Consider the following 106,924-nt stretch of genomic DNA (forward strand, 5'->3'; position numbering starts at 1 on the left):
CAGCAGCGCCTCGACGGCGCGCAGCTCGCGCGGGCTGAGCCGCGCGGCGGCGTTCAGCAGCGGCGGGATCGCCTCGACGTCGCCGATCGCGGCCAGGATCTCCAGGATCGTGCGCCGGCTGGCGCGGTCCATGGTGGGCAGGTTGGCCACCAGCGGGCCCACCAGCCCGATGTCGCCAGGCCCGACCACGCTCACCAGCGCGGTCAGCGCATACTTCCGCACCGAGGGCGACGGGTCGTTGAGCTTTGCGGCGAACGCCTTGGTGGCCTCGGATTCCGCTTCGTCGCCGTCAGAGTGCTCAGACGGTCGCGCGGCGTGGGCGTGCAGCAGCCAGCGCGCCGCCGCCGCCGCGCTCGAGTCGGGCTCGGCGGCCTTGGCCTTCAGCGCCTCGGCGGCGGCCGGCGCGAACACCGGGCGGGCCAGGTCGGGGTCTCCGAAGTTCAGCCAGCCGCGGCGCATGTTGGCTTCCATGGCCGCCGGATAGAAGTGACGCAGCGCCAGCACCACGGCGACCAGCACCGCGCCCAGCACCACGCCGATGCCCGACAGCTCGCGCATGTCGGCGGTCTTGGCCGCCATCAGCAGGAAGCCGCCCGCCAGCAGGCTGGCCAGCGGTTCGGCCAGGCCCTCGACCACCGTGCGGAACGGCCGCTTCACCGCCGACGGCGTCGCGTTGAACAGGAGGTTCTGGTTGTTGTACTCGATCGAGGTCAGCACCCCGTGATACGCGAAGAACGCCGCGAACGCCGCCCACTCGCCCCCCGCCACGAAGAAGTAGGCGAACACCGCGAAGTAGCTGAGCGGCAGGATCAGGGCCACGTTCCGCACCCCCGCCCGCGTCACCAGCCGGTTGAACACGAACAGGCAGATCACGAGGTTGAAGATGTTGGTGGCCGCATAGAGCTGGCCGAACAGCGCCGCCAGTTCCGCCTCGCCCCGGCCTTTCTGCAGCACCGTCGAGTATTGGTACTCGGCCAGGTTGGTCATCAGCAGCGTGACGAACAGCGTCAGCACCAGGGTCACCGCATAGGGCGAGCTCTTGAACGTCTGGGCCACGCGCAGGAACTGGGTGCGCACGTCGCCGCTCTCGCCGTCGAGGTCGGCGTCGCTGTCGGCGATCCGCGTCCAGCGCCGGCGCAGCATCTCGGCCACCGGCGCCGTCGCCAGCGCCACCCCGGCCCACACCAGCATGAAGGCGTGCATCGGGATCACCCCCGCCAGCAGGCTCACGACCAGCGCTCCCAGGGTGGTCCCCAGGGCGCAGAAGGCGGCGAACAGCGGGAAGAGGCGCTTGGCGTCCTGGATGTCGAAGTAGGTGTCGGTGAAGTTCCAGAACAGCGTGTAGAGGCCGATGTACCACATCGCGAGGTACAGCTTCAGCGCGTAGTAGAGCCAGTTGTCGAAGGGCTTGGGCAGCCCCACCTCGATCAGGCCCCAAAGGATCGCGCCGCCCGCGATCAGCAGGCCCAGCGTGACCTCGACCACGCGATCGATGGAGAAGCGAACCAGCAGATACGAGAAGAGCGCCGTGTAGACCAGCATCACGGCGGGCGTGAGAAGGAAGATCACCGGCAGCTGGCCCGCGCCGACGTGCGTCAGGAACGCCGCGTCGCCCGCGGCGAAGCCGATGCCCATCCCGGTCTGCAGCATCAGTCCGAACAGCCCGAACTGGAGGAGCTTTGGCCACTCCCCAGGCTCGACCTTGAACAGACGGTTGACCAGGTCCTGCAAAATCTTCCCCGCCCCCAGGGCCTGCGTTAACGACCCGTGGGTATTTCTCTATAGACTAGCTTCCAAATTCCGAATGAACGCCACGGGCCCCCAGCCGCGATGACCGATCCCGCTGCAGACGCGCCCAAGCGACGGCGGCGATTCCGCCTCAAGACGCAACTGTTGCTGCTGCTGGGCGTGCTCAACGTCGTGGCCGCTGTCGCCTATTCCGCCGTGCTCTACGAGGTCGATCGGACTGCGATCATGGCCGGGATCGACGGCCGCCTGCAGACTGCGGCTTTGGCGGTCAATCAGATGGCCACCGACGAGTACCACGCCCGGATCGTCGGGCCGGACTCGATCCCGAAGGACGAGTACGACCGCCTGCAGTATCGCCTCTCGCGGTTCGCCGACGGTGCGGGGCTCGCCTACGTCTACACCTACATGCGCGTCGGCGACGAGATCCGCACGGTCTCGACCAGCGCGACGCGCGAAGAGATCGAGACGCGTCGGCAGGTGCCGTTCTTCGCCCTCTACGACACGGCCCCGGTCGAGCTCGACAAGAGCTTCGAGGACGGCAAGGTCCGGTTCGACGAGTACCAGGACGAGTTCGGCCGCTTCCGTTCGATCTACATGCCGGTCACCGGGGTCGATTCGCGCCGCTACATCGTGGGCGCCGACATCGACCTCGGCATTGTGCGCGAGCGCGTGGCCAAGGCGCTTCGCACGGCGATCAAGGTGGGCGTCGCCATCTTCGCCCTCTCGATGGCCTTGGGCTGGCTGCTGGTCGACCGCATCGTCCAGCCGCTGATGCGGCTCACCGACTTCACGCGCAACATGGGCCAGCGCAACTTCCAGCCCGATGAGCGCGAAATCGCCGCCATGAACGCCATCAGCCGTCGCCGAGGCGACGAGGTGGGCAGCCTGGCCGAGGCCATGACCACCATGATCGCCCGCCTCCAGCGCTACCTCGTGGACATGGCGGCGGCCACCGCGGCCCGCGAGCGCGTCGAGGGCGAGCTGTCGGCCGCGCGCGACATCCAGGAAGGCATGCTGCCGCGCACCTTCCCGCCCTTCCCCGAGCGCCACGACGTCGACGTCTACGCCATGCTGCAGTCGGCCAAGCAGGTGGGCGGCGATCTCTACGACTATGTCCTGCTCGACCGCGACCGGCTGTTCTTCGTGGTGGGCGACGTCTCGGGCAAGGGCGTGCCGGCGGCCCTGTTCATGGCCATGACCATGACCCTCTTCAAAGCCACCGCTCTGGCCTCGAGGGCCGGGCCCGACGAGATCATGGCCCGCGTCAACGCCGAGCTCAGCCGCGACAACGCCGGCCAGATGTTCGTCACCGCCTTCTGCGGGATCATCGACCTCACCACCGGCGCCGTCGCCTTCGCCAACGGCGGCCACGAGGCCCCCTTCGTCCGCGCCGCCGACGGGACCGTCACCCGCCTGAACAAGACCCGAGGCATGGCCCTGGGCGTCTTCGAGGACGCCGAGTTCCAGCTGGCCCACCACCAGCTGGCGCCCGGCGAGGCCCTGATCCTGTTCACCGACGGCGTGTCCGAGGCCGCCAACGCCGCCGACGACCTCTTCACCATCGCCCGCATCGAGACCGCGCTGGCCTCCGTCAGCCGCGGCGCCTCGGCCCGCGGCCTCGCCGAAGGCCTGGCCGAGGACGTCCGCGTCTTCGTCGGCGAAGCGCCCCAATCCGACGACTTGGCGATCCTGGTGGTGCGCTACGAGGGCGCGGCCTAGAGCGCGTTGGGCGAAAGTGGAATCCGGTTTCGCCCCGAAACGCGCTCTAAATCAAAGAGCGCGAGCCTGTTCATCCGGTTCAGATGATTCCATCTGAACCGGACAGGCTCTAGCCCAGCTTCACGGGCGGCCGGTCGCGGCCGTGCATCTTCTTCAGGAAGAGGCGCATGTTGTCGATGACCTGCTTCAGCTCGGCCGGCGGGGTCGGGCCGCTCGCCGCCATCGCCGCCGCCATCCGGGGGTCGGCCTCCACCTCCCACGGCAGGAAGTCGAACCGGTCCTCGGCGCCCAGGATCCAGACGATCGGATAGGGATAGCCGAACAGCACGCCCTTCAGCGCCTCGCGTCCCGCCAGGTGGAACGCCACCGACGCGGCGTTGTCGGCCCCCATGATCAGCTCCAGCACGTCCAGCGAGATCACGATCGTGCCGGGCCGGGCGAACTTGGCGATCCGGAACCCCAGATCGATGTCGGGGCCGATGAAGTCCAGGTGAGCGCCCCTGCCGCTGGACAGCTCGGGGATCTCGATCTCGATGTTTGGCCCGTCCACGTCGGCCAGCCAGGCCGTGCCCTTCAGCCGCAACGGCAGCTCCTGGAAGTGCTTGGCCTCGTACATCCGCATGGTGCGCAGCAGCGCCAGCAGGATCGAGGTCATCTCCTCGGGGCTCTTGGGGTCGACCTGGAACAGCACCTCGTCGCCCGACACCTTCCAGACGCTGATGTCGGGCGTGTGGTCGTCGTCCAGGAATTCGAAGCCGATCTGGCCGGCGACCATCAGCGGAAAGTTCGTGAAGAAGGCCTTGAACGTGGCGAGCCACGCCTCCGAGCCCTGGCCGGTGAAGCGGGCCTTGAATTCGGTCGAGCCCGTTATGTCGACCGACAGGAACAGCCGCGGCATCCACATCCCCCGCTGAGCCGACACGCCGGCCCCTCGCCGCCATACTACCGTGGATCGACCGCTATGCTACGGTCACGCAAGGGGCGCGTCGGACGTCGAGTCGAACCGACGCCAGGAGAGGGAACGCCGTTGGCAGCCGACACCGCAGCGGCCGCGCGCAACAAGGCCGGCGCCGAACCGGGCGCGGCGGCGCGCCTGCGCGAATGGCTGCGCGGCTACGAGTCCCTTCCCGGCGTCCCCGACGAGCTGTTCGACCCCAAGGGCCGGCCCCGCGACCACTGGCTGGACTTCCTGGGTCATTTCGCCGCCTTCCCGGCCGGCGATCCCGGCAACCGCTTCGGCCTCTCGGCCCGCCACCTGCGCGACTCGGGCGCCTCTTACCGCGCCGGCGGCGAGACCGCCGAGCGCACCTGGCCGCTCAACCCGCTGCCGCTGATCCTGGCCCAATCCGAGTGGGACGAGATCTCGGCCGGCGTCGAGCAGCGGGCGCGGCTGATGGAGGGCATCCTCCAGGACGTCTACGGCGAGGGCCGCCTGGTCGCCGACGGCCACCTCCCCGCCGCCGCCCTGACCGGCAGCCGCGACTACCTGCGCGCCATACGCGGCGTGAAGCCGCCCGGCGGCCGCTTCACCCACCTCTACGCCGCCGACCTGGGCCGCGGCCCCGACGGGCGCTGGTGGGTGCTGGGCGACCGCACCCAGGCCCCCTCGGGCGCGGGCTATGCGCTGGAGAACCGGCTGATCGTCAGCCGCGCCTTCCCCAACCTCTACAACACCATGAACGTCCACCGGCTGGCGCCCTTCTTCGACGCCCACCGCCGCGGCCTCGCCGCCGCCGCCGACCGGTCCGACCCGCGCATCTGCCTGCTCACCCCCGGCAAGTTCAGCGAGACCTATTTCGAACAGGCCCACCTCGCCCGCTACCTGGGCTTCCTGCTGGTCGAGGGCGACGACCTGGTGGCCCGCGACGGCAAGGTCTACGTCCGCACCATCGCCGGCCTGAAGCGCGCCGACGTGATCCTGCGTCGCGTCGACGCCGACTTCATCGACCCGCTGGAGCTCAACAACGCCTCGCGCCTGGGCACCCCCGGCATGCTGGAGGCGATCCGCGCCGGCGGGGTCACCGTCCTCAACATGCCGGGCTCGGGCGTGCTGGAGAGCCGCGCGCTGATGGGCTTCCTGCCGCGCCTCTGCCGCCAGGTGCTGGGCGAGGAGCTGCGGATGCCCCACGTCGCCACCTGGTGGTGCGGACAGCCCAAGGAGCACGCGCTGGTCCAGAGCCGCCTGGACGAGCTGGCCATCGCGCCGGCCTTCAACACCCCCAATTCCGGCTCGGGCGGCGGCGACGGCATCCTCTCGGCCTCGCGGCTGGTGTCCGAGATGTCGCCGCAGGAGCGCCAGACCCTCGTCGAGCGCATGCGCGACCGACCCGCCGACTTCGTGGGCCAGGAGGTGGTGCGCCTCTCGACCATGCCGGTGCTCCGCAACGACCGGCTGGAGCCCGCGCCCTTCGTGCTCCGCGTCTTCGCCGCCGCCACCCCCGACGGCATCCGCGTCATGCCCGGCGGCTTCTGCCGCACCTCCGACCGCGCGGACGTGCGGGCCCTGTCCATCGGCGAGGGCGCGCGCACCGCCGACGTCTGGGTGATCGGCAACCGGCCCGTCGAGCGGATGACGCTCATCGCCAGCGCCGAGGACGTGCAGGTCCGGCGGATCATGGGCCACCTGCCCAGCCGCGCCGCCGACAACCTCTGCTGGCTGGGCCGCTACCTCGAACGCTCCGAGATGACCCTGCGCGTCGTCCGCAGCCTGTGCACCAGCAGCATCGCCGCCGAGGCCGGCGCCCGCGCCACGGGCGAGAGCTTCGACAACCTGCGCACCCTGCTGACGGAGTGGGGCGCCCTGGGCGAGGGCGTGGCCGCCGACGACGCCGTTGGCGCCGCCAGCGCCGCCCTGCTGGACACGGCCGCCTGGGGCTCGGTGATCTGCAACGTCCGCGCCGCCATGCGCACCGCCTCGTCCATGCGCGAGCGGCTGTCGGCCGACTTCTGGGCCCTGCTCACGGGCATCGAGAACGGCCTCGCCACCGCCCGGCCCCTGACCTCCGAGGCCGAGGTCCTGCGTCTGGTCAACCGCGCGCTGCAGACCATGGCGTCGCTGTCGGGCCTGGCGCAGGAGAACATGAACCGCGTCGCCGGCTGGCGCTTCCTCGACATCGGCCGGCGCATCGAGCGCGGCATCACCACCTGCCGCCTCACCCGCCTGCTGGCCCACGACGAGGCCACCACCGACGACCTCGACCTGCTGCTCGACCTCAACGACAGCCAGATCACCTACCGCGCCCGCTACCTGATCGGTCTGGCGCTGACGGCGGTGCGCGACCTGGTCATGCTCGACCCCTTCAACACCCGCTCGCTGGCCTTCCAGCTCAACACCCTGCGCGAACACCTGGCCGTCCTGCCGTCGCTGCACGAGGACGGCATGCTGGAAGAGCCCAGCCGCATCCTCGTGTCGCTGTCGGCCGACGTGGAGACCGAGGAGGCCCGCAAGCTGACCGAAGACAAGGCCCACCGGTTCGAGCGCGCCCTGATGCGCTTCTCCAACGCCGTGGCCGACCGCTACTTTCTGCAGGGCGCGTCCGCCGTGCCCACCGTCAAGCTGGTGGGGCTGGCGTGATCTACGACCTGCGCCACCGCACCACCTACAGCTACGGCGACTCCGCGGTCAGCTACGCGCGCTGCGTGCTGCGCCTGACGCCGGTGTCCAACAGCCACCAGAGCGTGCTCGACGCCGACCTGAAGGTCACGCCCCGCCCCTCGGTCTCGGTCGAGCGCATCGGCCCGTTCGGCGAGCGGATCCTCACCGTCATCGTCGACAAGCCGCACAACACCCTGGTGATCGACGCCACATCGCGGGTGGACGTCCACGCGCCCCGCCCGCCCAGCGCCGCCGACAGCCGGCCGTGGGAAGAGGTGCGCGCCGCCGTCATGGCCGCCCCCTCGCTCGAGGCCGACGGCCCGGCGGTCTACGTCTATCCCACCGAGCGGACGCCCATCACCGCCGCGATCACCGACTACGCCCGCGAGAGCTTCGCGCCCGGCCGCCCGATCATCGAGGCCTGCGCCGAGCTGAACCGCCGCATCCACGCCGACTTCCGCTACGACCCCGGCGCGACCGAGGTCTCGACCCCGGTGCTCGCGGCGTTCAACGCCCGCCACGGCGTCTGCCAGGACTTCGCCCACATCATGATCACGGGCCTGCGCGGCCTGGGCCTGTCGGCGGCCTATGTCTCAGGCTACCTGCGCACCGTGCCCCCGCCCGGCCAGCCGCGGCTGGAAGGCGCCGACGCCACCCACGCCTGGATCACCGTCTGGTGCGGCGCCCGCGACGGCTGGATCGGCTTCGACCCCACCAACGCCATCCTGGCCGAAGACGACCACATCATCCTGGCCGTCGGCCGCGACTACTCCGACGTCGCCCCCATCGACGGCATCATCCTGGCCTCCGGCGGCCAGACCCTGAAGGTCGAGGTCGACGTGATCCCCGAGACCGAGGAACGTCCGCAGGCGACGCGGTAAGGCGCCGAAGCGGGCGACGAGAGATCATTGCCAACAGTTTCCTATTTGTTCTAGTTTTCTCCTCTCCCGGGCGCGGCAGCGCCGAGGGAGAGGCCGGGAGAGGGCGGCGCGGCCGTGCAGCCGCCCCACCGTTGGACCCGAACCCCCATGGCCAAGGTGGTGTCCGTTACGTCCAAACTCCGACGAGATCGCGCCCGCCGTCTCCGACGCGACCAGACCGACGCTGAATCTCAGCTCTGGGAGGTCCTGCGCGCAGGCCGCCTCGAAGACTGGAAGTGGCGCCGCCAGGCGACGGTCGGCCCCTTCATCGTCGACTTCCTATGTCTCGAAGCCGCCCTGGTCGTGGAACTGGATGGCGGAATCCACGCCGGTCAGGTCGAGTACGATGCGCGGCGCGAAGCCTATCTCAAACGTCACGGCCTCACGGTGCTGCGATTTCGAAACGCCCAATTGGCCGACGACCGGGACGGCGTGGCCTGGACGATCCTCAGCGCGTGCCGCGAGTCGGATCCCGGCCGGCGCCGCGCCCTCATCGCTCGCGGCCGACGCACGCCGGGTCGCTAGCCCAAGGTGCGATCGGGTCCAACGACGAGCCTGCATATGCTGCCGCACCGCCCTCTCCCGGCCTCTCCCTCGGCGCTACCGCGCCCGGGAGAGGTGAACCGAACCGCCCTACCCGCCGCAACAACCTTCACGCCGCCGTCCGCGTTACGCGACACGCCACGAGCCCGGAGGCTGATCTCATGAACCTCTTTCGCGCCGCGATGCTGAGTCTGGCGGCCGCGACCGCCTTCGGCGGCCCGGCCCTCGCCATTCCGCCCTTGTCCCCCGCGCCCGCCGAACAGGCGCTGGTCGCCCGCTACATCGAGGCCGTTCGCGCCAACGACCACAACGCCTACGCCAAACTGTTCGCACCGGACGCCGACATCCAGGCGGACTGGCCGGCGGCGAGCGGGCGCGACGGCTGGCTGCGGGCCGTCGCCCGCGAGTTGGCGCCGACCCGGCGCACGCGATTTCTCGCGGTGTTCTCCGAGTTCGCTACCGTCGCCGGAAAGCCGGCGGCCCGCGTGCTGATCGTGCAGGAGATCAAGGACTGCCGCCCGAACATCGCTGAGTGCTTCGGTCAGTTCCGCAGTGAGACCCTGACCGTCCAGAACGGGCGGATCGTCGCGCTGGACCGCTCCGGCTACACCCACCGGCTCAACGAACCGGGCGGCTGGACGATCTTCGCCCCCTAGCCGCCGAGCGGCGGAGGCGCCCCTCCACCACGCCATGAGCCAGCCGCAGCCCAACCGCCGAGGCCCCTGAATCGATGCGGTAGGGCGAACCCGAACCAGCCGTCCCACAGCCGAAAGTCGTGCGAGAGTCGTGCCCTTGACGTCCTCCTGACGTGGCCGACAGTGGGTGCTTCCAGGCAGCAATTGGCCTGATGTCCACGGGGGCGGCGATGCTCGTTCAGAAACTGAGGCTGAAGAAGGGCTGGTCCCAGGACCAGCTGGCCGTGCTGAGCGGTCTGAGCGTCCGCACCATCCAGCGGCTGGAGGGGGGAAAACCCGCCAGCGTGGAAACCCTCAAGGCCGTGGCGTCAGTCTTCGAGATCGACTTCAACCAATTGCGGGAGCCCGCCATGGAAAATTCCACTGCCAAGTCTAACGACCTTCGCGCCGATGAGGCCCTGGCCCTGGCCCACGTGCGTCGCATCAAGCTCTTCTGGGTCAACCTGATGGTCTATGTCAGCGTGGCAGGCAGCCTGATCGTCGCCAATTGGCTGACCTTCCCGCAATACATGTGGTCCCTCTGGACGGCTTCCATCTGGGGCGTGATGGTTCTGCTCAACGCGATCCAGGTGTTCTTCAAAGTTCCCTTCCTCGATCCGGTCTGGGAACGGCGGCAAGTCGAGCGCCTGCTGGGCAGGCCGCTCTAGGGCGCACCTGCCGGCGACGGATCGAACGCGGGCGTCCTCACGTCCGCCGCGCCGCAGAAGGTAGCGGGTGCGTCGAGCCTCAGCGCCGGACGCGACCCCGACAAGCAGCCGCTGCGAACGTCAGAGATGGGTCGAAGCCGGTCATCGACCCCAGCGCCCAAAGCGGAACTTTACCTCCCGCCGCTTCGCGGGGGAGGTGAGGGGATGGCTCCGACATGTTCGTGTGGTTCGTGTGGTTCGTGGACTCTCCCACCAGCGCCTTACCGCACCACCCCGCTCACCCCCCGCGCACGATCTCGTCCGCCGCCTGCGCCGCGATCGCGTCCGCCTCCGCCGATGGCACGCCCAGACCGCGCAGGATCAGTGTGCACACCTGCTGCGCCAGGCTGACCGCCGCGGCCGGTTGCGGGTCGGCGGAGGTGCGCGCCATGGCCGCCTGGGAGGCGCCCATCGCGAACACCAGCGCCGCCTCGGTGGTGGCGATCGTGAACCGCCCGGTGGCCAACCCGGCCGAGATGTCGTCGAACACCCCCCGGTTCAGCGGCGAGCCCGGGCTGGCCAGCCCCGAGTGCACCCGGATCAGCACCCGTGCGTCCCGGGGCGCGTCCAGGGCGTAGCGCTGGTAGACGCAGATCGCCCGCGCCATCCGCCGCGCCGGGTCCTCGACGCCGGCGTTCACCTCGCCCACCCGCGCCTCGACCTGCGCGCGGACCTGGCCCACCACGGCGCGGACCAGGTCGTCACGGTCGGTGAAGTGATTGTAGAAGCTGCCCTTGGCCACGTCGGCGGCGCGCACGATGTCGTCGATCGCCACGGCGTCCACCGCCCGCTCCGAGAACAGCTCGCGTCCGGCGCGGATCAGGGCCTCGCGGGTGCGCTGGGCGCGGCCCGTCTTCGCTGGACCGGTCTTGGCGGGCTCGGGAGCGTTCATCGCCGCCAGTTAAGCCGCTTCGGGGCGCCGGCGCATCTGCGGATCAGGCCGCGACGCGACGCTCGAACGGCGCGCGCCAGGCCGCGACCAGATCGGCCGGGTCGCCGGAGCCGAACACATAGCGATCGGGCCGCACCAGCACGGCCGGCACGTCGCGGGCGGCCAGCCAGGCGCCCAGCGCCTCGCGGTGGCCGTCCAGCCGGGGGTCGGCGAGCGGAACCATCTCGACCCCCGCCGCGCCGGGAACGCCGTCGCGGGCGATCAGCCAGGGCCCGGGCCCCAGCACGTCGTCCAGCCCCCGGCCCTCGGCCCAGGTCTGGAGGAACAGCTCCCCCGCCGCCGGCGTGCCGGCCAGCAGGTGGCCGGGTCCGATCGGCGGCGCGGCCAGGGGCGGAGGTCCCCCGACCCCGGCCTTCATCGCCGCGTCGCGCGCCGCCGCCGCCACGGGGTCCAGGGTGCAGACCACCCGGCCCATGTGAATGGCCAGCTCGATGAAGGTCCGCACATGCGGCTCGCGCTCGGTCTGGTAGGTGTCGAGCAGGCCCTCGTCGGCGCCGTCCAGCACCGCCGCCAGCTTCCACGCCAGGTTGGCCGCGTCGCGCAGGCCCGAGCACATGCCCTGCCCCGCGAACGGCGGCATCTGGTGGGCCGCATCGCCCGCCAGCAGCACCCGGCCGCTGCGCCAGGTCTTCGCCACCAGCCCGTGGAAGCGATAGACCGCCCGCCGCTCCAGCTCCACAGGGCCGCAGTCCCACGTGGCGATCAGCGGCTGGATGAAGGCGTCGCGGATGGCCTCGTCCGCCGTCTCGCCGGGCTTCAGCATGAACTCCCAGCGGTGCCGGCCCGGGCCCATCAGCACGCAGGTGGTCGGCCGCTCGGGATCGCAGATCTGCAGGTTCACATCCGGCGTGCGCGCGAACTCGTCCACGCGGGCGTCCACCACCAGCCAGGGCTCGTCGAAGCCATAGTCGAACAGCTGGCCGTCCAGCGCCGCGCGCACGGGGCTGGAGGCGCCGTCGCAACCCACCAGATAGCGGGCCCGGACGCGTTCGACGCCGCCCGGCCCCTCGATCACCGCCTCGACGCCGGCGGCGTCCTGCGTCAGCTCGACGAACCGGGAGCCCAGCCGCACCTCGACCGGCGCCTGCGCCGCCAGCCGCGCCCGCAGCGCCAGCTCCAGGCCCGGCTGGTGGAACATGTAGCTGGCCCGCCAGCCCGAGGCCGCGGTCAGGGCCGGCCCCTCGAACTTCATCAAAAGGTCGCCGTTGGCGGCGCGGAACTCGTAGGCCGGCGCCGGGCGCGCATGCGCCATCACCGCCTGGGCGACGCCCAGCTGCTGGAACAGCCGCATGATCTCGTGATCGAAGTGGGCCGCGCGCGGCAGCGGATAGACCTGCGGGTCGCGCTCCACCACCAGCGTGCGCACGCCCTGGTCGCCCAGCAGCGCGGCCAGCGTCGCGCCGACGGGCCCCATCCCCACGATCAGGACATCGACGTCCATATCCGCCCCCCTATTTGACTATATGGTCATATCGTTTCCCAAAACAGCGCTTCGCCGTCAAGAAAATTGTTGACCGTTTCGTCATATATGAGAACGACGCGCTGACCTGCGACCCGTCAGACCGGTCGCTTCCTCGGCGTGACCCTGGCCGCGACGCCGGGCTTGGCCTAGCGTCGCGCCCTTGGAATCAGGGGCGCCCACATGCTGACCGTTCACCACCTGGGGATTTCGCAATCCGAGCGGATCGTCTGGCTCTGCGAGGAGCTGGGGATCGACTACGCGTTCAAGCGCTACGACCGGCGCGCCCACAACCGGCTCGCGCCCGACGAGTACAAGGCCCTGCATCCCATGGGCATCGCTCCGGTCATCACCGACGGCGACCTCGTCCTCGGCGAGAGCGGCGCCATCTGCGACTACATCTGCGGCAAGTATGGCGACGGCCGCCTGTCGCCCGGCCCGACCGACCCCGACTTCGCCGACCACCTGTTCTGGTTCCACTGGTCGAACGGCACCTTCATGGCGACGCTGATGATGCAGCTGGTGCTGGCCGGCGGGGGCGGCGACGCCAATCCCGCCTCGGTGTTCGTGAACGACCGCAGCCGCCGCGGCTGGGAGATGGTGGAAAAGCGCCTGGGCGAGGCGCCCTTCTTCGGCGGCCGCAACCTGACCACCGCCGACATCATGATGGTCTACTGCCTGACCACCAGCCGCGCCTTCCGCGGCACGCCCCTGGACGGCTTCCCCAACATCCGCGCCTACCTGGCCCGCATCGCCGAACGCCCGGCGTACCGCCGCGCCATGGAAAAGGCCGAGCCCGGCTGGACGCCGATGCTGGGGTAGCTCAGCGCGCGGTCAGCCCGTGCTGCTCGAGCCGCCAGATCAGGGTGTCGATGCGGTCCTGGCCGAAGAACGGCTCGTTCTCGAACACGAAGGTGGGCACGCCCCAGTGGCCCACCTGGTCCATCCGCGCGTGGCTGGCCTGGATCGCGGCCTCGATGCGCTCGGCCTCGGCCAGCGCCTGGGCGTCCAGTCGGGCCAGATCCAAGCCGGCGCGCTCGGCGGCCTTCGCCAGGTGGTCGCCCTGGTCCCAGCCGGGGGTCTCGCCGCCCCAGATGGTGCGGCTGACCTCGCAGATGAACGGGATCCCCCGGCCCTGCTCGGCCGCCAGCTGGCCCAGGTGGGTCAGCCGCCGGATGTAGGGCTGGTCCTTGGCGATCTCGCGGGTGGCCATGTTCATGACGATCGGGTCGGGCCGCGGCGGGCCGAAGGTCATGCCCAGCCGCTGCGCCTCGCGGAAGACGTCGCGGACCACGTACATCGGCCAGCGCGGATCCTGCCGCTCGAAGAAGCCGTCGACCCGCACGGCGAGCGGATAGACGGGCCGGATCTTCACGTCGAGATCGTAGCGGGCGGCCATCTCCGCGATCCTGGGCGTGGCCAGGTACGAGTACGGACTGCGGAAGGACCAGAAGACCTCGACCTCGAGCGTCATGAATGGAACTCCCCTCGCCGGCGCTTGCGTTTCTGACTTTTTAGTCTAATAATGACGGTCCGGTCAATGAAGATCGTGTGGCAAGTGCAACATGACCGAACCCCAGCCCCGGCGCGTCGACCGCCGCCGCATCCGCACCCGCGCCGCCCTGCTCCGCGCCGGCCAGCAGCTGTTCTCCGAACGCTCGGTTGACGGCGTCAGCATCGACGACATCGTCGCCGCCGCCCAGGTCGCCAAAGGCAGCTTCTACAACCACTTCCCCGACAAGGACGCCCTGGCCCAGGCCCTGGCCGACCAGGCGCGCGCCTCGGTCGAGACCACCGCCGCCATCGCCGGCGCCGGCGTCGCCGACCCGGCCGAGCGCGTGGCCCGCGCCCTCTGCGTCTTCGTCCGCCAGGCCGTCGAGCACCCTGAGTCCTCCCGCCTGATGCTCCGCCTCTTCCACGGCGCCGCCGTCCCCGATGCGCCCATGAACGCGGGCGTCCGCGCTGACATCCAGGAAGGCCTGGCCGCGGGACGCTTCTCGGGCATCGGTCTCGAGGCGGCGATCCTGCTGGCGGTGGGCGCGGTCCAGATCGCCGTCGCCCGGGCCATCGAGCGCGAGGCGACGAACACCGACGCGCTGGCGTCCGACCTGGCGCTGGGCCTGCTGCGTGGCCTGGGCGTGACCGACGCCCCCACCGTGGCGGCGCGGGCCGCATCGGGGGTCTTCAAGGGGAAGCCGGCATGATAGTGATCACCCGCATCCTGGTCGCCGTCTATGGCGTCCTCTTCGGCGTCATGGGCCTGGGCTTCTGGCTCGCGCCTGACCGGCTGGGCGCGCGGCTGGGCGTCTCGGCCATCGACGTGGCGGGCGTCTCGACCCTGCGCGGCGACTTCGGCGGCGCGTTCCTCCTGCTCTCCGCGCTTTGCCTGGTCGGACTCTGGCGTCGCAACCGGCTGCTGCTGGGGCTGGGCGCAGCCCTCCTGGGGTTGATCGTCGCCGGCCGGCTTCTGAGCTGGGCGGCCACCGGCGACCCGGCGGGCCTGGTTCCCAACCTGCCGATCGAGCTCGTCGGCGCCCTGTCGCTGTCGCTCCACGCCCGCGCCGTCGGCGACGGCTCTGCGCCCCGGCGGCCCTGGCGCGCCGCGGCGGTGTCCGTCCTGGTCGTGGCGGGTGTCGCGGTCGGAGGTGCGGCGGCGCTGAACACCCCCGCCGTCCAGGATCGGCTCCTCGCCACCTTCGTGCATCAGGCCGTGGCCAAGGACACGACGCCGCTGATGAAGGACGACGCCCTGCGGCTGGCCCTCTGCGGCACCTCCGCGCCGCTGCCCAGCACGCGCCGCGCCAAGGCCTGCGCGGCGGTCATCGCCGGCGGGCGCATCTACATCGTCGATGTGGGGCCGGAGTCGGTCGAGAACCTGATGCTTTGGGGACTGCCGCTGGACCGGGTGGACGGCGTGCTGCTCACCCACTTCCACTCCGATCACATCGGCGACCTGGGCGAGCTCAACCTGCAGACCTGGGTTCAGGGCCGGCCTGCCCCGCTGGCCGTCTATGGCGGCCCGGGCGTCGAGCGCGTCGTCGCGGGCTTCAGCGAGGCCTACGCCCTGGATCAGATATACCGCACAGAGCACCACACGGCACAGCAGATGCCGCCCCAGACCTGGCCGCTCCAGGCGCGCCCGATCGCCATGCCGGTCGGCGTCGCGGCCCCCACAGCGGTCGTGCTCGACCGTGACGGCCTTCGGATCACCGCGATCGAGACCAACCACGACCCGGTCCGACCGGCCTACGCCTACCGCTTCGACTACAAGGGCCGCTCGCTGGTCATCACCGGCGACACGACCGCCGATCCGCGCCTGACCGCCGCCGCCCGCGGCGCCGACATCTTCATGTCGGAAGCCCTGAACCGGGAGATGATCCGCACGCTCGAGTCCGCCGCCCGCGAGACCGGGCGCGACCGGGTCGCCCACATCATGCGCGACATCCAGAGCTACCACATCTCGCCGACCGAGGCGGCCCAGGCCGCCAATGCGGCGGACGCCAAGCTCCTAGTGCTCTACCACCTGCTGCCCGCGCCGGATAATCCGCTGCTGCAGGCGACCTTCCGTCGAGGCCTGCGCGACGTGCGCGAGGGCCGCTGGGATATCGCCGAGGACGGGAGCCTCTATACCCTCCCGCTCGGAACCGACGAGGTCAGGATCGGACGCGTCCCTTAGGTCTTCGTGACGCCGGCGGCGCGGTCGCGACGAGGCCGCGCTCGCTGGTCGACGTAGATCTGGCGAAGGCGCCGCGGCTGCCGCAGACAAGGGACACTCGGCTCGGACGCGCTTCCAAGGAGACTCAAGTGAGCCCGCTTCTCATTCAGCGCCTGATCGCATTGCCCTTCATTATGCTGGGCGGCTGGTGCCTGTTCTTCCCAGAGATGGTCGAGCAACTGACCCTTACAGCGGCCTATCAGCACAACAGCGCCACCACCTCTCTCCTGATCGGCTGCTTCGGCGCCCAGGCGGTGCTGTCGGGACTATTCGCCGCGTTCAGCCGGTTCACGAAGACGACGTTCCTGGTCTACGCGGTCGCGCTCCTGCCCTTCTTCTGGTTCAACTACTGGTTCGTGTTCGTGGTCCCGATGTTCAACGCCTGGCTCGCGCTGGACTTCGTGTCGAACCTCGCGATGCTGGCCCTCTGTGTGCTGGGCTGGCGCAGATCAGCCCGCCTGGCGTGACACCGGCGCGGTGCGCCCGCGGATCATCAGCATCTGCCCACGCTCCTCGATTTCCATGGCCGCGTCGTAGGTCGCCGCCTCGAGCGACGCGTCCAGGGTGCGCTTGGTGATTCGCAGCGCATCGGGCGCGGCGCGGGCCATGTCCCGCGCCAGCGCGAGGCCCTTGTCGTCGAGGTCGGCCTCGCTGGTGACCTCCGAGATCAAACCCGCCTCCAGCGCCGCGGCCGCCAGCAGGGGCCGGCCCGCCAGCAGGATCTCGCGGGCCTTCGACAGCCCCATCATCCGCTGCAGCCGCCAGCTCACGCCAAGCTCGGCGCCGGACAGCCCGATGTTGATGAAGGCCGAGTGGAACGCCGCGCTTTCGCTGCAGAGGATGACGTCGCAGGCCAGCGCCACGGCGAACCCGCCGCCAGCCGCCGCCCCACGGACGGTGGCGATCAGCGGCTGGGGACAGGCGCGCATGGCCTTCATCAGGTCGCGCAGCACCCAGTCGCCGTTCGGCCCGTCCCGCAGCGCCTCGGGCGTGCCTCCGGCCTTGAGGTCGGCGCCCGAAGAGAACGCCCGGCCCGCGCCGCGCAGGATCACGACGCGGACGGCGGTGTTTCGTCGCAGCCCCTCGAAATGCGCGAGCATCCCTTCGGCCACCGGGTGGTTCATGGCGTTCAGACGATCCGGCCGGTTCATCGTCAGGCGCTGGATGCCGTCGCCCAGGTCCTCGGCCAACAGGATGTCGCTGCTCATATCCGCCTCCACTTTGATGCGGGAGATTGGGCGGACTGCCCTCGCGTCAGCCTAGCGGCCGCAGTCCGGAAGGCGCCGGTGTCGTGAAACGACAACGCCGCTGTCACATGCCGGTAAACGAACCGGGTCATCTCCCGCCCTGCCCGGACAACAGTCGAAAAGACATCGGGCTGCGCTTGAACAACGCTGGCCGTACTCGCCTTGGGATCACCGGTATCCCGCCCAGAGGACGGCCGCATGTCCTGGAGCGGCGAGAGATGTACTTGGATGATATTGCCCAGACCTACGCGTATTCCGCGCCCGCCGCCGAGGTCGCGTCCGAGGCGTCTTCGATCCGCGTGACCCGGCAGACGCCTGAGGCCTCTGAAACGGGCGAACTCAGCGTTCTCACCTACAACGTCCGCGGCCTGCCCTGGCCGCTGGCCCTGAACCGGGCGAAGGCGCTGCGCGAGATCGGCCGCGAACTGGCCGCCATGCGCCAGGCCGGTCGCCAGCCCGATCTCGTCCTGATCCAGGAAGGTTTCCGCGCGGAGGTCGCCGACCTGGTGCGCGAGAGCGGCTACGCCTATTGGGCCCGCGGGCCGGGCCGGCCGCTGGCCAAGCTGACCAACGGCGGACTACACATCCTTTCCGACGCGCCGATCCTCGACGTGCGCCGTGCGGCCTTCGGCGCCTGCGCCGGCTTCGACTGCCTGGCCAATAAGGGCGCCATGATGGTGCGGGTGCAGCCCGACTGGTCTCCGACGCCCATCGACGTGGTCAACACCCACATGAACGCCCGCAAGGCCTCGGGCGCCCCCCGCTCGCAGACCCTGCCGGCCCACCATGGGCAGACCCGCGAACTGACGGACTTCGTGACGACGCATCGCGACACCGACCACCCCCTGCTGGTGGGCGGTGACTTCAACATCCGGAACTCGCAGGCCCGTTACGACTACCAGGCCGACAACCGCCCCTTTGCCGTGGTCGAGGAATTCTGCAGCCGGTCGGGGTCGGGCTGCGGCGCCGGTGCGCCTGACACGACGACCAAGCCGTGGCTGCGAACGCAAGACCTCCAGGGCTTCCGCGACGGGGTGGTGCGCGTGCAGCCGGTGGCCAGCCGCTTCCTGTTCAACCAGGGCGACCAGCGGCTGTCGGACCACGAGGCCTACCTCGTCCGCTATCGGCTCTCTTGGAAAACCGAGACGCTGGCCGCCGTCTACCAGCCCGACCCGTCGTTGCAGGTGAAGCCCCACAAGCTAGGCTTCCGCGTGTCCTGGGCGCCCTAGGTCCTGTGGACACTTATCGTAGCCACAAGACGATGGCGGCGAGGGTGACGATGGCGAGGTAGTTGCGGGCGGTCTTCTCGAAGCGGGTGGCGACGCGGCGGAACTGCTTGAGCCTTGAGAAGCAGCACTCGACCAGGTGGCGCTGAGCATAGAGCTGGGCGTCGAGGGGGTGCTTGATCGCGCGGGATGGGTTGTTCGGTATGACGGCGATCGCGCCCTTCTCAGCGATCTTCTGGCGCAGGCGATCTGAGTCGTAGGCGGTATCGGCCATCACTACGTCGGCGGCCAAGCCTTCGATCAAGGGTTCGGCCTGGGGTGCGTCGCCACGATGGCCGGCGGTGAGGCTGAACCGGACAGGACAGCCCAGGCCTCTGACCGCCATGTGGATCTTGGTGCTCAGGCCGCCGCGGGAGCGGCCAAGGGCCTGATCTTCAGACCCCCCTTTTTCGCGCCCGCCGCATGCTGGTGGGCGCGCACGATGGTCGAGTCGACGATCAGGTACTCGAAGTCCGGATCGTCCGAGAGCGCCTCGAAGATGCGCCACCAGACCCCTTTGGCGCTCCAGCGGCTGAAGCGCCGAAAGACCGTGTTCCAGTCCCCGAACACCTCGTGCAGGTCACGCCAGGGCGAACCCGTCCTGACGATCCAGAGCACGCCCTCGACGAACATCCGGTTGTCCCGACCCGTCGAGCCCTTCTGATCCGGCCGCCCGATGATCAGCGGCGCGATCCGCTCCCACTGCTCATCGCTCAGCACCAGTCGATCCATCACACCCAAGACCGCCTCCAAAAAGCAGTCTTGAATCACGCTTCGGACCCAGCGTGAATCCTAAGAGTCCACAGCTCCTAGAGGCTCCGCTCCCGCTGGTTGACGGCGCAGCCGCTAGATTGAGGCCATGATCCTCACCGACCTCAGCACGCTGGCTGAGACTGCCTCACCCTGACGGCTCGCGCGGCCTGTCCCTCGCCATCAAGGGAGGGATCAGGAATCCAGTGGCCGCAGGGTGTGGGCCACGTGGAACGCGCCGGAGTGCGACAGCACGATCCAGTCGCCGCAGTGCGCCACCACCGGTCCTTCGGGCGTGCGAACCTGCACCGCGGCGCCGGCTTCCGCGACCGACTGAGCATCCTCGCCCAGCCAGTGCCAGAGCACGGCCCAGTTCTTCTGATCGTGCGCCGGCGGCACCCGCAACGCGGCGCCGTGGTCGAAGGGGGGATGCAGGCGGATGACGGGCATGGCCTTTGTTGATCACAACTCTGAACAGCCGCAGTTCCGGGGTGCTTCGGTGACCAAGACCTTAACCGGAAGCCGTTCTCGCGCGTTCTCCTGGGTTGAACGGTGGTCGCCTGAGGGCTGAAAAAGCTTTGCAGTTCCACCACAAAGGATTTTAGTCGCAACTAGGACTTGCGAGGTCGGACGGGGACACTCGCAAAAAGGAGGACTAGAGATAATGGCCGAGGTGTCTACCAAGGCGCCCGACCCCATGGACATCGCGCTCGGGGCCGCGGTGCGCATTCGGCGTCGGACGATTGGCATGTCGCAAGAAGCGCTTGCCGAGCAGTGTGGGGTCAGTTTCCAGCAGATCCAGAAGTACGAGAACGGCACGAACCGGATCTCGTTTTCGCGGCTGGTGCAGATTTCCCGCGCGCTGCGTTGCCGGGTCACCGACCTGATGGACGTCTTCGACGGCGCGGACAAGGAAACCGCCGACGACCTCGACCTTCTGACGCGCATGCGCACGCCGGGCGCGCTCGAGTTGCTGTCGGCCTATGAGCGGCTGCCGCCGGACGTTCGCAGTTCGCTGGTGAACCTGGTCCGCACGCTGACCAGCCAGCAGACGATCGACGCCAAGCAGACCGTCCTGGCCTGAGGCCTCAGCCCGGGCTGCGCCGGCCGCGGCCCGGGTCGCCACACAGACGTCCAGGTGTCGACGATCGCCCATGGCTTAGGCGCGGACCACAGGCCCGCGGTGCCTGGCTCCATATGCTTTGCGGGCAACGGGGTCAGCTGGCGGCCAGGGCCTCGTCGATGACCGCACGGACTTCCGGGCTGGACCAGTCGGCCTCGCCGGCCACGCGGCCGATTTCCATGCCGTCCTTACCATAAATCACCGTCGTCGGCGCGCCGGGCGCCACGGGGGTCAGCACGAACGGCATCTTCATCTCACGGTCGTGGTAGAACTTCAGCGGGTCGTTCTGGGCGATGAACAGCTTGGCCTTCGCGCCGTCGTCGATGCTGTCGATGCTGACGGCGACTACCTCGACGGGCTGGCCCTTGTAGGCCGCCTGCAGCTTGGCCAGCGTGGGCATCTCGAGTTTGCAGGGCGCACACCAGGTGGCCCAGATGTTCATGACGACGACTTTGCCCTTCAGGTCGGCGAGCTTCATCGCCCGGCCCTGCTCGTCGTAGATGGTGTGGTCGGGCGGGCCGATGGGCGCCGCGGGCTTGGTGAACTTCTGGGCGAAGGTCTTGCCGGCCACCTGCGCGGAGGGGCTCTGCACCGGCGGCTGTGCGGGTTGGTTGGAAGACGCCTGCGCGATGATGTAGACAACCGCCGCGACGCCCACGAGGGCTGCGCCCCAGAGGGCCCAGGTCAGGAACCCGCCTTTGGGCTTACCCGTCTGACCGCCCGCCTCTGGACCTTCACTCATATGACTTCGTCTTCCTCGAAGCCGCCAACTGGCCAAGCCATGTGGGGCGGCAGGTTCTCCGGCAAACCCGCCGAACTGATGCAGGCGATCAACGTCTCCATCGGGTTCGACAAGCGGCTGTCGAGCCAGGACCTTGCGGGGTCCCGTGCGCACGCCGCGATGTTGCGCACCGTGGGCGTCATTTCAAGCGAGGACGAAGCCGAGATCCAGTCCGGCCTCGAAACCATCGCCGGCGAGATCGCCGACGGGACCTTCCCGTTCCGCGACGAATTCGAAGACATCCACATGAATGTGGAGGCCCGGCTGCGCGAGCTGATCGGGCCCGCGGCGGGCCGCCTGCACACCGCCCGCTCGCGCAACGACCAGGTGGCGCTGGACTTCCGGATGTGGGTCCGCGAGGCCTGCGACCGCACCCATGGCCAGATCCAGGCGCTGCAAAAGGCGCTGATCGCCAAGGCCGAGGCGCACGCCGACGCCGTGATGCCGGGATTCACCCACCTGCAGCCAGCCCAGCCCGTGACCTTCGGCCACCACCTGATGGCCTATGTCGAAATGTTCGGCCGTGACGCCGCACGCTTCGCCGACGCCCGCGCCCGGATGAACGAGAGCCCCCTGGGCGCCGCCGCCCTCGCCGGATCGCCGTTCCCCATCGATCGGGCGCAGACCGCCAAGGCGCTGGGCTTCGACCGCCCGACCGCCAACTCGCTGGACAGCGTCGCCGACCGTGACTTCGCGCTGGAGAGCCTGGCCGCGGCGACGATCTGCGCGACGCACCTGTCGCGGCTGGCCGAGGAAATCGTGATCTGGATGACGCCGCAGTTCGGCTTCATCAAGCTGAGCGACGCCTTCACGACCGGCAGCTCGATCATGCCGCAGAAGAAGAACCCCGACGCCGCCGAGCTGGTGCGCGCCAAGGTGGGCCGCCTGCTGGGGTCGTTCACCCAGCTCACCGTGGTGATGAAGGGCCTGCCGCTGACCTATTCGAAGGACATGCAGGAGGACAAGGTCCCCACGTTCGAGGCGTTCGATGCGCTGGAGCTCAGCCTGCTGGCCACGGCAGGGATGGTCGCCGACCTGGAGCCCAACCGCGAGAAGATGGCGGCCGCGGCCGGCGCCGGCTACTCCACCGCCACCGACCTGGCGGACTGGCTGGTGCGCGAGCTGAACCTGCCGTTCCGAGACGCCCACCACGTCACCGGAGCGGCCGTGAAGAAGGCCGAGGAACTGGGCGTGGGCCTGGAGGGCGTGCCGCTTTCCGATCTGCAGGCGTTGGATGCGCGGATCACCGCATCCATCTACGATGTCCTCACCCCCGAGGCTTCCGTCGCCAGCCGGCGCAGCTACGGTGGGACCGCGCCGGACCAGGTCCGTGCGCAGATCAAGCGTTGGAAGGAAGTTCTGGCATGACCCGTCGCGTGCTCGCTCTCACGGGAGCCCTGATCCTGGCGGCCGGCCTGGCCGGCTGCGGCAAGGTGGGCCAACTGGAGCGCCCCGGACCGCTGTTCGGCGCCGAGCGCAACACGACCAAGGACGCCGACGACGCCCAGCGCAAGCGCGACCCGTCGCGCCCGGTCGACACGGTCGACCCGCGTGACCGCTCCACCGATCCGGCCCCGCCGCGCACCCTGCCGATCCCCGGCACCAACGCCGGCCCCGGCGCCACCGCGCCGCCCAGCGCCCTGCCCGATCCGTACGCCAACCCGCGCGGATGAACCACTTCGAGCTTCAGGAGGGCGAGCTCCACTGCGAAGGCGTCCCGCTCACCCGCATCGCCGAGGCGGTGGGGACGCCGGTGTACGTCTATTCGTCGGCCACCCTGGAGCGGCACTACACCGTGCTGCGCGACGCGTTCGTGGCCGCAGGGCTGGGCCAGCCTCTGATCGCCTACGCGGTGAAGGCCAACTCGAACGTCGCGGTCCTGCGGACCCTGGGGATCCTGGGCGCCGGCGCCGACACCGTCTCGGAAGGCGAGATCCGCCGCGCGCTGGCGGCCGGCATCCCGGGCCAGCGGATCGTCTTCTCGGGCGTCGGCAAGGCCGAGCACGAGATCGCGTTCGCCCTCGAAAACGGCGTGGCCGAGATCAACGTCGAGTCCGAGCCCGAGCTGCACACGGTCAACCGCGTCGCCCAGCAGCTGGGCAAACGGGCCACGGTCGCGATCCGGGTGAACCCCGACGTCGAGGCCGGCGGCCACGCCAAGATCTCGACCGGCAAGGCCGAGAACAAGTTCGGCGTCAGCTTCTCCGAGGCCGAGCGGCTCTACGCCAACGCCGCCAACATGGCGGGCGTGCGGCCCGTGGGCGTGGCCTGCCACATCGGCAGCCAGATCACCGACCTGACCCCCATGAAGGCCGCCTTCACCAAGATGCGCGGTCTGGTCGAGCGCATCCGCGCCGAGGGGCTGGCCGTCGAGCGCCTCGACCTGGGCGGCGGCCTGGGCGTGCCCTATTTCAACCAGCCCGAACCGCCTTCGCCGGCCGACTACGCCGCCATGATCGCCGACGCGACCCAGGGCCTGGACGTGCAGTTCGCCTTCGAGCCCGGCCGCATGATCGCCGCCAACGCCGGCATCCTGCTCTCGCGGGTCCAGCACGTGCACGAGCGGCCCGAAGGCCGGCGGTTCCTGGTGCTGGACGCGGCCATGAACGACCTGCTGCGGCCGGCGATGTACGACGCCTATCACGACATCCGGCCCGTGAAGCCGCGCGGCGACGAGACCGCCACCTATGACGTCGTGGGCCCGATCTGCGAGACCGGCGACACCTTCACCCGCGACCGCGTGCTGCCCGTGCTGGAGGCCGGCGACCTGCTGGCCTTCATGAGCGCCGGCGCCTACGGAGCGTCGATGTCCAGCGAGTACAACTCACGTCTCCTCGTGCCCGAGGTGCTGGTGAAGGGCGACCAGTTTGCCGTCGTCCGGCCCAGGCCGACCTATCAGGACATGCTGGACAAGGAACGTTCGGCGCCCTGGCTGTAGCCACGCCGGCGAATGGCTGCGCCGGCCCCGAGGAAGCCCAGGATCAACAAAGACCAGGCCCGTGGCTCGGGCACGCCCGCGACGCTGACCGTCATGGCGGCCGGGGCGAAGACGCCAGAGGCCCTACGGAAGTTCTGGTACTGGCCCGTCGCCTGGACCTGATCGTAACCATCGATGTTGAAGCTGCCGTAGAGCATAAGGCCCGGCATGGTGACCGCCGAGAGCGCGGGGAGGTCGTGGTAGTCGCGGCCCCCGAGGTAGCTGGTTCCGAAGCCCACCGCCCCGGCGGAAATGTTGGCGACGTAGCGGTGGTCAATGCCCGCCGCCTGGTAGATGGCGGAATCTCTGGCGGAAAGCTGAGCCTGTTCCAGTCCGGGCTGGGCCACCTGCGACTGCGTGCCGCCCGCCTGACCAAAGTCGACCGTAACGCCGCCAACGGTGAGCGACCCCAGGACCGGACCCGGGGCGCCCGACCTGAAGACCGCCGTCGATGTGGCTGTCGAGGAGAAGTTGGCGCTAGGCGCGTCGTCATCGCGCCGGAACACTGCTGTGAAGTTCAGTCCTGTCAGGTCGCTGCCCGCCACGCCGAACTCCCCCGTGGCGTCGTAGCCCGACGAGAGCACGCCTGTGAACGTATAGAGCACCACCGCGGAGTACGCCGGCGCTGCGATCAGGAATGAACCGGCCACGACGGCAGCGGTGATGAACGACCGGAATGACAAGACGCATCTCCATGAACGACGAAGCCTCGGCTGGCTCTCGTACGGGAGACTGTTGAGCGGATTCATCGACCGCCCCGCCTCCCCCGATTAGGGGTGCGAGTCCGCGCGCGGTGTTCCGGCTACAGTTCCAGCCGCATGAACTGGTTGAAGTCGCTACCGACGTAGTCCGAGAACGCGCCGCAGCTTTCGAAGCCGCGGCGGCGATAGAGTTCCAGCGCCGGCTCGAACGCCTCGCCGCTGCCGGTTTCCAGGCACAGGCGCCGGATTCCGCGCGCGCGGGCCTGGCCGATGATGTGCTCCAGGATGGCCGCGCCCACGCCCTTGCGCAGGTGGTCAGGATGGGTGCGCATCGACTTGAGCTCGCCTTCGCCATCGCCCAGCGTCTTGAGCGCGCCGATCCCCGCGATCGCCTCGCCCTCCCAGGCGGACCAAAGGGTGACGCCGGGCGCCCGCAGGCCCGACACGTCCAGGGCGAAGGAGTGCCCGGGCGGGGAATTCTGGGCCATGCCGCCCAGATGCAGCGCCAGCAACGCCAGGGTCTGGGGGTGGGTGAGGTCGTCCTCGCGGATGGTCAGCATCGGTCAGTTCCTCGCCAGGGCCACGACATACGAACACGGCAGGTGGCTCTCGTTCGCGATCACCACGGGGCCCGGCGGGCCGAAGCCCAGACAGTCGCCGGACATGAGCATGTGCCGCTCGCCGCCTTCGTGAATGGTGAGCTCGCCCTGAGTAACCCACACGGCCTGGCGGACGCGGGCGTAGGACGACGCCGGGAATTCCACCTGGCGCCCCGCCGGCAGTTCCACCTGGACCAGCTCCAGCGGGTGGTCGGGGCGGCTGTAGACCTGTCGGCGGACGTAGCCGGTGTCAGGGTCGCGCCACAGCGGCTGATCGTCGGCGCGCGTCAGCCGCCCGGCCTCGCCCTCGGCCCGCAGCAGCAGGCCCGCCAGGGTCAGATCGAACGCGGTGGCCAGGCGGACCAGGATCACCGCCGTCGGGCTCACCTCGTCACGCTCGATCTTGCTGATCGTGGCCTTGGAGACCCCGGACCGCTCGGCCAAATCCGCGAGGGACCAGTCCCGCGCCTCCCGCTCCAGCCGGATTCGACGGGCCAGCTTGGCCGAAGAATCGTCTACGAAAGTATCCATTCGTCTCTTATGTTGGACGGTGCGGAACTTTGCAAGGGACGAGGTTCACGCAAAAGGTTTCGCGCGACAGCTGTCGGGGCGCGCCCGGGCCACGAGCAAATCCTAGCTCACAATATCGAACAAATAAAGAACAAATGGCGTTCTGCCAGATCAGCGCGTCAGTCCATTGCGCCGATGTAGGGCAGGCCGCGCATCTTGCCGGCGACGTCGAGGCCGTAGCCGACGAGGAACCGGCCCGGCGCCTCCCAGGCCACGAAGTCGGGCTCGATGGCGCGTTGGGTGGGCCAGGGCTTGCGGGCGAAGACGGCGGTCAGCACCTCGCTGGCCCCGGAATCCTTCACCAGTCGCGCGGCTTCCGACAGCGACAGGCCGGTGTCGAAGACGTCGTCCACCACCAGCGCCTTGCGGCCCGAAATCGGGCGCTGCAGATCGGCCCGCACCTCGCAGCGGCCGCTGGACTGGCGCTCGTCCTTGTAGGAGGCCAGCCACAGAGCGTCGAAGCGGACCACCCGGCCGTGACGGGCCAGGGCGCGGGTGATGTCGGCGGCGAACCAGATGCCGCCGGTGAGCAGGCACACCACCACCGTCTCGTCGTCGATCCGCGGGGCAATCGCCTTGGCCAGCGCCTCGATCCGCTCGGCGATCTCAGCCTCCGAGATCAGGACGGTGGGCTCTTCAGTGCTGCTCATTCTGGTCCGGGGCGTGGAGGGCGTCAGGGCTGTCGGCGGGGAGCGGCTGGGCTTCAGCAGGTTCCGGCGCGGGCGGCGCGGCGGCGGGCTCGGCATGCGCCTTCCCGGCGTGGGCCGCGTCAGCGCCCTTGGCCGGCAGTTCGAAGCGGACCTGCAGCTTCTTCGCGCCGGCCGGCGGGTCGGGCATGGTGATCGAGAAATACCGCACGGCGCCGGGCGGCACGCGGGCGTTCAGGGCGTCGGCCACCAGGGTCGCCAACTCGGCGTCTTCCGCGTCGAGCAGGCTGAGGCGGATGGGGGGCGAGGCGATCGGCTCGTCGCGGACGTTGCGGATCGCGCCCGTGACCGACCAGACCGGGCGTCCGGCCTGCAGCATCGGCTTGGACGTCACCCCTTCGATGACCAGGCCGATGGTGTTGACCGGAAGGCCGATGGCCGAGAACAGGGGCGCCGTCCCGGGGATCATGCCGGCGACCTGCTGGCGCAGCAGCACCGCCGCACCCCCGCCCAGGGCCAGCGCCACCAGCACCCCGGCGGCGATCACGACCGCCAGCGGCTGCTTCTTTTTCTCGGGCTTCGGCGCTGGTTTGGCCGGCGCGGGCACGAAGTCGATCTCGGTCTCGGCCGGCTCCGGCGCGGGCGTCTCAATGACGAGGTCGTCCTTGGGGGGCTCTTCCTCAGGCGCGCCGCGGTCCTGGAACGCGCGCCAACGGTGGCCGCAGCTGGTGCACTTCACCATCCGGCCCATGCGCGGAATGCGCAGATCGTCCACGAAATAGCTGGTGGCGCACTCTGGACAGGACAGTATCATGACGTCGAATCGGACGCTCCAGCACCCCTCACTCCGAGGTCGCCGATTTCGGCCTTCATGTCCAGAAACGCTCATGACGCCGCCGACGCCCTGTCGGCTGACGAGATCCTCCGATTTTCACGCGTTTCCATGCGTTATGGCCGCGGGCCCGAAGTGCTGAGCGACGTGTCGCTGTCGCTCCCGCGGGGCTCGTTCCACTTCGTGACCGGGCCGTCGGGGGCGGGGAAGAGCTCACTCTTGAAGCTGATCTACCTGGCGGCGCGACCGTCGAGCGGCGCGGTGCGGCTGTTCGGCGAGGACGTCACCACGCTCGGCGGCGGCGATCTGCCGCGCATCCGGCGGCGGATCGGCGTGGTCTTCCAGGACCTGCTGCTGCTGGATCACCTCTCGGCGTTCGACAACACCGCGCTGCCGCTGCGGATCGCGGGCCACAAGCCGTCGGAGTACCGCAACGACGTGGCCGAGCTGCTGACCTGGGTGGGGCTGGGCCAGCGCATGCACGCCCTGCCGCCGACCCTGGCCGGTGGCGAGAAGCAGCGGCTGGCGATCGCGCGTGCGGTCGTCGCGCGGCCCGAGATCCTGCTGGCCGACGAGCCCACGGGCAATGTCGACCACGAGATGGCGCTGCGCATCTACCGCCTCTTCGTCGAGCTGAACCGGCTGGGCACCACCGTCATCATCGCCACCCACGACCAGGACCTGGTGGCGCGCTCGGCCCGACCGGTCCTGCACCTGGACAAGGGCCGCCTGCGCCCGCTCCCGCCGCAGGGGCCGGCGGCATGAGCGACGCTCCGTTCGATCCCGCCCGCTGGCGGCCGGCGTCGTTCCTGCCGGACGAGGACGCGCGCGATCCGGCGCTGCTGTTCGTGATCGGCGTGCTCTGCTTCCTGGCCTGCCTGACGGCGCTGGGCGTCCTCGCCGCCGACCGGGCCGCCAGCGGCTGGTCGGGCCAGCTGCGCAGCGAGGCCACCGTGATCGTCCGCGCCCAGGGCGGCGAGACGCCCGACGCCGCCGCCGCCCGCGCCGCCGAGGTGCTGGCCGGGGTGGCCGGGGTCAGCGAGGCCCGGGCGCTCGAAAAGGAGAAGGCCTACGAGCTGATCCGGCCCTGGCTGGGCGACGTGGCGGCCGATCTCGACGACCTGCCGGTGCCGCGCCTGGTGGCCGTGGGGCTGGACCGACGCAAGCCGGCGACCGCCGCGACCCTTTCGGCGGCGCTGAAGGGCCAGGGTCTGGACGCCGTCGTCGACGACCATTCGGTATGGCTGAAAGACATCCGCCATGCGGCCGGCGTCGTGCGCTGGACGGGCGTGGTCATCTTCCTGCTGATCGCCGGCGCGGCGGGCGCCGTGGTCGCATACGCCACGCGGGCCGGGCTGGCGGCGCGGCGCGACGTGGTCGAGGTGCTGCACCTGACCGGGGCCGAGGACGCCCAGATCGCCAACCTGTTCGAGCTGCGGTTCGCCCGTATCGCCGCCATCGCGGGCGCGGCCGGCGCGCTGACGGCCGGGGGCCTGGGCGTCGCGCTGCGGCTGATCGGCGGCGGAGACGGGATCACGCCGGCGCTGCCCATCGCCTGGATCGACCTGCTGGCCGTGCTGCCCTGCCCGGTTCTGGCGGCCATCGTCGCCGCCGTCGCGGCGCGGCTGACCGCGCGCCGGCTCATCCGGCAGCTCTGATGAAGTCGATCGCGGCCTTCCTGGTGCTCGCGGCGATCTGGTTCTCGGGCCTGCTCGCCTTCGCAGAACGGGTCCAGGACCAGACGCCCGCCCGCGCGCCCAAGCCCGCCGAGGGAATCGTGGCGCTGACCGGCGCGGGCTCGAACCAGCGGCTGTCGGCGGCGGTGGGACTGCTGGAGGACGGCTACGGCCGCCGCGTCCTGGTCTCGGGCGTGAACCGCATGGCCAGCCGCGAGGACATCCGCCACGTCAGCCGCGCCGTGCGCCGGCTCTACGACTGCTGCGTCGACCTGGGATTCACCGCGGCCGATACCGTCGGCAACGCGCGCGAGACCGCCGACTGGGCCCGCGCCATGCGCTATCGCGGGCTGATCGTGGTCACGTCCGACTACCACATGCCGCGGGCGATGCTGGAGCTGAACGCCGTGCTGCGCGACACCGGCATCGTCGCCCAGACCTATGCGGTGGCCACGCCCTCGCTGAAATCCCGGACGTGGTGGCGCAATCCGCGGGCGGCGCGGTTGATGGTGGTCGAGTATTGCAAGTATCTGGCGATCCTGGGCCGCGAGGGGGTGCTGGGGCTGGGGCCCCGGGAAGCCCCGGCGGCGCAACAGAAGGCGCTCCCCAAGTGACGAGACACCCGTGACGGCGATCCGATCCCTCACCTACGTGGCGCTGTTCTACCTGTGGACGGCCGTGGTCGCGATTCTGGCCACGCCGATCCTTCTGGGGCCGGTCAGCTGGACCTATGCGATGTTCCGCATGTGGGGCGCGGGCGTCACCGGCATGCTGGTGATCTGCGGCATCAAGGTGGAGGTGCGCGGGCGCCAGTACATGCCGACCGGCGCGGCGCTGGTCGCGCCCAAGCACCAGTGCATGCTGGACGTCTTCGCCCAGTTCATGTGGCTGCCGGCCTCGACCTTCGTGATGAAGAAGGAGCTGGCCTGGATTCCCTGGTTCGCGTGGTACGCCCGCAAGGCCGGCGCGATCGTCATCGACCGGGACGGCGGCGCCAAGACCATGCGTCAGGTGATCCGCGAGGGGACCGAGCTGTTCAGGAAGGGCCGCCAGGTGGTGACGTTCCCGGAGGGCACGCGCAAGGCCCCCGGCGAGGCCCCGGACTACAAGCCTGGGATCGCGGCGCTCTATCGCGAGCTGAACGTGCCGGTCTATCCGGTGGCCACCAACGCCGGCGTCCACTGGCCCGCCCACGGCTTCATCCGGATCCCGGGAACCATCGTGTTCGAATACCTGGAGCCTATCCCGCCGGGCCTGAAGCGCGCCGAGTTCATGCGGATCCTGGAAGAACGCATCGAAGCCAAGAGCACGGAACTGCTGGCGCTGTAGGCGCGCGGAGGCGCCGGCTGGCGCCTACCAGCCGGAGCCGCCGGGCATGCGCTGACCGGGTCGGAGCCGTTCCCAGGGTGGGATGTAGGGCTGCGGCGGGTCGGGCGGCCTGGGCGAGGCAGCCTGTGCGACGGCCGGCTCAGTAACGGGCTCTCCCCTCCCCCTTGCGGGGAGGGGTCGGGGGTGGGGGTGCGAACCTTCAGGCTCGGAGCTGACACCCCCACTCCCAACCCTCTCCCCATCCACCCCCGCTGGGGGTGGATCGCGAAGCGAGGGGGGCCCAGCCGCGAGCGGCTGGGAGGGGGGAGAGGGCTCTTCCGGGGCGGGCTCAGTGTGAGAGACTTCGGGCTCTGGAGCCGCTTCAGCCGTCTCCGGCTCATCGTTCAGGCCGATGTCGTCGGCGAGGCGGGCGATGAGGGCTTCGAGGGGCGTATCGAGGAAGTCGTCCTCGTAGACGAGGTCGGACAGGCGCTGATCGACCTCGTGACAGAAGGCGTCGGCGTCGTCGGCGTCGTATTCGTCCCAGACGAGGTTCTCGAGGTGGCGGCGAACGCGCTTGCGCTTGAACTCGATCCTGGCGTGACGATCGCGCTCGGCCGCCTTGCGGTCGGCCTCGGCGGCGGCGTGCGCCTCACGGGTCTTGGCGACCTCCTCGCGGTCGAAGCGCTGTTTCAGGGCGATGGTCTGGCGCAGGTTGCGGCAGGCCTGATTGAGGGCCCGGCCCGAGCGCTCGAAGGACTCGTCGTCAGGCACCGCCTTCTGGCGCTGGCCCGCCTCGACCACCGACCCCAGGCACACCTCGGCCATGATCGACAGCATGGCGTCGATACGCTCAGGCGTGAGGACCGGGGGTGCGTTCATATAGAACAAATGTAGAACATTGATCCTCGACTGTCAAGGATTCGACGCCATCTCACGCGCCGCGCCGCCTGCATCGCCTTCGGGGAACCCCCGAACGATGAGCCAGACGGCGAGGGAGAGGTGAACGACGAACAGGGGGAGCAGGAAGGCCATATTGACCTCGGCGCCGAGGATCCCGGTGAACACGCCGATCATCTGCGAACAGCAGGCAAGCACGCCGATCGCGCCGAACAGTCGCGGAATGAAGCCTGCCGCAGCCAGGATGACGTACAGCAGGAGTGCGCTGACGCCGCCGACAAACATGTGCGGAAAGTGGATTCCGTTGCGCAGGGCCCGGACCATGAGCTGCAGCGGTTCGGCCGCCTGGACGACGGCGCCGCCCGGCGCCTGCGCGACGGCCTCGCCGACAGACCGCATCATCTGGAAGCTTGCCAGCTCAAGGCCACCCATCCCCAGGGTCGCCACCTTGGTCCCCAGGAAGGCGAGAGCCAGCCAGAAGATCGGGCGGGCGACCGTCATCCCGCAGAGCCAGGCGGCCATCAGCAAGGCGATCATACTGGACGCGAGGCCCATGCCGACGATCGCGGCGATCTTCTCCGGCTGAGCTGCGGCGCCTTCGATCAGGCCGAGCACGCCGGAGCCGGTGCGGATGGTCGACTGGAGCCAGAAGTTCGAAGCGATATCGAGCGCGAAGCCGGCGAGAATGCCGGCGCCGAAGAGGCGGCTGGAGACGTGGTGTGCGGACATGGATGGAGCCTATTGTGGGTCGGTGATCGGTTGGCGGCGCCCGGTGACGCATTGCGCCAGGGCGTTGCCTGAGGCGACGGCGTCGGGGAGCGATCCGCTCGGGCCGAGCCCTCTCCGCCTCAGACCGGTGCTGGCCGGCCTGTCAGTCATGGTGCGTCTCCAGGGGACACGCAGCCGCGGTCGCGCGCTGGACTGCGCGATCCGTCTGCTGCGATGGGAGGGTGTCGGCGCGGGGGTGGCGATCAGGCGAGGGGCGCGGTCCGGATGCGACTGCGCCCCAGTGCGCCGATCACGCCGAAGCCCAGCACCATGAGCGCCCAGGCCGAGGGCTCGGGAACCGCGCCAGCCGCCTGTACGGCGCCAATGTCCCAACCAAGGCTGTGCGGGTTCGAGGCGGCGTCGGTGGAGGCGACGAAGTAGCGGGCTCCGGCGAAGGCGAGGGTCAGGGAGCCGCCCTGATCGGCGCCGGCGCCGTAGGTCTCGGTGACGGAGCCCAGCAGATCGCCGCCCGCGCTGTAGGCGGCGATGGTGACGGCGCCGTCGTCGTCGCCCCCGGCGTCACCGAAGTTGAAGGTGATGGAGGAGATGGCGCGGTCGAAGGTGAAACGGACGGGCGCGAAGCCGTCGGGCTGCAGTGGATTGTAGACGCTGGCGGTCACAGCCGAGGCGCCCAGCCGGCCGACGCCGAAGCCGCCAAAATAGAGATAGTCGGCGCCCTCCGGGGTGATGGTCAGAACAAGGTCGCCATCGGTGATGATCCGCGAGGCGTCGTAGTAGCCGGCCTCACCCTCGAGGTCGAAGGCGGTGGCGGCGTCGGCGGCGCCCGGCAGCGCACCGAGGGCGCACAGCGCCACAATCATGGCCTTGGGATTCATCTCGGGTGGTCTCCTGGTCAATCGGTAGGCAGGCCCAGAGCCACCTTCAGCATGACGTGCTGGCGGGGCTGGCCGGTGACGGCGTCGGACGCGGGGATGAAGTTGCGGTCGATCCGCATGGACGCGTAGCCGTGCACCAGGGAGCTCAGCGCAATGACGACCGTGGTCGGGTCGATCCGGCGCGTCGGCTGCGGCAGGGCGGCGACCATCTCCTCAACGTCTCCATAAAGCCCGTTCACCAGCCCATCCAGGACCGGATCCCCGGCGTCCAAAATGTCCATGCGCCACATCATCCGGTAGCGGTCCGGGTGCGCGAGCGCGTAGCCGATATAGCCGTCGACGAAGCCCTCCAGCCGGCCGTAGGCGTCGCTCCGGGCGTCTCGGGCCGCGCGGGCGGCGCCGAGAAGATTCTCGAAGCAGCGCGCGGCCACCGCCGTGATCAGCGCCCGCAGGTCCGGGAAGTGGTTGATCGGAGCCGCGTGGGAGACCCCCGCATGGCGCGCAACGGCCCGGATCGTGACCGCTTCCACGCCTCCTGCATCCAGGAGGTGGAACGCTGCGTCGATGAGGGCTTCCCGAAGGCTGCCGTGGTGTTGTCCTCGCTTCATTCAGCCATATTGACACTGTCAATATCACCATGACAATTGACGGTGTCAATATGGAGTTTTCACCGTGCGATACGCCCTGGGCCTGACCGCCTGTCTCATTCCCTTCGGGTTGCTCACGCCGATCCTCGAGATCGGCCCCACTCATGTGTTCAACCCGGACTGGCCGGCGCACGCGCGTCTGCACGAGGTGTGGCAGCTGGTCACCAACAGCGGGATCGCGGTTCTTTGCCTGTGGCTCGCGTGGGCGCGGCGGGAGATCCGGCTGGCCACCGCAATCGCGGCGATCGTGGTCGGCGGCTTCCTGCTCGCCTTGATCCTGGCGCCTGCCTACGGCGGCGGCATGAAGCACAGTGACGGCTCGGAACTGACGGTGGCGGGGGTGAACGCGGCCGTTGCGGTGATGGCCCTGGCCATGGCCGGCCTGGCGTTCATCGGCTGGCGGACCCGCAAGGGCGAACCGGGACGGGCGGCGTGATGTCGGCGGTTCTCACGGGGCTTCTGGTGCTCCACATCGCGGGCGGATCGATCGGACTGGTGGCCGGGCTCGTCGCCATGATCGGCCGCAAGGGCGGGCCGCTGCACGCCAGGGCCGGAGCCTGGTTCTTCGGCGCCATGATGCTGATGGCGGTCTCGGCGGCGGTGCTGGCGGCGGCGGAACCTGACAGGCTGTCGCTGCTGTCGGGCGTGCTGACCGGCTACCTGGTGTACAGTTCCTGGCGCACCGCGCGCCGGCGGCAGGGTGGCGCGCAACTCGCCGACTGGGCCGGGTTGGGCGTCGCGCTGCTGTGCCTCGGCGCCTATGTGCAGGGCGCGGCGACCGCTGCGGCGACGCCGGGCGGCGAGTTGGACGGCTTCCCGGCGCCCGTATTCATCGCCTTCGGGGCGCTCGCGGCGCTGGGGGCTCTGACCGACCTCCTGACGTTCCTGCAGCCTGCGCTGACGTACCGCCGCCGCATCGCGCGGCACCTGTGGCGAATGTGCGTGGCCTACTTCCTGGCGGCGACCTCCCTGTTCCTCGGCCAGCAGGATGACGTCTTCTGGTTCATGGCCGGGTCGCCCGTGCTGTTCCTGCCGTCCGTCGCAACGCTCGGCTTCATGGCCTACTGGTTGATCCGCAACGAATGGCCGGGCCGGAAGAAGGGGTCCGCCTGACGCGCCCCTGGCGGAGCGCCCTTCGGACCTGTCAGGCCTTTCGCGCCCTCGGGGTTGGGCGATGCGGTTCGCCATCCAGCTCAATCGTCACCTGGATGGTGCGGAAGTCCTGGGTCTGCGGCTGGACAACACCGCCGAACGCCTTCGCGAGGCGCAGCATGCGCTTGTTCTCGAACAGGATTTCGGCCCGGACCCGCGTGAGGTCGCGCTCTCGGGCCCAGCCCAGCATTTCCTCCATCAGGGCATGACCCAGGCCGTGGCCCGCCTGGTCTGAGCGGACCATGATGGCGAACTCGCCTTCTGGCGCCTCGCGGGACAGGATCAGGCGGACCACGCCGAGGATGCCATCTCCGCCCTCTGCCGCCGCCGGGTCGTAGGCGGCCACCGCGATGTGGTGCTCGCGGTCGAACTCGGTGAGCATCGACGTCAGATGCCCCACCGCCGGGCGGACGGGGGAAAAGAACCTCAGGCGCAGATCGTCCGGCGTCGATCGCAGCCCCATCTGGACCAGGGCCCCGGCGTCATCCGTTCGAATGGGACGAAGGCGCAGTCTGCGGCCGCGGCCCACGACGATCTCCTTGTCCGACGTCGGGCGTGTGTCGGCGCTCCGCGGCAAATGGGCCGGCCGCCGCAGCGCGGGAAGGCCTGTGTTGGTCGGCGATGCCAGCATCAGGCGCCGCTCGTGGAGCTGGATTGGAATTTCCGCATGGCGCGGTTTGGAGCCTCTCGCGTGTTGCGGGGTCTCGAACGTGCAGAGCGCCGCCGGGTTGCGCGCCGCGGCACCGCCGCGCGCTGGGCAACCTTTCTCCCGCAACGCTGTTTTTGCTGCGATGCACACGCTGGACGCGCTGCGGCGCGTCGCGGTCGTGTCCCGTGGCGCAGCACGATGCAGAGCCCGGGTGAAACTCTGACCAGGAGCCTGCCATGAATGTTCTGATGGTGCTGACGTCCCACGACCGCCTGGGCGACACCGGCGAGAAGACCGGCTTCTGGCTGGAGGAGTTCGCGGCGCCCTACTATGTGCTGCTGGACGCCGGCGCCGAGATCACCCTGGCATCGCCCAAGGGCGGCCAGCCCCCGCTCGATCCAAAGAGCGACGCCAAGGACGCCCAGACCCCGGCGACAGAGCGGTTCAAGGCGGACGCCGACGCACAGCGGAAGCTTGCGTCGACCACGCCATTGGCGGACATCCGGGCGGAAGACTACGACGCCGTGTTCTTTCCCGGCGGCCACGGACCGATGTGGGATCTCGCGGAAAGCGCCGAGGCGCGCCGCCTGGTCGAGGCCTTCGCCGCCCAAGACCGCCCGATCGGCGCTGTCTGCCACGCCCCGGCCGTGTTCCGGCGGACGCTGGCGGCCAATGGCGAGCCGCTCGTCTCCGGTCGCCGCGTGACCGGCTTCACCAACAGCGAGGAGGACGGCGTCGGACTGACCCAGGTCGTGCCCTTCCTGCTGGAAGACATGCTGAAGGCCAGCGGCGCCCTCTATGAAAAGGGCGCGGACCAGCAGCCCCATGTGGTGACGGACGGAAACCTGGTCACAGGCCAGAACCCGGCTTCCTCCGAGCCGGCCGCGCGGGAATTGCTGAAGCTGCTGAAGGCTTAGGGAGAGCTGGCCTGAGCGCGCCCCTGCTTCAGGCCGCCGCCTCGCGGTGCTCCACCATGGTCAGCAGGCGCTCCATGCCGGCGTCGCGGACGCGCATTTCGCGCAGGTGGTCGACGAGGTCACGGAGGTAGTCGACGTTCTTGCCGGACAGGCCCGTGGCGCCGGCGATCAGTTCGGCCTGGCGCTCGAGGCTGAGCGCGCCGGCCCACTGGGCGTGCAGGACGTCGGAAAGGAAGCAGAGGCTTTCCACCCGGCGGCCATCGTCCAGGCGGATGAAGCGGCGGGCCTCGATGTAGGTCTCGGTGGGCTGCTCCCGCTCGAGCAGATAGGCGTAGGTCTGGGCCCAGTCGGCCTCGTCCACGCGGTAGGCCGCGCCCCGGCACGCGCCGCCGGGGGCCAGGCCCAGGACCAGGCCGGGTCGTTCGTAAGTGCCCCGATGATGCACTGAATAGATGCAGAACGCGCGGCGGCGCCCATGTAAGGTAGCCCCGCGTCGCTCAACGAACGGGAAGCCAGGCCGCCACATCAGCGAACCGTAGCCGAACACCCAACGTTCCGACGCCATCCCGCCCCGTCCCAAGCCAAACTGGCAAGCTCTCACTCCGGAATGTCTGTGCCCGATCCGTCCGCGCCCCGCAAACTCAGCCGTCTTCGCCTGTACATCGTCTTCGGCCTGTTCCTCGTGCTCGTCGCGGGCTGGAGCGCCACATGGGTCTGGGCCCGAGGCGAGACGCAGGCGCGCATGGACGCCGGCGCCGAGATGCTGCGCCGGGCCGGCTATGAGGTCGGCTGGAAGGCGCGGACGGTCGGCGGCTATCCGTTCCGCCTGAACGTCACCCTGACCGAGGCGCGCATCCGCGACCGGTCGGGCTGGGCCCTGGAGGCGCCGAAGCTGGAAGGCCAGGCTTTCATGCACGCGCCGACCACCTGGGTGCTGGCGGCGCAGGACGGGCTGACGTTCACGCGGCCCGTGGGCGGGCCGGTCGCCGTAAAGGGCAAGCTGATCCGGGCCAGCCTGAGCCACCTGACCAATACCCCGCCCAACCTGTCGTTCGAAGGCGTCGAGCTGACGTTCACGCCGGCGCCTGGGGCCAATCCCTTCAGCCTGCAGACCGCCGAGCGGGTCGAGTTCCACCTGCGCCAAGCGCCCAGCGAAGTGGGCGACGAGGCCGGCGTGTGGCTGTCGGTCAAGAACGGCAAGGCGCAGCTGTCGGGCCTGTTGGGCCGGATCGCGGGCGACAAGCCGATCTCGGTGGAATGGGACGGGCGGATCTCCAAGATCAGCGCCGTGCGCGGCTCGGACTGGCCCTCGGCGGTGCGCGCGTGGTCGCAGGCGGGCGGGCGGATGAGCGTCAAGCGGGGCGGCCTCACCGCCGGCGACGCGCTGATCGGCGTGAACTCGGGCTCGCTGGGCGTGGGGACGGACGGCCGGGCGAACGGGGTGCTGGACGTCTCGCTGCGCCAGGCGCCGCGGGCCTTGAGCGCGCTGGGCCAGACAGGGACCATTCCGGCCGACCGCGCCGAGGCCGCCGCCGCTGTCGCGCAAGCACGGGAGACCGGCGACCTGGCCCGCGCCACCCTCAACTTCGAAGCCGGCCAGACCACCCTGGGGCCCGTGGCGATCGCCCCCGCGCCGAAGGTCTACGAGCCGCGCTAGCGACTTACCTCCCCCACGAAGCGGCGGGAGGGGGACCGGTCGCCAAGGCCGGCGCGAGCCGGCCCTAGAGCGACGGGTGGAGAGGGCGGGCCTCGAGCTCCGCTGCGTTCGGTGCGCCCGATCGATTCCGTGCGAGCCTGAGGCCTGCCCCCTCCACCATCGGCTCTCCGGCCGATGGTCCCCCTCCCGCCGCTGCGCGGGGGAGGTATAGTGGCCCCATGGCCACGCTCTACGAACGCTTCGTCCTGCCCCGTCTGCTCCGGTGCGCGTGTTCCGCACCCGGGATCATGAAGCAGCGCGCCAAGGTGGTGCCCCTGGCCGAGGGCCGGGTGCTGGAGCTGGGGATCGGGATGGGGCTGAACCTGGGGCTCTACGACGCTTCCAAGGTCGAGAGCGTCACCGGGGTGGATCCCGCGGCCGAGCTGCGCGCCATTGCCGAGGCCGCGCCGCGCGACCCACGGCTGGCGGTGAAGGTGGAGGACGGGACCGCCGAGGCGCTCCCTTTCGAGGCCGGGACCTTCGACTGCGTGGTCTGCACCTTCACGCTGTGCTCGGTGCATACGCCGGCTGCGGCGCTCAGCGAGGCGCGGCGCGTGCTGAAGCCGGGCGGGCGGTTCCTGTACTGCGAGCACGGCCTGGCGCCCGACGCGGACGTGGTGAAGTGGCAGCGGCGGATCGAGCCGGTGTGGAAACGCATGGCCGGCGGCTGTCATCTGACGCGGCCGGTGACGGCGGCCATCGCGGCGGCGGGGTTCACCGTCCGCAGCAGCGACAGCATGTACATCCCCCGCGCCCCGCGCTTCGCGGGGTGGAGCGAGTGGGGCGAAGCGGCCCCTTGAGGCCCGGCCCCTACTGGATCGGCAGCGCGTAGGCGCGCAGGCGGCTGGGCAGGCGCATGGCCGCGCGGGTGGCCTCACGCACGTTCGGGAACTGCTGCGCGCGTTCCGAAATCTGAGTCCAGACGGTGCGGGCGCCTTCTTCCAGGTATTCGATTCCGTCCGGCTTGGTGCGGGCGACAACAACTGAAGACGCCATGGGGCTCTCCTGCGGTGAACGGTGTGCCCTTCTGGCGCACCTGAAACGTGACGACCCAAGGCTCGTGCCAGACGCGTTCGCGGTTCGCCCGTCAGGCGAACGCCCGGGAAGAACCTTGCGTTCGGCGAACCGCATTCGGGTAGAACGTATCAACATGCGTCCGTGTGACGGCATAAGTGTTGCGCAAAAGCCTCAACCGGCGGCGACAACCCTTCGTGGCAGAGCTTGGCCTTGAGCCCCCTGACGAGCGTCCCTAGGTGCGCGCCCTTCGTTAGTTTCTGGGATTACCAATGAACAAGAACCTCTTCGTCGCGGCCGCCGCCGTGGCGTTCCTCGGGTCGGCTGTGGCCGCCCAAGCTCAAACCGTCGGTCACATCGGCGCCAACTATGGCCGCACCGACCTGGACGTCGCCGGCCTGGACGCCGACGCCGACACCTATCAGGTCGAAGGCGCGGTGCGCTTCGACGCCGGCAAGCTGGGCGCCCAGATCGACGGCGCCATCACCAACTATGACGGCGACGACACCTCGTTCGGCGCCACGGGCCACCTGAACACCAAGGTCGGCGGCGGCCTGATCGGCGGCTTCGCCGGCGTGGAAGCCAGCGACGACATCACCGTCTGGGGCGTGGGCGTCGAAGGCCAGGCCAATATCAACGGCAAGACCAGCCTCTATGGCCAGGCCGGCTACGGCAACGTCGACGACGCGTTCGACGCCGACATCTGGGCCGTTCGCGGCGAGGTGCGGCACTTCGTCACCGACAACTTCCGCCTGACCGGCTCGCTGGGCTACGCCACGGTGGACGTCGGCCCGAACATCGACACCTGGAACGCCGGCATCGAGGCCGAGTACCAGTTCGCCGAGACGCCGTTCAGCGTCGTGGCCGGCTATGAGCACTCGGACTCGGACGACATCAACTCGAACGCCGACACCTTCCGCATCGGCTTCCGCTACACCTTCGGCGGCACGCTGAAGGATCGCGACCAGTCGGGCGCCTCGCTCGGCTCGGCCAGCAAGCTGTTCGGAGCCGGCCTCCGCTAAGCGGACGGACGGTCACGAACCTGCCGCGACGAACGCCCCCGGGACCCCACGCCCAGGGGCGTTTTTCGTCGAACGCAGGATTCAAAGTGAAGCTCGAATCAGCGACGTTGCCGCTCGTTGGTGAAAAGGGCGCGTGATGCCGCAGGTGAACTACACCGTCGATTTCCTGGACGGCGTCTGGAAGGTCGGCCTGAACGGCAAGCACTTCGGCCCCTATTCCACTCTCGATGCCGCCGTCGCCGCCGCCAGCAAGGCCGCGCACAAGGCCGAAGAGCAGGGCTATGAGGCGCTGCTGACGATCAATTCCGTCGAGGAAGCGGTCGCGAAGGGCGACGCGGCCTGAAAGGTCCGGCTCGGAAGGGAATAATCGCGCGATGGGCCCTGGTGGCGGGGGGCGGGCTCGAACCGCCGACCTGTGGGTTATGAATCCACCGCTCTAACCAGCTGAGCTACCCAGCCAACTCAGGGCGCCCATCGCGCGAGGCGCGGGTTATAGGGGCGAAGCCGCTCCGCTTCAAGCGCTTGGGCGCACGCAAATCAGGCGCTAGGGTCGCACCTGCGATGAGCGTCCTGCACCTCCTGGGAACGGCCGGCGAAGGCGGCGCGGAGACCTACTTCGTCGACCTCGTGAAGGCGTTGAAGCGCGCGGGCGTGCCCGAGGCGGCGGTGATCCGGGCCAACGCGGGCCGCGAAGAGCGGCTGAAGACCGCCGGCGTGCCGGTGAAGGTGCTGCGGTTCGGCGGCCCCATCGACATCCTGACCCGCCCGGCCGCCGCCGGGTTCGCCGCGCTTCAGCACACCCAGGTGGCGCTGGCCTGGATGAACCGCGCCGCGCGCCACACCCCCCGGGGGCCCTGGGCCCGGATCGGGCGGCTGGGGGGCTACTACAGCCTCAAGTACTACAAGGGCTTCGACCACCTGGTGGCCAACACCGAGGACATCGCCGAGTGGATCGTGGGCCAGGGCTGGCCCGCGGGCCGGGTCACCTGCATCCCCAATTTCGCCGCCGCGCCGCCGCAGGGGCCCGCTGTGCCGCGCGCCAGCCTGGCGACCCCCGACGACGTCCCCCTCCTGCTGGCCATGGGTCGGCTGCACGAGGCCAAGGCCCACGACATGAGCCTGCACGCCCTGACCCAGCTGCCTGAGGCCTTCCTCTGGATCGCGGGCGTCGGCCCGCTGGAGGCCAAGCTGAAGGGCATGGCCGAGGCGCTGGGCGTCGCCGACCGGGTCCGCTTCCTGGGCTGGCGCACCGACGCCTCGGCGCTCTATCGCACCGCCGACGTCTGCCTGTTCCCGTCGCGCTACGAGCCGCTGGGCAACGTCGTGATCCAGTCCTGGGCTCACGGCCTGCCGGTGGTCGCCGCCGAGAGCCAGGGGCCGAAGGCGCTGATCCAGGACGGCAAGGACGGCCTGCTGGTCCCCATCGACGACGCCGACGCCCTGGCCGCGGGCGTGCGAAGCCTGCTGGCGGACCGCGACCTGCGGGACCGGCTGATCGCCGCCGGCACCCGGCGGGTGGACGCCGAGTTCTCGGAAGCCGCGGTCGTCGGCCAGTGGAAGAGCCTCTTCGCCGACTACGGAGCGGTCTGATGTGCGGGATCGCCGGCGTGCTGGGCGGCGAGGAGTCGGCCGCCGAGCCGATGATCCGCGCGCTGACCCACCGGGGTCCGAACGGCATCCGAACCGAATCTGTGGCCGGCGCGGCGCTGGCGCACGCGCGGCTGTCGATCATCGACCTGGAGGGCGGCTGGCAGCCGCTGCACGCCGCGGGCGGCACGGTCTGTGGCAACGGCGAGATCTACAACTTCGTGGAGCTGGCGGCCGAGCACGGGCTGTCCGACGTGCTGACCACCGGCTCGGATTTCGAGCCGCTGTTGCACCTCTACGCCCGCGAGGGCGAGGCGGCGTTCCGGCGCCTCCGGGGCATGTACGCCCTTTGCCTGATCGGCCCGGACGGCCGGGCGTTCCTGGCCCGTGACCCCTTCGGCATCAAGCCGCTCTACATCATGGAGCATGGGGGCGGCCTGGCCTTCGCCTCCGAGCCCCGCGCCTTCTTCGCGGCCGGCATGATGCAGAAGGTGCTGAACGATGAGGCGGCGCGCGAACTGCTGGAGCTCAACTACGTGCTGGGCGAACGCAGCATCTTCCAGGGCCTGCGCCGGCTGGCGCCGGGCGAAGTGGTCGAGGTGCGGGACGGGCGGATCGCGAGTGGGCATCGGCAATCGTTCCTCCCCCGCAAGGCGGGGGAGGTGTCGGCGAAGCTGACGGAGGGGGCGCTGCGGACGCACGGCGCCCAGTCCAGCGCCCCCTCCACCACGTCGTGGTCCCCCTCCCCCGCTGGCGCGGGGGAGGAACTTGGGCTGCTCGACCGTCTGGACCAGGTCCTCGAAGACAGCGTCCGCGTCCATCAGCGGTCGGACGTGCCGTATGGCCTGTTCCTGTCGGGCGGGATCGACAGCGCGGCGATCGCCACGCTGATGTCGCGGCTCAACGAACGGCCGGTGACGGCGTTTACCTGCGGTTTCGATGCGCCGGGCGCCAAGGACGAGCGAGCGCAGGCCGAGCGGGTCGCCCGCGCGCTGGACCTGGACTGGCGCGAGACCACCTTCGGCGAGGAGGACTTCTGGCGGATCCTGCCCCAGGTCGCCTGGGCGCTGGACGATCCCACCGCCGACTATGCGACCCTGCCGACGTACAAGCTGGCCGAGGCGGCCAAGGGCACGCTTACCGTAGTGCTGACCGGCGAGGGCGGCGACGAGCTGTTCGGCGGGTATGGCCGCTATCGCCGCGCGCTGCGCCCGGGCTGGCTGGGCGGACGGCCCGCCGAGCCGCGGGGTGCGAGCCCGCAGGTGCTGAGCGCCTGGCGCGAGGCGGCGCGGCCTCCGCAGAACCTCACCCGCCTGCAGGCCGCCCAGTGGGCCGACATGGTCACCTGGCTGCCGGGCGACCTGCTGCTGAAGCTGGACCGCTGCCTGATGGCGCACGGGCTGGAGGGCCGCACGCCGTTCCTGGACCCCGCCGTGGCCGCCTTCGCCTGGCCGCTGGCCGACCGCTTCAAGGTGCGGGGCGGCTACGGCAAGTGGCTGCTGCGCAAGTGGCTGGAGCGGACATGTCCGGCGGCCGCGCCCTGGGCGAAGAAGCAGGGGTTCACCGTGCCGGTCGAGTCTTGGATCGCGCCGCGGGCCGCCGACCTTGCCCGCAACTTGGGCAGTGTGGAGGCCGTCCGCCGGCTGGTCCCGGACGCCGCGCAGAGGATGCGGGCGGGTGAGAGCCGCTGGCCGTTGCTGTTCTTCGCGGTCTGGGCGTTGATCCATCTCGAAGGCGCGCAACCGAACGACGCGCTCGCCGCTCTCCTGGGATGACCTCGAGGATGACCATGAAGCCGTTCCTGATCGCGACCGCCTCCGCCGCCCTTTTGGCCGCCTGTGGAGGCCAGGCCGGACAGGCCCAGACCAGCGCCGCCGCCTCAGGGGGCGCGGTCGAGACGCGGCCGCCGAACGGCAAGGACCAGCAGCCGGCCTTCGCCGGGCAGACCCGCGCGCCCGAGCGCAAGGCGAACGTCGCCTTCGACGTGACCGACTACGTCACGGGGATCTCCCGCCCGTGGGGCCTGGCGTTCCTGCCCGACGGCGGCCTGCTGATCACCGAGCGCGGCGGCCGGCTGCGCCACTTCAAGGACGGCTCGCTGTCGGAGCCGGTCGCCGACGTCCCCGACGTCGACGCGCGCGACCAGGGCGGCCTGCTGGGCCTGGCGATCGACCCGAAGTTCGCCGACAACGGCCTGGTCTATCTGGCCTTCTCCGAGAAGGACGGGGGCCGCAACCACGCCGCGGTGGCCCGCGGTCGCCTGATCCTCAATGCGGGGCCTCCGCGCCTGGAGGGCGTGCAGGTGATCTGGCGCCAGACGCCGTCGCTGGCCTCGACCAAGCACTATGGCGGACGGCTGGTGTTCGCCCGCGACGGGACCCTGTTCATCACCGGCGGCGAACGCTCGATCACCGAGGGCCGCATGCAGGCCCAGCGCCTGGACGGGACGCTGGGCAAGGTGGTCCGGATCAACGCCGACGGCTCGATCCCCAGGGACAACCCCTTCGTCGGTCGCGCCGGCGTGAAGCCCGAAATCTTCTCCATCGGCCACCGCAACGTGCTGGGCGCGGGGATCAACCCGAAGACGGGCGAACTGTGGACCGTCGAGCATGGCACGCGGGGCGGCGACGAACTCAACATCGTGCGCGCGGGCAAGGACTACGGCTGGCCCACCATCGCCTACGGCATCGAGTACATGGGCGGCCCCATCACCGGCGGGATCACCCAGAAGGCCGGCATGGAGCAGCCCGTCTACTACTGGGACCCGGTGATCGCGCCCGGCGCGCTGGCCTTCTACGACAGCGACGTCGCGCCCGCCTGGAAGGGCAGCGTCTTCATCACGGGCCTGGGGCCCAAGTATCTCGCGCGCCTCACCCTCGACGGCGACAGGGTGGTGGGCGAGGAACGCCTGCTGAGCGAGGTGGGCGAGCGCCTGCGCGACGTGGTCGTGGGCCCCGACGGCGCCCTCTATGTCACCACCGACAGCGACAGGGGCCGCGTTCTGCGGGTGTCGCCGAAGCGCTGAGTTTGAGCCCTCCCCCTATCGGTGAGGCCCCTGCTAACCTGTCTGCCGCGACAAGAGTCGCTGGGGGAGCTGGGATGCGGATCTGGATGCTGGCGGCGGCGGCCGCGCTGACGGTCGGGACGGCGCAGGCGCAGACCCAGGTTCCGCGCTCGATCTTCACCGACCCGCCGGCCGATGCGAAGGCGCCGGCGGCCTCGGAGGTGCTGCACATCCCGAGCGGCGGGGTGGAGATCAACGGCCTGGCCTATCTCGCCGCCGGCCCGGGCCCGCACCCCACCGTCGTGCTGGCCCACGGCCTGCCGGGCAACGAGAAGAACCTGGACCTGGCCCAGGCGATCCGGCGCAGCGGCTGGAACGCGGTCACCTTCAACTATCGCGGCTCGTGGGGCAGTCCGGGCGCATTCAGCTTCCAGGGCAACCTCGACGACGCCAGGGCTGTCCTGGCCTATCTGCGCGATCCCGCCAACACCGCGCGCCTGCGGATCGACCCCAAGCGGATCGTCCTGGGCGGCCACAGCATGGGGGGCTGGGTGACCAGCCAGGTCGCCGGGTCGGATCCTGGGCTCAGCGGCGCGATCCTCATTTCGGCGGCCGACCTGAGCGCCCCGGCCGCAGCTCCGCTGGCGACGCGGCTGGACCTGGCCCGGTCGAACATGGAGGCGCTGAACACCACCGCCGAGGGCATGGCCGAGCAGATCGCGGGCCTGGGTCCCTACAGCTTCAAGGCCGCCGCGCCGGGGCTGGCGAAGCTGCCGGTGCTGGTGCTGACGTCGGACGACGGCCTGGCCCCTGTCGCCGAGGGCCTGGTCATGGACCTCAAGGGCCGCGGCGGGTGCGTGAAGATCGTGCACGCCGACACCGACCACAGCTGGAACACCGCGCGCATACGGCTGCAGACCGAGGTGGTCAGCTGGCTGGCGGGCCTGCCGAAGTAGCCGCGCGTCACGCCGGCTGGGGGACGCGCCCATACCGCCGGCCCAGGTCGGCCATCACGGCTTCGAACTCGGCGACCGTCTCGGCGATGATCTCGGCCACCGGCTTCACGCTGTCGATCCGCCCGGCCACCTGGCCCGACAGGGCGATGGCGGCCTCCATGTCGCCGCCGAAGTAGAGGTCCAGCGCGTTGGCCATCTCGGCCATGATGTTGGGCGGCGGCTCCAGCTCGAAGCGGGTGGTCTTCTCGGTGCGCAGCGCGCGCAGCGCCGGTCCCGGACCGTGCCGGTTCAGGAAGACGGTGTCCGTCTCCTTGGCGTTCACGATCATGTCCTTCCAGTTCTGGTGCACCGGACTCTCGGCCGCCGACACCATCCGGGTGCCCATCTGGACCGCCTCGGCGCCCAGGGCGAAGGCCGCGGCCATCGAGCGGCCGTCGGTGATCCCGCCGGCCGCGATGATCGGCACCCCGAACTTTGAGGCGACCAACGGCAGCAGCACCATGGTCGCCACGTCGCGCCCGTTCTTGAACCCGCCGCCCTCGCCGCCTTCCACCACCAGCCCGTCGACGCCCGCGTCGATCGCCTTCTGGGCGGCGGCCAGCGACGGCACCACATGGAACACGGTCAGGCCCTTGCTCTTCAGCGCGTCGCAGTAGCGGTTGGGGTCGCCCGCCGAGGTGGTGACGAACTTGACGCCCTGGTCCGCCACGAAGCTCACGATGTCGGGGTCGCGCACGAAGGCCTGGGCCACGTTGATCCCCCACGGCTTGTCCGTGAGGGTCTTCATCTTCCCCACCTCCTCGCGCACCTCGTCGAGGCGGCCGGACGAGGTCTCGATGATCCCCAGCCCGCCGGCGTTCGACACGGCGCTGGCCAGCTGCGAGCGCGCGATCCAGCCCATCGGCGCCTGCACGATCGGATACTTCACACCCAGCAGATCGGTGAGGCGGTTCTTCATGGCGTTCTCCCTGGCGCGAAGTAGAGCCCCATGCCGTCGCGGAACTCAAACCTGCCACCGCTCGCGTGTGAGTTTCGCCACAGACGGCCGCGGCGGTGTGATGCACACCCTAAGGAGGGCAAATCGGGGACGGCTATGAAGCGACTGGGGGCTTGGTTCGCGCTGATCGGCGTGTTGGTTCTGGTGGTGGTGCTCGGCAACACGGCCTACGCGATCTTCGGCTCGCAGCAGGCCTGTCCGCCGGTCGGCAGACAGGCGCCCGCCACCGGCTTCGTGGGAACATCCGACGAGAAGTTCGGCTCGAACGACCAGCTCTGTATCGCCTGGCGGCCGAAGGCCTATTTCGCCAAGGAGGTCCAAGCCCAGAGCGAAGTGGAAGCGTTGGTGACGAAGGCCAAGGCGGCGCGGGACGCCGCCGACGCCGCGCTCGCCGCGACGGGCGCAGCCACCGACCGACCCGCCCGCGAAAACGCCCTCAAGACCGCCCAGACCGACCTCGCCTCCGCCGAGGCCAAGTTGTCCGGGCTGCCGAAGGATGCCAGGGTCGTTCTCTTCGTCGAGGACAAGCCCACCGAGATCGGCTTCGTGGCGCGGGTTCCCGCACCGGCGGACGCGGACGCCTGGGAGTGGCGACCGATCCCGCTGCGGGCGTCCGAAGATCACAACAGCGAGGCCGCCAAGGCGTGGCGGGAGGTCCTGGGCGGCGTCAGCCTCGAAGGCAGCCGTCCCGTGAAGGTCGGATTGGGCGATTTCGAAGCCAAGCTGCCGCGTCGCGGCGCCTCGATCGAGGGCTTGAAAGTCAGTGCGTTCGAGTACGCATGGCTGGCCGTCGGCGGCGTCGGATTCCTTCTCACGATGGCCGGTCTCGTCATGCTGGGCTGGCGCACCCGGATGCTGCGGGTCCGCAAGCCGGACTCTGACGAGGACAACCCGATCTTCAGCCTGGCGCGCCTGCAGATGGTGTGGTGGTTCGCCCTCTCGCTCGCGGGTTTCCTGTTCGTCTGGCTGACGACGGGCCAGTGGATAGGCGTGATGACACCGGCGGTCGTCGGGCTTCTGGGCATCTCCGGTGTCTCCGGGCTCGCCGCCGTGGCGATCGACACCACGCCTGCGACCGGGCCCACCGCCGCCGCGCGCGGCGCACAATCGAGCGGCTTCTTCGCCGACATTCTGTCCGACGGCGAGACCATAGCCCTGCACCGCGTCCAGATGTTCGCCTGGACCCTGGTGCTGGGGCTGATCTTCGTTTGGACGGTCGTGTCGAAGTACACGATGCCAGCGTTCGACCCGACGCTCCTGGCGCTCAGCGGCATAGTCAACGGGCTCTACCTCGGCTTCAAGTTCCCGGAGAACAAGGCGACCGCCGCCGCGGCCCAGCCTGACGGGGCTTAGAGCCCCAGCCGCTTTGCGACTTCCTCGCCGATCGCCAGCGAGGAGGTGAGGCCGGGGCTTTCGATGCCGAACAGGGCGACCAAGCCGGGCACTGCGTGGATGTCGGCGCCGTCCAGCCGGAAGTCGGGCTGGGGCTCGCCGGGGCCGTGGAGCTTGGGGCGGACGCCGGCGTAGTCGGGGCTGAGCGCGCCGTCGGGCAGGCCCGGCCAGAACTTGCGGATGTAGCGGTAGAATTCGTCGGCCTTGGCCGGGTCCACCGAGTAGTCGGGCGCGTCCACGAAGCTGAGGTCGGGCCCGAACACCCCCTGCCCGCCCAGGTCGCGGCGGTAGTGGGTGCCCAGGGCGCCGGGGATCGGCGGCGGATAGATCAGCCGCTGGAAGGGCGCCTTGCCGGTCAGCCGGAAGTAGACGCCCTTGCCGAAGTGGGCCTTCGGGATGAGGTCCTTGGGGAAGCCCTCGATGGTCGCCGCGACGCCCTGGGCCGACAGCCCCGGCGCGGTCACCAGGTAGCGGCAGGTCAGCGTCGTGGGCTCGGCGCCCCCGGCCCGGACCGAGAAGCCGCCGCCGTCCAGCGGGGTCGCGCCCTCGAACGGCGTCGCCAGCACGACCGCGCCGCCCGCCGCCTCGATCTCGCCCTGCAGCGCCAGCATGTAGGCGTGGCTTTCCAGCACGCCGCTCTCGGGGCTGAGCAGTGCGCCTTCGCAGGACAGCTCGGGCTCCAGCGCCAGGGTCTCGGCCTTGGACAGCCGGCGCATGCCTTCCACATCGTTCGCCTGGGCCTGGGCCAGGATCGCGTCGAGCCGCTCCAGCTCGGCCGCCCCGGCCACGACCAGCTTGCCGCAGCGGTCGTACTCCACGTGATGGGCGTCGCAGAAGGCGTACATCATGCGGCGGCCCTCGACGCACAGCCGCGCCTTCAGCGAGCCGGTGGCGTAGTAGAGCCCGCCGTGGATCACCTCGGAATTGCGCGACGAGACGCCCTGGCCGATGGCCTGCTCCTGCTCCAGGACCGCGACCACCAGCCCGCGTTGGCTCAGCGCATAGCCGCAGCCCAGGCCCACGGCGCCCGCGCCCACGACCACCGCATCGAAATCAAAATCGGCCATGCCGTGGGGTTAGCGGGCCGGCCCCGCGTTGTCATCCCACCGCTTGCGCCGCGCGATGGCGCCCCGCCGCTCAAATCGGTAGAGGTCGGCAAAGCGGCCCGAGGAGCCCGAGATGACGGTGAAAGACATCCACGGCCTGGAGATGACCGGCGCCAGCGTCAGGGCGGCCGAACTGTACCAGACCGCGCGCGAGCGGTTCCACGCCTACGCCGGCGACAGCTTCACCCCGCTGATGGGCGCGCTGGCCGACAGCCCGGCGTTCGTCATGGCCCATGTGCTCAAGGCCTGGATGACCGTCATCGCCGCCAACACCCATGTGACGGCCATGGGCGTCGCCGCGTTCGAGACGGCCCGTACCCTGCCGATGAACGCCCGCGAGGCCGGACATGTGGCGGCGATCGGCGCGCTGCTGGCCGGCGAGGTGCGGGCGGCTGCGCGGATCCTGCAGGACGTGGCGGCCGACTATCCGCACGACGTGCTGGCGCTGCAGACGGGCCAGACGCTGGACTTCCTGCAGGGTGACAGCCGCATGCTGCGCGACCGCATCGAGGCCGTGCTGCCGCACTGGTCGCCGGACCGGCCCGAGTGGCACGCGATCCTGGGCCTGCACGCGTTCGGCCTGGAGGAGACCGGCCACTTCGACCGCGCCGAGGCGGCCGGGCGCGCGTGCGTGGCGCTGGAGCCCGCCAACAACTGGGGCCAGCACGCGGTGGCCCACGTGATGGTCATGCAGGGCCGCCACGCCGACGGCGTGCGCTGGATGCGGCACGAGAACACGGCCTGGCAGCCCGAGGCGCAGCTGGGCGTCCACAACTGGTGGCACACCGCGCTCTTCCATCTGGGCCTGGGCGAGACCGACGCGGTGCTGCAGCTGTACGACGGCCCGATCTATGGCGAGGACGCCACCACCTTCGCCTTCGACATGGTGGATAGCGCTGCCCTGCTCTGGCGGCTGCAGCTCCTGGGCGTGGACGTGGGCGAGCGCTGGACGCGACTGGCCGACAACTTCGCCACCGAGCCGCATGGCCGCTCGGCCTTCGTCGACACCCACGCCATGCTGGCCTACGTCGGCGCGGGCCAGACCGAGCGGGTGCGGGCGCTGCTGGACAGCCAGGGCCAGGCGATCGCCGGGCCGGGCGACAACGCCGCCTTCGTGCGCGAGGCCGGCCTGCCCGCGTGCGAGGCCATCGCGGCCTTCGGCGAGGGCCGCTTCGCCCGCGCGGTCGAGCTGCTGAGCAGCGTGCGCGGCCAGACCCACCGCTTCGGCGGCAGCCACGCCCAGCGCGACGTCCTGGACCTGACGCTGATCGCCGCCGCCCGCGCGGCCGGGGACGAGGGCCTGGCGCAGGCGTTGCTGGCCGAACGCGCGGGCGGCATTCCCCTGCCCGAGTACGCCCGGTCATTGGCGGCCTGATCTTCCCCGTCAGCGCGCGCCGCAGACGCTGTTCGTTTGACCACGAACCACACGAACCACACGAACCACACGAACGGAGCCCTCCGCTCGCAAGGCGTCGGAAGCCCGACCCGGGCCGTGTGGTTCGTGGTTGAATCTTGTCGGCGCTGACGCGCCACCCAGGCCATACGGAGAGAAGCGGTCGCTAGGCGCCGGACGTCGGAGCCCTTAGCTTCCCCGCAAAATCGGGGAGGCGTTTCATGCGGATGGTGATCGGGCTGGCGGCGGCGCTGGCGTTGGGCGGGGCGGCGCAGGCGCAGGTCCCGCTGGATCCCAAGACGCCGTCGATCCTCTTCTGGACGCCGCAGCAGCAGAGCGACGGCTACCGGTCGATGGAGACGGTCTATAAGGCCGAGATCGTGAAGCGCGGGAAGAAGGTCCACCCCCTCCCGCTGGCGCCCAAGCAGATCGCGCCCACGTGGGAGCACGAGGGCAAGGCCTGGACGGTCGACAGCTACATGGCCGCCTACAACGTCTCGGGCATCCTGGTGCTCAAGGACGGCAGGATCGTGCTGGAAAAGTACGGCATGGGCCGCCGGCCGCAGGACCGCTGGACCTCGTTCTCGGTCGCCAAGTCCGTGACCTCGACCCTGGTGGGGGCCGCGATCCAGGACGGCAAGATCAAGAGCCTGTCGGCCCCGGTCACCGACTACATCCCCGAGCTCAAGGGCTCGGGCTACGACGGCGTCACTGTCCGCCAGCTGTTGATGATGAGCTCGGGCGTGAAGTGGAACGAGGACTACGTCGACCCCAACTCGGACGTCTCGCGCTCGACCACTCTGCCGATGGAGCCCGGCAAGAACTCGCTGGTCACCTACATGAGCCGCCTGCCCCGGGCGCATCCGCCTGGGACGATGTTCAACTACTCGACCGGCGAGACCGACCTGGTGGGCATCCTGGTCTCGAACGCGGTCGGCAAGTCGGTGTCGGAATACGCCTCGGAGAAGATCTGGAAGCCGTACGGCATGGATAGCGACGCCGTCTGGGTGACAGACCCGGCGGGCCATGAGCGCGGCGGCTGCTGCATGTCGCTGACGCTGCGCGACTACGGCCGCGTGGGCCAGTTCATCCTCGACGGCGGCAAGGCGGGCGGGAAGCAGATCCTGCCGCCCACCTGGACCGCCGAGGCCACCACGCCGCAGATCACCAACGGCACGCGCGAGCGAGGCTACGGCTACTTCTGGTGGATGCCGGACTCCGGCGCCTACGAGGCCCGCGGCATCTTCGGCCAGTCGATCACAACCCACCGCGACGACCGCATCATCATCGTGACGAACGCGGCATGGCCGCGCGCGACCGGCCGCGACCTGAGCGTGGCGCGGAACGCGTTCATCCAGGCGGCGTACGCGGCGGCGAAGGGGAACTAGCCCGCGCCCCGCAATCGGTTGTGGATGGCGGTCGCCGCGATGGCGGCCTCGCCGACGCCGACGGCGATCTGGTTCAGGCCGCGCACCACGTCGCCCGCGGCGTAGAGGCCGTCCACGCTGGTCATCTGGTGGGCGTCGACGATCAGGTTGTTGAGCTCGTCCTGCCGGGCGCCCGCCGCCACGGCCAGGCCGGACTGCGCCGCGCAGCCCAGGGCCAGGTAGAGGTGGTCGAAGCGGCGCTCAGGCTCGCCGCCCTGTCGCAGAACCATGCCTTGCCCGTCGAGCCGCAGGTCCTCCAGCGCGATCCGCTTGCCGGGGCAGTCGTGAGCCTCGCCCACCAGCAGCACCTCGACGTCGGCGCTGTAGGTGCGCAGGAAGTTCGCCTCGCGCTCGCCCAGGTCGCTGTCGGTCAGCACCGCGATGCGGCTGTCGACGGCCTCGAACGCATCACAGATCGGGCACATCCTCACGCGGCTGTCGCGGATGGCGGCCTCCAGGCCCGGGATGGGCGGCAGGTGGTCGACGACGCCGGTCGCCAGCAAGACCGCCGGGACGTTGATGAACCCGAACGACCCGCCCAGCCGAAAGCCGTCCGGCGTGCGCTGCAGCTCGTCCACCCGTCCGGATCGCGCGACGGCGCCGAACGCGAGCGCCTGTTCGCACAGACGGGCCAGCAGGGCCGGCCCGCCGATACCGTTCGGGAATCCAGGCGTATTGTGGCTCTCTGGAATCCAGCCCGCCCGGGACGGACCGCCGTCGAGCACCAGGACCCGTCGGCGAAAGCGGGCCAGATAGGTGGCCGCCGTCAGGCCGGCGGGCCCGGCGCCCACGACCACGACGTCCCACGGCTGTTCGTCTGGCAGGAGGGCGGTCACGCGGCGCGCGCCCGGGGCAAATCGATGGAGGGCATGCAGGCGCAACGCGCAGACCCGCAACTCGTGGCGCCGCTTGGCGGCTGAACGGCCTAAGCCGCCGCGCCCCCGCGCCAGCGGAAGCTGTCCAGCCGCATCAGGCGGCGCACGCGGCCCGCGTCGTCGTCGAGCCAGGCCTTGGTCCCGGCCAGGCCCACCACGCGGAAGATCGGCATGCCGCCGGCCTCCACCGAAACCACATCGCCCACCTGAACCGGCCGCTCGGCGGCATGGTCCAGGAGCTCCCACTTGATGGCCGCAGAGGCCATTGTCGTCATCCTCATCAACCGTCCGCACGGCGCGGATCGTGACCCGACGCTAGCGGGCGGCGGCTGAGGAGCGTCTGAGGGCGATGTTTAGCCGGCGTTCAGTTTCGGCGCAGACGGCGCTGGACTTGGGCGTCCGCGCCGGGCGTGATGCGGGCGATGACCCATCGGCGAACGAACGTGATGACGGCCGCGGCCCTGGCCGCGGCGCTGGCGGCCGCTCCGGCCGTGGCGGAAGACGCCGTCCCGCCCTCGGTCATGGAGAAGGACGGCTGGACCCTCGTCACCGCCAGCGACGACACCTGGGTCTACATGCGCCCGGTCGGCGCGGTGGCCGGCGACCTGCGGCGCGTCTGGACCGCCTACGACAGCGACAAGACCCTGAAGCGCGACGGCTTCTCGTTCCGCTCGGTGCGCAGCCTGGGCGAATACGACTGCCGCCAGAAGCTCAACCGCGTGGTCGACGAGTTCTACCACGACGGCGCCGGCCTCACCGGCCGCACCTGGCGCTCACCGATGTTCCGCGCCACCCCCTGGGCCGCCGTCGAGCCCAACTCCGTCGGCGCCATGCGCATGGCGTTCGCCTGCCGGGTGCTGGTGGCGACATGAGTCGGGGGCCTTTTTTGTTCTTGTTTTGTTCTTGACTTGACGCGTTGGCCCTGACAAAATGCTTCTCGTGGGCTGATGGGATCGGGCGTGGGCCTGACCGGCGACTTGGCGCCTGCCAAGGGCTGATTTCCCTTCAGAGCGGCGGCTCGACCAAGGGAAGCACTTATGATCAGACGACAGACGGATCCGGCCCAACTCGAGGGGCAGGAGCTGGAGAAGTGGTACAGGCGGTCGCCGGAAGAGGTTCAGGCAGAGCGCTCTTCGCGTGAGCAGGCGGAACACGATGCCTTCTACTCCTTTGAGGGCCTGCCGGAATCGGAGGCCTGGGAGGAGGCGTTCTATCGTGGCCCAGCCGCGCCCAGGCCAGCCCCTATGCCTAGTCCGATACGGGATCGAGCCCGACCTGCCGGCCCTTCTGATGGCATGCCCCCGCCGCCCGGCGCCCGCGGAAGCTTCTTCGGCACTCACTCGATCGACTACCCGAACCCAGCTGTTCCGGCGCCCCTCGACAGGGTTGAGCGATCCCTCGGGGGGACGAAGCCATTTCTTCTAAGCGACGGCACGTTCGCCGACGCGCAGGAAATCGAGAAAATCTACGCAGAGCAGCTTCGTCGCGCTCGCGGTGAGGACGACGACTACGAACCGGCCGGATGGGTTCGCACCGAGGACAAGCTCAAGGATGGATACATCCCCCGTGCAGACCAACTCGCGAAGGGTCAACGTGAGAGCGACGCGACGTGTCATCCTAACGGCGGATGGGAGCGCGATCCTCACTTCAAGCGCTACTCAGAACGTGCCCGGCGGTATGAGAAGCAGGTCACTCGGGCCGAAGGCCTCGATTACGTCGTTCGCGTTCCCGGCCAGAAGCCCGTCAAGTTCGATGGATGCGCGGTTTGGGATCCCCGCCACCCTCTGCTCGAAGCCAAGGGTCCGGGTTATGAAGCGCTTGTCGACGTCGCGAAGAAGTATGGATTCTACCGTTCCGTGAGAGACGGGCCGGTCGACCAGTCCAACCGCCAGACGACTGCTGCGCAGGGACGTCCCATTGACTGGCACTATGCGGAAAGAGGTGCGCGGGCTTTCTTCGAAGCCAACGTAGGCCCTCGGCCGCCGATAGCGTTGCGCCACACACCTGCTCAGTAGAATAGGGCCCAGCTGCAGATGTTCTCGGACGAAGCACACTACTCACGAAGTTTCATCTTCGGCTGGCCCGCAAGGCCTGAGCCAGCGATCTCTATCGCAGCTCGCATCCGCACCATGACCAAGCGTCTGGCAGAGATTGATCCGCGCCTCAGCCTGATCTGGCCGCAGTTCGAGTCCAGGGCCATTCGTCCGACAGACCCCGGCCCGGTGCTCGAATTGACCGACGCCGAGTTGGGCGACCTCATCGATCGCCGCGCCCGCTTTGATCCGCCGCGTTTTCCTGCCCCGGTCGATCCCATGGGCTACTCCATCGCGCTGGGTGCAAGCCCCAAATCTCCATTGCGGGACTATGGCGCCAACGTCTACGCCGGCCGCTGGGGTGACTGTCCTTCCGAGAACTTCATCGACCTGGGCATCGACGACGATCATCCAGTTTGGTGCGACTCGGGCCTGGCCTCGACGGTTCTGGGCATCCTGATCGGAACCTGGGAGGCGCAATGGGCCTGCGCCGTCGGGCTGCCTCGCAGCGGGAGCGGCAACACGATCGGTCGGCCGTTCCTCACCTGGCGTTCAGCGACGATCGGCGAGATTCCACGCATGTTTGCCGACACCGGCCCGCCCGCGGAAACCCGCCCGCTCCTGGGCGGCGAGCTGCAGGTTTGGCCCTAGCCCCCTACGGCGCGTAGCTCACCGCCATGCCGGCGCGGACGTCCTGCTGCACGCCGTATTGCGGGAAGGGGTAGCGGAAGCCGTTCTTGGACAGGGCGCGCATGCCGGCGATGGCTTTGACGAGGTGCTCGGGCGGCGTGGCCATCAGCATCTCGTCGTCCAGGACGCCGCCGTAGCGGCGCTCGGCGAAGCAGGGGATCGAGAGGCTGGGTTCGCGCTTGGTCAGCGCCCGGCCCCAGCTGTCGGCGCAGGCGCTCTCGCCCACCACGCCCCAGTCGAACTTCTTGTAGCCCGACCACTGAAGCCCGTTGATGAAGTACATCATGGCCCCGGGCGTCGCGTAGAAGAGCGCGATGTCGGGGTCGTGGAGCTTTCCGGAGGCCAGCGGCCCTACCGCCAGCGCCTCGAACTGTCCGTCGGGAACGCAGTGCATCGCCGCCTGGTGGGCGGTGGCGTCCTCGTCGGTCTCAAACCAGACGCCGGTCATGTGCTGGCCCGACTTCCAGGCGTCGGTCTTGGCGCTCCCCAAGCCCACCACCGCGCGGCACTGGGCGCCCACCAGATCGTCGGCGGTGATGCCCACCGTCCAGCCCAGCCGTGACGCCTGACCCACCACCTGGTCCAGGGTGTGCACATGCTGCGGCCGACGGATGCGCGGGATGGCCTCCATCTCGGCGCGGTCCCGGAACAGCTTCATTCCAAACGGGATCGAGCGCAGCTTCAGGAGCTGCTCCAGGTCGGCGACCACCGAGGGCCAGTCCAGATCCGCCATATCGTCCTCCCGCGTGTTTCGGCGAGGCTGCGGCCGGCGGGCCTTTGATGCAAGCCGGCGCGGCTAGGCCGTGCCGCGGGCGTAGGCAGGCAGCTCGCCGTAATAGTCGCCGACGCCGTTCGTCAGCGCGGTGATCATCTCGCGCTCTGGCTCGCTCAGGGCGGGGTTCCAGGTGTCGAGGATGAGCACGGCGCGGGGCTGGTCGCTGTCGTTCCAGGCCTCGTGCTCGAAGGTGTCGTCGAAGACGAAGGCCTTGCCCGGCTCCCACGACCGGGTCTCGGCCCCGACGCGGAAGCCGCAGCCGGGCGGCACGATCAACGGCAGGTGCACGATCAGGCGGGCGTTGTTGACGCCCACGTGCGGCGGGATGCGGGTCTTGGCATCGAGGATCGAGAAGACCGCGGAGGGACCCGTGCCTTCCAGCCGGCATTGCGGCCAGACCTCCAGCGCCTTGGCGGTCTTCGGACAGCGGGCGAGGTTCCCAGCCACCGGCTCGCCGGCCTTCCAGAGATAGAACACGCCCCAGCGGCGCGAGTTGTTGAGCTCGCTCCACTGCGGGAGCGGGACGCCCTCGGCGCTGACATAGGGCTCCAGCGCCATCGGCCCGTCGGACAGCACGCGGACCAGTTCGTCGCGAATGTCGGCGCTGGCCGCCTCCAGGACGTCCAGCCAGGGGAACAGCGCGCGGTCGTGGAATTCCACCGCCGGCAGTTCGGGCACGTACATGAAGCTGGGCTGCGGCCGATAGACCCGGCGCTTGCGCAGCAGGATGTCCATCGACTTGTCCACGCGGTCCAGGCGGGCGTTGCCGTGCCGCGTCCGCAGGTCGGCCAGCCGTTCGGACAGATAGGCCTGCAGCTCGGCGTCATTGGCCTCGACCACCGCCTTGGCGTGGTCCAGCACCGGCCGCAGCGACATGGGCAGGGCGCGGGGGATGGCGCCCAGCGCTGTGCGGAAGGTGGCCGCCGCCTGCCTCTGCTCGCCGTCGCGTTCATGCCGCAGAGCCAGCTCGAGAAGGTTTCGGAACGCCCCCGGCTCCAACCCCGCCACCAAGCCCGAAAGCCGCCCGTCGTCGCCCATCTGCATGCGCACCTACTCCACGCTGACGCTGCAAAACGCCCTTTGGTGGCATGGGCTCCACCGCTCGCCGCAGATGTTCGATCAAAGGGCGCGGTCGCGCGACGAACGGCGACGTCGGGCTGCGACGACCGGTCGGTCGCGGAACACGATCATCATGCGGGCGTTGCGCCAGCTCATGGCCACGCTCGCACTCAGCGCCCCGATCGCCCGCCTGCGCCGGCGGTTCGCCCACGCCCCGTGGCGCGCCCTGCTGGAGGCGGCGGCGCGCGCCGGCTACCTGGCCCGCGGCGCGGTCTACCTCAGCATCGGGACCATGGCGCTGCTGGCGGCGCTGGATTTCACGCCCAGGGCCGAAGGGGCGATCGGCGCCCTGGAGTCCTGGGGCGGCTGGCCGGCCGGCTTCGTCCTGCTGTGGCTGGTAGGCCTGGGCCTCTACGGCTTCGCAGGCTGGCGGGCGCTGCAGTCGCTGTTCGACGCCGACCGGCTGGGCCGCTCGCCGCGGGCGATTGTTGGGCGGATCGGCCAGGCGATCAGCGGCGTGGCCTACGCCGGGCTCGCGATCAGCGTCTTCGGCCTGCTGGACGCCATCGAGGACCTGGGCGAGGCCGACGACCAGGCCGCCACCCGCGAGGCGGTGAGCCAGGCGCTGACCCTGCCCGCCGGCGACCTGCTGGTCATCGGCGCCGGTGTCTTCATCCTGGGCGCAGGGGTCGCCAGCTTCGCCCGCGCCTTCCTCGACCACTTCGGCCGCGACCTGGAGTGCGAGGACGCGACGGCCGACTGGCTGGGCGGGTTGGCGCGCGTGGGCTACGCCGCGCGAGGCCTCGCGCTGGCGCCGGCGGGGCTGCTGCTGGTCAGCGCGGGCCTGAATACCCGCGCGTCGGACGCCCGCGGCCTAGAAGGCGCTTTGAACCTGCTGGGCCAGGGTCCCTTCGGCGAACCGGTGCTGGCGCTGACGGGCGTCGGCCTGCTGGCCTTCGGCGCCTTCGCGATCGTCGAGGGCTGGCTGCGGCCGATCCGCATGCCGCGCAAGCCGGGTACCTAGCTGGCCTGCTGCAGCTCCGGCCAGGCGCGGTAGAGCGTCGCGATGTCGAAGTACTCGCGCCAGAACACGATCTTGCCGTCGCGGACCTCGTAGACGCCGGTCACCGGCAGCTCGACCCAGCGGTCCGGCAGCTTGTGGCGATCCAGCCGCTCGATGAAGACGATGGGCCCTTCGGCGGCCTGGCGCAGAACCTGGAACTCGTTCTCGACGATCGGGGCGAAGAACGGCTCGAGCACGGCGCGCACGCCCGCCGGTCCCTTGGCGACGCCCATGGGCATGTTCTCGTAGTGGCAGTCGTCGGCGACGTAGACGACGCCCGCGTCGTAGTCCTTGCGCTCCATCGCCTTCATGAAGGCGGCGACGATCTCGGTGGGGGTGCTGGGTTCGGCCACGACGTTGCTCCTCGCTGTCGGCCCCAGAGGATCACGGTCGCGTCGCAGCCGCGATTACCTCCGAGGTCATGGCCGAGCCGCCGGGCTAGGTGCTCTGCGTCGTATCGGGCAGGGCCAGGATGCGCTTGGAGACGATGTTGAACTGGATCTCCTGGCTGCCGCCGTAGATCGACATCGCCTTGCCCCACAGCCAGCTGCGGACCGCTTCGATCTCGTGCTCGTTGTAGGCCTCGCCGTCCCAGCCCAGGCCCTGATGGCCCATCAGCTCCAGGGTCAGCTCGGCGCGGTCCTGGGCGACCCAGGTGGCCGAATTCTTCAGCACCGACGGCGCGTTGCCCGGGCTGTTGTTGCCCTTGGCCTCGGCGGCCGCGCGCATCAGCGTCAGACCATGGGCCTTAGCGTCCATCTCGTGCTTCACGAGGCGGGCGCGGAAGTCGGGGTCGGCCAGCCGGCCGGAATCGTCCAGGCCGATATAGCCCTTGGCGATCTCGTTCAGCGGCTTGGGCGGCCGGCCGCCCATGACCGAGCCCGTCTGGCTGGCGCGCTCATGCTGCAGCAGACGCTTGCCCACCGTCCAGCCCACGTTCAGCTGGCCCAGAAGCGCGTCCTTCGGCGCCTCGGCGTCGGTCAGGAAGGTCTCGCAGAACGGCGAGGCGCCCGAGATCAGCCCGATCGGCCGCGTCTCGACGCCCGGCTGCTTCATGTCGAGCAGGAAGAAGCTGATGCCGTCGTGCTTCTTGGCCGACGGGTCGGTCCGGGCCAGGAGGCCGCACCAGTCGGAGTACTGCGCCCCGCTCGTCCACGTCTTTTGGCCGTTGAAGACCCACTTGTCGCCCTTGTCCTCGGCCTTCATCTGCAGGCTGGCGAGGTCGGAGCCGGCGTTGGGCTCGGAGTAGCCCACGCACCACTGGACTTCGCCGCGGATGATGGGCGGCAGGTGCTTCCGCTTCTGCTCCTCGGTGCCGTAGTCCATGATCGTCGGGCCGATCATCGTCACGCCCATGCCGAACATGAGCGGGTTGAAGGCGCCGACCTTGCTCATTTCCTGGCCCAGCACGCGGGCCTGCTGGGGCGTGAGCCCGCCGCCGCCGTACTCCTTGGGCCAAGTGGGCGTGCCCCACCCCTTGGCGCCCATGGCCTTGCGCCAGGCCACGAGGTCAGGCTCCTCCGAGCGCACTTCCGCGCTGGCCAGCGCGCCCTTGCCCTTCAGCGAGGCGGGAAAGTTCGCCTCCAGCCATTCGCGCGCTTCCTTGCGGAAGGTCTCGAGATCGATGTCGGCGCCGAAGTCGGCCATGGGATCAAACTCCAAGTCTGTGCCGACAACTTATGGACCCTGCCGTGGCGGCGCCAAGATTCACGTGGGGGAAGGTAGGCGCGACGGCCGGTCGCCATCTATATGTTCTTATTTTGTTCTCGTAAAAGAGGGCGAACTGTAAGAAGCTGCGGGGCCGGACGTCGCCCGTCAGCGTCGGCACGGCGATGCGATAAGGAGAGAGAATGGCTAAACCCGTCGGCGCGCGAGGCGCGGCAACCTGGAAAGCTGCCGCGGTGATTGATGGCAAGGCTGTGTCGCGGCCAGGCCCGGCACTGCCTTGAAGTGCGGACGGAGGATCGGTTTGGGCTCGGCCCCGCAGTTGGTCAGGGAGTTGCTCGCGATCTCGCTTGTGGGATTTGCGCCCGCCATTCTGATGGCTGCGGTCGTCGGCGGCTTGACGATATTGTTCAGCCTCAGGGGACAGACCGCTTCGAATGCGGGGCGCGCAGGCGGACCGCTCAGAAGCCCTGAAGCCATCCGCATCGCACGGCGAACGCGGCGCAACATGCAACCGAGCCTGCTCCTTTCAGCAGGCCGCCGGCTTGGCTTCTCGAAACTCGGCGGACATCCGGACTTGCCAAGCGAGCTCGCCTGGCCCGAAGGCCCGGAGTGGCTGCCGGCCACGGGGCGGATTTACGCGTTTCACAGCGAAGACAACGGTTCGCCCGATCAAGTGCGCATCCTCTACGCGCCAGCAGAGAGATCCGTCGCAGAGGCGCAGCCCCGCGACGCCTCGGCCTGGCCCTACGACGAGCAACCGATCGCGTTCGTTCTTCGTGACTCGTTTCCAAGCCTCGACTGGCTGGCCGAGGACGTGACGGTCGATGAGGCCGAACTTGACGGTTTGGTCGGACTGTCGGGGCCGGACTGGGACGGGCCGCCGCACAAGCTCGGCGGCTATCCGGACTAGCTTCAGGACGAGCAGATGGCGGTCATGTGCGAGCGCCTGCACCGCGGCGGCGGCGGCGACAATCACCCGGAAGCCGCGCGAAAGGCCGCACGGCTTTGGCGCCTCTTCCTCCAGATCGACTCGGACCCCGCTCTAGGAACGGACTTCGGAGGCGGACGGCTTTATGTCTTTGTTCGCCGGGAGGACGCGCGTCGGGCGCGTTTCGACCGGACGATCACCCTGATGCAGATGTGATCAGGGCCCCCTTTGCATCCGGCGATAGTGGGCCCGGTCCTCTGGCGTGGGGCGCTGGAGCGTTGGGGGCCCGAAACTGTTCGGCCGGGCGCCGTCCCGGCCTTGGACGACAGCAAACAGACCGACGTAGCTCAGCAAGAGACCCACCACGAAAGCGCCGCCGCGAATCCAGGGATTGGGAACGATCCCCATCGCCGGCAGCGTCATCCAGACGAACAACAAGAGGGTCGGCCCACCCATCCAGGCGTAGGCCTCCTTGGCGGCGTAGTCTTCGTCATGGGCTCGGCGGATCGCCACACACCACATTACGCCCGTAAGACTCCATAGGATCACGAGCGCACCCGCCCGCACCCACACCCACACTCCGTCGAACGCGAGCAGAGCTACCAGCGGAGCCGCGAGGATCGAACAAATCACGGCGATCCGAACATATTCTCGGTTGCTGCACCTTCCGCGGGGATCAAGCCATTGCACATCCGGCCTCCGTTCCCTTTATGTTCACACAGCCCTGATTGATCGGCAAGGGCGGTCGCGGCTTACGCAGACTTAACTTTCTCGGGCCCGCGACGCACGGCATATGCGGGCGCCGAGGAGGTTCGCCCATGCCGTCCATCGCCGCCATCGATCGCCGCTGCTTCGTGTCCCGGCCCGCAAAGGCCCCGACGTCGCCCACCGACAAGCGACCCTCCGAGCCGCCGACGTTCACGATGAGCTGGCAGCCCCGCACGGCGCGGGCCGAGCCGAAGGCCTCAGGGGCGACAGGTCAGGCCGCGGTGTAGCCGCCGTCGATGACCAGCTCCGAGCCGGTCATGAAGCTGGACTCGTCCGACGCCAGGAACACGATCGCATCGGCGATCTCGCGCGGGACGCCCAGCCGGCCCATGGCATGGCGCGAGATCACCATGTCGCGCATCTCGTTCTCGCTCTCGGACTCGCGGAAGGCGTTGACCACCATCGGCGTCTCGATGAAGCCGGGATGCACCGAATTGACCCGCACGCCGGCCGCCGCCAGCTCCAGCGCCGCCGCCTTCGTGAACAGCGCCACCCCGCCCTTCGACGCGCAGTAGGCCGCCGCGCCGGGGAAGCCCACCTTCCCCAGGATCGAGGACAGGTTGATGATCGAGCCGCGTCCGGCCTGCGCCATGACCGGGGCGGCGTGACGCACGCCCAGGAACGTGCCGTCCAGATTGACGCCGGTGACGCGCCGCCAGCCCTCCAGCGTCGCCTCGAGCAGCGGCTCGCCGCCGCCGATCCCGGCCGAATTCACCAGCACGTCCAGCCGGCCGAACCGGGCCGTCGTGGCGGCCACGACTTCGGCCCAACGCGCCTCGTCGGTGACGTCGTGGACCAGGAACATCGCCGTCCCGCCCGCCGCCAGGATCTCGTCGGCGACGGCCTGCCCGGCCTCGGCGGCCAGATCGGTGAGCACGACGCTGGCGCCTTCGCGCGCCAGCCGGCGACCGCTCTCGGCGCCCAGCCCGGAGGCCCCTCCGGTGACCAGCGCCACCTTGCCTGCGACCCGTCCCGTCATGCGCATCCCCCTGTTTTTCTGCTTGGCGACCATGTCGGCTCCGCGCCCGCGCGGACGTCAAGGGCGAACGATGAGGCTGGCGCCGCGCCGCAACCGCGCTACGGAGGCGCATGAACCCCTGGATCCACCTGGACACCGCCCAGATCCCCGGCGGCGGCGAGCTTCGGCTGATGCAGCGAGGCGCGGACTACTCGATCATGTCGGGCACGATCGAGCTGATGAACAGCCGCCTCTACGGGTCGGAAGTGGCGCTGTTCAAGCTGGCCTGGGCCAAGGCCGGTGCGGTCAGGGCGCCCCGCATCCTGATCGGCGGCCTGGGCATGGGGTTCACGATGCGCGCGGCGATCGCCGACCTGCCGGCCGACGCCGCCATCGTGGTGGCCGAGCTGGTGCCCGAGGTGATCGCCTGGAGCCGCAGCCATCTGGCGCCGCTGTACGGGGCCAGCCTGGATGACCCGCGCGTCCGTATCGTCCAGGGCGACGTGGCCGACCGGCTGGCCGAGGCGAAGCCGCCCTACGACCTGATCCTGATGGACGTGGACAACGGCCCCGACGGCCTGAACCGCGACGCCAACGACAGCCTTTATTCGCTGCACGGCCTGACCAACCTGAAGCGCGCGACCCGGCCCGGCGGCGTGGTGGCGATCTGGTCGGCCGCCCACGACGACAAGTTCGCCCGGCGGTTCGCGCATGCGGGCTTCACGGTGGCCGAGCACAAGGTGGGCGCGAGCCCATCGGGCAAGGGGCCGCGCCACGTGATCTGGGTGGGCGTCTCACGGTGAGCGCGCGGCCCAAGTCCTGCGGGCCATGCGGCATGTGCTGCAAGGTGCTGGCGGTCGACAAACTGGCCAAGCCGGCGGGGACGATGTGCGGCCACTTCCGGGGCGGCTGCACGATCTATGCGGACCGGCCGCACGCCTGCCGTACCTTCGAGTGCGTGTGGCTGATGGACCCGGAGATGCCCCACCGCTTCCGGCCCGACCAGACCAAGGTGATGCTGGACCAGGACCCGGCCGCCAGCCGCCTCATCGCCCGCTGCGATCCCGCCAACCCGCAAGCCTGGCGACGGCAACCGATGTACGGGGCGCTGAAGGGATTCGCGGCCGACCACTGGGGCCGGGGCAAGATCGTGCTGGCGGTGGCCGGGCGGCATGCGTGGTTGATCACGCCTGACAGCGACATCGACCTGGGTGAAGTCTCCGCCGAGGCCTCCCTGCGCATCGTGGAAGGCCCCGGCGGTGTCGAGGTCGAGGTTACGCCGTAGCGGTCTGGCGGCGCCGCCGCAGCGCGCCACCGGCAAGTCCGAAGCCGCCGATCATCAGCGCCCACGTCCCGGGTTCCGGGATCGGGGGCGGGGGCGGGGGCGGCGGGGCCAACTCGGTCATCGTGATCGAGGTCGGGTTCAGTTGCGCGAAGGTAGAGAAGCCCGCCACCTCAGCCTGAAAGTTGCTGCTGTTGCAGACGTGGCCGCCTGCGCACAGGTTGCCGCTGGGCGGCGTGTAGGTGGCCAGATCGAAGAGGCCGAACCCAGGCTGTTCCATCAGGGTCACGGCCTTGATCACGTCCTCGGCTCCGGGCAGGAAGCGCTGCTGGAAGTGCTGCTGGTCGAAGCCACCGGCAAAGGCGGTGAGGGTTGTGTTCCAGTTCGCCACGATCGTTGTGTCGATGCCCTTGATCGTCATGACCGCGTTCCCCAGAGACGGTGGGGTTGGGCCAGGAAGGTAGGCGTAGGCATCACCGCCCAGGATGTCGGTGCGGAAGCCCGAGTTCAGATAAGCCGCGTTGGTCAGGTCGAGCGTGGCGGTGAACGAGAACGCCGCACCGGCCAGCGAGCCACCTCCAAACAGCCCGACCCCGTCGGACCCGAACTGCACCGTTCCCACGGCATCGATCTTGATGGATTTGGCCGCCGCCTCAGTGGCTGGCGCAGCAAGAAGCAGCGCCGCAACGGCGCCGAGAACACGAACTTTCACGATGGTCCCCCTGAATCGCTTAGCAACTAAGCTGGGCGACCCTGGGGGTGGCATGGCGGAAGAACAATACGTTTCGGTTGCGGCGCGAATATGCTCGCCCTAAGCGCGATTTGGGTGGTTCAGGCCCCCACCGTCTCCTTCGTCGTCACCGCGTCCCACTGCTTCCAGAGCCGCTTGGCCTCGGCCTTGGCGGGCCCGACCGACGCTTCCTTCACGTGGCCGAAGCCGCGGATCTGTTGCGGCACGGCGGCGATTTGGGCGGCGACGGCCAGGCGGTTCTGCGACAGGCCCGCGACCAGCTTGTCCACGTCGGCTTCGAAGTCGGCGATCAGGTCGCGTTCCATCTTCCGCTCGGCGGTCATGCCGAAGATGTCGAGCGGGCCGCCGCGCAGGCCCTTGGCCTTGGCCAGCGTCGGGAACACCAGGTCCAGCATCCAGGGAGAGAAGGCCATCTTGCGCGGCTTGCCGTCCGGACCCTTGCGGGCCAGCAGCGGGGGCGCGAGCCAGACTTTGGCCTTGCCGCCCTTGAAGGTCTGGGCGCGGTAGTCGGCGAAGCGGCCGTCGGTGTAGAGGCGCGCCACTTCGTACTCGTCCTTGTAGGCCATCAGCTTGTAGAGGCTGACCGCCACGGCGCGGGTCAGGGCCTCAGTCCCGAACGCCGCCTCGGCCTTCCGCACGGTCTCCACCTTGGCGAGGTAGCGGTCGGCGTAGGCCTTGTTCTGATAGGCGGTCAGTTCGCGGGCGCGGTGGGCGATCAGCTCGTCCAGCGGCATGGTCTCGGGCGTCGGGACGTCGTCCTCGCGCTTGCCGCGGGCCGTAGGATCGAACGCGGCCTTCCGGCCCAGTTCGAAGGCCTGCAGGTTGGCCTCGGCCTCGACGCCGTTCAGGCGGATCGCGCGATACAGCGCCCGGCTGGAGACGGGGATCACGCCCTTCTGCCAGGCGAAGCCCAGCATGATCATGTTGGCGTAGATCGCATCGCCTAGGTTGGTCTCGGCCAGGTGGCTGGCGGGGGCCGCATCGTAGCTCCGGGTCGCCGCGGCGATCCGCTTGCCCTGCTCGTCGGCGTCGAAACGTACGTCGCGGTCGGTGACGAAGTCGGCGGTGGGGGCGAAGTCGGCGTTGCCGACGGCCACCGTGCGGTCCTTGGCGTAGAGCGCCAAGGCGTCGGGGCCGGCGGCGCTCAGCAGGTCGCAGGCGATCAGCACGTTGGCGCTGGCCGCCGGGACGCGGCCGCCGATCACCGTGGTCTCGGTCTCGCCGATGCGGACGTGGCTGAACACCGCCCCGCCCTTCTGGGCCAGGCCGGTCATGTCGACCACCGAGGCCGAGCGACCGTCCACGTGGGCGGCCATGGCCAGGATCGAGGCTACGGTCGTCACGCCCGTGCCGCCGACGCCGGTGAAGACGATGTTCTGGACGCCCTTCAGGTCCTGGAAGGTCGGCAGCGGGGTCGCGTCGGCGGTCAGGGCCGGCATCGCCTCACGGTGCGCATTCTCGGCGCCTTCGAGGGTGATGAACGAGGGGCAGAAACCGTCCAGGCACGAGTAGTCCTGGTTGCAGCTCGACTGGTTGATCTTCCGCTTGCGACCGAACGCGGTGTTCAGCGGCTCGACCGAGACGCAGTTCGACTTCACCGAACAGTCGCCGCAGCCTTCGCAGACCAGCGGGTTGATCATCACCCGCATGGGGGCGGCGGCCATCTTGCCGCGCTTGCGACGGCGGCGCTTCTCGGTGGCGCAGACCTGGTCGTAGATCAGGACCGTGACGCCGGGCGTGTCGCGCAGCTGGCGCTGCACCTTCATCAGCTCGATGCGGGGGCGCACTTCAACGCCCGGCGCGAGATCGGTGACGGTCAGGTAGCGTTCGGGCTCGGCGGCCACGACCACCACCTTGGCCACGCCTTCCGAGGCGAGCTGGCGGGTGATCTGCGGGACGGTGAAGCCGCTCTCGGCCGCCTGGCCGCCGGTCATGGCGACGGCGTCGTTGAACAGCAGCTTGTAGGTCATGTTCGCCTTGGCCGCGACGGCGGCGCGGATGGCGAGCGAGCCCGAGTGATTGTAGGTGCCGTCGCCCAGATTGACGAACACGTGCTTCTCGTCGGTGAAGGGCGAGGCCCCCACCCACGACAGGCCCTCGCCGCCCATGTGGCTGTTCAGGTCGGTCGAGGGATCGTTGAAGCTGGCCATGTAGTGGCAGCCGATGCCGGCGAGCGCGCGGGAGCCCTCGGGCAGACGGGTCGACGAGTTGTGCGGGCAGCCCGAGCAGAAGAACGGCTTGCGCTGCTGGTCCGCCGACAGGGTGACGGCGGCCATCGAGGCGGCCGAGACGCGGTTCAGGTAGTCGTAGACCCGGTCCATGTGAGGGCCGGCGGGCAGCCGGTCGGCGATGGCCAAGGCGATTTCGGCCACCGACAGGCTGGTCAGCTCCGACAGCAGCGGCGCGCCCTTCTCGTCGGTCTTGCCGATGATCAGGGGGCGGGCATGGGCCGGGAGGTCATAGAGCGCCGCGCGCGCCTGCACCTCGATCAGGGGACGCTTGTGCTCGATGACCATCAGGGTCTCGAGACCGGCGGCGAAGGCGCGGATGCCGGTCGGCTCCAGCGGCCAGGGCATGCCGACCTTGTAGATGGCGACGCCCAGCGACGCGGCCTCGGCCTGGGTGATGCCCATGGCCGCGAAGGCCTCGATCACGTCCTTGTAGGCCTGGCCCTGGCAGACGATGCCCAGGCGGGGGCGCGAGGTCCCCAGCATGATCCGGTCGATGTGGTTGGCGCGCGCGAAGGCCAGCGCCGCGGGGATCTTCTGGGTGCGGAGGCGCCGCTCCTTGTCCAGCGGCTGGTCCTTGAGCCGGATCCCCAGCCCGCCGGAGGGCAAGCGGAAATTCTCGGGCGCAGCGAACCGGTGGCGCGACAGCGAGACGTCGATGGTGGCGCCAGAATCCATGGTGTCGGCCAGCGCGATCATGCCGACCCACAGGCCCGAGAAGCGCGACATGGCGATGCCCATCAGGCCGTAGTCCAGCACCTCCTGGACGTCGGCCGGCGACAGCACCGGCATCTCGAAATCCTGGAACGCGTACTCGGACTGGCTGGGGAGCGTGGAGGACTTGCAGGTGTGGTCGTCGCCTGCCACCGCCAGCACGCCGCCCTTGGGAAACACGCCCGCGAAGTTCGCGTGCTTGAAGACGTCGCCGGTGCGGTCGACGCCGGGCGCCTTCCCGTACCACATACCGAACACGCCGTCGTAGCGGGCGCCCGGGAAGAGATTCGCCTGCTGGCTGCCCCAGACGGCGGTCGCCGCGAGATCCTCGTTGAGGCCTTCCTTGAAGGTGACCTCGGCGGTCTTGAGGTACTTGGCCGCCCGCGCGGCCTGCTGGTCGAGCCCGCCCAACGGCGAGCCGCGATAGCCGGAGACGAACCCTGCCGTGTTGAGGCCCGCCGCCTGGTCCAGTCGGTGCTGGTCCATCAGGACACGGAGGAGCGTCTGAACGCCGGTGATGAACACCCGGCCGTCCGCGAGCAGAAATTTGTCGTCGAGCGTCACTTCCTGGTGGCGCATCGCAATTTTTTTCCTTTCGGGCCTCCCCTAACGCTTCGCACAATCCTATAAGACCGCCGCAATTGCTTGCCAAAAGCATGCCCCGGCCGCGCCGTTCCGGGGCACGAAAAATATGCTCTCGTGCCAATAACAGGAGGAAAAGTTGTCCGAGGTCCTCGACGCGGTCGATGCTAAGATCCTGGATCTGATCCAGCACGACGCCGGATTGTCCGTCGCCGAGATCGCCGATCGGGTCGGTTTGTCCTCCAGCCCCTGCTGGCGGCGGATCAAGCGGCTGGAGGATGCGGGCGTCATCCAGCGCCGCGTGACCATCCTGGACCGCGACAAGCTGGGCCTGGGCTTCGAGGTCTACTGCACCGTCAAGCTCAGCCTGCCGACCAAGGACAACCTCGACGCCTTCGAGACCGCCATCGGAAAGTTGGCCGAAGTGGTCCAGTGCGCGACGGTCACCGGCGCCGCCGACTACGAGCTGCGCATCGTCACCCGCGACATGCACGCCTTCGACGACTTCCTGCGCGACAAGATCCTGGGCCTGGGCCTGGTGTCGAACATCGAGAGCCGCATCGTCATCCGCTCGGTCAAGAACACCACCGCCGCCCCGCTGGGCCTGGTGAGCCCCTACGTGAGCGCGCAGGGCTGATCCGTCAGGCGGGGCTGGGCAACGCCGCCCCCGGCCTTCCTCAGGACCCGGCAGCCTTGGGTGCGTCCCCGGCGCCCACCGTCGCCGCTACCTTGGCCTTGAACTCGCCGGCGCAGAAACTAGCGCCGCGGGCAAGCGCATCCTTCAACCCCTTGGCGTTATCGTTCAGCAGTTCATCGCGAGTGAACTTCGGGTCCCCGCGCTTCTCGCCGTCCCAGCTGCAGGATTGTTTGGCGACCACCGCAAGCGACTTGGCGTCCACCAGGCGCATGTTTGAAATAAAGATCACCTTGTACTTGGCCCAGTCGACCGGGAAGTAGGAGAGGATCCATCCAGAATCGACATCAACGACGTAGGCAGCGCCCGTAGCCGCCGCCGCGAGCGCCGCCGGTTTTGGAACCGTCGCGCCCTTGCGTTCCACGCCCAAAGGCGCATCCGCCACCCGTGCCGACCGCGCCTGAGCGAAGTCCGTCGCGACCTCCCGCGCGATGCCTTGGGACGGGTCGATGATCTGATTGTCGGCGATGATCTGCTTGCCTTCTGCAATCATCGCGGCCGCACCAACTATTGCGAAAGCCGCCTTGCCTGGCGACATTGCCGTCATGATAGTTGTCATGCTGCCGGAATAGGCGACGAGCGGCGCGTCCGGCGCCACAGTCGGCGCGGTCGGCTCTGCGGGCTTTGCCGAGGCCTCCTCGGTTGCGGGGGTCGGCGGCCCGTCGGTCGCGGCTGACGGCGGAATGGTCGCGACAACTTCCTGCGCCAAGCAGGTTCCCGAACATCCTCCAAGCAGGAGGATGGACAGCAGCATTTCGAGTTTCATCGGCGCCCCCACGCAATCTGGCATTGAGCTTGGCCGTGGTTGGCTGATTCCTGTCAACAGTGGGCCTATCGGCGCCAGTGCGGGTTCACTCGACGCGTTCCGCGGCTGTATCTTGGACGCCCCATTCAGGAGACCTTGCCATGATCGACCTTGTCATCGACCAGCGCCGCAAGGACCTCGGGGGCTTCGAGGTCGGGCGCGTCCTGCCCTATGCGAAGCGCCGGATGGTTGGGCCTTTCGTATTCTTCGACCACATGGGGCCTGTCGACTTCCAGGCCGGCTTCCCGCGCAGCGTGGATGTTCGGCCGCACCCGCACATCGGCCTCTCGACCGTGACCTACCTGTTCGACGGCCACATCACCCACCGCGACAGTGTCGGCGCGATCCAGGAGATCCATCCGGGCGAAGTGAACTGGATGACCGCCGGCAGCGGCATCACCCACTCCGAGCGCTTCGAGACCCTGCGCGAGCAGGGGGGTCACATGCACGGCATCCAGGCCTGGGTGGCGCTGCCCACCGAGCTCGAGGAGATCGCGCCCAGCTTCGCCAACCACAAGCCCGACGACCTGCCCACCTATGAGGGCGGCGGCATGTGGGCGCGCCTGATCGCCGGCAAGGCGTTCGGCGCCGAGGCCAAGGTCGCGACCCGGTCGCCGCTGTTCTACGTCCACTGGCGTTTGGACGCCGGGGCCAAGGCCCAGTTGCCCGCCGAGTATCCCGAGCGCGCCGCCTATGTCGCCGCCGGACAGGTCGAGGTGGACGGCCGCACGTTCCAGGCGGGCCAGATGTTGATCTTTGCGCCCGGCCACACGATCACCTTCACAGCCCTGACCAACGCCATCGTCATGCTGCTGGGCGGCGAACCTGTGGGCCCGCGGTTCATCGAATGGAACTTCGTCTCCACCTCGAAGGACCGCATCGAGCAGGCCAAGGCCGACTGGCGGGCCGGCCGCATGAAGCTGCCCGACGCCGACGACAAGGAATTCATTCCCCTGCCCGAACCCGCGCCGCCGGCGAACCCGATGAGCTGAGGAGCCGTCGTCTCAGTCGGTCTGCTTCTCCCCCGTCGCCCGCTCCACCGCGAATGCGGCGGAGAACCCGTGCAGCACGGTCGAGACCAGGATGACGATGGCGGTGATCGCCCAGAGCTGCTCCTCGTTCGTCAGCTCCACGTGGCTGCCCGCATAGCTCAGGTAATAGATCGAACCCACGCCGCGGACCCCGTAGAAGGCCACCACCCATCGCTGGGTCCCCTTGAGGCGTGACCCAGCCAGCGACAGCAGGCCCGCCGCCGGGCGGATCACCAGGATCAGCCCCAACGCGATCAGGACGCTCGTCAGCTCCACGTCGCGCATCAGCGCCGGCATGGCCGCCCCCAGCCCGATCAGCAGCATCGCCGTCAGCGCGTGCTCGACCGTCTCGGTGAAGTCGTGCAGCCGCACGTGGAATGCGTGGTCCGACTCCGCACGGCGAAGCGTCATGCCCGCGACGAACGCCGCGATGAAGCCATAACCCTCGGCGAGTTCGGTGACGCCATAGGCGATGAAGACCCCGGCCAGGGCGAAGACGCCGGCCTCGGTCTTGGCCAAGGCGTTCTCCCGCGGGACCTCGAACAGCACCTTGCCCAGCAGCCAGCCGATCGCCGCGCCGCAGGCCGCCCCCATGAGGATCCGATAGACCACGTCGCGCGCCACCCACTCGCCGAGCAGGCCGGGGGTGAGCGCGGCGGCGGCCACCGCGAGGCTGAGGTGCACAAAGGGAAACGCCAGACCGTCGTTGAGCCCGGCTTCCGTCGTCAGCGTGAAGCGCACCGGATGCTCGCCGCCCTCGGTGGGCCGCCCCACCTGGACGTCGCCCGCCAGCACGGGATCGGTGGGCGCCAGCACCGAGCCCAGCAACAGCGCGCCGGCCAGCGTCATCCCGCCCGCCTGCCATCCGAGGACGGCGACCGCGACGATGGTGATCGGCATGCCGATGGCCAGCAGCCGGAACGTCGGCGCCCAGCGCGTCCAGTCCACCAGCCTGTCGATGCGCAACCCGACGCCGAACAGGCCCGTGATAACGCACATCTCGCTGACCACTTCCCAGGGGTTGGGCGTCGTGATCGGGCTGATGGCGTCGGGCATCCCGTCGATCCACCCGAACAGCAGCCAGCCCAGCCCGATCAGCAGCGCCGACGCCGCGGGCTCCCGGCCTGAGATGAAGCGCGGCAGCCAGTAGGCCAGGATGATCGCCAGCCCCAGCGCCGCCAGCAGGAAGTGATAGCTGGATAACTCGAACATGCCGCGGGCTCCGATCGAGGAGCCATACGCGCAGGACGGCCATCGGTTCTGCGGACCGATGAATGAGGTGTCGCGTTCAACGGCGCACCGGCCATTGCGCGCGGCCGAGCTTCATGGCGACGGCCGGCCGACGCCGCGCCGACGCAGGCCGCCTCCCCCTCAGCGCGTGTGGTCGAAGATCACGTGCTCGCGGGTTAGGAACAGGCGCGACTTGTCCATCTGCACAAACCGGCGCTCGTCCTCGACCAGGGCTGCGGCCCCGTCCCGCGCCGCATCGCCGCCCGCGCCCATCTCCTCCAGCGAGTTCACCCAGACCTCGGTGATCCCGTCCAGCGGCGGCTCGTAGTTGCGCCCCGCCTGGATCCCGGCGTTCACGTCGGGCGCGATGGCGTGGCTCTGCACGTACTTCGCCATGCTGAGCGGGCCTGCGAAGCTCGCCACCAGCGGCCCATGGTCGTTGAGCCAGGTCTCGTGGCACCGGGCCTGGGTGAGGTCGTCGCGCCGGGTCAGCAGGTAGGTGGCCTTCACCGCCTCGGGGCCGGGGCCCTTGCCGCCCGTGTGGTCGAAGATCAGGTGCTCCTGCGTCAGGAACACCGCCGACTTTTCGAAGTCGATGAACTTGGCCTCGTCTTCCGCCAGGATTCGCCCGGCCTCCGCCCCTTCGGGCGTTCCGTAGACGGACTGAAAGTCCTCCAGCGAGTCCCACCAGACTTCGGTCAGGCCGTCGGCCGGGCCACGCATGCCGCGCACGGCGCGCATCGCCTCGCTGGCCGGATCGTCGAACGGATGGCTCTGGACGTACTTCCGCAGCTTCAGCGCCTGGGCCTGCGCCGCGACCAGCGGGCCGTGCCGGGTCAGCCAGTAGTCTCGGAAGGCCGCGGCCGACATGTCCGCGCGCCGGACAATCACATAGACCAGCTTGATCATCGCGCCCTCCTCAGCAGGCGGGACACTGCGCCCGCCGGCCCGTCGACAGGTCAAGGAAAACCGCGCCTTCGCTGACGCAGCGGCACGCAATTTCCGGCGCAAGATGGCCCGTCAAAACGGAGGAAGCCGCCATGTCCCGCATGCCCCTGGTCGGGCCCGAGGCGCTGCCGCCCTACCTCAAGGCCATCCATGACGCGACGCCGGAGGAGAACTGGCTGGGTCGCCACTTCGCCCGCGCGTTCGCGCCGAACGAGGCGCTGGTCCAGGCCTATCAGGCCTTCTACCACCCCTGGCACACGGGCGGCGCGGGCGTCCTGGAGCCCCGACTGAAGGAGCTCATTCGGCTGCGGATCGCCACGCTGAACGGCTGCGTGCTCTGCAAGACCGTGCGTATGGCGCCCGATGTGGTGGCCGAGGACGAGGCGGCCGCAGGCGTCGACGACGCCGACAACGCCGGCTTCACGCCCCGCGAGCGCGCGGCCATCCACTTCGCCGAGAAGATGGCGGTCGACCACCACAACATCGGCGACGCCGACGTGGCCGCCATGCGCCGGCACTTCAGCGACGCCGAGTTCCTGGAGCTGTCCATGATGGCCGGGCAGTACATCGGCTTCGGCCGCGTCCTGGCCATGCTGCAGCTCGAAGTGGCGAGCTGCCCGATCTGACAGGGCCAGCAGGCGAGCGCGCAGTTGTTCTTGTTTTGTTCTTGACCTGGCGTACACTTTGTGGAAAACTCCGGAGGTCATAGGCGGCGACCGTCCGGTCGCGGAACCCCCAGGAGAGAAGATTGGCAGGCTCTGGCTCATACGCTCGAGGCGATCAGCCGCGTTCGGTTCCGGATCCGGACGCGGCACGCAGGCAGCGCGCGTACAATGAGCGGCAGGAGGCCGAACTCTCTCGAAAGAAGGCGCAGAACTCAGGCCTCCGCTTTCCCGATATCGGTCACCCCAACGAACTTGAAGCGCTGGTCCCCATCTGGGGCGCGGGCCGTGAGGCGCTTGCTGACGCGCATGACGGCGACTGGGTTGGAGCGGTTGGCAATGGCGTGATGGCTGTCACGGACGTCGTCCCAGCGAAGGCGGTCGTTGGCTCGGTCCTGAAGGGCGCCGCGAAAGTTGGAGGTCCTCACGTCTGGCAGGCAAAGCCCTGGGAGAAGGTGGAGACTGCGCGCAAGTGGCTAGGAGACAAGGGCTATTTGAAGCCCGGGGAGCACGGGCACCATTGGGCGATCCCCAAAGGAGGTTGGGGCAAGAACGTCCCCGATTGGGTCAAAAACCAGCCCTGGAACATTATCGGCCTTGATGCTGTGACGCATGGGCGAATTCATGGGCCGTACACCGTGGATGGCGTGAAGCTGCCTCCTTATGGGGACGTGGAACGGGTCATCCGCGGCACGCCCCATTGGGCAAAGGCTGCTCCCGTTACGACTCCGGCGGGCGCCGTTCGATCCCATGAGCCCAGTCGGCGAAAGTAGGGCCGCGGCCCGCTGGACTATTCCAACCGCCATCCGTTGAGGCGCAGGGGGTCTTGACCATCAGTGACGATCTACCGGCCGGATTCCTCGGCATCGCCGTCTGGGTCGCGATCCTCTTCGCGTGCTGGCTCGCTGGCGTGGTCTGGCGGGCCCTGCGCCCCCCGAGGATGATAGACGAAGCCGCGACGTACCAGCTGCGGGCGCGGATGCGTCGGATGGCGCGGCCCACGTTGTTGCTCGTACCGGCCAAGTCTCCTGGCTTCTCCAAGTTGGGCGGACTGCCTGAGTTGCCACTCGGCATGGCGTGGCCCCAGGGGGATGAAGCCCCACCGGCGTTTGTCGCCCAGGTCGACATTGCCGCGTTTCGCGCGCACGGCGGCTTCGACTGGCTGCCGCCAGACGGACGCCTCTACGTCTTCTTCGACGACGCGCGGAACGGCGCCGCCGACTGCGGGAAGGTCATCTACTCCACCTCGCCGCCAGGCCGGGCAGTCTCTGCGCCGGCAGGACTCCCGGAGAATCGGCGGTTCGGGGAGCGTCGGGTCGGGTTCATGCGCTTCACGTCCCTGCCCAGCTGGGATTGGCTGGACGAGGACTGGCCCGACGCGAGTATCGACTGGGACGGCTTCGACCTGCTGGACGAGTGCGACTTCGGGGACGAGATCGAGCATCGGATCGGCGGATATCCGAGTGAGATCCAAGGCGGTCAGATGGCGTTGGAGTGCGAGCACCTGCATAGGGGGATTACGCGGGACTATGCGGCCCCCGTGCCCGATGCCCTTCGCCGAGCATCGTGGCAGTGGCGTCTTCTTCTCCAGATCGACAGCGACCCTGCCATCAGTATGAACTGGTGGGATGCAGGCAGGCTCTACGTCTTTGTCCGGGCGCGAGACGCCAAGCGCGGCGACTTCTCCAAGACCGTGACGATCACGCAGACACATTAGGTCCCCTGGTCCCGCCGCGGCCCGCCCCCTGCCCTTGCGGAAGCCGGCCCAGCCGTCCACACACAGCGGCCATGAACGTCAGCGCCTTCGACCTCTTCAAGCTGGGGGTCGGTCCTTCCAGTTCGCACACCATGGGGCCGATGACCGCGGCCGCCCGCTTCCTCGAGCGGCTGGGGCCGGACCTCGACCGGGTGGCGCGCGTGCAGACCACGCTCTACGCCTCACTGGCGCTGACCGGTCGCGGCCACGCCACCGACCGTGCGGTGATCCTGGGTCTGGCTGGGTTCGCCCCACGCACGCTGGACCCCGACGAGGCTGAGCGGGTGATCGCCGCGGTGCGGGAGGCGGGTCGCCTCAAGCTGGCCGGTGTTCACGACATCGCCTTCGATGAGGCGGCAGACATCGTCTGGGCCGGTCGTGAGCGGCTGCCGCAGCATCCCAACGCGCTGCGCTTCACCGCCCTCGACGCGGCGGGCGCCACGCTGGCGCAGCGCACCTACTTCTCGATCGGCGGCGGCTTCGTGCGCGACGAGGACGAGATCGCCCAGAACACGCCGCCGGCCCGGGCGCTGCCCACGCCCTATCCGTTCGACTCGGGCGCGGAGTTGCTGGAGGAGGCGGACAAGGCGGGGCTCACCATCGCGGGCCTGATGGCCGCCAACGAGCTCGCGCTGCGCAGCCAGGACGGCATCGACGCCGGCCTCGACGAGATCGCCGCCGCGGTGTTCGCCTGCATCGACCGCGGAATGCGCACCGAGGGCGTTCTGCCCGGCGGACTGCAGGTGAAACGCCGCGCGCACCAGATTTGGAAGAGCCTCGTCGCCGACGCCGACCGGCGGATCGCCGACCCGCTGGCCGCCCTGGACTGGGTGAACCTGTGGGCGCTCGCGGTGAACGAGGAGAACGCGGCCGGCGGCCGGGTGGTCACCGCCCCCACCAACGGCGCGGCCGGCCTGCTGCCTGCGGTGCTGCGCTACTACGACCGCTTCCACAACGGCACGCCCGAGGGGCGGCGCACCTTCCTGCTCACCGCCGCCGCCATCGGCGCGCTGTACAAGAAGAACGCCTCGATCTCGGGGGCCGAGGTGGGCTGTCAGGGCGAGGTGGGCGTGGCCTGCTCGATGGCCGCTGCGGGCCTCGCCGCCGCGCTGGGCGCCTCGAACGCCCAGATCGAGAACGCCGCCGAGATCGGGATGGAGCACAACCTGGGTCTCACCTGCGACCCGATCGGCGGACTGGTCCAGATCCCCTGCATCGAGCGCAACGCCATGGGCGCGGTGAAGGCGATCGACGCCTGCCGCCTCGCCATGCTGGGCGATGGCCAGCACTCGGTCAGCCTCGACAAGGTGATCGCCACCATGAAGCGCACCGGCGAGGACATGAGCCACGTCTACAAGGAAACCAGCCTGGGCGGCCTCGCGGTGAACCTGGCCGAGTGCTGAGGTTGTTTGTCGGGACGGTCGCGGCTGGTTCGTCCTAAGGCTTCGACGCAGAGGAGCCCGACGTGTCCGAATTTGCCTGGATGAGTCGCCGCCACGCCCTGACCGGAGCTGCCGCCACCGCGGGCCTCGCGTCGTGCCAACGCCTGCCGGAGACCCGCAAGACCATGCCGTTCAAGCCCGACGCCCTCGCTAAGCTGGAGGCAAACCTCAAGGCCAACGTGGCGACGGGCCATCCGCCCGGCCTCGTGGCGCTGGTCAGCCGCGGCGACGCCACCCACGCCTGGCCCGTAGGCGTCATGAGCCTGGGCGGGGCGCCCGTCGCCCGCGACACGATCTTCCGTATCGCCTCCATGACCAAGCCGATCACGGCCGTCGCCGCGATGATGCTGGTGGAGGAGGGCAAGCTGAAGCTGGACGAGCCGGTCGAGCGCCTGGCGCCCGAACTCGCCGACCGCCGCGTGCTGAAGCGCCCCGACGGCCCGCTGGACGACACCGTTCCCGCCGCGCGGCCTATCACGGTCGAGGACGTGCTCAGCTTCCGCCTGGGATGGGGGATCGACTTCAACCAGGACGCCCCTTTCGTAAAGGCCAGCGCCGACATTCCCGGGTTCGGCATGCCCAATCCGGCCTCGAGCTACACTCCGGACAGCTTCATGGCTGCGCTGGGCAAGCTGCCGCTGCAGGCGCAGCCCGGCGAGCGCTGGCTCTACACCCTGGGCGCCAATGTCCTGGGCGTGCTGATCGCGCGGGCCGCGGGCCAGCCGCTGGAGGGAGTGTTGAGGGAGCGCATCCTCGGCCCCTTGGGCATGACGGACACCGCCTTCCACGTCCCCTCCGGCAAGGCCGCCCGGCTGATCACCGGATACGTCAACAACGGCGGCAAGCTGGCCCCCTTCGACCCCTACAACGACATGTACCTGAAGGCTCCGTCGTTCCCGGCCGGCGACTCGGGCCTGGTCTCGACCGTCGGCGACTTCGCGGCGTTCGCCCGGTTCATAACCACTGGCCTCGCGCCGGACGGGCGCCGCCTGATCAAGGCCGAGACCCTCAAGGCGATGACCACCAACCGTCTCACCCCGGCCCAGATGAAGGACGGCGAGATGATCCTTGGGCCCGGCCGCGGCTGGGCCCTGGGTCTCGGCGTTCAGGTGGCGGCCAGCCCCTACGGCGTGCAGCCGGGGGCCTATGGCTGGGACGGCGGCTTCGGCACCTCGTGGTTCACGGATCCGGCCAGGGATCTGACCGCTATCCTGCTCACCCAGCGCGTATTCGACAGCCCCGACCCGCCCGCGGCGCACAAGCACTTCTGGCGGGATGCGTACGCGGCGGTGGGATAAGCCCTGCCCTTCCCGCAAGCGGGAAAGGCAGGTCAGCTCGACAGCGCCTTGCGGGTCTGGTCCCAGTACTGGAAGCCGGTGATCAGGGTGATCACGGCGGCCAGCCACAGCATCCCGTGGGCGCCCAGCTCGAACACCTCGCGCAGCACCGTCCCGTCGGGCAACGAGAACGCGCCCCAGGCCGCCACGATCAGCTCCATGGCCAGGGCGGTCAGCTGGATCGTCGTTTTCCACTTGGCCAGCAGGGTCACCGGCAGCTTGACGCCCTTGCCCGCGCCCACTTCGCGCAGCGCGCTGACCGTGAACTCGCGGAACAGGATCAGGCCGGCCGGCAGCACTACCATCGGCTGGGGCCCCAGCGACATCAGGCCGAGGATGGCGCCGCAGACCAGCACCTTGTCGCCGATCGGATCCAGGATCGCGCCCCAGACGGTCTCGGCGTCCAGCTTGCGCGCCAGCCAGCCGTCGAAGAAGTCGGTGATCGCCGCCACGATGAAAGCGTAGACCGCCCACCGCTGCAGGGCGAACTGGGCCTCAGGCTCCAGCCGGTTGGCGTAGTAGGGCACCGCCCCCGCCGCCGCCGCGAAGGCCACGAACATGAACAGGGCCATCACCAGGCGCGACCCGGTCAGGATGTTCGGCAGCGCCTTCAGCATCGGGGACTTCGTCATCAGGAGGATCGAGCGCTCGGCGACTGGCAAAGGTTCCGAGACGCAGCTTAGCCGGTTCCGCCCGCGCGGGTCACGCTCCGCTTTCGCGACGCGGCCGTGGCCGCGTCGCCGGGGTCAGAGTCCCTTCGCGATCAGTCCGGCCAACAGCTTGTCCGGCGTGATCGGATAGTCCCGCACCCGGACCCCACAGGCGTTGTAGATGGCGTTGGCCACCGCCGCGCCGGCGCCGGAGTTCCCGAGCTCGCCCACGCCCTTGATGCCCATCGGGTTGGCCTTGTCGTCCACCTCGTCGAGCATGATGGCGTCCAGGTCGCCGATGTCGGCCTGCACGGGCACCAGGTATTGGGCCAGGTCCTGGTTGATCAGCGAGCCGTAGCGCGGATCGACGGCGTTGCCTTCGCCCAGCGCCGAACCGACGCCCCAGATCATCCCGCCGGTCAGCTGGCTCTTGGCCGTCTTGGCGTTGAGGATCCGGCCGGCGGCGAACACCCCCAGCATACGGCGCACGCGGACCTCGCCGGTCACCGGATCCACGCCCACCTCCACGAAGTGGCCGCCGTAGGTCTGGGTGCTCCACTTCTGGGCGTCCTGGGCGGGACGGATCTCGCCCTCGACGGTCAGGCCCTCCGGCGCGTTGCGGCGGATCAGGTCGGCCAGGGTCTCGGACCGGTTCTCCAGCGCGATGACGCCGTCCTGGAACGTCACCGCGGCCGGGTCGCCCGCGTGCAGTGGAGAGCCGGGGTCGCCGGTGGCCATTTCGGCGATGGCCGTGCGCAGGTTCATCCCCGCCGCCAGCGCCGCCGAGCCTGCCGTGGCCGCGCCGAACTGGCCGCCCGAGCCGGGGGCCGGCGGCAGCTCGGAGTCGCCGATCTCGACCACCACCTTGCCCAGGGGCACCCCCAGTGTCTCGGCGGCGATCTGGGCCAGCACCGTGTAGGTGCCGGTGCCGATGTCGGTCATGCCCTGGCGCACAGTGATCGTCCCCTCGGCGTCCACCGAGAAGCTGCACTTGGCCGGCAGCAGAAAATTGCCGCGGATGGCCGCGGCCATGCCCATGCCCACCAGCCAGCGGCCGTCGCGCACCTGGCCCGGCGTCGCGCGGCGGCGGTCCCATCCGAACAGCTGGGCGCCTTCCTTCAGGCACCGGACCAGCTGGCGCTGCGAGAACGGACGGCCGTTCTCCGGGTCGGCCGGCGGCTCGTTGCGGATGCGCAGCTCCACCGGATCGAGGCCCAGCTTTTCGGCCAGCTCGTCCATGGCGCATTCCAGGCTCATGGTGCCCGACGCCTCGCCCGGCGCGCGCATCGGCCCCGCATGCGGCAGGTCCAGCCGCACCAGCCGGTGGCCCGTGAGGCGGTTGGGCGCGGCGTAGAGTGCGCGGGCGAAGTTGGAGGCGTGCTCGGTGAACGACCCGTCCTTGTGGCAGTGGGTCCAGGTCATGATCGAGAAGGCGTTCAGCCGGCCGTCCTTCTCGGCGCCCAGGCGCACGCGCATGACGGTCGCCGGGCGGTGGATCGTGCCGTGCATCATCTGCTGGCGCGTGAAGGCCACCTTCACCGGACGGCCCAGCGCCCGGGCCGCCAGCGCGGCCAGCGTCAGGTCGTCGTAGGTCTGGCCTTTCCCGCCGAAGCCGCCGCCGATGTAGCGGGTGAGCAGGTGAACGTCGTCGCGGCCGATGCCCAGGGTCTCGGCCAGGCCGTGCTGGGCGGGTTTCACCATCTGGATCGAGGTGTGGGCGATGCAGCGATCGCCTTCCCACCAGGCCAGCGAGGCGCAGGGCTCCATCTGGCAATGGTTCTGCAGCGGCGTGGCCCAGGTCTCGTCCAGCTGCACCGGCGAATTCGCGAAGCCCTCGTCGAAGTTGCCGATCTCGACGTCCTGTTCGCCCGGCGGCTGACCGGCGTCGCTCAGGCGCTTGGCGAAGTTCACGTCCGGCGTGTCGGCGTCGTAGGTCAGCTTGACCAGGTGCGAGGCGGCGGTGGCGTTCTCGAGCGTGTCGGCGACCACGAAGGCCACGGGCTGGCCCCAATAGGTGACCCTGTCGCTCTCGAGCGCGGGCTTGGAGCCCTGAGTGCTGCGCGGGTGGGCCTTGGCGCCGCGCGGCGGCTGGGCCGGGACGTTCAGGTGCGTCCAGACCGCCAGCACGCCAGGCGCGGCCTCGGCCTCGGCCGTGTCGACGCCGGTGATGCGGCCGGTGGCGATCGTCGCGCCCACCATCACGCCATAGGCCGGCGGCGACGGCGGCTGGACCTCGTAGGCGTATGGCGCCGTGCCGGTGACCTTGAGCGGGCCTTCATAGCGATCGACGCCCTTGCCGATGAGGCCGGCGCGGTTGTCCTTGACCGGATTGGCCGCAGCTTCCCAGTCGTTCACCGAGCTCATTGGCCCTGCTCCTTCGCTTCGGTGATGGCGGCCGCGGCGAGCCGGGCCACCAGGGGGATCTTGAAGTCGTTGCGGCCCAGCGAACTGGCGCCCGCCAGTTCCTTGCCGATGGCCTCGGCGGGGGTAGCGCCCGAGGCCAGCGCACCCTCAGCCTCGGCGGCGCGCCAGGGCTTGTGGGCCACCATGCCCAGCGCCACCTGCCCGCCCGCCACCGCCACGCTGGCGAGACCGCCGGCGTACGAAGCCCGGTCCCGCACCTTGCGATAGGTCTGGCCGCCCTTGGGCGGGGGCGGCAGGACGACGGCGGTGATCAGCTCGCCGCCGGACAGGTGGGTCTCGATGTGCGGCGTCTCGCCGGGCAGGCGGTGCAGCTCGAGCAGCGGGATGCTGTGCGTCCCGCCCGCGCCCACGACCTCCACCGAAGCCCCCAGCGCCGTCAGCGCCACGGCCATGTCGGACGTGTGGGTGGCGATGCAGGCGTGGCTGGCGCCGAAGATCGCGGCGTTGCGGTTCAGGCCTTCCAGCGCGCCGCAGCCCGAGCCGGGCGCCCGCTTATTGCAGGGCTTGGAGGTGTCGTAGAAGTAGGCGCAGCGGGTGCGCTGCAGCAGGTTGCCGCCGACGCTGGCCTTGTTGCGCAGCTGCGGCGAACCGCCTGCCACGATCGCCTCGGACAGCACTGGATAGCGCGCCCGCACGGTCGGGTCCGACGCCACGGCGGTGTTGGTGGCCGACGCCCCGATGCGCAGGCCGCCATCGGCCGTGGCCTCGATCCCTGCCATCGGGAGGCGGCCGACATCGACCAGGTGCGTCGGCGTCTCGATCTCCAGCTTCATGAGGTCCAGCAGGTTGGTGCCGCCGGCGATGAAGCGCGCGCCGGGCGCCTGGGCCGCCTTCACGGCGCCCTCGACGCTGGTGGCGCGTTCGTAGGTGAAGGCCTTCATGCCAGGGCCTCGGCGGCCTGCTTGATGGCCGCCACGATCTGCGGATAGGCCGAGCAGCGGCAGATGTTCCCGCTCATCCGCTCGCGGATCTCAGCGTCGGTCAGCGTGGGTCTGGCGCCCGGCGCGGTCTCCTGGCTCGGCGCGCCCGCCTCGATCTCGGCCAGCAGGCCCAGGGTCGAGCAGATCTGGCCCGGCGTGCAGTAGCCGCACTGGAAGGCGTCCTGGTTCAGGAAGGCCACCTGCACGGGATGCAGCTTTTCGACCGTGCCGACGCCCTCGATGCTGGTGACCTCGTCGCCGTCGTGCATCACGGCCAGCGAAAGGCAGGAATTGATCCGCACGCCGTTGACCAGGACCGTGCAGGCCCCGCACTGGCCGTGGTCGCAGCCCTTCTTCGCCCCGGTCAGCTTGAGCGTCTCACGCAAGGCGTCGAGCAGCGTCGTGCGCGGGTCGAGGTCGAGCGACCGCGCCTCGCCGTTGACGGTGATGGTTGTCCGCAACCCGTCTCTCCCCAGTGTCCGGCCGCACCCTGGAATTCCGGGGCGGCTCTTCAAACGTCCGTTTAGACTAGCCCCCGAAGCGTGACGCCTCCAAGGCGTTCTGCACGCCGCGGGATTTGCTGCGTCAGCCTTCGCCGGGGGCCAGCGCCTTCACCGAGAGCGCATGCAGCGGCCCTGCCAGTTCCTCGGCCAGCACATGGTAGACCATCCGCTGGCGCGCCACACGGGCCGCTCCCGCAAAGGCGGCCGACTCAATCGTCACGTTGAAATGGCTCTCCCCGCCCTCGCGCGCGCCGGCGTGGCCCGCGTGCCGGTCGGACTCATCGACGATCTCCAGCCGTGTGGGCTGAAACGCCGTCGTCAGCTTGTCTTGGATCGCGTCAAGTATGGCGCCCATCGGCCCGATCTTCAATTCTTGTACGGAAACTTCTGCTCTCCATACTTGGACGATGCCCGGCGCGTTTCAATACAAACCCAAGTTCGTGGATATCCGCGTCCGCCCGCCGTCCGAGCAGGACGACACGGCGCAGGACGTGCATGCCCTGAAGCCGGGCGAGCGGGCCTGTGACCATCCCGGCTGCCGACGGGCGGCCACCGCGCGAGCCCCCAAGTCGCGCGACCTGCTGCACGAGCACTACTGGTTCTGCCAGCCGCACGCGGCCGAGTACAATCGCAACTGGAACTTCTTCGCCGGCATGGCCGAGGGCGAGGTCCGCCGCCGCCAGCAGGAAGAGCAGATGACCGGCGGGCGTCCCACCTGGGAGATGAAGGCCGGCAAGATGAGCCGCGAGGCCGCCGCCTTCTCGGCCAAGTTCGGCGCGGGCCAGGGCCAGGGCCCGCAGTTCCGCGACCCCTTCAACATGTTCGGCGGCGGCGGCCAGCACGCGCGCAAGCCCGAGCCCGAGGGCCGCAAGCTGGGCAAGATCGAGCGCAACGCGCTGGCCGACCTCGACCTCGACGAGGACGCCGACGCCTCGAAGATCCGCACCCGCTACACCGAACTGGTCCGCCGCCTGCACCCCGACGCCAACAACGGCGACCGCTCGGGCGAGAATCGCCTCCAGCGCGTGATCAAGTCGTACCAGGCGCTGCGCAAGGCGGGGATGGTCTAGGCGTTCCGACGCCCTGGCTTGCGCCCATCGCGCGAAGAGGATGGGATGGCGTCCTCTCCGACCGAGGCCCCAGCCATGCCCGACTCCGCCCAGCCCGCCCCGACCGCCGCTTCGACCGATCCCGCGGCGCTGGCCGTGATGCAGGGCTTCCCGCCGCCGGCTGAGAAGACGGTGCGGGTTTCCGATTCCACCAGCTGGCGCTTCCCCAACACCCGCTGGAGCTTCAGCCATCAGCGCGAGCTGGGCCCGTCGGCCGCGATCCGGCGCGGGCCGGCGGCGGCCGCGGCTCTGCCCTACGGCCTGCGCGACGACCTGGACGCCGTGCCGTTCGTGACCCTGGACGGCCGGGCTATGACCTGGGGCGAGAGCGTCGACGAGAACTTCACCGACGGCCTGGTGGTGCTGCATCGGGGGACGGTGGTCTACGAGACCTATCGGGGGGCGCTTGGGCCACAGACGCCGCACCTAGCCATGTCGATGACCAAGTCGTTCGCCGGCCTGCTCGCCGCCGTCCTGGCGCATGAGGGCGCGATCGATCCGGCCGCGCTGGTGACGACCTACGTCCCCGAACTGGCGGAGACCGCGTTCGGCGACGCGACGGTGCGTCACGTGATGGATATGACGACGGGCGTCCGCTACCGGGAGGACTACGTCGATCCCGACGCCGAGGTCCGCTTCTATGGCGTGGCCGCCGGCTGGTCGCGGCCGCCCCCGGGCTATGCCGGCCCGACCACCATCTTCGACTTCCTCAGGACGCTGAAGAAGCAGGGCGAGCATGGCGAGGCCTTCGCCTACAAGACCTGCAACACCGAGGTGCTGGGGTGGATCGTCCAGCGCGTGGCGGGCAAGCCCTTCGCCGAACTGGTCTCCGAGCGCATCTGGCAGAAGCTGGGGGTCGAAGAGGACGGCTATGTGATGGTCGACGGCACGGGCTTCGCCCTGTGCGGCGCCGGCCTCAACGTCACCACCCGCGACCTCGCCCGCTTCGGCGAGATGATGCGGCTGGGCGGCGTCGCCGGTGGCCAGCAGATCGTGCCCAAGGCGGTCGTGGACGACATCGCCGGCGGCGCGCGGACCGAGGACTTCGCCAAGGCCGGCTACGTCACCCTGCCCGGCTGGAGCTACCGGAACCAGTGGTGGGTCAGCCACAACCGGTTCGGCGCCTATTCGGCCCGGGGCATTCACGGCCAGGCCTGCTACGTGGCGCCGGGCGCCGAGATGGTGATCGCACGCTTCGCCTCGCACCCGACAGCCGCCAACGGCAACGGCCCCCTGGATCGCGTCTCACTGCCGGCCTACGAGGCGATCGCGGCGCACCTGACCTCGGCCAGCTGATCGGAAGAGCTAGCCCAGGGACCGCCAGGCCACGTAGCCGGCGGTCGCGATCACCATCAGCGCGAAGGCGCGGCGCGCGATATCGGCCCGGCCTTCGAGCCGGCGGGCGATGGGACGCGCCGCCAGCACGCCGGCTCCGCCGCCCACCACCAGGGCCGCGAAGATCGGCCAGTCGACCAGGCCGGACGCGGCGTAGCTCGTGCTGGTCGCGGCGCCGAACAGGGCCACCGAGACGAGGGACGACGCCGCGGCGTGAGCCAGCGTCATGCCCGTGGCCGCCATCAGGCCCGGCACGATGAGGAAGCCGCCGCCGATCCCGAAGAAGCCTGCGGCAAGACCGGTGACGAGGCCGGCGGGCGCCAGACGGGCGGTCAGCCCAGCCGTCAGGTGCACCGCCGGGTCGCCGGCGTCCTTACGCGGCAGCAGCATCGAGCCGCCGATCAGGGCCATGGCGACGGCGAACCACAACAGCAGTGTCTCGCCGGGCAGTTGCTTGGCCAGTTGCGCGCCCGCCAGCGAGCCCACGAGGCCTGCGGCCCCGAAGACCAGCGCGCAGGGCCACTTCACCCGGCCGGCGCGCGCCTGCACCGACAGCCCGACCAGGGCGTTCACCGCCACGGCCGCCGCCGAGGTCCCGATGGCCACGTGCGGGTCGCGCACGCCCACGAGGTAGATCAGCAGCGGCGTCGCCAGGACCGATCCGCCGCCGCCGAAGACGGCGAGCAGCAGACCGACGACGGCGCCGCTGAGGACGGCCAGGCCATAGATGAGCGCCGGATCCACGCGATCACGCCCGAACGCGGTTCCAGGGCGCTCGCGTGAGGAGCATCGCCATCCCGCAGAACCCGGTCACACCCGCGAACGCCAGGCCAGCGCCCACGAAGGCCGAAAGGCCGTAGAACGCGGGGTGCAGCGCGAAGCCCAGCGCGACGCCGGCCAGCACCAGCGAGCCGGCGGCGATATGGACCTGGCGCTGGATTTCCAGGGGCGCCTTGCGATCCTCGTTCACCGGCAGGCCGGACGCCACCCAGGCGTCGACGCCGCCTTCCAGCACATACGCCGGCCCTTCGACCACCGCGGCCAGTCGATCGCAGTTGGCGCCCGTCCGCATGCCGGTCCGGCAGGTGAAGACGACGTCCTTGCCGGGATCGACCTTCAGGTGGGCCTGTTCGAAAGACGAGAGGGGGCGCGACAGGGCGCCGCGCACATGGCGGCGGGCGAACTCGTCGGCTTCACGGATATCGACCAGAACGGCCTGACGGCGCTGGAGGCGGCGTTCGACGTCGTCAGGTTTGAGCGGGATCAGGGCGGTGTTCATGGGGAGGCCTCATGTCGGGGGGACAGAAGATCTCGGCGAGCGTCGCCACCACCTTCACGGCGGCCGGATCGGCGATCCTGTAGCGCACGGTCTGGGCCTCGCGGCGGGTCGCCACGATACCCTCTTCCCGGAGCACCGCGAGGTGCTGCGAGAGCGCCGACTGCGAGAGACCGACCAGGGGCAGAAGCTCCCCGACCGAAAGCTCGCCGCCGCTGAGCTGGCACAGGATCATCAACCGGCGCTCGTTGGCGAGCGCGCGCAGGAGCCTTGCGGCCTCCGCGGCGCTGGCCTCGAAGCGGGTGATGTCGAAGTTCGCGAGATCGAACATGAGACTCCATATATTAGGTATTGCTAATTTAGCAAGTTCTAATATTTGTACGGCATCGCCGAGGAGGCTCCGACCATGAACCCCACCGTTCAAGCCTATTTCGATCCCGCCACGTCGACTGTCAGCTATCTGGTCTCAGATCCGGCGACGCGGGCCGCCGCGATCGTCGATCCGGTCGCCGACTTCGAGCCCAAGGGCGCGCGCCTCTCGCATGGGTCGGCCGATGCGATGCTGGCGGCCGTCGCCGCCCAGGGCCTGGACCTGCACTACGTGCTGGAAACCCACGCCCACGCCGACCACCTCTCGGCCGCCGACTACATCCGCCGCCGCACGGGCGCGCAGATCGTGATCGGCGCGCGGATCACCGAGGTGCAGAAGCAGTTCATCCCGCTGTTCGAAGCCGATGACGTCACGGCCGACGGCGCCGCCTTCGACCGATTGCTGGCCGAGGGGGACAGCCTGGCGCTGGGCGAGCTCGAAGTCCGGGTGCTGCACACGCCCGGGCACACGCCGGCCTGCGTGACCTACCTCATCGGCGACGCCGCCTTCGTGGGCGACACGCTGTTCATGCCAGACTACGGCACGGCCCGGGCGGACTTCCCAGGCGGAGACGCGGGCGCCCTTTACCGGTCGACCCGAAAGATCCTGGCGTTGCCCCCGCAGACCCGCATCTTCATCGGCCACGACTACCTGCCGGCGAGCCGCACCGACTATCGCTGGGAGACCACGGTCGCCGCGCAGCGGGAGGGCAACATTCACGTCCATGACGGCGTCACCGAGGCCGAGTTCGTAGCGCTGAGAAACGCCCGTGACGCGACGCTGGCCCCACCCACGCTCATCCTGCCGTCCCTGCAGGTGAACATCCGCGCCGGCGCCCTGCCGCCGGCCTCACCAGGCGGGCGCGTGTTCCTTCGTCTTCCGGTGACCGAAGCGGACCCAGCCTAGCTTCACGTCCGCCAGGTCGCCCCGGATCAGGCGGCTCGCCGTCGCGCGGGCTGGGCGGCCTGGCCGCCCACCGTGAAGCCGCCCATCAGTCCGGACAACTCGACGCTCTCGGTGTTGAGCGCAAGCGTGGCGGCCGACGTCTGTTCCACCATGGCGGCGTTCTGCTGCGTCAGCTGGTCCAGCTGGTTCACGGCGATGTTCACTTCGCTCAGCGCCCGGGTCTGTTCGTTCGCCGAGGCGGCCATGTCGGCGACCAGTGCGTCGATGGCGGTCACGCGCTCGGCGATCGCGTTCAGCGCCTTTCCGGTCTCCCCCACGAGGTCCACGCCGGCCTTCACCTGGGCGCCGGACTGGTTGATCAGGTCCTTGATCTCCTTGGCGGCTTCGGCCGAGCGCTGGGCCAGCGCGCGGACTTCCGAGGCGACGACCGCAAAGCCCTTCCCCGCGTCGCCGGCCCGGGCCGCCTCGACGCCGGCGTTCAGAGCCAGCAGGTTGGTCTGGAAGGCGATCTCGTCGATCACCCCGATGATCTGGCTGATGCGGCTGGACGAGCCATCGATCTCGTCCATCGCGCCGATCGCCTGGCTCACGACCGCGCCGGACCGTTCGGCCTCGGAACGGGCGCTGGCGACGGCCTGACTGGCGTCCTTTGCGCCGACGGCGCTTTTGCGGACCGTCGCGGTGATCTCTTCCAACGCCGCCGCGGTTTCTTCCAGGCTGGCGGCCTGCTGCTCGGTGCGCCGCGACAGATCGGTCGCGGCCGAACTGATCTGGCTCGCCCCCTGGCTTACCGCCTGGGCGGCGCCGGCCGCCGCGCCCACAACCTGCTCCAAGCTGGAGATCGCGGCGTTGAAGTCGCGCTTCAGCGTGTCGAATTCCGGCGAGAGCTCGGAATCGATGCGCGCGCGCAGGTCGCCGCGGGCCAGGCGAGCCAGCGCCTCGCCCAGCGCGGCCACCGCCGCGGTCTGGTGCGCCTCGGCCGTCCGGCGTTCGCTGTCCAGCCGCTGGCGCTCGGCCTCGAGCGTCTCGAGGTAGATCGAGAGCGCGAAGTCCATGTCGAGCATCATGGCCTTCACCAGAGCCGCGCTCTCGTCGGCCATGGCTTTGCCAGCCTTGGGATTGACGCCCATGGCCTTCGGCCATCGCTGCGCGACAAGCCGCCGCAACAGGCCCTCGGTGATCAGCGCATATCCCGCGATGTACCAGCGGGGCTCCAGGCCGATGCGGGCGTGGGTTTCCCCAATGGTGCGCACGCCACGGACGTAGGCGTCGCTGAATTCGCCGCCCGCAATGACGTTCCAGTGCCGGGCCTGGCCGTTCTGGGCGCCCGTGATGTGCCCTTCGTCGCGGAAGAACCCGCGCACGGCCGGCGTCTGTCGGACCTTCGAGTAGAACGTCTGCAGCGCAGGTTGAATTTCGGCCTGGATGAACGGTTGCAACGACCTCAGCGTGGCGCACGCCTCGTCGTTAAGGCCAATGAAATCGAGACGTTCGGCGACGGCATAGGTGTTGGTCATGGCGAGCCCTCTCTAGTGCCATCACCCCACGCCCTCACGATTAACGCGCATTTACCAGGAAGCCCTTGGGCGCGCGGCCAAAGAGCGCGTCGGCCAATTGTCGCAGATCAATGACGGCGAAGTAGAAGCGGCTATGGCCGCGCGCCGGTCCTGGCGACGACCCAGTCGCCGACCGCCTTTAGGGCGGCGGGGGCAAAGGTCTCTTCGATACGCCCGTACTCCCGCGGGTCGCCTGTGGCCGACGTCTGGAACAGATGGTTCAGGCCCGGCAATTCAACGACGGTGACGTCCTTGTTCGCCTTCAGCGCCTCGCGGATCGCCGGCAGGTTCTGGCTGGCGACCACCTGGAGGTCGTTGGCGCCGTTGACGGCCAGCACGGGCATCCTGAGCTTCGCCAGGTTGGGCCGCGGGTCATAGGCGATGAACTCGCGGTACCAGGGCGTGAACAGCATCGTGCTGCGCGCCATCAGCACCTCCGGCTTCACCCCGGCGGCCGCCGAGGCTTCTCCGAGGATGCGGGCCGCTTCGACCTTGGCCGCTTCCCAGTCGGGGTTGGTGGCAAGGACCGTGTCGATGCGCGCGACGGCGGCGTTGTCGCGCGCGGCGGCCTCCGGGGTGACGCCATACACCTTGCCCACGGCGACGCGCTGGGCGTTCATCACCTCGCGGCTTGGGACGCCGGGGGCCGCCATCAGCACCATGAAGGCGATACGCGGATCCTTTGCGGCGACCATGGGCGCGACCATGCCGCCCTCGCTGTGGCCGATGAGGCCCACCTTGTGTGGATCGATGTCACTGCGGGCTCGCAGGAAGGCGACCGCCGCAGCGGCATCGACCGCAAAGTCGGAACTGGTGGCATCCACGAACCTGCCTGTGGACTTCGCGAAGCCTCGATCATCGTAGCGCAGCACCGCGACGCCGCGTCGGGTGAGGTGGTCGGACAGCACCAGGAAGGGCCGGTGGCCCAGCAAGTGCTCGTCGCGGTCCTGCGGCCCTGAGCCGCTGAGCAGGATCGCGGCCGGAAACGGCCCCTTGCCTTCGGGCAGGGTCAGCGTCCCGGCGAGCTTCACGCCCGGCGCGCTTTCGAACGCGACCTCCTCCTCGCGATACGCATAGGGCTTGGCCGGCGTCTGCGGCCGCGCACGGCTCGGCACGGGCCCCTTGGCAAGGGTCAGCGGGATCGGCCCGCCCTGGATCCACCGACCTTTCCAGCCGCCCTGGGTCACATCCCACTCGCCCTCGTAGCGGCCCCGGATCGAGGGGACTGCGAAGCTGAGCTTGCCCTGGTCCATCCTGACGTCGCTGATGGGAATGTCGCCCGGACCCTGGTCAGGACTGCTCAGCGAGCCCTTCAGCGCGCCGGCCTCCCCAGGCTCGATTTTCACGCCGATGCGCAGCTCGACGCCGCCCACCTGTAAGAGGCCGTTCCAGTCGCCGAGCGCCTCCTGGGCGCCCGCGGTCGAGCCCATCAGGGCCACAATCCCCGCCACTGCGGCGGCGACACGCTGGCTCGGCAGCCTCATCGCACCTTCCCTCGCGCTGGCGACGACCGATGTCGGCGACTTCGGCCATCACTTCATGCGGTGGTGCGGGGATGTAAAGGTCGCCGAGACCGGCAGGCGGCGGCGAACGACGCCGCGTCAGCCGCCCATGGTCGAGGGCATCGGCATGCCCCACTGCACGCCCATCAGGTCCTGGATCGACGCCTTCCGCGGCGGATCGGCCGCAGTGAGCAGGTCGCCGTCGGTCCAGTGCTCCAGGGTGAAGCCCCAGGGATCGCGCCAGTAGTCGAACACCTGGCTGCCCAGGATGTGGCGGCCCACGCCCCACTCAGGATCGGCGCCGGCGGCCTTGAGGTGGGCATGCCCGCGCATCAGGTCGTCCAGGTCCTGCACCTCGAAGGCGGCGTGGTTGAACCCGGGTCCGGTCGGCAGTTGGGCCAGGAACAGGGTGTGGTGGTCGGTGGGCGTGTCGCCCCGGTCGCAGCGCAGGAAGGCGCCCAGCGAGAACTCAGGCGCGACGGCGATCTCGTCGGAGGTGAGGAAGCCGAGCAAGCCCTTGTACCAGGCCTCCGAGGCGCGAAAGTCCGAGACGTTGAGCACGGCGTGGCCCAGGCGCATGACCGTGGCCGATCCGGCGCTGATGCGCTTGACCGTGCTCTGCCGCGGCCGCCCATGGGCGCTGTTCCAGGCCGAGGGCGGCTCAATGGCCATTTCAGGCGCCGGCGTCTGCCCGGCCACCACCTCGACACCGTGGCCGTCGGGATCCTTGAGCCGCACGATCCGGCCGCTGCCGGGCGCGTCGTGATCCTCGACAGGAGCGCCTGTCGCGGCGGAGAGCGCCTCCAGATCGGCGAGGCTGTGGGCGCGGAAGCCCACCGCCAGGAACGCCGGTTCGCCCCGTTCGGTCACGTGCACGAAGGGCGCCGATCCCCGGCCACGGACGTAGAGCCGATCCGTCCGCGCCTCGGCCGGCAGCAGCCCGAAGTCGGCCAGGTACTGGGCCATCCGGTCCAGATCCGGGGCGCGGAACCGCACGTGGGCGATGTCCTCGACCTTGATGACGCTCATGGAAATCCTCGTGAGATCACTCGGCCGCCGCCAGGCGGGCCGAGCCGATGATGAGGGCCGTGGTGGCCCGGATGTGGGTGACCATCAGGTCGACCAGCCGGTCGGCGTCGCGCGCCAGGGCGGCGTCGACGATGGCCTGGTGCTCGCCGGCCACGTCGCGGTCGTGGTCGGCGTGCGCCGACAGGCCGCGATAGCGTTCGGACTGCTCGTAGAGTTGGGCGTGGAGGTCCAGCAGCCGGCGGCTGCCGCAGGCGCTGACGAGGGCGGCGTGGAACTCGGCGTGCCGCGCGACCCAGGCCAGGATGGCGTCCAGGTCGCGCCCGACCCGCGGCGGGACGCGGCTGAGGCGGTGGGCCGCGGCCAGCACGGCGGCCTCCCAGGCGTCGTCGCCGTGGGCCACCGCGCGCCGCAGCGCAATCGTCTCGACCTCGCAGCGCAGGTCGGTGAGGTCTTGCAGGTCCTCGATCGAGAGGGGGGCGACGGCGAAGCCCTTCTGGTCCTGCGACACCACCAGCTGTTCGGCCACCAGCCGCGACAGACCTTCCCGGATCGCCCCGGGGCTCACGTCCATCGCCTGGGCCAGGTCGTTGATCTTCAGCCGGGCGCCCGGGGCATGGCGGCCAAACATGATGTCGGCCCTCAGCCGCTGGTAGGCGAGGCTGGTCTGGCTGCGCGCGGTCATAAAATATATATTGCAGCATAAAATCGATCATGACAAGGAATGTGTAGATCGAGCTGAAGGAGATCGTCCCGTGAAACTGCTGCGCTTCGACGACAACGGAACGGCTCGGCTGGGCGTGGCGCGCGGGGACGCCATCGTGGTGCTGGACGGCTGGGACACTATGCTGGCGATCGTCGCGGGCGGGGCCGAGGCCCTGGCCGATGTCGCCCGCCAGCGGGACGCGGCGGCCCGGACGGTTCCGCTGAAGGGCGCGCGCCTGCTGGCCCCCCTCGAGCGGCCGGGCAAGTACCTGGCCATCGGCATGAACTACGCCAAGCACCTGGAAGAGGCCAAGCGGCTGGGTCAGCCCACGCCCAGCCAGCAGTTCTGGTTCAACAAGCAGACGAGCTGCATCGCCGGGCCCTACGACGACATCGAGCCGGGTGTGACTCAGGCGCTGGACTACGAGGCCGAGCTGGGCGTCGTGATCGGCAAGCCCGCAAAGGGCGTCAGCGAGGCGGACGCGAAGGCCCACGTGTTCGGCTATGTGGTCGCCAACGACGTCTCGGCCCGCGACTGGCAGCGCCATTCGCCCACCTTCACCATGGGCAAGTCCTTCGACACCCACGGCCCGATCGGCCCCTGGATCGTCACCGCCGACGAGATCGCCGATCCGCACGCGCTGAAGATCCGCTGCCTGGTGAACGGCGAGGTCCGCCAGGACAGCGACACCAGCCAGCTGATCTACAACATCTGGCAGCAGATCGCGTACCTCTCGACGGCCTTCACCCTGGAGCCCGGCGACCTGCTGGCCACCGGCACGCCCGAGGGCGTCGGCGTCGGCATGACGCCGCCCACCTTCCTCAAGCCCGGCGACGTGGTCCGCTGCGAGGTGGAAGGCGTCGGCGCCATCGAGAACCGCGTGGCAGGCTAGGCGCGCTTCAGAGGCGTGCGTCCGAGGTGAGCGCGAAGCCCTGATATCCGGCGGCGGCGACCTCGTTGCACTTGTCGCGATAGACCGGGAAGCCGCCGATGTAGGGCATGAACACCCGCGGCTTCCCCGGCACGTTGGCCCCCAGGTACCAGGAGTTGGCGTGCGGGAAGATCGTGGGCTCGGCCACCTCGTTGACGTGGGCGACCCACTCGTCCTGCGCCGCCTCGGTGGCCTCGATCGCCCCGAGCTGCCGCTGGCCCATCCAGGCGATGCAGTCCGAGATCCACTCGACGTGCTGTTCGATGGCGACGGCCATGTTGCACAGCACCGAGGGGCTGCCCGGCCCGGTCACGATGAAGAGGTTCGGGAACCCCGCCACCATCAGGCCCAGGTAGGTGCGGGGACCGGCGGCCCACGCGTCCTTCAGAACGGCGCCGCCGCGACCGCGGATGTCGATCTTACCCAGGGCGCCCGTCATGGCGTCGAAGCCGATGGCGTAGACGATGGCGTCGGCCTCGTAGGTCGCCGCTGATGTTCGCACGCCGGTCGGCACGATCTCGACCAGCGGCTCGTCGTTGAGGTCGACGAGGCTGACGTTGTCGCGGTTGAAGGTGTCGTAGTAGCCGGTGTCGACGCACAGGCGCTTGGCGCCGATGGGGAAGGTCTTGGGGACCAGCTTCTCGGCCGTGGCCGGATCCTTGACGATGCCCCGGATCTTGTCGGCCACGAACGCGACCGCCGTCGCGTTGGCGTCGAGATCGGAGGTCAGGTCTCCGTAGGCGCCCAGCAGGGCGAAGCCGCCCACCTGCCAGCGCGCCTCGTAGACGGCCCGGCGCGTCGCCTCGTCCTCGTCCCACGCCAGGGTTTCGCGCCCGTCCACCATGCGGATGCCGAAGCCGGTTTCCCGGGCCTCGCGCCGATACTGCTCGCGATTGGCCGCCCAGTCGGCGACCACGGCCGGATCGGGCGGGCCGTTGTGGGCGGGCACGCTGAAGTTCGGCGTCCGCTGGAAGATGGTGACGTGGTCGGCCTGGGCGGCGATCTGCGGGATCGACTGGATGGCCGACGAGCCGGTGCCGATCACCGCGACCCGCTGCCCGGCGAAATCCACGCCCTCGTGCGGCCAGCGACCGGTGTGCCAGCTGGGGCCCTGGAACGAGTCCTGGCCCGGGAAGGCCGGCTCGTTCGGCACCGACAGCACGCCCGTGGCCATGACGCAGTAGCGCGCGGTGACGGTCTCTCCGCGGTCGGTGGTCACCGTCCAGCGGTTGGAGGCCTCGTCGAAGTGCGCGGCGGTGACCCGGGTTTCGAACTGAATGCCGTCGCGCAGGCCGAAGCGGTCGGCCACGTGGTTGAGGTATTTCAGCAGCTCGGGCTGGCTGGCGTAGCGCTCGCTCCACACCCATTCGGCGTCCAGCTCAGGCGAGAACGAGTACGAGTACTCCTGGCTCTCGATGTCGACGCGGGCGCCCGGATAGCGGTTCCAGTACCAGGTGCCGCCCACGCCGGTCCCGGCCTCGAAGACCCGCGCCGTCAGCCCCTGCTGGCGAAGCCGGTGCAGCATGTAGAGCCCGGAGAACCCCGCGCCCACGATCACCGCGTCGTACGATTGACCCATACCGACGTCTCCCCCTTTTGCCCTTTTCGGCGACGATACGCCCTTTGCGGCCTTGTGCATCCCCGGCGTGCGGCGTCAGGTTGGCGAAAATCAAATCTGGGAAACGCCGATGCTCCGCCTGTTCGCCGCCGCTGCCGTCTCAGCTCTGATAAGTGGGTCCGCGCTTGCCGGGCCGGCCGCGCCGAAGAGCGTCGAGCTCTACGCCATCGAATGCGGCCGGCTGACGATGCCCAATGCCGACGGCTTCGCCGACGACGGCTCGTACAAGGACAAGCCGGCGAAGATGGTGGTGCCCTGCTACCTGATCCGTCACCCCAAGGGCGATCTGATCTGGGATACGGGCCTACCCCAGGCCGACAAGCCAGCGCCCAACGCCGCCGTCCCCACCCTGGTCGACCAACTGAAGCAGCTTGGCCTGACGCCCGCCGACATCGAGTACCTGTCGATCTCTCACAGCCACTTCGACCACATCGGCAACGCCGGGAAGTTCGCCTCCGCCACGTGGATCGTCGACCCCAAGGAAAAGGCGTACGCCTTCAGCGAGGGCGCACGGAAGAACGCGGCCCAGTTCGCGACCTACTCGGCGCTGGAGACCTCGAAGACCAAGCTGATCGAGCAGCCGACCTTCGACGTGTTCGGCGACAAGACGGTGGTGATCTATCAGGCCCCGGGACACACGCCCGGGCACACGGTTCTGCTGGTGCGGCTGAAGCAGGCGGGGCCGGTCCTGCTGACCGGCGACATGTGGCACATCGCCGAAAGCCGCCCCAACCGCCGCGTCCCACGCTTCAACTTCAACCGCGAGCAGACGCTGAAGTCGATGGACCTGGTCGAGGCGCTGGCCAAGGAGACCAAGGCCCGGGTGGTGCTGGAGCACGTGCCCGAGGACTTCGACACCCTGCCGAAGTTCCCGGCGGCGCTGAAGTAGGGGCCGGGTCATGGGCGCGCTGATCAGCGGAGACCGGCGGCTGGATCTGGCCGTCATGAACGAGCGGGCCGCGCGGGCGGCCACGGGACTGCTCAGCCTGGGGATCCGCGAGGGCGACGTGATCGCCCTCTACCTGCGCAACGACTTCCCGTTCATCGAGGCCAGCACGGCGGCGGGCCTGCTGGGCGTCTACGCGACCCCCGTGAACTGGCACTACCTGCCCGACGAGGCCGCGTATCTGTTCGAGAACTCGGGCGCGAAGGCGATCGTCATCCACGCCGACCTGATCGAGCCGATCCGCTCGGTCCTGCCGCCCGGCGTGCCGGTGCTGGTCGTGCCCACGCCGCCGGAGATCGCCGAGGCCTACGGGATCACGCCGCAGGCCACGCCGGCGGGCATGCTGGACTGGGACGCTTGGCTGGCGGGGTTCGAGCCGTATACGGGCGCGCCCTCGACCGGCGGCGGCACGGTGATCTACACGTCCGGCACGACCGGCAGGCCCAAGGGCGTGCGCCGCCATCCGCCGACGCCCGAGCAGGCCGAGGCCTATGCCCGCGTCCTGATGCGCGGCTTCGGTTTCGTGGGCTACGGGCCGCCGCAGGATGTGGTCACCGTGGTGACGGGGCCCATGTACCACTCCGCGCCCAACGCCTATGGGCTGTTCGCGGCGCGGGCGGGCGGCACGGCGATCCTGCAGCCCAGGTTCGACCCCGAGGAGCTGCTGCACCTGATCGAGACGCACAAGGTCACGCACCTGCACATGGTGCCGATCATGTTCCACCGGCTGCTGAAGCTGCCCGAGGACGTGAAGCGCAAGTACGACCTCAGCTCGCTGAAGTTCGTGGTCCACGCCGCCGCGCCCTGCCCGCCGCCGATCAAGCGCGAGATGATCGAGTGGTGGGGCCCCGTGATCGAGGAGTACTACGGCGCCACCGAAGTCGGCATCGTCGTCAGCTGCAACAGCGAGGAGTGGCTGGCCCACCCGGGAACGGTCGGCAAGCCGATCCCTGAGGCCGATGTCCGGATCATCGACAAGGACGGCAACGACGTGCCCCAGGGCGAGGTCGGCGAGGTGGTCTCCCGCAACCGCTTCATCAACGACTTCACCTACCACGGCGACGACCAGAAGCGCCGCGACAGCGAGAAGGCCGGCCTGATCGCGCCCGGCGACATCGGCTATTTCGACAAGGACGGGTTCCTCTACCTGTGCGACCGGGCCAAGGACATGATCATCTCGGGCGGGGTGAACATCTATCCGGCCGAGATCGAGGCCGAGCTGCTGAAGATGCCGGGCGTCGCCGACTGCGCGGTGTTCGGCATCCCCGACGAGGAGTTCGGCGAGGGCGTCTGCGCCGTGGTCCAGCCGTCGGACGGGGCGCCGATCACGGAGGCCTCGGTGAAGGCCTACCTGCGCGAGCACGTGGCCGGCTACAAGGTCCCGCGCGTGGTGGAACTGGCGACCGATCTGCCGCGGGAGGACTCGGGCAAGATCTTCAAGCGCAAGCTGCGCGAGCCCTATTGGGAAGGCCTGGAACGGCGGATCTGACTACTCGCCGGGCATCCGTTCGGTGTCGACGCTGGCCTGCAGGTGGTCGGGATAGCGCGAACCGACGACGGCGCGTCCCGCGGCGTCGACGCCGGCCATGATCTCGTCCGAGAGGGTGATGGCCGCCGCCGCGGCGTTCTCCCGCATGTGGGCGACATTGGCGGTGCCGGGGATCGGCACGATGTCGCCGCCCTTCCGCAGCAGCCAGGCGAGGCACAGCTGCGCCGGCGTGCAGCCCGCTTCGCGCGCCAGAGCCTCGAACGTGCGCAGCGCCGCGAGGTTGGCCTGGAACGCCTCGCCCTCGAACCGCGGCATCCCCTTGCGCAGGTCGCCGGCCTTGATCCGCGACAGGCTGCGCACCCCGCCGGCCAGGAAGCCCCGCCCCACCGGCGAGAAGGCCACGAACCCGACGCCCAGCTCGCGGCAGGCGTCCAGCACGCCCAGCTCGGGATTGCGGGTCCAGGGGGAGTATTCGGTCTGGATCGCGGCGATGGGATGCTCGGCATGGGCGCGGCGCAGCGTGGCGGCCGAAATTTCGGAGACGCCGATCGCGCGGATCTTTCCGGCGCGCTTCAGGTCGGCCAGGGCGCCGATGCTGTCCTCGATCGGGACCCGCCGGTCCCACCGGTGCAGGTAGTAGAGGTCGATGACGTCGGTCTTCAGCCGGCGCAGGCTGTCGTCGCAGGTGGCCTTGAGCACGGCCGGATCGCCGGTGAGCTCGCGGCGATCGCCGTTGGTCAGCCCGCACTTGGACGCCAGCACGAACTCATGCCGGCGCTTGCGCAGATGCTTGCCGATCAGCGCCTCGTTGCGGCCCATGCCGTACGCGACGGCCGTGTCGAGAAAGGTGTAGCCGGAGTCGAGAGCGCCCTTCAGCACGCGCTCGGCGTTGCCCCAGCCCGGCGGTCGCCCATAGGCGCCGCTCAGGCTCATGCAGCCGAAGCCGATGGCCGACACGTCGAATTCGCCGACCCGACGTGTCTGCATCACGAGGCCCGAGGTCAGGCGGCCTTGGCGACCGCGCCTTCGCGGCCCGTCGGACCCCACCAGAGCGAGGACGTGCGGCCCGAGATGTTGATGTAGAGGAAGTCGCGCGCGATGCCCTGGCTCAGCACCTGGGTCACCCCGTGGTAGCTGTTGTTCTGGCAGGGGAACAGGACGCCCAGGTTCTCGCGGGGGCGCAGGCGGGCCACCTCGGTCACGTTTTCCGGGTGCGGGTAGCGCTCGTACTTGCGGACCGGCTTCTGCTCGTTGTGCTTGAAGACCAGGAGGTCGCCGCCCTCGAGCCCGACCTTTTCGGCGTCGGTGAAGTAGATGATCAGCGAGCACAGGCGGTTGGCCCGGTCGCAGTGCGGCTTCTTGGCGTAGCCGGTCAGGCTCTTGTGAATGTCGAGGCGGGTGAACAGCTCGACCGGCTCGACGCTGCGGAACGGCTCGGCCAGCAGGCCCACGGCCGCCGACACGCGGTCGCCCAGGGTGGGCTTCTCGGTCAGCACGTCGCGCGGCTCGAAGTAGTTCGAGTTCACATGGCTGCGACGGATGTCGACGCTGAGGCCGATGTCGTCGATATGGTCGGCGAACACCTCGCGGAACTTGTCGGCGAAGGCTTCGGAATTGATGAACTCGCCGAAGTCCTTCCAGGCGCTGGAACGGCGGGTCAGCTCGTCATAGGCCGGGTCGCCCCGGTAGATGTCGAAGCCCGCGCCGGTGCGGCTGCCCACGGCGCCATGGCTGCTCTTCTGCGCATCGAAGATGCTGGTGTCGGGAAAATCCTTGCGCAGCGCCGCGAACAGATCGGCCGGCAGGATGCCGTCCTTGATGATGTGCGGATAGGGCGCGGCGTTGACGTCGGCAGCAGTGATGGCGAGCATTTTCGGTCCCCAGATACGTCGGCGCGGGTCGATTCCCTATGACCGAGGCCCGGCGGCTTGCCAAGGCGACCGGTTCGGGAATCTCGCCGCACAGTAAGCGCGTGGTCGCAAGTTCGGCGCCAAGCTAGCGCCGACTTGTGAACGGAATACGGACGCCGCGCGGCCGAGGTTTCAGACCCCTTCTTCGACCGGCATCCGCTCGGTGTCGACCGACGCCTGCATGGCGGCGGCATACCGGGGGCCGACCACCGTGCGCTCGTTCACCGCCGCATCGACGCGGGCCATGATGTCGTCCGAGAGCGTGATCGCGGCCGCCGCGGCGTTCTCGCGCATGTGGTCAGGGTTGGCCGTGCCGGGGATGGAGACGATGTCGTCCCCCTTCCGCAGCAGCCAGGCCAGGCACAGCTGGGCGGGCGTACAGCCGGTCTCTTGCGCGATCGCGGCGAAGGCCTCGTAGACCTTAAGGTTGGCGGCCAGCGCCTCGCCCTGGAAGCGGGGCATCCCCTTGCGGAAGTCGTTGTCCTCCAGCGTCGACGGATCGTGGGCCGCGCCGGCCAGGAAGCCGCGCCCCACCGGCGAGAAGGCGACGAACGTGACGCCCAGCTCGCGGCAGGCTTCGAGCACGGCAATCTCTGGGTTGCGGGTCCACGGCGAGTATTCGGTCTGCAGCGCGGTGATCGGGTGGACGGCGTGCGCGCGGCGCAGCGTGGGCGCCGAGACTTCCGACAGGCCGATCGTGCGGATCTTGCCGGCCTTCACCAGGTCGGCCAGGGCGCCGACGCTGTCCTCGATCGGCACCTTCTTGTCCCAGCGGTGCAGGTAGTAGAGGTCGATGACGTCGGTCCCCAGGCGGCGCAGGCTGACGTCGCAGAGGGCCTTGAGGGTCTCGGGCCGGCCGTCGATCCCGCGCTGGGTTCCGGTGGCGTCGGTGATGCCGCACTTGGACGCCAGCACGAACCTGTCGCGATGCGGGCCCAGCACCTCGCCCACCAGGGTCTCGTTGTGGCCCAGGCCGTAGACGGCCGCAGTATCGAAGAACGTGTGGCCGGCGTCCAGGGCGCCCAGCAGCACCTGCTCGGCCACGTCACGCGACGGCGGCGAGCCGTAGGCGTGGCTCAGGCTCATGCAGCCGAACCCGATGGCCGACACTTCGAACGGACCCAGCTTGCGCGTCTGCATGAACATTCCTCCCGGCTGCGGCCGGTGAGAGACGACGCCGACCTAGCATGCGTCAAGGGCGTCCGGCGTGCAGTTCCAGGGTTTCGCCGTTCTGGATCAGCACGTCGCCGTCGCGCAGCGTCCGGTGGGGGACGCCGTTGGCCACCATCCAGGCGGCGGTCTGCTCGGCGGCTTCCGCCTCGTCATGCTCCGAGCGCCAGTGCGGGACGATGGCGGCGTCGATGAGGCCCAGGCCCTCCCAGACGGGCTCGGGATCGTAGCCGTCGGCCAGCACCGTCGGGTCGTCCATGTGTTCCAGACCGCGCAGGCTGGGGGCGGCCACGCAGGCGCCGGCGCTCCAGCCGCCATAGACCAGGCGATCTGCCCAGACGAGGCCGGGCGCAATGGCGTCGAACCCGCTCTGGCGCATCGCGCGCCGAAGCAGGAACGCGTTGCCGCCCACCGCCCAGACCAGCCGGGTCCGCTCCAGCTCGGCCAGCAGCGCCTCCGGGCGGCGGAAAAAGGCCCGCAGGTCCAGGTCGTAGGCGTCGAGCCCGCGGTCGCGGAAGTCGGCGATGGGATCGAACACTTTGCGGGCGTAGGCCTCGCGGTCGGCCTGCGGCACGAAGTCGACGGCGTTGGAGATCACGCCCACCCGCGCGCCCGACCCGGCCATGCGGATGAGCTCGGCATAGCTGTCGCCGGTGCGGTATGAGGCGAGGTAGAGGCGCATGACCGGCACTCTAGCGTGGCTTATCGCCTCGCCGCGAGCCTGGCTTCCAGGTCGGCCATGTCGGCGACGAACCAGATATGGCGACCCCGGTTGCACTCGCGGACGTAGTCGGCAAGCGCGCCGCTGCGGGCCGTCGCCGCCGACACGTCGCCCAGGATCGCCAGGCTCAGCCCGTAGTTGACGAACTTCTGCGTCACCTCGCCCGCGATGCGGGTCGAAAGGGTCAGGAAACCCTCGCCGAGGCGCTCCACCGGGATCACCGCGAGATCGGCGCCGCTGCCGTAGAGATCGCCGATGATGTCGGTGGCGGCCCGTTCGCCGTCGATGGGCGGACCTTCGCGCGCGCAGACGAAGACCGGCCGGCCGGCTATCACCTCGACCCGCCCGCTCACGACACACCCGCCCGCTGCAGGAAGCGCGCGATCGTCGCCCCGTGGTTGACCAGCATATGACCGCCGTCCGGCAGCCAGATCACCTCGGCATGCGGCGCATGGCGTTGCAGCCGGTCTCGCGTGCCGGCCGAGTCGATCATCGCGTCCTGCGCGCCCAGGATGACCTGCACCGGCATCGAAAGCCGCTCGAGCGCCGCGTCTTCGAACGGCGGCAGGGCCTCGGTCCGCGGGCGGAAGCTGGCGAAGATCAGCTGCATGAACTCGCCGAAGGCGACCGTTCCGGGCGACGGCTCGCCGGGTGGCGCAGGCCCCAGGATCTTCTCCATCGCCTTGCGACGTCCCCAGGGCCCCAGCATCAGCAGCGGCAGCGCCCAGAGCAGCACGTTCCTGTGCCGCCCGACGCCGCCCGGGCAGAGCAGCGCCATCGCGGTCACCCGGTCGGGATGGGTCGTGGCGTAGTGGAGCGCCAGCCAGCCGCCCAGCGAGATGCCGACCAGCGCCGCGCGCGCGAGCCCCAGACCGGACATCACCTCGCCCAGCCAGTCGGCGTAGACGCCGCTGGCCAGCGGCGGCCGGCTCTCGGCCGACAGGCCGGGTTCGCCCACCATATCGACGGCAAAGACCCGGAAGGTCTGGGCCAGATGCGCCACGTCGCCGATCCAGCTCGCACTGTTCGCCGCCGACCCGTGCAGCAGCAGCACGGCGGGCCCGTCGGCGGGACCGCTGGCGACCACGAACGTTTCGCCCAGAGATGTGGCGACGGTCCGATGTTCGGAGGGCGCGGGCCACAGACGCAGAAGCTCGCGATACCGCGCCAGCACCGTGGCCCCGTCGCTCGGCCGCTTCCAGATGCCGGTCATGGGCTCAGGCGTCCACGCTGAAGCGGATGAGCTGCAGCATCGCCGCCACGTCGTCCGGCGCGCCTATCATGATGATCTTCAGCCGGCGGCCCGCCGGGTCGTGGGCCACGTCCAGGCTCATCGGGTCGGCGTGACCCCGACCGCTCAGGCGGGCGGCCGTGATCTGCCGCGCCAGCCGCTGGGCGCGTTCCGGGTCGACCCCGTCGATGTCCACGATGCTGGTGACGCGGATCGAGGCCGACGCCGGCGCGGCCCCGTAGGCGCCGATCATCGCCTCCAGGTCCGAACGCAGGATCCGGTAGGATCGCCCCACCTTCACGGCTCGCACGCGGCCTTCGCGGATGAAGCGGAGCACCGTCTTGGGATGCAGCCTGAGCCGCTCCGCAAACTGCTCGACGGTATAGACCTCTTCCGACACAAAGCTCTCCAATATTCCCTATTTTAGGGTTTCATGGGATTTTTGAGGAGTCAAACAGACGTCGCTGTGAAAGTTGCCATCGGCCAGGTGCGATCGCCGCCCGGGATTCCCATCTCAGGGGCCACATCTTCGAGAGGAGCTGGGATCGATGTTCGACCTTCGGGGGGCGGGGCTGGCCCTGGCCGCGCTTGCGCTCAGCGGCTGCGAGGGCGCCGGCACGGCCGTCAAGCAGAGCGCAGGCGACTTCGCCAAGGAGGCTGCGCAGACGGCCAGCGGCATGGTGGGCGTGAAGACCGCCTGCACGCTTGCAGGTCAGAGCGAGGCCTTCTGCGGCTGCGTCGACGAGCGGCTGGGTTCGAAACTGGATGCGGGCCAGCTCGACGCGCTCTCCAAGGTGGTCGTGGAGGCGGTCCGCACGGGCTCCATCGAGAGCGCAGCACAAAGCGCCGAAGCGCTCAGTCCCGAGACGCGTCAGGCGCTGGCCCAGTGCGCCGCGCGGGCGGCCGTGACCGGCGTCGTCGGCGAGGCGACCGCTCAGTAAGCGCGCCGCTAGGCCGCCCGGGCCCGCGCCTCAGCGAACCACGGCACGAGCCGGCGGATCGCGTCTTCGATCTCGGGCGTCGAGACCGCGAAGCTCATCCGGATGTAACGGCGGCCGTCCACGGGGTCGAAGTCGATGCCGGGCGCGGTGGCGACGCCGGTGTCGCTGAGCAGCTGCTTGCAGAACGCCAGGCTGTCATCGGTCAGACGGCCCACGTCGGCGTAGATGTAGAAGGCGCCGTCGGGCGGGGCGATCTTCTCGAGGCCCAGCGCCGGCAGCGCCTCGAGCAGCAGCTCGCGGTTCCGGCGATAGGTCCCGACGTGGCCTTCCAGCTCGTCGCGGCAGTCCATGGCGACCAGGGCGGCGTGCTGGGCCAGCGACGGCGCGGTCAGGAACAGGGCGCCCATGTAGGCCACGGCGCGTGAGGCCTCGTCGCGCGGCGAGATCAGCCAGCCCAGGCGCCAGCCCGCCATCGAGAAGTACTTGGAGAAGCTGTTCACGACGATCGCGCCGGGCTCGAACTCCAGCATCGAGTGGGTCGGCTCGGCATAGCTCAGGCCGTGGTAGATCTCGTCCGAGATGATCCGGATGCCGCGCTCGCGACAGACCTGGGCGATGGCGCGGAGTTCATCGGCGGGGATGATCGTGCCGGTCGGATTGGCCGGGCTGGCCAGGATCACGCCGGCCGGCGCCGGATCCAGCGCGGCCAGGGTGGCGGCGGTGAGCTGGTAGCGGGTCTCGGGTCCGCAGGCGATCTCCAGCGGGACCATGTGCAGGGCTTTGACGTTGTTGCGGTAGGCCACGTAGCCCGGCCGCGCCATGGCGATCACGTCGCCCGGCTTGAACGTCGCCGACAGCGCCAGCACCAGGGCCGGCGAGGCGCCGCAGGTGAGCGTGATCTGGACCGGCTCGATCGCGACGCCATAGGTCTCGGCGTAGTGACGGCAGATCCGCGCCTTGAGCGGCTCGCTGGACCAGTAACCCATGGCGTCGGCGTCCAGCACCTCGTGGGCGCGGGCGATGGCCGCGGCGGGCGCGCCGGTGGACGGCTGGCCGAACTCCATGTGGATGACCGAGCGGCCCTCGGCCTTCAGCCGCTGGGCCAGCCCGCTGATGGAGATGGCGTAGAAGGGATCGACGATCTGGGCGCTCATGACGGCTGGATACATGCCCGGCGCGCGGCGTCTACGTCCAGAGCGACGGTCATGGCCTTGACCGCAACGGCTGCGGGCGCGAAGGCGGGCGGGTTCGAGGGGAGCTCAACGCGTGACCACCACCACAGCCGCAGGCGCGGGCAGCGCCTCCAACCGCCGCGTGCTGGCGGCCAGCCTGGTGGGGACGGCGGTCGAGTTCTATGACTTCTACATCTACGCCACGGCCGCGGCGCTGGTGTTCCCGCAGCTCTTCTTCCCCAAGTCATCCGACAGCGCCCAGCTGCTGCAGAGCTATGCGACTTTCGCCGTCGCCTTCTTCGCGCGGCCGGTGGGCGCGGCGTTCTTCGGCCACTTCGGCGACCGGATCGGCCGCAAGTCGACGCTAGTGGCGTCGCTGCTGACCATGGGCCTGTCGACCCTGCTGATCGCCTTCCTGCCCAGCTATGCGCTGGTGGGCTGGGTGGCCCCCTTCCTCCTCTGCCTGTTGCGCTTCGGCCAGGGTTTCGGCCTGGGCGGCGAGTGGGGCGGCGCGGCGCTGCTGGCGGTCGAGAATGCGCCGCCGGGGTGGAAGGCGCGGTTCGGGATGTTCCCGCAGCTGGGCGCGCCGGTGGGCTTCATCGCCGCCAACGGCCTGTTCCTGCTGCTGGGCGTCGTGCTGTCGCCGGAGGCCTTCATCGACTGGGGCTGGCGGCTGCCGTTCCTGGCCAGCGCGATCCTGGTGGGCCTGGGCCTGTGGATCCGCCTCCGGATCACCGAGACGCCCGACTTCCAGAAGGCGATGGCCGAGGCCGAGCCCAGCCACGTGCCGATGGCCGAGACCATCCGGCGCCATCCCGGCGCGCTGGTGGCCGGCACGTTCGCGGTGGTCGCCTGCTTTGCGCTGTTCTACCTCTCGACCGCGTTCGCCCTCGGCTATGGCACGGCGACGCTCGGCTACAGCCGTGAGACGTTCCTGGGCGTGCAGTTGGGCGCCATCCTGTTCCTGGCGGCCGGCATCATCGCGGCCGGGTACGCCTCAGACGCCAGCAACGCGCGCCGGGTGCTGATGGGCGGCTGCTTCGCCACGGTGGCCGTGGGCGGCGTGATGGGCGCGATGATGGGCGCGGGCTCGCTCGGGCTGATCCTGGCCTGGCTGTCGCTGGCGCTGTTCACCATGGGCTTCGTCTACGGTCCCCTGGGCGCGTTCCTGCCCAGCCTTTTCCCGCCCCGCGTGCGCTACACGGGCGCGTCGCTGGCCTTCAACATCGGCGGGATCATCGGCGGCGGCATGGCGCCCATCGCCGCGCAGGCTCTGGCCGACCGCGGCGGCCTTAACCTGGTCGGCGGCTACCTGGTGGCGGCCGGCGTGCTCAGCCTGGCGGGCCTGTGGTTCTGCAAACCGCCGCCGGATGTCGCCCAGCCGACGCAGCAAGCTTAACTTCAGGATTTCTGACAGATATATGACGCTTCTCGACCGAGGGGCGACGTATGTCGGGGCGCAAGCCTGTGTTGATCGACTGGCGGTGGGTGGGCGTGGCGCTTGCCGTGCTGCTCGCGTTCGACGTCACCGACATCGCGTTCTATGCGGGCCACGTCCTGTCGCTTCACGGTCTCGCCCCGGACTGGCTGCAGACCAAGCTCTTCGACATGAACCGCGAGTTCGGGCTGGTCGAGGACGTCGAGTATGCAAAGTCCGTCCTCTGCGCCATGGCCATGACGCTCTGCGCCCGGCGCAGTCGCGAAGGCCTGTTCTTGGCCCTGGCGGCGCTGCACATCTGGCTGGCGGCCGACAACGCGATGGCTCTCCACGAACGCATCGGCGGCGTCCTGGGGGAACGGCTGCTGGGCGGCGCGACCCTGGGCCTGGAACGGCCGGCGGATCTGGCGCAGGTGGTGTTCTTCGCCACGGTCGGCCTGACGCTCATCGCGCTCTTCGGCGTCTTGCTTCGCCGCGCCCCCCAGCCCCTCGCGAGGACCGGCGTGATCCTGCTGGCCGCGGCCGCATCGCCCGGAATCTTCGGCGTGGCCGTCGACGCGTTCCGGGCCACCCCCGCCGCGGTCCCGCTCAGCGAGACGGCGCTGATCATGCTGGAGGACGGGGGGGAGACGGTGATGCTGTCGCTGGCCACGGCCCTCTGCGTCGGCTGCCTGCGCCATTCCCGGACGTGGAGCAGCTCGTGGATGGCCGAACCCGCAGGCGTTCGCGCCTAGACCCGTCCGTCAGACCGGGACGTCGCCCGCCACCGTCGTGCGGTGCATCACCCGCAGGTGGCCGTCATAGCCGCCCTCGGCGAAGTGCA

General features: G+C 69.7%; 115 protein-coding genes, 1 tRNA gene and 1 pseudogene (2 of these 117 cut by a window edge). 58 read left to right on the forward strand and 59 right to left on the reverse strand.

Annotated elements, in window-relative coordinates:
- Positions 1–1,731, reverse strand: the 5' portion of a protein-coding gene (locus ACQ66R_RS07270; protein WP_430420567.1) for a hypothetical protein. It extends 912 nt beyond the left edge of the window; only the first 1,731 of its 2,643 coding nucleotides appear in the window; its start codon is at positions 1,729–1,731; its stop codon lies beyond the left edge, outside the window.
- 99 nt (positions 1,732–1,830) lie between these two features.
- Between ACQ66R_RS07270 and ACQ66R_RS07275 the strand changes: the two genes are divergently transcribed.
- The gene (locus tag ACQ66R_RS07275; RefSeq protein WP_430420569.1) at positions 1,831–3,468 is read left to right on the forward strand and encodes a PP2C family protein-serine/threonine phosphatase; all 1,638 of its coding nucleotides are present in this window, start codon (positions 1,831–1,833) and stop codon (positions 3,466–3,468) included.
- 109 nt (positions 3,469–3,577) lie between these two features.
- Here the strand turns inward: ACQ66R_RS07275 and ACQ66R_RS07280 are convergent, their stop codons facing one another.
- A complete protein-coding gene (locus ACQ66R_RS07280; protein WP_430420571.1) occupies positions 3,578–4,366 on the reverse strand; it encodes a hypothetical protein in 789 nt (262 codons plus the stop codon).
- Between the two features lie 129 nt (positions 4,367–4,495).
- Here ACQ66R_RS07280 and ACQ66R_RS07285 point away from each other — a divergent pair, with 129 nt between their 5' ends.
- The 5 genes from ACQ66R_RS07285 (at position 4,496) to ACQ66R_RS07305 (ending at position 9,868) form a co-directional block, all read left to right on the forward strand.
- A complete protein-coding gene (locus tag ACQ66R_RS07285; RefSeq protein WP_430420573.1) occupies positions 4,496–7,042 on the forward strand; it encodes a circularly permuted type 2 ATP-grasp protein in 2,547 nt (848 codons plus the stop codon).
- Positions 7,039–7,944 (forward strand): transglutaminase family protein, encoded by a 906-nt coding sequence (locus tag ACQ66R_RS07290; protein ID WP_430420575.1) that lies wholly within the window; start codon positions 7,039–7,041, stop codon positions 7,942–7,944. The genes ACQ66R_RS07285 and ACQ66R_RS07290 overlap by 4 nt, the downstream gene beginning before the upstream one ends.
- 147 nt (positions 7,945–8,091) lie before the next feature.
- Entirely contained in the window at positions 8,092–8,508 is a 417-nt protein-coding gene (locus ACQ66R_RS07295; protein ID WP_430420576.1) for an endonuclease domain-containing protein, read from the forward strand.
- Between the two features lie 179 nt (positions 8,509–8,687).
- Positions 8,688–9,182, forward strand: coding sequence for a hypothetical protein (locus tag ACQ66R_RS07300; protein ID WP_430420578.1), 495 nt, complete (start codon positions 8,688–8,690; stop codon positions 9,180–9,182).
- A gap of 191 nt (positions 9,183–9,373) precedes the next feature.
- Positions 9,374–9,868: a 2TM domain-containing protein gene (locus ACQ66R_RS07305; protein ID WP_430420580.1), complete on the forward strand. Its 495-nt coding sequence runs from the start codon at positions 9,374–9,376 to the stop codon at positions 9,866–9,868.
- A 277-nt stretch (positions 9,869–10,145) separates the two neighbouring features.
- On the opposite strand, the gene ACQ66R_RS07310 is transcribed toward ACQ66R_RS07305, so the two are convergent.
- Both ACQ66R_RS07310 and ACQ66R_RS07315 read right to left on the reverse strand, forming a co-directional pair.
- A complete protein-coding gene (locus ACQ66R_RS07310; RefSeq protein WP_430420582.1) occupies positions 10,146–10,799 on the reverse strand; it encodes a TetR/AcrR family transcriptional regulator in 654 nt (217 codons plus the stop codon).
- 43 nt (positions 10,800–10,842) lie between these two features.
- A complete protein-coding gene (locus tag ACQ66R_RS07315; protein WP_430420583.1) occupies positions 10,843–12,300 on the reverse strand; it encodes a bifunctional 3-(3-hydroxy-phenyl)propionate/3-hydroxycinnamic acid hydroxylase in 1,458 nt (485 codons plus the stop codon).
- 201 nt (positions 12,301–12,501) lie between these two features.
- Here ACQ66R_RS07315 and ACQ66R_RS07320 point away from each other — a divergent pair, with 201 nt between their 5' ends.
- Complete coding sequence (locus ACQ66R_RS07320; protein ID WP_430420585.1) at positions 12,502–13,140, forward strand: glutathione S-transferase family protein; 639 nt, start codon at positions 12,502–12,504, stop codon at positions 13,138–13,140.
- Position 13,141: 1 nt separating this feature from the next.
- Here the strand turns inward: ACQ66R_RS07320 and ACQ66R_RS07325 are convergent, their stop codons facing one another.
- Positions 13,142–13,792 carry a 2-hydroxychromene-2-carboxylate isomerase gene (locus ACQ66R_RS07325; RefSeq protein ID WP_430420587.1) on the reverse strand — a complete coding sequence of 217 codons (651 nt, stop codon included), beginning with the start codon at positions 13,790–13,792 and terminating at the stop codon, positions 13,142–13,144.
- A gap of 91 nt (positions 13,793–13,883) precedes the next feature.
- Between ACQ66R_RS07325 and ACQ66R_RS07330 the strand changes: the two genes are divergently transcribed.
- The 3 genes from ACQ66R_RS07330 (at position 13,884) to ACQ66R_RS07340 (ending at position 16,500) form a co-directional block, all read left to right on the forward strand.
- Positions 13,884–14,522 carry a TetR/AcrR family transcriptional regulator gene (locus ACQ66R_RS07330; RefSeq protein WP_430420589.1) on the forward strand — a complete coding sequence of 213 codons (639 nt, stop codon included), beginning with the start codon at positions 13,884–13,886 and terminating at the stop codon, positions 14,520–14,522.
- Positions 14,519–15,994: an MBL fold metallo-hydrolase gene (locus tag ACQ66R_RS07335; RefSeq protein ID WP_430420591.1), complete on the forward strand. Its 1,476-nt coding sequence runs from the start codon at positions 14,519–14,521 to the stop codon at positions 15,992–15,994. Before ACQ66R_RS07330 ends, ACQ66R_RS07335 begins: the two co-directional genes overlap by 4 nt.
- A gap of 128 nt (positions 15,995–16,122) precedes the next feature.
- Positions 16,123–16,500 (forward strand): hypothetical protein, encoded by a 378-nt coding sequence (locus ACQ66R_RS07340; protein WP_430420592.1) that lies wholly within the window; start codon positions 16,123–16,125, stop codon positions 16,498–16,500.
- On the opposite strand, the gene ACQ66R_RS07345 is transcribed toward ACQ66R_RS07340, so the two are convergent.
- A complete protein-coding gene (locus ACQ66R_RS07345; protein ID WP_430420594.1) occupies positions 16,483–17,241 on the reverse strand; it encodes an enoyl-CoA hydratase/isomerase family protein in 759 nt (252 codons plus the stop codon). The two genes, ACQ66R_RS07340 and ACQ66R_RS07345, sit on opposite strands and share 18 nt — an antisense overlap.
- A gap of 263 nt (positions 17,242–17,504) precedes the next feature.
- Between ACQ66R_RS07345 and ACQ66R_RS07350 the strand changes: the two genes are divergently transcribed.
- The gene (locus ACQ66R_RS07350) at positions 17,505–18,509 is read left to right on the forward strand and encodes an endonuclease/exonuclease/phosphatase family protein (protein WP_430420596.1); all 1,005 of its coding nucleotides are present in this window, start codon (positions 17,505–17,507) and stop codon (positions 18,507–18,509) included.
- A gap of 13 nt (positions 18,510–18,522) precedes the next feature.
- Here the strand turns inward: ACQ66R_RS07350 and ACQ66R_RS07355 are convergent.
- Both ACQ66R_RS07355 and ACQ66R_RS07360 read right to left on the reverse strand, forming a co-directional pair.
- A protein-coding gene (locus ACQ66R_RS07355; protein WP_430419018.1) for an IS5 family transposase occupies positions 18,523–19,277 on the reverse strand; the annotation gives its coding sequence in 2 pieces (ribosomal slippage) (positions 18,523–18,944 and positions 18,944–19,277; 756 coding nt in all).
- Positions 19,278–19,490: 213 nt separating this feature from the next.
- On the reverse strand, positions 19,491–19,745 hold the full coding sequence (locus tag ACQ66R_RS07360) for a hypothetical protein (protein WP_430420598.1): 255 nt from the start codon (positions 19,743–19,745) through the stop codon (positions 19,491–19,493).
- A gap of 214 nt (positions 19,746–19,959) precedes the next feature.
- Between ACQ66R_RS07360 and ACQ66R_RS07365 the strand changes: the two genes are divergently transcribed.
- A complete protein-coding gene (locus ACQ66R_RS07365) occupies positions 19,960–20,379 on the forward strand; it encodes a helix-turn-helix domain-containing protein (protein WP_430420600.1) in 420 nt (139 codons plus the stop codon).
- Between the two features lie 133 nt (positions 20,380–20,512).
- Here the strand turns inward: ACQ66R_RS07365 and ACQ66R_RS07370 are convergent, their stop codons facing one another.
- On the reverse strand, positions 20,513–21,160 hold the full coding sequence (locus ACQ66R_RS07370) for a TlpA family protein disulfide reductase (protein ID WP_430420602.1): 648 nt from the start codon (positions 21,158–21,160) through the stop codon (positions 20,513–20,515).
- Between ACQ66R_RS07370 and argH the strand changes: the two genes are divergently transcribed.
- The 3 genes from argH to lysA are packed head-to-tail and all read left to right on the forward strand — an operon-like array spanning position 21,161 to position 24,137.
- Positions 21,161–22,567 carry an argininosuccinate lyase gene (gene argH / locus ACQ66R_RS07375; protein WP_430420604.1) on the forward strand — a complete coding sequence of 469 codons (1,407 nt, stop codon included), beginning with the start codon at positions 21,161–21,163 and terminating at the stop codon, positions 22,565–22,567. It abuts the gene before it with no gap.
- Positions 22,564–22,872 carry a hypothetical protein gene (locus tag ACQ66R_RS07380; protein WP_430420606.1) on the forward strand — a complete coding sequence of 103 codons (309 nt, stop codon included), beginning with the start codon at positions 22,564–22,566 and terminating at the stop codon, positions 22,870–22,872. Before argH ends, ACQ66R_RS07380 begins: the two co-directional genes overlap by 4 nt.
- On the forward strand, positions 22,869–24,137 hold the full coding sequence (lysA, locus tag ACQ66R_RS07385) for a diaminopimelate decarboxylase (RefSeq protein WP_430420608.1): 1,269 nt from the start codon (positions 22,869–22,871) through the stop codon (positions 24,135–24,137). Before ACQ66R_RS07380 ends, lysA begins: the two co-directional genes overlap by 4 nt.
- Here lysA and ACQ66R_RS07390 read toward each other — a convergent pair.
- The 5 genes from ACQ66R_RS07390 to ACQ66R_RS07410 all read right to left on the reverse strand — a co-directional run bounded on the left by ACQ66R_RS07390 (position 24,095) and on the right by ACQ66R_RS07410 (position 27,507).
- Positions 24,095–24,859 carry a hypothetical protein gene (locus ACQ66R_RS07390; protein ID WP_430420610.1) on the reverse strand — a complete coding sequence of 255 codons (765 nt, stop codon included), beginning with the start codon at positions 24,857–24,859 and terminating at the stop codon, positions 24,095–24,097. The two genes, lysA and ACQ66R_RS07390, sit on opposite strands and share 43 nt — an antisense overlap.
- A gap of 119 nt (positions 24,860–24,978) precedes the next feature.
- Positions 24,979–25,437 (reverse strand): GNAT family N-acetyltransferase, encoded by a 459-nt coding sequence (locus tag ACQ66R_RS07395; RefSeq protein ID WP_430420612.1) that lies wholly within the window; start codon positions 25,435–25,437, stop codon positions 24,979–24,981.
- A gap of 3 nt (positions 25,438–25,440) precedes the next feature.
- Positions 25,441–26,007 (reverse strand): helix-turn-helix domain-containing protein, encoded by a 567-nt coding sequence (locus ACQ66R_RS07400; protein ID WP_430420614.1) that lies wholly within the window; start codon positions 26,005–26,007, stop codon positions 25,441–25,443.
- A 158-nt stretch (positions 26,008–26,165) separates the two neighbouring features.
- Positions 26,166–26,696, reverse strand: a complete 531-nt coding sequence (locus ACQ66R_RS07405; RefSeq protein ID WP_430420616.1) for a phosphoribosyltransferase — start codon at positions 26,694–26,696, stop codon at positions 26,166–26,168.
- Entirely contained in the window at positions 26,683–27,507 is an 825-nt protein-coding gene (locus ACQ66R_RS07410; protein ID WP_430420617.1) for a DUF3426 domain-containing protein, read from the reverse strand. Before ACQ66R_RS07410 ends, ACQ66R_RS07405 begins: the two co-directional genes overlap by 14 nt.
- A 57-nt stretch (positions 27,508–27,564) precedes the next feature.
- Between ACQ66R_RS07410 and ftsE the strand changes: the two genes are divergently transcribed.
- Genes ftsE through ACQ66R_RS07430 form a run of 4 tightly spaced genes read left to right on the forward strand, consistent with a single transcriptional unit; the run spans position 27,565 to position 30,530 of the window.
- Positions 27,565–28,290 (forward strand): cell division ATP-binding protein FtsE, encoded by a 726-nt coding sequence (gene ftsE / locus ACQ66R_RS07415; protein WP_430420619.1) that lies wholly within the window; start codon positions 27,565–27,567, stop codon positions 28,288–28,290.
- The gene (locus tag ACQ66R_RS07420) at positions 28,287–29,183 is read left to right on the forward strand and encodes a cell division protein FtsX (RefSeq protein ID WP_430420621.1); all 897 of its coding nucleotides are present in this window, start codon (positions 28,287–28,289) and stop codon (positions 29,181–29,183) included. Before ftsE ends, ACQ66R_RS07420 begins: the two co-directional genes overlap by 4 nt.
- A complete protein-coding gene (locus ACQ66R_RS07425) occupies positions 29,183–29,815 on the forward strand; it encodes a YdcF family protein (protein WP_430420623.1) in 633 nt (210 codons plus the stop codon). The genes ACQ66R_RS07420 and ACQ66R_RS07425 overlap by 1 nt, the downstream gene beginning before the upstream one ends.
- 10 nt (positions 29,816–29,825) lie before the next feature.
- Positions 29,826–30,530 carry a lysophospholipid acyltransferase family protein gene (locus ACQ66R_RS07430; RefSeq protein ID WP_430420625.1) on the forward strand — a complete coding sequence of 235 codons (705 nt, stop codon included), beginning with the start codon at positions 29,826–29,828 and terminating at the stop codon, positions 30,528–30,530.
- A 24-nt stretch (positions 30,531–30,554) separates the two neighbouring features.
- On the opposite strand, the gene ACQ66R_RS07435 is transcribed toward ACQ66R_RS07430, so the two are convergent.
- The 4 genes from ACQ66R_RS07435 to ACQ66R_RS07450 form a co-directional block, all read right to left on the reverse strand.
- Positions 30,555–31,391 (reverse strand): hypothetical protein, encoded by an 837-nt coding sequence (locus ACQ66R_RS07435; protein WP_430420627.1) that lies wholly within the window; start codon positions 31,389–31,391, stop codon positions 30,555–30,557.
- Between the two features lie 33 nt (positions 31,392–31,424).
- Complete coding sequence (locus tag ACQ66R_RS07440; RefSeq protein ID WP_430420629.1) at positions 31,425–32,138, reverse strand: DUF4386 family protein; 714 nt, start codon at positions 32,136–32,138, stop codon at positions 31,425–31,427.
- Positions 32,139–32,380: 242 nt separating this feature from the next.
- On the reverse strand, positions 32,381–33,013 hold the full coding sequence (locus ACQ66R_RS07445) for a PEPxxWA-CTERM sorting domain-containing protein (RefSeq protein WP_430420631.1): 633 nt from the start codon (positions 33,011–33,013) through the stop codon (positions 32,381–32,383).
- A gap of 17 nt (positions 33,014–33,030) precedes the next feature.
- Entirely contained in the window at positions 33,031–33,621 is a 591-nt protein-coding gene (locus tag ACQ66R_RS07450; RefSeq protein ID WP_430420633.1) for a TetR/AcrR family transcriptional regulator, read from the reverse strand.
- A 64-nt stretch (positions 33,622–33,685) separates the two neighbouring features.
- Between ACQ66R_RS07450 and ACQ66R_RS07455 the strand changes: the two genes are divergently transcribed.
- Entirely contained in the window at positions 33,686–34,096 is a 411-nt protein-coding gene (locus tag ACQ66R_RS07455) for a hypothetical protein (RefSeq protein ID WP_430420635.1), read from the forward strand.
- Complete coding sequence (locus tag ACQ66R_RS07460) at positions 34,096–34,773, forward strand: hypothetical protein (RefSeq protein WP_430420636.1); 678 nt, start codon at positions 34,096–34,098, stop codon at positions 34,771–34,773. The genes ACQ66R_RS07455 and ACQ66R_RS07460 overlap by 1 nt, the downstream gene beginning before the upstream one ends.
- A 31-nt stretch (positions 34,774–34,804) precedes the next feature.
- On the opposite strand, the gene ACQ66R_RS07465 is transcribed toward ACQ66R_RS07460, so the two are convergent.
- Complete coding sequence (locus ACQ66R_RS07465) at positions 34,805–35,611, reverse strand: N-acetyltransferase family protein (protein ID WP_430420638.1); 807 nt, start codon at positions 35,609–35,611, stop codon at positions 34,805–34,807.
- 86 nt (positions 35,612–35,697) lie between these two features.
- On the opposite strand from ACQ66R_RS07465, the gene ACQ66R_RS07470 reads away from it, so the two are divergent.
- Entirely contained in the window at positions 35,698–36,378 is a 681-nt protein-coding gene (locus tag ACQ66R_RS07470) for a type 1 glutamine amidotransferase domain-containing protein (RefSeq protein ID WP_430420640.1), read from the forward strand.
- A gap of 28 nt (positions 36,379–36,406) precedes the next feature.
- Here the strand turns inward: ACQ66R_RS07470 and ACQ66R_RS07475 are convergent, their stop codons facing one another.
- Positions 36,407–36,943 carry a gamma-glutamylcyclotransferase gene (locus ACQ66R_RS07475; RefSeq protein ID WP_430420642.1) on the reverse strand — a complete coding sequence of 179 codons (537 nt, stop codon included), beginning with the start codon at positions 36,941–36,943 and terminating at the stop codon, positions 36,407–36,409.
- 48 nt (positions 36,944–36,991) lie between these two features.
- Between ACQ66R_RS07475 and ACQ66R_RS07480 the strand changes: the two genes are divergently transcribed.
- Positions 36,992–38,035: a DUF2125 domain-containing protein gene (locus ACQ66R_RS07480; protein ID WP_430420644.1), complete on the forward strand. Its 1,044-nt coding sequence runs from the start codon at positions 36,992–36,994 to the stop codon at positions 38,033–38,035.
- Between the two features lie 218 nt (positions 38,036–38,253).
- Complete coding sequence (locus ACQ66R_RS07485) at positions 38,254–38,874, forward strand: class I SAM-dependent methyltransferase (protein WP_430420646.1); 621 nt, start codon at positions 38,254–38,256, stop codon at positions 38,872–38,874.
- Between the two features lie 10 nt (positions 38,875–38,884).
- On the opposite strand, the gene ACQ66R_RS07490 is transcribed toward ACQ66R_RS07485, so the two are convergent.
- Positions 38,885–39,070, reverse strand: coding sequence for a hypothetical protein (locus ACQ66R_RS07490; protein ID WP_430420648.1), 186 nt, complete (start codon positions 39,068–39,070; stop codon positions 38,885–38,887).
- Positions 39,071–39,360: 290 nt separating this feature from the next.
- On the opposite strand from ACQ66R_RS07490, the gene ACQ66R_RS07495 reads away from it, so the two are divergent.
- Both ACQ66R_RS07495 and ACQ66R_RS07500 read left to right on the forward strand, forming a co-directional pair.
- Positions 39,361–40,110: an outer membrane beta-barrel protein gene (locus ACQ66R_RS07495; protein ID WP_430420650.1), complete on the forward strand. Its 750-nt coding sequence runs from the start codon at positions 39,361–39,363 to the stop codon at positions 40,108–40,110.
- 136 nt (positions 40,111–40,246) lie between these two features.
- Positions 40,247–40,453 (forward strand): hypothetical protein, encoded by a 207-nt coding sequence (locus ACQ66R_RS07500; protein ID WP_293363177.1) that lies wholly within the window; start codon positions 40,247–40,249, stop codon positions 40,451–40,453.
- A gap of 39 nt (positions 40,454–40,492) precedes the next feature.
- Here the strand turns inward: ACQ66R_RS07500 and ACQ66R_RS07505 are convergent.
- A tRNA-Met gene (locus tag ACQ66R_RS07505) sits at positions 40,493–40,569 on the reverse strand.
- Between the two features lie 102 nt (positions 40,570–40,671).
- On the opposite strand from ACQ66R_RS07505, the gene ACQ66R_RS07510 reads away from it, so the two are divergent.
- The 4 genes from ACQ66R_RS07510 (at position 40,672) to ACQ66R_RS07525 (ending at position 45,657) form a co-directional block, all read left to right on the forward strand.
- Positions 40,672–41,700 carry a glycosyltransferase gene (locus tag ACQ66R_RS07510; RefSeq protein ID WP_430420652.1) on the forward strand — a complete coding sequence of 343 codons (1,029 nt, stop codon included), beginning with the start codon at positions 40,672–40,674 and terminating at the stop codon, positions 41,698–41,700.
- Positions 41,700–43,472: an asparagine synthase (glutamine-hydrolyzing) gene (gene asnB / locus ACQ66R_RS07515; RefSeq protein WP_430420653.1), complete on the forward strand. Its 1,773-nt coding sequence runs from the start codon at positions 41,700–41,702 to the stop codon at positions 43,470–43,472. Before ACQ66R_RS07510 ends, asnB begins: the two co-directional genes overlap by 1 nt.
- 14 nt (positions 43,473–43,486) lie before the next feature.
- A complete protein-coding gene (locus tag ACQ66R_RS07520) occupies positions 43,487–44,722 on the forward strand; it encodes a PQQ-dependent sugar dehydrogenase (RefSeq protein WP_430426237.1) in 1,236 nt (411 codons plus the stop codon).
- Between the two features lie 74 nt (positions 44,723–44,796).
- A complete protein-coding gene (locus ACQ66R_RS07525) occupies positions 44,797–45,657 on the forward strand; it encodes an alpha/beta hydrolase family protein (protein ID WP_430420655.1) in 861 nt (286 codons plus the stop codon).
- A 7-nt stretch (positions 45,658–45,664) separates the two neighbouring features.
- Here ACQ66R_RS07525 and ACQ66R_RS07530 read toward each other — a convergent pair.
- A pseudogene (locus ACQ66R_RS07530) lies at positions 45,665–46,618 on the reverse strand (NAD(P)H-dependent flavin oxidoreductase); the annotation flags it as partial.
- A gap of 27 nt (positions 46,619–46,645) precedes the next feature.
- Here ACQ66R_RS07530 and ACQ66R_RS07535 point away from each other — a divergent pair.
- Positions 46,646–48,007 carry a hypothetical protein gene (locus ACQ66R_RS07535; protein WP_430420657.1) on the forward strand — a complete coding sequence of 454 codons (1,362 nt, stop codon included), beginning with the start codon at positions 46,646–46,648 and terminating at the stop codon, positions 48,005–48,007.
- Here ACQ66R_RS07535 and ACQ66R_RS07540 read toward each other — a convergent pair.
- Entirely contained in the window at positions 48,004–49,113 is a 1,110-nt protein-coding gene (locus ACQ66R_RS07540; protein WP_430420658.1) for an NAD(P)/FAD-dependent oxidoreductase, read from the reverse strand. The genes ACQ66R_RS07535 and ACQ66R_RS07540 overlap by 4 nt on opposite strands.
- Before the next feature lie 112 nt (positions 49,114–49,225).
- Here ACQ66R_RS07540 and ACQ66R_RS07545 point away from each other — a divergent pair, with 112 nt between their 5' ends.
- Together ACQ66R_RS07545 and ACQ66R_RS07550 are read left to right on the forward strand one after the other, a co-directional pair.
- Positions 49,226–50,527, forward strand: a complete 1,302-nt coding sequence (locus ACQ66R_RS07545; protein ID WP_430420660.1) for a tetratricopeptide repeat protein — start codon at positions 49,226–49,228, stop codon at positions 50,525–50,527.
- Between the two features lie 239 nt (positions 50,528–50,766).
- Positions 50,767–51,933 carry a serine hydrolase domain-containing protein gene (locus tag ACQ66R_RS07550; protein WP_430420662.1) on the forward strand — a complete coding sequence of 389 codons (1,167 nt, stop codon included), beginning with the start codon at positions 50,767–50,769 and terminating at the stop codon, positions 51,931–51,933.
- Here ACQ66R_RS07550 and ACQ66R_RS07555 read toward each other — a convergent pair.
- Both ACQ66R_RS07555 and ACQ66R_RS07560 read right to left on the reverse strand, forming a co-directional pair.
- Positions 51,930–52,808, reverse strand: coding sequence for an NAD(P)/FAD-dependent oxidoreductase (locus ACQ66R_RS07555; protein WP_430420664.1), 879 nt, complete (start codon positions 52,806–52,808; stop codon positions 51,930–51,932). The genes ACQ66R_RS07550 and ACQ66R_RS07555 overlap by 4 nt on opposite strands.
- Positions 52,809–52,897: 89 nt before the next feature.
- Positions 52,898–53,113, reverse strand: coding sequence for a hypothetical protein (locus ACQ66R_RS07560; protein ID WP_430420666.1), 216 nt, complete (start codon positions 53,111–53,113; stop codon positions 52,898–52,900).
- A 156-nt stretch (positions 53,114–53,269) separates the two neighbouring features.
- On the opposite strand from ACQ66R_RS07560, the gene ACQ66R_RS07565 reads away from it, so the two are divergent.
- From ACQ66R_RS07565 to ACQ66R_RS07575, 3 genes are all read left to right on the forward strand, one after another.
- Positions 53,270–53,719, forward strand: a complete 450-nt coding sequence (locus ACQ66R_RS07565) for a surface-adhesin E family protein (protein ID WP_430420668.1) — start codon at positions 53,270–53,272, stop codon at positions 53,717–53,719.
- Positions 53,720–53,884: 165 nt separating this feature from the next.
- Complete coding sequence (locus tag ACQ66R_RS07570) at positions 53,885–54,862, forward strand: hypothetical protein (protein ID WP_430420670.1); 978 nt, start codon at positions 53,885–53,887, stop codon at positions 54,860–54,862.
- 114 nt (positions 54,863–54,976) lie between these two features.
- Positions 54,977–55,531, forward strand: coding sequence for a hypothetical protein (locus tag ACQ66R_RS07575; protein ID WP_430420671.1), 555 nt, complete (start codon positions 54,977–54,979; stop codon positions 55,529–55,531).
- A gap of 4 nt (positions 55,532–55,535) precedes the next feature.
- Here ACQ66R_RS07575 and ACQ66R_RS07580 read toward each other — a convergent pair whose 3' ends face one another.
- Together ACQ66R_RS07580 and ACQ66R_RS07585 are read right to left on the reverse strand one after the other, a co-directional pair.
- Positions 55,536–56,303 (reverse strand): DUF169 domain-containing protein, encoded by a 768-nt coding sequence (locus tag ACQ66R_RS07580; RefSeq protein WP_430420673.1) that lies wholly within the window; start codon positions 56,301–56,303, stop codon positions 55,536–55,538.
- Between the two features lie 63 nt (positions 56,304–56,366).
- Positions 56,367–57,389 carry an aspartyl/asparaginyl beta-hydroxylase domain-containing protein gene (locus ACQ66R_RS07585; RefSeq protein WP_430420675.1) on the reverse strand — a complete coding sequence of 341 codons (1,023 nt, stop codon included), beginning with the start codon at positions 57,387–57,389 and terminating at the stop codon, positions 56,367–56,369.
- Positions 57,390–57,558: 169 nt separating this feature from the next.
- Here ACQ66R_RS07585 and ACQ66R_RS07590 point away from each other — a divergent pair, with 169 nt between their 5' ends.
- Positions 57,559–58,428, forward strand: a complete 870-nt coding sequence (locus ACQ66R_RS07590) for a DUF1206 domain-containing protein (protein ID WP_430420676.1) — start codon at positions 57,559–57,561, stop codon at positions 58,426–58,428.
- Here the strand turns inward: ACQ66R_RS07590 and ACQ66R_RS07595 are convergent.
- Together ACQ66R_RS07595 and ACQ66R_RS07600 are read right to left on the reverse strand one after the other, a co-directional pair.
- Entirely contained in the window at positions 58,425–58,820 is a 396-nt protein-coding gene (locus ACQ66R_RS07595; protein WP_430420677.1) for a limonene-1,2-epoxide hydrolase family protein, read from the reverse strand. The genes ACQ66R_RS07590 and ACQ66R_RS07595 overlap by 4 nt on opposite strands.
- A gap of 85 nt (positions 58,821–58,905) precedes the next feature.
- Positions 58,906–60,114 (reverse strand): acyl-CoA dehydrogenase family protein, encoded by a 1,209-nt coding sequence (locus ACQ66R_RS07600; protein WP_430420679.1) that lies wholly within the window; start codon positions 60,112–60,114, stop codon positions 58,906–58,908.
- Between the two features lie 322 nt (positions 60,115–60,436).
- Between ACQ66R_RS07600 and ACQ66R_RS07605 the strand changes: the two genes are divergently transcribed.
- Both ACQ66R_RS07605 and ACQ66R_RS07610 read left to right on the forward strand, forming a co-directional pair.
- Positions 60,437–61,045 (forward strand): hypothetical protein, encoded by a 609-nt coding sequence (locus ACQ66R_RS07605; protein WP_430420681.1) that lies wholly within the window; start codon positions 60,437–60,439, stop codon positions 61,043–61,045.
- A gap of 15 nt (positions 61,046–61,060) precedes the next feature.
- Positions 61,061–61,279, forward strand: a complete 219-nt coding sequence (locus ACQ66R_RS07610; protein ID WP_430420683.1) for a DUF1963 domain-containing protein — start codon at positions 61,061–61,063, stop codon at positions 61,277–61,279.
- Here the strand turns inward: ACQ66R_RS07610 and ACQ66R_RS07615 are convergent, their stop codons facing one another.
- A complete protein-coding gene (locus ACQ66R_RS07615; RefSeq protein WP_430420685.1) occupies positions 61,280–61,576 on the reverse strand; it encodes a hypothetical protein in 297 nt (98 codons plus the stop codon). It lies immediately after the preceding gene.
- A 305-nt stretch (positions 61,577–61,881) separates the two neighbouring features.
- Between ACQ66R_RS07615 and ACQ66R_RS07620 the strand changes: the two genes are divergently transcribed.
- Positions 61,882–62,058, forward strand: a complete 177-nt coding sequence (locus tag ACQ66R_RS07620; RefSeq protein ID WP_430420687.1) for a hypothetical protein — start codon at positions 61,882–61,884, stop codon at positions 62,056–62,058.
- Here the strand turns inward: ACQ66R_RS07620 and ACQ66R_RS07625 are convergent.
- Positions 62,043–62,810 carry an SDR family NAD(P)-dependent oxidoreductase gene (locus tag ACQ66R_RS07625; RefSeq protein WP_430420689.1) on the reverse strand — a complete coding sequence of 256 codons (768 nt, stop codon included), beginning with the start codon at positions 62,808–62,810 and terminating at the stop codon, positions 62,043–62,045. The genes ACQ66R_RS07620 and ACQ66R_RS07625 overlap by 16 nt on opposite strands.
- Positions 62,811–62,920: 110 nt before the next feature.
- Here ACQ66R_RS07625 and ACQ66R_RS07630 point away from each other — a divergent pair, with 110 nt between their 5' ends.
- Both ACQ66R_RS07630 and ACQ66R_RS07635 read left to right on the forward strand, forming a co-directional pair.
- A complete protein-coding gene (locus ACQ66R_RS07630; RefSeq protein WP_430420691.1) occupies positions 62,921–63,592 on the forward strand; it encodes a spermidine synthase in 672 nt (223 codons plus the stop codon).
- Positions 63,589–64,074, forward strand: coding sequence for a YkgJ family cysteine cluster protein (locus ACQ66R_RS07635; protein WP_430420693.1), 486 nt, complete (start codon positions 63,589–63,591; stop codon positions 64,072–64,074). The genes ACQ66R_RS07630 and ACQ66R_RS07635 overlap by 4 nt, the downstream gene beginning before the upstream one ends.
- On the opposite strand, the gene ACQ66R_RS07640 is transcribed toward ACQ66R_RS07635, so the two are convergent.
- Together ACQ66R_RS07640 and ACQ66R_RS07645 are read right to left on the reverse strand one after the other, a co-directional pair.
- Entirely contained in the window at positions 64,064–64,783 is a 720-nt protein-coding gene (locus ACQ66R_RS07640) for a PEPxxWA-CTERM sorting domain-containing protein (protein WP_430420695.1), read from the reverse strand. The genes ACQ66R_RS07635 and ACQ66R_RS07640 overlap by 11 nt on opposite strands.
- Before the next feature lie 119 nt (positions 64,784–64,902).
- Positions 64,903–68,343, reverse strand: coding sequence for an indolepyruvate ferredoxin oxidoreductase family protein (locus ACQ66R_RS07645; protein WP_430420697.1), 3,441 nt, complete (start codon positions 68,341–68,343; stop codon positions 64,903–64,905).
- 142 nt (positions 68,344–68,485) lie between these two features.
- On the opposite strand from ACQ66R_RS07645, the gene ACQ66R_RS07650 reads away from it, so the two are divergent.
- Positions 68,486–68,983, forward strand: a complete 498-nt coding sequence (locus tag ACQ66R_RS07650) for an Lrp/AsnC family transcriptional regulator (RefSeq protein ID WP_430420699.1) — start codon at positions 68,486–68,488, stop codon at positions 68,981–68,983.
- A gap of 40 nt (positions 68,984–69,023) precedes the next feature.
- Here the strand turns inward: ACQ66R_RS07650 and ACQ66R_RS07655 are convergent, their stop codons facing one another.
- Entirely contained in the window at positions 69,024–69,806 is a 783-nt protein-coding gene (locus tag ACQ66R_RS07655; protein WP_430420701.1) for a hypothetical protein, read from the reverse strand.
- Positions 69,807–69,946: 140 nt separating this feature from the next.
- On the opposite strand from ACQ66R_RS07655, the gene ACQ66R_RS07660 reads away from it, so the two are divergent.
- Positions 69,947–70,837, forward strand: a complete 891-nt coding sequence (locus ACQ66R_RS07660) for a pirin family protein (RefSeq protein ID WP_430420703.1) — start codon at positions 69,947–69,949, stop codon at positions 70,835–70,837.
- A 12-nt stretch (positions 70,838–70,849) separates the two neighbouring features.
- Here the strand turns inward: ACQ66R_RS07660 and ACQ66R_RS07665 are convergent, their stop codons facing one another.
- Positions 70,850–72,088, reverse strand: a complete 1,239-nt coding sequence (locus tag ACQ66R_RS07665) for a cation:proton antiporter (protein WP_430420705.1) — start codon at positions 72,086–72,088, stop codon at positions 70,850–70,852.
- A gap of 159 nt (positions 72,089–72,247) precedes the next feature.
- Positions 72,248–73,015: an EthD domain-containing protein gene (locus tag ACQ66R_RS07670; RefSeq protein ID WP_430420706.1), complete on the reverse strand. Its 768-nt coding sequence runs from the start codon at positions 73,013–73,015 to the stop codon at positions 72,248–72,250.
- Between the two features lie 131 nt (positions 73,016–73,146).
- Between ACQ66R_RS07670 and ACQ66R_RS07675 the strand changes: the two genes are divergently transcribed.
- The 5 genes from ACQ66R_RS07675 to ACQ66R_RS07695 all read left to right on the forward strand — a co-directional run bounded on the left by ACQ66R_RS07675 (position 73,147) and on the right by ACQ66R_RS07695 (position 78,212).
- A complete protein-coding gene (locus ACQ66R_RS07675) occupies positions 73,147–73,680 on the forward strand; it encodes a carboxymuconolactone decarboxylase family protein (protein WP_430420708.1) in 534 nt (177 codons plus the stop codon).
- Between the two features lie 122 nt (positions 73,681–73,802).
- Entirely contained in the window at positions 73,803–74,489 is a 687-nt protein-coding gene (locus ACQ66R_RS07680; protein WP_430420710.1) for a hypothetical protein, read from the forward strand.
- 53 nt (positions 74,490–74,542) lie between these two features.
- Positions 74,543–75,433, forward strand: a complete 891-nt coding sequence (locus ACQ66R_RS07685; RefSeq protein WP_430420712.1) for a YwqG family protein — start codon at positions 74,543–74,545, stop codon at positions 75,431–75,433.
- Positions 75,434–75,504: 71 nt separating this feature from the next.
- Positions 75,505–76,875 carry an L-serine ammonia-lyase gene (locus ACQ66R_RS07690; RefSeq protein WP_430420714.1) on the forward strand — a complete coding sequence of 457 codons (1,371 nt, stop codon included), beginning with the start codon at positions 75,505–75,507 and terminating at the stop codon, positions 76,873–76,875.
- 62 nt (positions 76,876–76,937) lie between these two features.
- Positions 76,938–78,212: a serine hydrolase domain-containing protein gene (locus ACQ66R_RS07695; protein WP_430420716.1), complete on the forward strand. Its 1,275-nt coding sequence runs from the start codon at positions 76,938–76,940 to the stop codon at positions 78,210–78,212.
- 32 nt (positions 78,213–78,244) lie between these two features.
- On the opposite strand, the gene pgsA is transcribed toward ACQ66R_RS07695, so the two are convergent.
- The 5 genes from pgsA to ACQ66R_RS07720 form a co-directional block, all read right to left on the reverse strand.
- Positions 78,245–78,865 carry a CDP-diacylglycerol--glycerol-3-phosphate 3-phosphatidyltransferase gene (gene pgsA, locus ACQ66R_RS07700; protein WP_430426238.1) on the reverse strand — a complete coding sequence of 207 codons (621 nt, stop codon included), beginning with the start codon at positions 78,863–78,865 and terminating at the stop codon, positions 78,245–78,247.
- 132 nt (positions 78,866–78,997) lie between these two features.
- Complete coding sequence (locus ACQ66R_RS07705) at positions 78,998–81,265, reverse strand: molybdopterin cofactor-binding domain-containing protein (RefSeq protein ID WP_430420718.1); 2,268 nt, start codon at positions 81,263–81,265, stop codon at positions 78,998–79,000.
- The gene (locus ACQ66R_RS07710; protein WP_430420719.1) at positions 81,262–82,206 is read right to left on the reverse strand and encodes an FAD binding domain-containing protein; all 945 of its coding nucleotides are present in this window, start codon (positions 82,204–82,206) and stop codon (positions 81,262–81,264) included. The genes ACQ66R_RS07705 and ACQ66R_RS07710 overlap by 4 nt, the downstream gene beginning before the upstream one ends.
- Positions 82,203–82,706, reverse strand: coding sequence for a 2Fe-2S iron-sulfur cluster-binding protein (locus ACQ66R_RS07715; protein WP_430420721.1), 504 nt, complete (start codon positions 82,704–82,706; stop codon positions 82,203–82,205). Before ACQ66R_RS07715 ends, ACQ66R_RS07710 begins: the two co-directional genes overlap by 4 nt.
- A gap of 124 nt (positions 82,707–82,830) precedes the next feature.
- Positions 82,831–83,103 carry a BolA family protein gene (locus ACQ66R_RS07720; protein ID WP_430420723.1) on the reverse strand — a complete coding sequence of 91 codons (273 nt, stop codon included), beginning with the start codon at positions 83,101–83,103 and terminating at the stop codon, positions 82,831–82,833.
- Between the two features lie 52 nt (positions 83,104–83,155).
- Here ACQ66R_RS07720 and ACQ66R_RS07725 point away from each other — a divergent pair, with 52 nt between their 5' ends.
- The gene (locus ACQ66R_RS07725; RefSeq protein ID WP_430420725.1) at positions 83,156–83,818 is read left to right on the forward strand and encodes a DnaJ domain-containing protein; all 663 of its coding nucleotides are present in this window, start codon (positions 83,156–83,158) and stop codon (positions 83,816–83,818) included.
- A 45-nt stretch (positions 83,819–83,863) separates the two neighbouring features.
- Positions 83,864–85,153: a serine hydrolase domain-containing protein gene (locus ACQ66R_RS07730; RefSeq protein WP_430420727.1), complete on the forward strand. Its 1,290-nt coding sequence runs from the start codon at positions 83,864–83,866 to the stop codon at positions 85,151–85,153.
- A gap of 9 nt (positions 85,154–85,162) precedes the next feature.
- On the opposite strand, the gene ACQ66R_RS07735 is transcribed toward ACQ66R_RS07730, so the two are convergent.
- From ACQ66R_RS07735 to ACQ66R_RS07745, 3 genes are read right to left on the reverse strand one after another with little or no spacing between them, the layout of a single operon-like run.
- A complete protein-coding gene (locus tag ACQ66R_RS07735) occupies positions 85,163–85,936 on the reverse strand; it encodes a sulfite exporter TauE/SafE family protein (protein ID WP_430420729.1) in 774 nt (257 codons plus the stop codon).
- Positions 85,937–85,940: 4 nt separating this feature from the next.
- A complete protein-coding gene (locus tag ACQ66R_RS07740) occupies positions 85,941–86,471 on the reverse strand; it encodes a rhodanese family protein (RefSeq protein WP_430420731.1) in 531 nt (176 codons plus the stop codon).
- On the reverse strand, positions 86,440–86,799 hold the full coding sequence (locus tag ACQ66R_RS07745) for an ArsR/SmtB family transcription factor (protein WP_430420733.1): 360 nt from the start codon (positions 86,797–86,799) through the stop codon (positions 86,440–86,442). Before ACQ66R_RS07745 ends, ACQ66R_RS07740 begins: the two co-directional genes overlap by 32 nt.
- Before the next feature lie 75 nt (positions 86,800–86,874).
- On the opposite strand from ACQ66R_RS07745, the gene ACQ66R_RS07750 reads away from it, so the two are divergent.
- Complete coding sequence (locus ACQ66R_RS07750) at positions 86,875–87,744, forward strand: MBL fold metallo-hydrolase (protein ID WP_430420735.1); 870 nt, start codon at positions 86,875–86,877, stop codon at positions 87,742–87,744.
- A gap of 26 nt (positions 87,745–87,770) precedes the next feature.
- Here ACQ66R_RS07750 and ACQ66R_RS07755 read toward each other — a convergent pair whose 3' ends face one another.
- The 4 genes from ACQ66R_RS07755 to ACQ66R_RS07770 form a co-directional block, all read right to left on the reverse strand.
- On the reverse strand, positions 87,771–89,261 hold the full coding sequence (locus ACQ66R_RS07755) for a methyl-accepting chemotaxis protein (RefSeq protein WP_430420737.1): 1,491 nt from the start codon (positions 89,259–89,261) through the stop codon (positions 87,771–87,773).
- A 131-nt stretch (positions 89,262–89,392) separates the two neighbouring features.
- Positions 89,393–90,784, reverse strand: coding sequence for an alpha/beta hydrolase family protein (locus ACQ66R_RS07760; protein WP_430420739.1), 1,392 nt, complete (start codon positions 90,782–90,784; stop codon positions 89,393–89,395).
- Positions 90,785–90,901: 117 nt separating this feature from the next.
- Positions 90,902–91,831 (reverse strand): VOC family protein, encoded by a 930-nt coding sequence (locus tag ACQ66R_RS07765; protein WP_430420741.1) that lies wholly within the window; start codon positions 91,829–91,831, stop codon positions 90,902–90,904.
- A 16-nt stretch (positions 91,832–91,847) separates the two neighbouring features.
- The gene (locus tag ACQ66R_RS07770) at positions 91,848–92,513 is read right to left on the reverse strand and encodes a GntR family transcriptional regulator (RefSeq protein ID WP_430420743.1); all 666 of its coding nucleotides are present in this window, start codon (positions 92,511–92,513) and stop codon (positions 91,848–91,850) included.
- Positions 92,514–92,583: 70 nt separating this feature from the next.
- Between ACQ66R_RS07770 and ACQ66R_RS07775 the strand changes: the two genes are divergently transcribed.
- Entirely contained in the window at positions 92,584–93,426 is an 843-nt protein-coding gene (locus ACQ66R_RS07775) for a fumarylacetoacetate hydrolase family protein (protein ID WP_430420745.1), read from the forward strand.
- A 7-nt stretch (positions 93,427–93,433) separates the two neighbouring features.
- Here ACQ66R_RS07775 and ACQ66R_RS07780 read toward each other — a convergent pair whose 3' ends face one another.
- Positions 93,434–95,044, reverse strand: a complete 1,611-nt coding sequence (locus tag ACQ66R_RS07780; RefSeq protein WP_430420747.1) for a flavin-containing monooxygenase — start codon at positions 95,042–95,044, stop codon at positions 93,434–93,436.
- A 109-nt stretch (positions 95,045–95,153) separates the two neighbouring features.
- Between ACQ66R_RS07780 and ACQ66R_RS07785 the strand changes: the two genes are divergently transcribed.
- Complete coding sequence (locus ACQ66R_RS07785; protein WP_430420749.1) at positions 95,154–95,972, forward strand: N-acyl homoserine lactonase family protein; 819 nt, start codon at positions 95,154–95,156, stop codon at positions 95,970–95,972.
- A gap of 10 nt (positions 95,973–95,982) precedes the next feature.
- Positions 95,983–97,518 carry an acyl-CoA synthetase gene (locus ACQ66R_RS07790; RefSeq protein WP_430420751.1) on the forward strand — a complete coding sequence of 512 codons (1,536 nt, stop codon included), beginning with the start codon at positions 95,983–95,985 and terminating at the stop codon, positions 97,516–97,518.
- On the opposite strand, the gene ACQ66R_RS07795 is transcribed toward ACQ66R_RS07790, so the two are convergent.
- The 7 genes from ACQ66R_RS07795 to ACQ66R_RS07825 all read right to left on the reverse strand — a co-directional run bounded on the left by ACQ66R_RS07795 (position 97,519) and on the right by ACQ66R_RS07825 (position 102,950).
- On the reverse strand, positions 97,519–98,505 hold the full coding sequence (locus tag ACQ66R_RS07795) for an aldo/keto reductase (protein ID WP_430420752.1): 987 nt from the start codon (positions 98,503–98,505) through the stop codon (positions 97,519–97,521).
- A 14-nt stretch (positions 98,506–98,519) separates the two neighbouring features.
- Positions 98,520–99,389, reverse strand: a complete 870-nt coding sequence (locus tag ACQ66R_RS07800) for a 2OG-Fe(II) oxygenase family protein (RefSeq protein ID WP_430420754.1) — start codon at positions 99,387–99,389, stop codon at positions 98,520–98,522.
- 171 nt (positions 99,390–99,560) lie between these two features.
- Entirely contained in the window at positions 99,561–100,568 is a 1,008-nt protein-coding gene (locus ACQ66R_RS07805; RefSeq protein WP_430420756.1) for an aldo/keto reductase, read from the reverse strand.
- Positions 100,569–100,620: 52 nt separating this feature from the next.
- Positions 100,621–101,280: a Type 1 glutamine amidotransferase-like domain-containing protein gene (locus ACQ66R_RS07810; protein ID WP_430420758.1), complete on the reverse strand. Its 660-nt coding sequence runs from the start codon at positions 101,278–101,280 to the stop codon at positions 100,621–100,623.
- A 20-nt stretch (positions 101,281–101,300) separates the two neighbouring features.
- Entirely contained in the window at positions 101,301–101,672 is a 372-nt protein-coding gene (locus tag ACQ66R_RS07815; protein WP_430420759.1) for a DUF4180 domain-containing protein, read from the reverse strand.
- Positions 101,669–102,532, reverse strand: coding sequence for an alpha/beta fold hydrolase (locus tag ACQ66R_RS07820; protein ID WP_430420761.1), 864 nt, complete (start codon positions 102,530–102,532; stop codon positions 101,669–101,671). Before ACQ66R_RS07820 ends, ACQ66R_RS07815 begins: the two co-directional genes overlap by 4 nt.
- A gap of 4 nt (positions 102,533–102,536) precedes the next feature.
- Entirely contained in the window at positions 102,537–102,950 is a 414-nt protein-coding gene (locus ACQ66R_RS07825) for a helix-turn-helix domain-containing protein (protein WP_430420763.1), read from the reverse strand.
- 148 nt (positions 102,951–103,098) lie between these two features.
- Between ACQ66R_RS07825 and ACQ66R_RS07830 the strand changes: the two genes are divergently transcribed.
- A complete protein-coding gene (locus tag ACQ66R_RS07830; protein WP_430420765.1) occupies positions 103,099–103,491 on the forward strand; it encodes a hypothetical protein in 393 nt (130 codons plus the stop codon).
- Between the two features lie 8 nt (positions 103,492–103,499).
- On the opposite strand, the gene ACQ66R_RS07835 is transcribed toward ACQ66R_RS07830, so the two are convergent.
- Positions 103,500–104,645: an aminotransferase class I/II-fold pyridoxal phosphate-dependent enzyme gene (locus ACQ66R_RS07835; RefSeq protein ID WP_430420767.1), complete on the reverse strand. Its 1,146-nt coding sequence runs from the start codon at positions 104,643–104,645 to the stop codon at positions 103,500–103,502.
- Between the two features lie 112 nt (positions 104,646–104,757).
- Here ACQ66R_RS07835 and ACQ66R_RS07840 point away from each other — a divergent pair, with 112 nt between their 5' ends.
- Positions 104,758–106,062, forward strand: coding sequence for an MFS transporter (locus ACQ66R_RS07840; RefSeq protein WP_430420769.1), 1,305 nt, complete (start codon positions 104,758–104,760; stop codon positions 106,060–106,062).
- Between the two features lie 50 nt (positions 106,063–106,112).
- Complete coding sequence (locus ACQ66R_RS07845) at positions 106,113–106,835, forward strand: hypothetical protein (RefSeq protein WP_430420771.1); 723 nt, start codon at positions 106,113–106,115, stop codon at positions 106,833–106,835.
- A gap of 9 nt (positions 106,836–106,844) precedes the next feature.
- Here the strand turns inward: ACQ66R_RS07845 and ACQ66R_RS07850 are convergent, their stop codons facing one another.
- Positions 106,845–106,924, reverse strand: partial view of a TauD/TfdA dioxygenase family protein gene (locus ACQ66R_RS07850; RefSeq protein ID WP_430420773.1) — the 3' portion only. Its footprint extends 787 nt past the window's final position; only the last 80 of its 867 coding nucleotides appear in the window; the start codon falls outside the window, past its right edge; it ends in the stop codon at positions 106,845–106,847.

This window comes from Phenylobacterium sp. (assembly GCF_965284355.1).
Taxonomy (GTDB): Bacteria; Pseudomonadota; Alphaproteobacteria; order Caulobacterales; family Caulobacteraceae; genus Phenylobacterium.

What these genes read in the sequence shown, in the direction of transcription:
- ACQ66R_RS07275 (WP_430420569.1), top strand. Translation starts at nt 1,831, where the DNA reads ATGACCGATCCCGCTGCAGACGCGCCCAAGCGACGGCGGCGATTCCGC.
- ACQ66R_RS07280 (WP_430420571.1), bottom strand. Translation starts at nt 4,366, where the DNA reads ATGCCGCGGCTGTTCCTGTCGGTCGACATAACGGGCTCGACCGAATTC.
- ACQ66R_RS07295 (WP_430420576.1), top strand. Translation starts at nt 8,092, where the DNA reads ATGGCCAAGGTGGTGTCCGTTACGTCCAAACTCCGACGAGATCGCGCC.
- ACQ66R_RS07300 (WP_430420578.1), top strand. Translation starts at nt 8,688, where the DNA reads ATGAACCTCTTTCGCGCCGCGATGCTGAGTCTGGCGGCCGCGACCGCC.
- ACQ66R_RS07305 (WP_430420580.1), top strand. Translation starts at nt 9,374, where the DNA reads ATGTCCACGGGGGCGGCGATGCTCGTTCAGAAACTGAGGCTGAAGAAG.
- ACQ66R_RS07310 (WP_430420582.1), bottom strand. Translation starts at nt 10,799, where the DNA reads ATGAACGCTCCCGAGCCCGCCAAGACCGGTCCAGCGAAGACGGGCCGC.
- ACQ66R_RS07315 (WP_430420583.1), bottom strand. Translation starts at nt 12,300, where the DNA reads ATGGACGTCGATGTCCTGATCGTGGGGATGGGGCCCGTCGGCGCGACG.
- ACQ66R_RS07320 (WP_430420585.1), top strand. Translation starts at nt 12,502, where the DNA reads ATGCTGACCGTTCACCACCTGGGGATTTCGCAATCCGAGCGGATCGTC.
- ACQ66R_RS07325 (WP_430420587.1), bottom strand. Translation starts at nt 13,792, where the DNA reads ATGACGCTCGAGGTCGAGGTCTTCTGGTCCTTCCGCAGTCCGTACTCG.
- ACQ66R_RS07330 (WP_430420589.1), top strand. Translation starts at nt 13,884, where the DNA reads ATGACCGAACCCCAGCCCCGGCGCGTCGACCGCCGCCGCATCCGCACC.
- ACQ66R_RS07335 (WP_430420591.1), top strand. Translation starts at nt 14,519, where the DNA reads ATGATAGTGATCACCCGCATCCTGGTCGCCGTCTATGGCGTCCTCTTC.
- ACQ66R_RS07345 (WP_430420594.1), bottom strand. Translation starts at nt 17,241, where the DNA reads ATGAGCAGCGACATCCTGTTGGCCGAGGACCTGGGCGACGGCATCCAG.
- ACQ66R_RS07360 (WP_430420598.1), bottom strand. Translation starts at nt 19,745, where the DNA reads ATGCCCGTCATCCGCCTGCATCCCCCCTTCGACCACGGCGCCGCGTTG.
- ACQ66R_RS07365 (WP_430420600.1), top strand. Translation starts at nt 19,960, where the DNA reads ATGGCCGAGGTGTCTACCAAGGCGCCCGACCCCATGGACATCGCGCTC.
- ACQ66R_RS07370 (WP_430420602.1), bottom strand. Translation starts at nt 21,160, where the DNA reads ATGAGTGAAGGTCCAGAGGCGGGCGGTCAGACGGGTAAGCCCAAAGGC.
- argH (WP_430420604.1), top strand. Translation starts at nt 21,161, where the DNA reads ATGACTTCGTCTTCCTCGAAGCCGCCAACTGGCCAAGCCATGTGGGGC.
- ACQ66R_RS07380 (WP_430420606.1), top strand. Translation starts at nt 22,564, where the DNA reads ATGACCCGTCGCGTGCTCGCTCTCACGGGAGCCCTGATCCTGGCGGCC.
- lysA (WP_430420608.1), top strand. Translation starts at nt 22,869, where the DNA reads ATGAACCACTTCGAGCTTCAGGAGGGCGAGCTCCACTGCGAAGGCGTC.
- ACQ66R_RS07395 (WP_430420612.1), bottom strand. Translation starts at nt 25,437, where the DNA reads ATGCTGACCATCCGCGAGGACGACCTCACCCACCCCCAGACCCTGGCG.
- ACQ66R_RS07400 (WP_430420614.1), bottom strand. Translation starts at nt 26,007, where the DNA reads ATGGATACTTTCGTAGACGATTCTTCGGCCAAGCTGGCCCGTCGAATC.
- ACQ66R_RS07405 (WP_430420616.1), bottom strand. Translation starts at nt 26,696, where the DNA reads ATGAGCAGCACTGAAGAGCCCACCGTCCTGATCTCGGAGGCTGAGATC.
- ACQ66R_RS07410 (WP_430420617.1), bottom strand. Translation starts at nt 27,507, where the DNA reads ATGATACTGTCCTGTCCAGAGTGCGCCACCAGCTATTTCGTGGACGAT.
- ftsE (WP_430420619.1), top strand. Translation starts at nt 27,565, where the DNA reads ATGTCCAGAAACGCTCATGACGCCGCCGACGCCCTGTCGGCTGACGAG.
- ACQ66R_RS07420 (WP_430420621.1), top strand. Translation starts at nt 28,287, where the DNA reads ATGAGCGACGCTCCGTTCGATCCCGCCCGCTGGCGGCCGGCGTCGTTC.
- ACQ66R_RS07425 (WP_430420623.1), top strand. Translation starts at nt 29,183, where the DNA reads ATGAAGTCGATCGCGGCCTTCCTGGTGCTCGCGGCGATCTGGTTCTCG.
- ACQ66R_RS07435 (WP_430420627.1), bottom strand. Translation starts at nt 31,391, where the DNA reads ATGAACGCACCCCCGGTCCTCACGCCTGAGCGTATCGACGCCATGCTG.
- ACQ66R_RS07440 (WP_430420629.1), bottom strand. Translation starts at nt 32,138, where the DNA reads ATGTCCGCACACCACGTCTCCAGCCGCCTCTTCGGCGCCGGCATTCTC.
- ACQ66R_RS07445 (WP_430420631.1), bottom strand. Translation starts at nt 33,013, where the DNA reads ATGAATCCCAAGGCCATGATTGTGGCGCTGTGCGCCCTCGGTGCGCTG.
- ACQ66R_RS07450 (WP_430420633.1), bottom strand. Translation starts at nt 33,621, where the DNA reads ATGAAGCGAGGACAACACCACGGCAGCCTTCGGGAAGCCCTCATCGAC.
- ACQ66R_RS07460 (WP_430420636.1), top strand. Translation starts at nt 34,096, where the DNA reads ATGTCGGCGGTTCTCACGGGGCTTCTGGTGCTCCACATCGCGGGCGGA.
- ACQ66R_RS07470 (WP_430420640.1), top strand. Translation starts at nt 35,698, where the DNA reads ATGAATGTTCTGATGGTGCTGACGTCCCACGACCGCCTGGGCGACACC.
- ACQ66R_RS07475 (WP_430420642.1), bottom strand. Translation starts at nt 36,943, where the DNA reads ATGGCGTCGGAACGTTGGGTGTTCGGCTACGGTTCGCTGATGTGGCGG.
- ACQ66R_RS07485 (WP_430420646.1), top strand. Translation starts at nt 38,254, where the DNA reads ATGGCCACGCTCTACGAACGCTTCGTCCTGCCCCGTCTGCTCCGGTGC.
- ACQ66R_RS07490 (WP_430420648.1), bottom strand. Translation starts at nt 39,070, where the DNA reads ATGGCGTCTTCAGTTGTTGTCGCCCGCACCAAGCCGGACGGAATCGAA.
- ACQ66R_RS07495 (WP_430420650.1), top strand. Translation starts at nt 39,361, where the DNA reads ATGAACAAGAACCTCTTCGTCGCGGCCGCCGCCGTGGCGTTCCTCGGG.
- ACQ66R_RS07500 (WP_293363177.1), top strand. Translation starts at nt 40,247, where the DNA reads ATGCCGCAGGTGAACTACACCGTCGATTTCCTGGACGGCGTCTGGAAG.
- ACQ66R_RS07510 (WP_430420652.1), top strand. Translation starts at nt 40,672, where the DNA reads ATGAGCGTCCTGCACCTCCTGGGAACGGCCGGCGAAGGCGGCGCGGAG.
- asnB (WP_430420653.1), top strand. Translation starts at nt 41,700, where the DNA reads ATGTGCGGGATCGCCGGCGTGCTGGGCGGCGAGGAGTCGGCCGCCGAG.
- ACQ66R_RS07520 (WP_430426237.1), top strand. Translation starts at nt 43,487, where the DNA reads ATGAAGCCGTTCCTGATCGCGACCGCCTCCGCCGCCCTTTTGGCCGCC.
- ACQ66R_RS07525 (WP_430420655.1), top strand. Translation starts at nt 44,797, where the DNA reads ATGCGGATCTGGATGCTGGCGGCGGCGGCCGCGCTGACGGTCGGGACG.
- ACQ66R_RS07535 (WP_430420657.1), top strand. Translation starts at nt 46,646, where the DNA reads ATGCCGTCGCGGAACTCAAACCTGCCACCGCTCGCGTGTGAGTTTCGC.
- ACQ66R_RS07540 (WP_430420658.1), bottom strand. Translation starts at nt 49,113, where the DNA reads ATGGCCGATTTTGATTTCGATGCGGTGGTCGTGGGCGCGGGCGCCGTG.
- ACQ66R_RS07545 (WP_430420660.1), top strand. Translation starts at nt 49,226, where the DNA reads ATGACGGTGAAAGACATCCACGGCCTGGAGATGACCGGCGCCAGCGTC.
- ACQ66R_RS07550 (WP_430420662.1), top strand. Translation starts at nt 50,767, where the DNA reads ATGCGGATGGTGATCGGGCTGGCGGCGGCGCTGGCGTTGGGCGGGGCG.
- ACQ66R_RS07560 (WP_430420666.1), bottom strand. Translation starts at nt 53,113, where the DNA reads ATGGCCTCTGCGGCCATCAAGTGGGAGCTCCTGGACCATGCCGCCGAG.
- ACQ66R_RS07565 (WP_430420668.1), top strand. Translation starts at nt 53,270, where the DNA reads ATGACCCATCGGCGAACGAACGTGATGACGGCCGCGGCCCTGGCCGCG.
- ACQ66R_RS07570 (WP_430420670.1), top strand. Translation starts at nt 53,885, where the DNA reads ATGATCAGACGACAGACGGATCCGGCCCAACTCGAGGGGCAGGAGCTG.
- ACQ66R_RS07575 (WP_430420671.1), top strand. Translation starts at nt 54,977, where the DNA reads ATGACCAAGCGTCTGGCAGAGATTGATCCGCGCCTCAGCCTGATCTGG.
- ACQ66R_RS07580 (WP_430420673.1), bottom strand. Translation starts at nt 56,303, where the DNA reads ATGGCGGATCTGGACTGGCCCTCGGTGGTCGCCGACCTGGAGCAGCTC.
- ACQ66R_RS07585 (WP_430420675.1), bottom strand. Translation starts at nt 57,389, where the DNA reads ATGCAGATGGGCGACGACGGGCGGCTTTCGGGCTTGGTGGCGGGGTTG.
- ACQ66R_RS07590 (WP_430420676.1), top strand. Translation starts at nt 57,559, where the DNA reads ATGGCCACGCTCGCACTCAGCGCCCCGATCGCCCGCCTGCGCCGGCGG.
- ACQ66R_RS07600 (WP_430420679.1), bottom strand. Translation starts at nt 60,114, where the DNA reads ATGGCCGACTTCGGCGCCGACATCGATCTCGAGACCTTCCGCAAGGAA.
- ACQ66R_RS07610 (WP_430420683.1), top strand. Translation starts at nt 61,061, where the DNA reads ATGGCGGTCATGTGCGAGCGCCTGCACCGCGGCGGCGGCGGCGACAAT.
- ACQ66R_RS07620 (WP_430420687.1), top strand. Translation starts at nt 61,882, where the DNA reads ATGCCGTCCATCGCCGCCATCGATCGCCGCTGCTTCGTGTCCCGGCCC.
- ACQ66R_RS07625 (WP_430420689.1), bottom strand. Translation starts at nt 62,810, where the DNA reads ATGACGGGACGGGTCGCAGGCAAGGTGGCGCTGGTCACCGGAGGGGCC.
- ACQ66R_RS07630 (WP_430420691.1), top strand. Translation starts at nt 62,921, where the DNA reads ATGAACCCCTGGATCCACCTGGACACCGCCCAGATCCCCGGCGGCGGC.
- ACQ66R_RS07645 (WP_430420697.1), bottom strand. Translation starts at nt 68,343, where the DNA reads ATGCGCCACCAGGAAGTGACGCTCGACGACAAATTTCTGCTCGCGGAC.
- ACQ66R_RS07655 (WP_430420701.1), bottom strand. Translation starts at nt 69,806, where the DNA reads ATGAAACTCGAAATGCTGCTGTCCATCCTCCTGCTTGGAGGATGTTCG.
- ACQ66R_RS07660 (WP_430420703.1), top strand. Translation starts at nt 69,947, where the DNA reads ATGATCGACCTTGTCATCGACCAGCGCCGCAAGGACCTCGGGGGCTTC.
- ACQ66R_RS07665 (WP_430420705.1), bottom strand. Translation starts at nt 72,088, where the DNA reads ATGTTCGAGTTATCCAGCTATCACTTCCTGCTGGCGGCGCTGGGGCTG.
- ACQ66R_RS07670 (WP_430420706.1), bottom strand. Translation starts at nt 73,015, where the DNA reads ATGATCAAGCTGGTCTATGTGATTGTCCGGCGCGCGGACATGTCGGCC.
- ACQ66R_RS07675 (WP_430420708.1), top strand. Translation starts at nt 73,147, where the DNA reads ATGTCCCGCATGCCCCTGGTCGGGCCCGAGGCGCTGCCGCCCTACCTC.
- ACQ66R_RS07690 (WP_430420714.1), top strand. Translation starts at nt 75,505, where the DNA reads ATGAACGTCAGCGCCTTCGACCTCTTCAAGCTGGGGGTCGGTCCTTCC.
- ACQ66R_RS07705 (WP_430420718.1), bottom strand. Translation starts at nt 81,265, where the DNA reads ATGAGCTCGGTGAACGACTGGGAAGCTGCGGCCAATCCGGTCAAGGAC.
- ACQ66R_RS07710 (WP_430420719.1), bottom strand. Translation starts at nt 82,206, where the DNA reads ATGAAGGCCTTCACCTACGAACGCGCCACCAGCGTCGAGGGCGCCGTG.
- ACQ66R_RS07720 (WP_430420723.1), bottom strand. Translation starts at nt 83,103, where the DNA reads ATGGGCGCCATACTTGACGCGATCCAAGACAAGCTGACGACGGCGTTT.
- ACQ66R_RS07725 (WP_430420725.1), top strand. Translation starts at nt 83,156, where the DNA reads ATGCCCGGCGCGTTTCAATACAAACCCAAGTTCGTGGATATCCGCGTC.
- ACQ66R_RS07730 (WP_430420727.1), top strand. Translation starts at nt 83,864, where the DNA reads ATGGCGTCCTCTCCGACCGAGGCCCCAGCCATGCCCGACTCCGCCCAG.
- ACQ66R_RS07740 (WP_430420731.1), bottom strand. Translation starts at nt 86,471, where the DNA reads ATGAACACCGCCCTGATCCCGCTCAAACCTGACGACGTCGAACGCCGC.
- ACQ66R_RS07745 (WP_430420733.1), bottom strand. Translation starts at nt 86,799, where the DNA reads ATGTTCGATCTCGCGAACTTCGACATCACCCGCTTCGAGGCCAGCGCC.
- ACQ66R_RS07750 (WP_430420735.1), top strand. Translation starts at nt 86,875, where the DNA reads ATGAACCCCACCGTTCAAGCCTATTTCGATCCCGCCACGTCGACTGTC.
- ACQ66R_RS07755 (WP_430420737.1), bottom strand. Translation starts at nt 89,261, where the DNA reads ATGACCAACACCTATGCCGTCGCCGAACGTCTCGATTTCATTGGCCTT.
- ACQ66R_RS07760 (WP_430420739.1), bottom strand. Translation starts at nt 90,784, where the DNA reads ATGAGGCTGCCGAGCCAGCGTGTCGCCGCCGCAGTGGCGGGGATTGTG.
- ACQ66R_RS07765 (WP_430420741.1), bottom strand. Translation starts at nt 91,831, where the DNA reads ATGAGCGTCATCAAGGTCGAGGACATCGCCCACGTGCGGTTCCGCGCC.
- ACQ66R_RS07770 (WP_430420743.1), bottom strand. Translation starts at nt 92,513, where the DNA reads ATGACCGCGCGCAGCCAGACCAGCCTCGCCTACCAGCGGCTGAGGGCC.
- ACQ66R_RS07780 (WP_430420747.1), bottom strand. Translation starts at nt 95,044, where the DNA reads ATGGGTCAATCGTACGACGCGGTGATCGTGGGCGCGGGGTTCTCCGGG.
- ACQ66R_RS07785 (WP_430420749.1), top strand. Translation starts at nt 95,154, where the DNA reads ATGCTCCGCCTGTTCGCCGCCGCTGCCGTCTCAGCTCTGATAAGTGGG.
- ACQ66R_RS07790 (WP_430420751.1), top strand. Translation starts at nt 95,983, where the DNA reads ATGGGCGCGCTGATCAGCGGAGACCGGCGGCTGGATCTGGCCGTCATG.
- ACQ66R_RS07795 (WP_430420752.1), bottom strand. Translation starts at nt 98,505, where the DNA reads ATGCAGACACGTCGGGTCGGCGAATTCGACGTGTCGGCCATCGGCTTC.
- ACQ66R_RS07800 (WP_430420754.1), bottom strand. Translation starts at nt 99,389, where the DNA reads ATGCTCGCCATCACTGCTGCCGACGTCAACGCCGCGCCCTATCCGCAC.
- ACQ66R_RS07805 (WP_430420756.1), bottom strand. Translation starts at nt 100,568, where the DNA reads ATGCAGACGCGCAAGCTGGGTCCGTTCGAAGTGTCGGCCATCGGGTTC.
- ACQ66R_RS07810 (WP_430420758.1), bottom strand. Translation starts at nt 101,280, where the DNA reads ATGCGCCTCTACCTCGCCTCATACCGCACCGGCGACAGCTATGCCGAG.
- ACQ66R_RS07820 (WP_430420761.1), bottom strand. Translation starts at nt 102,532, where the DNA reads ATGACCGGCATCTGGAAGCGGCCGAGCGACGGGGCCACGGTGCTGGCG.
- ACQ66R_RS07830 (WP_430420765.1), top strand. Translation starts at nt 103,099, where the DNA reads ATGTTCGACCTTCGGGGGGCGGGGCTGGCCCTGGCCGCGCTTGCGCTC.
- ACQ66R_RS07835 (WP_430420767.1), bottom strand. Translation starts at nt 104,645, where the DNA reads ATGAGCGCCCAGATCGTCGATCCCTTCTACGCCATCTCCATCAGCGGG.
- ACQ66R_RS07845 (WP_430420771.1), top strand. Translation starts at nt 106,113, where the DNA reads ATGTCGGGGCGCAAGCCTGTGTTGATCGACTGGCGGTGGGTGGGCGTG.